Origin of the sequence: Halomonas sp. 25-S5, assembly GCF_029889845.1 — a bacterium.
GTDB lineage: Bacteria > Pseudomonadota > Gammaproteobacteria > Pseudomonadales > Halomonadaceae > Halomonas.
The window spans coordinates 1-88,390 of the sequence record NZ_JARANV010000018.1 but is presented as its reverse complement, the minus strand read 5'-3'; the positions used below and the strand labels follow the sequence as shown (position 1 = coordinate 88,390).

At 66.2% G+C, this 88,390-nt stretch carries 79 protein-coding genes; 57 read left to right on the top strand and 22 right to left on the bottom strand.

All coding sequences use genetic code 11. The features are described 5' to 3' along the window. Nucleotides 1-128: 128 nt before the first annotated feature. From OP498_RS13305 to OP498_RS13295, 3 genes are read right to left on the bottom strand one after another with little or no spacing between them, the layout of a single operon-like run. Nucleotides 129-1,532 carry a bifunctional DedA family/phosphatase PAP2 family protein gene (locus OP498_RS13305; RefSeq protein WP_280553839.1) on the bottom strand — a complete coding sequence of 468 codons (1,404 nt, stop codon included), beginning with the start codon at nucleotides 1,530-1,532 and terminating at the stop codon, nucleotides 129-131. A gap of 31 nt (nucleotides 1,533-1,563) precedes the next feature. Beyond that, on the bottom strand, nucleotides 1,564-2,499 hold the full coding sequence (locus OP498_RS13300; RefSeq protein ID WP_280548622.1) for a diguanylate cyclase: 936 nt from the start codon (nucleotides 2,497-2,499) through the stop codon (nucleotides 1,564-1,566). After that, nucleotides 2,492-3,361, bottom strand: coding sequence for a hypothetical protein (locus tag OP498_RS13295; RefSeq protein ID WP_280548620.1), 870 nt, complete (start codon nucleotides 3,359-3,361; stop codon nucleotides 2,492-2,494). The genes OP498_RS13300 and OP498_RS13295 overlap by 8 nt, the downstream gene beginning before the upstream one ends. A 97-nt stretch (nucleotides 3,362-3,458) precedes the next feature. On the opposite strand from OP498_RS13295, the gene OP498_RS13290 reads away from it, so the two are divergent. The 11 genes from OP498_RS13290 to lipB all read left to right on the top strand — a co-directional run bounded on the left by OP498_RS13290 (nucleotide 3,459) and on the right by lipB (nucleotide 13,938). Further along, a complete protein-coding gene (locus OP498_RS13290; protein WP_280553838.1) occupies nucleotides 3,459-4,766 on the top strand; it encodes a glutamate-5-semialdehyde dehydrogenase in 1,308 nt (435 codons plus the stop codon). Between the two features lie 59 nt (nucleotides 4,767-4,825). Then, complete coding sequence (gene nadD / locus OP498_RS13285; RefSeq protein ID WP_280548666.1) at nucleotides 4,826-5,455, top strand: nicotinate-nucleotide adenylyltransferase; 630 nt, start codon at nucleotides 4,826-4,828, stop codon at nucleotides 5,453-5,455. Nucleotides 5,456-5,545: 90 nt separating this feature from the next. Then, a complete protein-coding gene (rsfS, locus tag OP498_RS13280; RefSeq protein ID WP_280548616.1) occupies nucleotides 5,546-5,914 on the top strand; it encodes a ribosome silencing factor in 369 nt (122 codons plus the stop codon). Then, nucleotides 5,911-6,378, top strand: coding sequence for a 23S rRNA (pseudouridine(1915)-N(3))-methyltransferase RlmH (gene rlmH / locus OP498_RS13275; protein ID WP_280548614.1), 468 nt, complete (start codon nucleotides 5,911-5,913; stop codon nucleotides 6,376-6,378). The genes rsfS and rlmH overlap by 4 nt, the downstream gene beginning before the upstream one ends. 142 nt (nucleotides 6,379-6,520) lie before the next feature. Beyond that, nucleotides 6,521-8,428 carry a penicillin-binding protein 2 gene (gene mrdA, locus OP498_RS13270; RefSeq protein ID WP_280548612.1) on the top strand — a complete coding sequence of 636 codons (1,908 nt, stop codon included), beginning with the start codon at nucleotides 6,521-6,523 and terminating at the stop codon, nucleotides 8,426-8,428. A 2-nt stretch (nucleotides 8,429-8,430) separates the two neighbouring features. Further along, nucleotides 8,431-9,591 (top strand): rod shape-determining protein RodA, encoded by a 1,161-nt coding sequence (rodA, locus tag OP498_RS13265; protein WP_280548611.1) that lies wholly within the window; start codon nucleotides 8,431-8,433, stop codon nucleotides 9,589-9,591. A 62-nt stretch (nucleotides 9,592-9,653) separates the two neighbouring features. Then, nucleotides 9,654-10,688, top strand: coding sequence for a lytic murein transglycosylase B (mltB, locus tag OP498_RS13260; RefSeq protein WP_280548610.1), 1,035 nt, complete (start codon nucleotides 9,654-9,656; stop codon nucleotides 10,686-10,688). Then, nucleotides 10,685-11,620 carry a septal ring lytic transglycosylase RlpA family protein gene (locus tag OP498_RS13255; RefSeq protein ID WP_280548608.1) on the top strand — a complete coding sequence of 312 codons (936 nt, stop codon included), beginning with the start codon at nucleotides 10,685-10,687 and terminating at the stop codon, nucleotides 11,618-11,620. Before mltB ends, OP498_RS13255 begins: the two co-directional genes overlap by 4 nt. A 53-nt stretch (nucleotides 11,621-11,673) precedes the next feature. Then, the gene (locus tag OP498_RS13250; protein WP_280548606.1) at nucleotides 11,674-12,876 is read left to right on the top strand and encodes a D-alanyl-D-alanine carboxypeptidase family protein; all 1,203 of its coding nucleotides are present in this window, start codon (nucleotides 11,674-11,676) and stop codon (nucleotides 12,874-12,876) included. A 70-nt stretch (nucleotides 12,877-12,946) separates the two neighbouring features. After that, nucleotides 12,947-13,258 carry a DUF493 domain-containing protein gene (locus OP498_RS13245; RefSeq protein WP_280553837.1) on the top strand — a complete coding sequence of 104 codons (312 nt, stop codon included), beginning with the start codon at nucleotides 12,947-12,949 and terminating at the stop codon, nucleotides 13,256-13,258. Then, nucleotides 13,258-13,938, top strand: coding sequence for a lipoyl(octanoyl) transferase LipB (gene lipB, locus OP498_RS13240; RefSeq protein WP_280553835.1), 681 nt, complete (start codon nucleotides 13,258-13,260; stop codon nucleotides 13,936-13,938). Before OP498_RS13245 ends, lipB begins: the two co-directional genes overlap by 1 nt. A gap of 164 nt (nucleotides 13,939-14,102) precedes the next feature. On the opposite strand, the gene lipA is transcribed toward lipB, so the two are convergent. Further along, nucleotides 14,103-15,155, bottom strand: coding sequence for a lipoyl synthase (gene lipA / locus OP498_RS13235; RefSeq protein WP_280553833.1), 1,053 nt, complete (start codon nucleotides 15,153-15,155; stop codon nucleotides 14,103-14,105). A 318-nt stretch (nucleotides 15,156-15,473) separates the two neighbouring features. On the opposite strand from lipA, the gene OP498_RS13230 reads away from it, so the two are divergent. The 16 genes from OP498_RS13230 to OP498_RS13155 all read left to right on the top strand — a co-directional run bounded on the left by OP498_RS13230 (nucleotide 15,474) and on the right by OP498_RS13155 (nucleotide 32,128). Further along, entirely contained in the window at nucleotides 15,474-17,954 is a 2,481-nt protein-coding gene (locus tag OP498_RS13230) for a DUF3141 domain-containing protein (protein ID WP_280553832.1), read from the top strand. Nucleotides 17,955-18,237: 283 nt separating this feature from the next. Next, nucleotides 18,238-20,874: a type I DNA topoisomerase gene (gene topA, locus OP498_RS13225; RefSeq protein WP_280553831.1), complete on the top strand. Its 2,637-nt coding sequence runs from the start codon at nucleotides 18,238-18,240 to the stop codon at nucleotides 20,872-20,874. Beyond that, nucleotides 20,871-21,335: a DUF6586 family protein gene (locus OP498_RS13220; RefSeq protein WP_280553829.1), complete on the top strand. Its 465-nt coding sequence runs from the start codon at nucleotides 20,871-20,873 to the stop codon at nucleotides 21,333-21,335. The genes topA and OP498_RS13220 overlap by 4 nt, the downstream gene beginning before the upstream one ends. Continuing rightward, the gene (locus OP498_RS13215; protein WP_280553827.1) at nucleotides 21,329-21,829 is read left to right on the top strand and encodes an NYN domain-containing protein; all 501 of its coding nucleotides are present in this window, start codon (nucleotides 21,329-21,331) and stop codon (nucleotides 21,827-21,829) included. The genes OP498_RS13220 and OP498_RS13215 overlap by 7 nt, the downstream gene beginning before the upstream one ends. Nucleotides 21,830-22,058: 229 nt before the next feature. Continuing rightward, nucleotides 22,059-23,651 (top strand): ABC-F family ATPase, encoded by a 1,593-nt coding sequence (locus tag OP498_RS13210; RefSeq protein WP_280553826.1) that lies wholly within the window; start codon nucleotides 22,059-22,061, stop codon nucleotides 23,649-23,651. Nucleotides 23,652-23,825: 174 nt separating this feature from the next. Then, entirely contained in the window at nucleotides 23,826-24,632 is an 807-nt protein-coding gene (locus OP498_RS13205) for a dienelactone hydrolase family protein (protein ID WP_280548588.1), read from the top strand. Between the two features lie 442 nt (nucleotides 24,633-25,074). After that, on the top strand, nucleotides 25,075-25,695 hold the full coding sequence (locus tag OP498_RS13200) for a glutathione S-transferase (RefSeq protein ID WP_280548586.1): 621 nt from the start codon (nucleotides 25,075-25,077) through the stop codon (nucleotides 25,693-25,695). A 58-nt stretch (nucleotides 25,696-25,753) separates the two neighbouring features. Continuing rightward, a complete protein-coding gene (locus OP498_RS13195) occupies nucleotides 25,754-26,422 on the top strand; it encodes a cupin domain-containing protein (RefSeq protein WP_280548584.1) in 669 nt (222 codons plus the stop codon). 57 nt (nucleotides 26,423-26,479) lie between these two features. Next, on the top strand, nucleotides 26,480-27,058 hold the full coding sequence (locus tag OP498_RS13190; protein WP_280548582.1) for a TetR/AcrR family transcriptional regulator: 579 nt from the start codon (nucleotides 26,480-26,482) through the stop codon (nucleotides 27,056-27,058). An 82-nt stretch (nucleotides 27,059-27,140) separates the two neighbouring features. Then, on the top strand, nucleotides 27,141-27,566 hold the full coding sequence (locus OP498_RS13185; protein ID WP_280548580.1) for an organic hydroperoxide resistance protein: 426 nt from the start codon (nucleotides 27,141-27,143) through the stop codon (nucleotides 27,564-27,566). After that, nucleotides 27,566-28,027, top strand: coding sequence for a MarR family transcriptional regulator (locus OP498_RS13180; RefSeq protein WP_280548578.1), 462 nt, complete (start codon nucleotides 27,566-27,568; stop codon nucleotides 28,025-28,027). The genes OP498_RS13185 and OP498_RS13180 overlap by 1 nt, the downstream gene beginning before the upstream one ends. A gap of 52 nt (nucleotides 28,028-28,079) precedes the next feature. Then, nucleotides 28,080-29,168: an aldo/keto reductase gene (locus OP498_RS13175; RefSeq protein WP_280548576.1), complete on the top strand. Its 1,089-nt coding sequence runs from the start codon at nucleotides 28,080-28,082 to the stop codon at nucleotides 29,166-29,168. Between the two features lie 121 nt (nucleotides 29,169-29,289). Then, on the top strand, nucleotides 29,290-30,195 hold the full coding sequence (locus OP498_RS13170) for an SDR family oxidoreductase (protein ID WP_280548574.1): 906 nt from the start codon (nucleotides 29,290-29,292) through the stop codon (nucleotides 30,193-30,195). Nucleotides 30,196-30,446: 251 nt separating this feature from the next. Next, entirely contained in the window at nucleotides 30,447-30,911 is a 465-nt protein-coding gene (locus OP498_RS13165; protein WP_280548572.1) for a 2-hydroxyacyl-CoA dehydratase, read from the top strand. Nucleotides 30,912-31,075: 164 nt separating this feature from the next. Next, a complete protein-coding gene (locus tag OP498_RS13160; protein ID WP_280548570.1) occupies nucleotides 31,076-31,687 on the top strand; it encodes a L,D-transpeptidase in 612 nt (203 codons plus the stop codon). A 177-nt stretch (nucleotides 31,688-31,864) separates the two neighbouring features. After that, complete coding sequence (locus OP498_RS13155) at nucleotides 31,865-32,128, top strand: Lpp/OprI family alanine-zipper lipoprotein (RefSeq protein ID WP_280548568.1); 264 nt, start codon at nucleotides 31,865-31,867, stop codon at nucleotides 32,126-32,128. 116 nt (nucleotides 32,129-32,244) lie between these two features. Here the strand turns inward: OP498_RS13155 and OP498_RS13150 are convergent, their stop codons facing one another. Beyond that, nucleotides 32,245-33,345, bottom strand: coding sequence for a L,D-transpeptidase family protein (locus OP498_RS13150; protein ID WP_280553824.1), 1,101 nt, complete (start codon nucleotides 33,343-33,345; stop codon nucleotides 32,245-32,247). A gap of 66 nt (nucleotides 33,346-33,411) precedes the next feature. After that, nucleotides 33,412-36,861 (bottom strand): transcription-repair coupling factor, encoded by a 3,450-nt coding sequence (gene mfd / locus OP498_RS13145; RefSeq protein WP_280553822.1) that lies wholly within the window; start codon nucleotides 36,859-36,861, stop codon nucleotides 33,412-33,414. A 203-nt stretch (nucleotides 36,862-37,064) separates the two neighbouring features. Here mfd and OP498_RS13140 point away from each other — a divergent pair, with 203 nt between their 5' ends. From OP498_RS13140 to nqrM, 8 genes are all read left to right on the top strand, one after another. Continuing rightward, nucleotides 37,065-38,525: a glyceraldehyde-3-phosphate dehydrogenase gene (locus OP498_RS13140; RefSeq protein WP_280553820.1), complete on the top strand. Its 1,461-nt coding sequence runs from the start codon at nucleotides 37,065-37,067 to the stop codon at nucleotides 38,523-38,525. Nucleotides 38,526-38,880: 355 nt separating this feature from the next. After that, entirely contained in the window at nucleotides 38,881-40,230 is a 1,350-nt protein-coding gene (locus OP498_RS13135; RefSeq protein WP_280553819.1) for a Na(+)-translocating NADH-quinone reductase subunit A, read from the top strand. Beyond that, complete coding sequence (locus tag OP498_RS13130) at nucleotides 40,230-41,456, top strand: NADH:ubiquinone reductase (Na(+)-transporting) subunit B (RefSeq protein ID WP_280548557.1); 1,227 nt, start codon at nucleotides 40,230-40,232, stop codon at nucleotides 41,454-41,456. The genes OP498_RS13135 and OP498_RS13130 overlap by 1 nt, the downstream gene beginning before the upstream one ends. Further along, the gene (locus OP498_RS13125; protein ID WP_280548556.1) at nucleotides 41,456-42,274 is read left to right on the top strand and encodes a Na(+)-translocating NADH-quinone reductase subunit C; all 819 of its coding nucleotides are present in this window, start codon (nucleotides 41,456-41,458) and stop codon (nucleotides 42,272-42,274) included. The genes OP498_RS13130 and OP498_RS13125 overlap by 1 nt, the downstream gene beginning before the upstream one ends. A 2-nt stretch (nucleotides 42,275-42,276) precedes the next feature. Then, nucleotides 42,277-42,945 carry an NADH:ubiquinone reductase (Na(+)-transporting) subunit D gene (locus OP498_RS13120; RefSeq protein WP_280548554.1) on the top strand — a complete coding sequence of 223 codons (669 nt, stop codon included), beginning with the start codon at nucleotides 42,277-42,279 and terminating at the stop codon, nucleotides 42,943-42,945. 1 nt (nucleotide 42,946) lies between these two features. Further along, the gene (gene nqrE / locus OP498_RS13115; protein ID WP_280548552.1) at nucleotides 42,947-43,564 is read left to right on the top strand and encodes an NADH:ubiquinone reductase (Na(+)-transporting) subunit E; all 618 of its coding nucleotides are present in this window, start codon (nucleotides 42,947-42,949) and stop codon (nucleotides 43,562-43,564) included. 72 nt (nucleotides 43,565-43,636) lie between these two features. Beyond that, a complete protein-coding gene (gene nqrF / locus OP498_RS13110; RefSeq protein WP_280548550.1) occupies nucleotides 43,637-44,869 on the top strand; it encodes an NADH:ubiquinone reductase (Na(+)-transporting) subunit F in 1,233 nt (410 codons plus the stop codon). Between the two features lie 202 nt (nucleotides 44,870-45,071). Then, nucleotides 45,072-45,326 carry a (Na+)-NQR maturation NqrM gene (gene nqrM / locus OP498_RS13105; RefSeq protein ID WP_280548548.1) on the top strand — a complete coding sequence of 85 codons (255 nt, stop codon included), beginning with the start codon at nucleotides 45,072-45,074 and terminating at the stop codon, nucleotides 45,324-45,326. Nucleotides 45,327-45,478: 152 nt separating this feature from the next. Here the strand turns inward: nqrM and OP498_RS13100 are convergent, their stop codons facing one another. The 6 genes from OP498_RS13100 to leuS all read right to left on the bottom strand — a co-directional run bounded on the left by OP498_RS13100 (nucleotide 45,479) and on the right by leuS (nucleotide 51,785). Then, entirely contained in the window at nucleotides 45,479-45,919 is a 441-nt protein-coding gene (locus tag OP498_RS13100; RefSeq protein ID WP_280553818.1) for a DUF488 family protein, read from the bottom strand. A gap of 2 nt (nucleotides 45,920-45,921) precedes the next feature. Continuing rightward, the gene (locus OP498_RS13095) at nucleotides 45,922-46,893 is read right to left on the bottom strand and encodes a PA2778 family cysteine peptidase (protein ID WP_348533486.1); all 972 of its coding nucleotides are present in this window, start codon (nucleotides 46,891-46,893) and stop codon (nucleotides 45,922-45,924) included. An 11-nt stretch (nucleotides 46,894-46,904) separates the two neighbouring features. Beyond that, nucleotides 46,905-47,300, bottom strand: coding sequence for a PA2779 family protein (locus tag OP498_RS13090; protein ID WP_280548664.1), 396 nt, complete (start codon nucleotides 47,298-47,300; stop codon nucleotides 46,905-46,907). Nucleotides 47,301-47,625: 325 nt separating this feature from the next. Then, nucleotides 47,626-48,684, bottom strand: a complete 1,059-nt coding sequence (gene holA / locus OP498_RS13085; protein WP_280553816.1) for a DNA polymerase III subunit delta — start codon at nucleotides 48,682-48,684, stop codon at nucleotides 47,626-47,628. After that, nucleotides 48,681-49,163 (bottom strand): LPS assembly lipoprotein LptE, encoded by a 483-nt coding sequence (gene lptE, locus OP498_RS13080; protein WP_280548539.1) that lies wholly within the window; start codon nucleotides 49,161-49,163, stop codon nucleotides 48,681-48,683. Before lptE ends, holA begins: the two co-directional genes overlap by 4 nt. 27 nt (nucleotides 49,164-49,190) lie before the next feature. Then, a complete protein-coding gene (gene leuS, locus OP498_RS13075) occupies nucleotides 49,191-51,785 on the bottom strand; it encodes a leucine--tRNA ligase (RefSeq protein ID WP_280553815.1) in 2,595 nt (864 codons plus the stop codon). Between the two features lie 237 nt (nucleotides 51,786-52,022). Between leuS and OP498_RS13070 the strand changes: the two genes are divergently transcribed. Further along, nucleotides 52,023-52,538 carry a zinc ribbon-containing protein gene (locus tag OP498_RS13070; protein ID WP_280553814.1) on the top strand — a complete coding sequence of 172 codons (516 nt, stop codon included), beginning with the start codon at nucleotides 52,023-52,025 and terminating at the stop codon, nucleotides 52,536-52,538. A 75-nt stretch (nucleotides 52,539-52,613) separates the two neighbouring features. Here the strand turns inward: OP498_RS13070 and OP498_RS13065 are convergent, their stop codons facing one another. Both OP498_RS13065 and OP498_RS13060 read right to left on the bottom strand, forming a co-directional pair. Continuing rightward, nucleotides 52,614-53,942, bottom strand: coding sequence for a hypothetical protein (locus OP498_RS13065; RefSeq protein WP_280553813.1), 1,329 nt, complete (start codon nucleotides 53,940-53,942; stop codon nucleotides 52,614-52,616). A 149-nt stretch (nucleotides 53,943-54,091) separates the two neighbouring features. After that, entirely contained in the window at nucleotides 54,092-54,985 is an 894-nt protein-coding gene (locus OP498_RS13060; protein ID WP_280548531.1) for a LysR family transcriptional regulator, read from the bottom strand. 457 nt (nucleotides 54,986-55,442) lie between these two features. Between OP498_RS13060 and leuC the strand changes: the two genes are divergently transcribed. From leuC to leuB, 3 genes are all read left to right on the top strand, one after another. Continuing rightward, nucleotides 55,443-56,906 carry a 3-isopropylmalate dehydratase large subunit gene (leuC, locus tag OP498_RS13055; RefSeq protein WP_280553811.1) on the top strand — a complete coding sequence of 488 codons (1,464 nt, stop codon included), beginning with the start codon at nucleotides 55,443-55,445 and terminating at the stop codon, nucleotides 56,904-56,906. Between the two features lie 3 nt (nucleotides 56,907-56,909). Beyond that, nucleotides 56,910-57,563 (top strand): 3-isopropylmalate dehydratase small subunit, encoded by a 654-nt coding sequence (leuD, locus tag OP498_RS13050; RefSeq protein WP_280553810.1) that lies wholly within the window; start codon nucleotides 56,910-56,912, stop codon nucleotides 57,561-57,563. Nucleotides 57,564-57,737: 174 nt separating this feature from the next. Beyond that, nucleotides 57,738-58,817 carry a 3-isopropylmalate dehydrogenase gene (leuB, locus tag OP498_RS13045; RefSeq protein WP_280553808.1) on the top strand — a complete coding sequence of 360 codons (1,080 nt, stop codon included), beginning with the start codon at nucleotides 57,738-57,740 and terminating at the stop codon, nucleotides 58,815-58,817. A gap of 23 nt (nucleotides 58,818-58,840) precedes the next feature. Here the strand turns inward: leuB and OP498_RS13040 are convergent, their stop codons facing one another. The 3 genes from OP498_RS13040 to slyA are packed head-to-tail and all read right to left on the bottom strand — an operon-like array spanning nucleotide 58,841 to nucleotide 62,087. Next, entirely contained in the window at nucleotides 58,841-60,406 is a 1,566-nt protein-coding gene (locus tag OP498_RS13040) for a DHA2 family efflux MFS transporter permease subunit (protein WP_280553807.1), read from the bottom strand. Next, nucleotides 60,399-61,601, bottom strand: a complete 1,203-nt coding sequence (locus OP498_RS13035) for an HlyD family secretion protein (RefSeq protein WP_280553806.1) — start codon at nucleotides 61,599-61,601, stop codon at nucleotides 60,399-60,401. Before OP498_RS13035 ends, OP498_RS13040 begins: the two co-directional genes overlap by 8 nt. Nucleotides 61,602-61,604: 3 nt before the next feature. Beyond that, nucleotides 61,605-62,087 (bottom strand): transcriptional regulator SlyA, encoded by a 483-nt coding sequence (slyA, locus tag OP498_RS13030; RefSeq protein WP_280548149.1) that lies wholly within the window; start codon nucleotides 62,085-62,087, stop codon nucleotides 61,605-61,607. Between the two features lie 144 nt (nucleotides 62,088-62,231). Between slyA and OP498_RS13025 the strand changes: the two genes are divergently transcribed. The 15 genes from OP498_RS13025 to OP498_RS12955 all read left to right on the top strand — a co-directional run bounded on the left by OP498_RS13025 (nucleotide 62,232) and on the right by OP498_RS12955 (nucleotide 78,864). Continuing rightward, complete coding sequence (locus tag OP498_RS13025) at nucleotides 62,232-62,678, top strand: universal stress protein (protein WP_280548148.1); 447 nt, start codon at nucleotides 62,232-62,234, stop codon at nucleotides 62,676-62,678. A 144-nt stretch (nucleotides 62,679-62,822) separates the two neighbouring features. Beyond that, entirely contained in the window at nucleotides 62,823-63,935 is a 1,113-nt protein-coding gene (gene asd / locus OP498_RS13020; RefSeq protein ID WP_280553805.1) for an aspartate-semialdehyde dehydrogenase, read from the top strand. Between the two features lie 265 nt (nucleotides 63,936-64,200). Further along, on the top strand, nucleotides 64,201-66,996 hold the full coding sequence (locus OP498_RS13015) for a FimV/HubP family polar landmark protein (RefSeq protein WP_280553804.1): 2,796 nt from the start codon (nucleotides 64,201-64,203) through the stop codon (nucleotides 66,994-66,996). A gap of 6 nt (nucleotides 66,997-67,002) precedes the next feature. After that, nucleotides 67,003-67,920 (top strand): tRNA pseudouridine(38-40) synthase TruA, encoded by a 918-nt coding sequence (gene truA / locus OP498_RS13010; RefSeq protein WP_280553803.1) that lies wholly within the window; start codon nucleotides 67,003-67,005, stop codon nucleotides 67,918-67,920. A 261-nt stretch (nucleotides 67,921-68,181) separates the two neighbouring features. Next, entirely contained in the window at nucleotides 68,182-68,820 is a 639-nt protein-coding gene (locus OP498_RS13005) for a phosphoribosylanthranilate isomerase (protein ID WP_280553802.1), read from the top strand. A gap of 60 nt (nucleotides 68,821-68,880) precedes the next feature. Then, nucleotides 68,881-70,095, top strand: a complete 1,215-nt coding sequence (gene trpB / locus OP498_RS13000; RefSeq protein WP_280548143.1) for a tryptophan synthase subunit beta — start codon at nucleotides 68,881-68,883, stop codon at nucleotides 70,093-70,095. Nucleotides 70,096-70,110: 15 nt separating this feature from the next. Beyond that, nucleotides 70,111-70,914 (top strand): tryptophan synthase subunit alpha, encoded by an 804-nt coding sequence (gene trpA, locus OP498_RS12995; protein ID WP_280553841.1) that lies wholly within the window; start codon nucleotides 70,111-70,113, stop codon nucleotides 70,912-70,914. Between the two features lie 78 nt (nucleotides 70,915-70,992). After that, nucleotides 70,993-72,015, top strand: a complete 1,023-nt coding sequence (gene accD, locus OP498_RS12990) for an acetyl-CoA carboxylase, carboxyltransferase subunit beta (protein ID WP_280553801.1) — start codon at nucleotides 70,993-70,995, stop codon at nucleotides 72,013-72,015. A gap of 9 nt (nucleotides 72,016-72,024) precedes the next feature. Then, nucleotides 72,025-73,467 carry a folylpolyglutamate synthase/dihydrofolate synthase family protein gene (locus OP498_RS12985; RefSeq protein ID WP_280553800.1) on the top strand — a complete coding sequence of 481 codons (1,443 nt, stop codon included), beginning with the start codon at nucleotides 72,025-72,027 and terminating at the stop codon, nucleotides 73,465-73,467. An 8-nt stretch (nucleotides 73,468-73,475) separates the two neighbouring features. Beyond that, nucleotides 73,476-74,090, top strand: a complete 615-nt coding sequence (locus OP498_RS12980) for an SPOR domain-containing protein (protein ID WP_280553799.1) — start codon at nucleotides 73,476-73,478, stop codon at nucleotides 74,088-74,090. A gap of 2 nt (nucleotides 74,091-74,092) precedes the next feature. Next, nucleotides 74,093-74,686: a CvpA family protein gene (locus OP498_RS12975; RefSeq protein WP_280548138.1), complete on the top strand. Its 594-nt coding sequence runs from the start codon at nucleotides 74,093-74,095 to the stop codon at nucleotides 74,684-74,686. An 83-nt stretch (nucleotides 74,687-74,769) separates the two neighbouring features. Beyond that, entirely contained in the window at nucleotides 74,770-76,293 is a 1,524-nt protein-coding gene (purF, locus tag OP498_RS12970; protein ID WP_280553798.1) for an amidophosphoribosyltransferase, read from the top strand. After that, nucleotides 76,286-77,500 (top strand): O-succinylhomoserine sulfhydrylase, encoded by a 1,215-nt coding sequence (locus OP498_RS12965; RefSeq protein WP_280553797.1) that lies wholly within the window; start codon nucleotides 76,286-76,288, stop codon nucleotides 77,498-77,500. Before purF ends, OP498_RS12965 begins: the two co-directional genes overlap by 8 nt. A gap of 165 nt (nucleotides 77,501-77,665) precedes the next feature. Beyond that, nucleotides 77,666-78,220 carry a cytochrome b gene (locus OP498_RS12960; RefSeq protein WP_280553796.1) on the top strand — a complete coding sequence of 185 codons (555 nt, stop codon included), beginning with the start codon at nucleotides 77,666-77,668 and terminating at the stop codon, nucleotides 78,218-78,220. A gap of 59 nt (nucleotides 78,221-78,279) precedes the next feature. After that, complete coding sequence (locus OP498_RS12955) at nucleotides 78,280-78,864, top strand: YceI family protein (protein WP_280553795.1); 585 nt, start codon at nucleotides 78,280-78,282, stop codon at nucleotides 78,862-78,864. Nucleotides 78,865-78,952: 88 nt separating this feature from the next. Here the strand turns inward: OP498_RS12955 and OP498_RS12950 are convergent, their stop codons facing one another. Further along, nucleotides 78,953-79,747: a 2OG-Fe dioxygenase family protein gene (locus OP498_RS12950; protein ID WP_280553794.1), complete on the bottom strand. Its 795-nt coding sequence runs from the start codon at nucleotides 79,745-79,747 to the stop codon at nucleotides 78,953-78,955. Between the two features lie 294 nt (nucleotides 79,748-80,041). Between OP498_RS12950 and OP498_RS12945 the strand changes: the two genes are divergently transcribed. Further along, on the top strand, nucleotides 80,042-81,868 hold the full coding sequence (locus OP498_RS12945; RefSeq protein WP_280553793.1) for an EAL domain-containing protein: 1,827 nt from the start codon (nucleotides 80,042-80,044) through the stop codon (nucleotides 81,866-81,868). Between the two features lie 118 nt (nucleotides 81,869-81,986). Continuing rightward, nucleotides 81,987-83,285, top strand: a complete 1,299-nt coding sequence (locus tag OP498_RS12940; protein WP_280553840.1) for an MATE family efflux transporter — start codon at nucleotides 81,987-81,989, stop codon at nucleotides 83,283-83,285. A gap of 124 nt (nucleotides 83,286-83,409) precedes the next feature. Here the strand turns inward: OP498_RS12940 and OP498_RS12935 are convergent, their stop codons facing one another. The 3 genes from OP498_RS12935 to OP498_RS12925 form a co-directional block, all read right to left on the bottom strand. Beyond that, entirely contained in the window at nucleotides 83,410-84,597 is a 1,188-nt protein-coding gene (locus OP498_RS12935) for an amino acid aminotransferase (protein WP_280553792.1), read from the bottom strand. After that, on the bottom strand, nucleotides 84,598-84,936 hold the full coding sequence (locus OP498_RS12930) for a 4a-hydroxytetrahydrobiopterin dehydratase (RefSeq protein WP_280553791.1): 339 nt from the start codon (nucleotides 84,934-84,936) through the stop codon (nucleotides 84,598-84,600). It lies immediately after the preceding gene. Between the two features lie 127 nt (nucleotides 84,937-85,063). Then, nucleotides 85,064-87,016 (bottom strand): ATP-dependent DNA helicase RecQ, encoded by a 1,953-nt coding sequence (locus tag OP498_RS12925; protein WP_280553789.1) that lies wholly within the window; start codon nucleotides 87,014-87,016, stop codon nucleotides 85,064-85,066. Nucleotides 87,017-87,030: 14 nt separating this feature from the next. Between OP498_RS12925 and OP498_RS12920 the strand changes: the two genes are divergently transcribed. Beyond that, a complete protein-coding gene (locus tag OP498_RS12920; protein ID WP_280548129.1) occupies nucleotides 87,031-87,198 on the top strand; it encodes a hypothetical protein in 168 nt (55 codons plus the stop codon). Here OP498_RS12920 and OP498_RS12915 read toward each other — a convergent pair. Then, a complete protein-coding gene (locus tag OP498_RS12915; protein ID WP_280548128.1) occupies nucleotides 87,195-88,109 on the bottom strand; it encodes a sensor domain-containing diguanylate cyclase in 915 nt (304 codons plus the stop codon). The two genes, OP498_RS12920 and OP498_RS12915, sit on opposite strands and share 4 nt — an antisense overlap. Nucleotides 88,110-88,390 lie beyond the last annotated feature (281 nt).

Below are 88,390 nucleotides of genomic sequence, written 5' to 3'. Positions count from 1 at the left end.
CCCCCCCGCCCCCGGCCTACGGCTTACGGCTTACGGCTTACGGCGTACGGCTTACGGCTTACGGCTTACGGCTTACGGCTTACGGCTTCCAGCTTACGGCTTACGGCTTACGGCTTACGGCTTACGGCTTACGCCGGCGGCAGCCAGGCGATCCGGGCCGCGACCAGCACCAACGAGGCGACACCTAGCAGGTGCCAGGGGCAGGGGCCGAGGCGCTGGCGGGGATATCGCTGCCAGGCCAGCTGCACCAGGGCGCAGACCACCAGGCCGAGCAGGGCGCCGCCGATCAGGTCGCTGAGCCAATGCACCCCGATCACCAGGCGTGACAGGGCCATCGGCAGGATCACGGCAATGGCGGCCCAGTAGGCTAGGAAGCGCCTGCCGTGGGGCAGCTCCCGGGTGGCGAAGGCCGCGGCCATGCCGAACAGCACCACGGCGGTTGAGGTGTGGGCGCTGGGGTAGGAAAGCGAGTCGGCCAGGTGGGCCGGCGTGTGCGGCCGCGCCCGCCCGATGGTCGCCTTGAGCAGGGTGTTGAGCAGCGCGATGCCGGCGAGCCCGCCGGCGATGTGCCAGAAGGCCGGCAGGTGTCGTCGCCAGAGCAGCCAGGCCGCCCAGGGCAGGGTCAGGGCGAGCACGCCCAGCAGGTCGCCGGCCTCGGCCATCACTGAGCCGAAGGCGGCCAGGCCCGGCAGCGCGAGTCTCTCCAGCAGCCCCGCGAGACGCAGGTCCATGGCCAGCGGGCCATCATGATGGATCACCACCAGGGTCCAGGCTGACAGGGCCGCCAGCGAGAGGATCAGTAGCAGCCAGGAGGCCAGGGGAGGCTCCTCCTCATGGGACGGGGAGAGCAGCCGCCAGAAGCGCCGGCCCAGGGGCGTTCGCCGCGACAGCCAGGCGAGGCCGCGGTAGACGAGCCCATCGTGGGTCACCAGGTGGCGGCACCAGGAGAATGCCACGGCGAGGAGGACCACCAGCAGGCCCAGAGCGACCAGCCAGGGCTTGAGCCCCTCGGGCAGGTCCAGCAGCTGCTGCCAGGTCCGTCCCAGCAGGTAGCCCGGCAGCACATAGGCCGGTGCCCAGAGAAGTGCCGAGCCCAGGTTGGCCCAGGTGAAGGTGCGGGGTGACATCCTCAGCATGCCGGCGATCAGCGGCACCACGGGCCTCACCGGGCCCACGAAGCGTCCCAGGAACACCGACAGCGGGCCGTGGCGCTGGAAGAAGCGGGCGCCCCGCGCCAGCCACTCGGGATGTCGTGACAGCGGCCACAGGGCGGTCACTCGCTCGCGCTGAGTGTAGCCGAGCAGGAAGCTCAGGCCGTCGCCAGCCACCGCGCCGAGGAAGGCCGCGCCGAGTACCGGGCCCACGGTCAGGCTCTGGTGTCCGGCAAGTGACGCGGCGGCGGTCATCAGCACTACGCCCGGCACCAGCAGCCCGACCAGCGCCAGGGATTCCACCAGGGCGATGGCAGCGATGATCAGCAGCAGCAGCCCCGGCGGGGGTGCCAGCTGGAAGAGGGTATCGGTAATGCTCAAGGGACGCTCCGTTGCCGTGTCGTGCGTTGGCTCAGCCATCGGCCAGCGACTGGCTGACGGCCTGCAGGCGCTGCTCGAGCCGTTGCCAGGACTCCCCCGGGCGCGGCCGACAGAGGCGCACTCGCGCCTCCATCGGGCCGGTCTCCATCAGGGTGGCCTGCTCGAAGGCCTGGCCGAGTCGTTGCTGCACCAGTAGGGCGCCGCTCTCGGAGGTGTCCGGCAGCACCAGCCAGAAATCCGCCGGGCCCTCCCGGCCCAGGATGTCATGGTCGCGGCAGCGGCTGGCGACGGCCTGGCAGAGACAGTCCAGCAGGGCCTGTCGCGCCCGCGGGCCGAACTGCTCGCCCGCCATCTCCAGCTGGGGCAGGTGAATCAGCACCACGGCCAGCGGCTGCCCGAGCAGTGAGGCGCGTTCGGCCTCGCTGGCCAGTCGCTCATGCAGCGTCTGGCGTTCTACCGCCGAGCATTCGGGGTCGCGCGGGTCGGTGGCCCTCAGCAGGGCGTGCTGGCGGACCTGCTCCCAGGGCACCAGGGCCGCCACGACCACCAGCGTCAGGTAGCCCAGCAGCATGTCCCGATCGAGCTCGCCACTACCAAGCAAGGCCAGCCAGACCGGCGTCAGCGCCACGTTGAGCAGCATGGCTGGGCCCAACGGCAGCAACAGCAGGGTGAGGACCGGCGGCAACCCCACCCAGAGCGACGGCAGTCCCGACTGTCGAGGCAGTTCGACGGCGATCAGCAGGTAACCGCAGATCAGCACCAGGTAGGCGGCCAGGCGCGAGTGATCCTCGCGCGTCACGCTCAGCAGGGTGGCCACCAGCATCAGCAGGAAGAGGGCGGCGGGGAGCGGGAGGCGCGCGTACTCGCCCATCAGGTAGAGCCACAGGGCCATGCCCAGCAGCAGCAGCGCGCCGCTGGCGTACCAGGCCGCGAACAGCCGCAGGAACCAGACTCGACGTTCAGGCATCGGCCGGTTCCTCGCTGATCTGGAGCCCAGGTGCCTGTCGGGCCAGGGCCTGTCGCTCGTCTTCCAGCGATGCCAGGCCGGGCAGGGCGATCGCCCTGCCCGGACCCCTGGCCTCGAGGTGACGCCACAGTGTCTCGCGACGCTCCTCGGCCTCGCGACGGTTGCGGCTGGTCAGGATCACGGCCAGGGTCCGCGGGTCGAGGCGGTAACAGGGCTCGTAGCTGTGGGTCAGTCGGCACAGCCGGTGGGCCAGTGACCAGCAGCGGTGTCGCGGGGTGTGCAGCAGCAGCAGCTCGGCATGCACCCCCTCGCGAAGGCTGCGGACCCGCTCGAGGGCGAGGTCCTGGGCCAGCCTGGCACCGGGCCAGAGCGGCAGGCCGGGGACCAGGCGGGCCCGGCGCAGGGAGCTCTGGCGCAGCGCGCGAAGGTCAAGGGCCCTGGACAGCCCCAGCAGCATCAGGGCCGCGAGCAGCAGGCCGGCCAAGGCCCACTGCTCGAGCCCCAGCAGTTCGCGCAGTGGCCACCAGGTGGCGAGCGCCAGCAGGGTCTCGAGCAGCAGGATCCAGCGGGGTTGGGGAAGCATCAGCAGCACCGCCCAGGCCCACAGCCAGGTGATGTGCCGCTCGGGGTCCACCCACAGCAGGGCGGCCAGCAGCAGGCCGGGCAGCAGCTGCCAAGGCACCGTGGCGGGGCGGCGATGGTTGAAGGCGAGCGACAGCGCGGTGACGGCCAGCCAGGTCGCGGCCAGCCACAGCAGCAGGGCCTCGGTCAGGGTGGTCGTGGCGATGGCCATCAGGGCCAGCAGCAATGCCGCGACCAGCAGGTTGCCGCGCAGCAGTCCGACTTTGTACTTGGTCTGCATGGTGGCTTAGTATGATTCTCTTCCCGGTTTACGGCACTGTATAACGCCGGCACTGCCCTTGTCGCGGCGTTGCCGGCCCCAGGAGACACGCAACGGCATGACAGCTCAAGCCTCCCACTCGGACCATGACCCCGCGACCCCCGATATCGGCGATATCGACGCCTACATGCAGCGCCTGGGGCAGGGCGCCCGCGAGGCGGCCACCCGGATGCGCCGCGTCGACACCGCGGCCAAGAACGCCGCCCTGCTGGCCATGGCCGAGTATCTCGAGAAGGCCCGCGGCGAGGTGCTGGCCGCCAACGCCCGCGACCTGGCCCGGGGGCGCGAGAACGGCCTGGAGGCGGCCCTGCTCGATCGGTTGGCGCTGGACGACACGCGCCTCGATGCCATGATCGACGGGCTCGCCCAGGTCGCTGCCCTGCCGGACCCGGTAGGCGAGATCGACGGCCTGCGCTCGCGGCCCAGCGGCATTCAGGTGGGCCAGATGCGCGTGCCGCTCGGGGTGATCGGCATCATCTACGAGTCGCGCCCCAACGTCACCCTGGAGGCGGCGAGCCTGTGTCTCAAGTCCGGTAACGCGGCCATATTGCGCGGCGGGTCCGAGGCCCGTGACTCCAATGCCGCCATCGCCGCCTGCATCCGCGCCGGGCTGGCCCGGGCCGGCCTTCCCGAAGGGGCCGTGCAGGTGGTGGCGACCACCGACCGGGCCGCCGTGGGCCGCCTGATCAGTATGCCGGACTACGTCGACGTGATCATCCCACGTGGCGGCAAGTCATTGATCGAGCGCATCACCCGGGAGGCGCGGGTGCCGGTGATCAAGCACCTCGACGGCGTCTGCCACGTCTACATCGATGCCAGCGCCGACCTCGACAAGGCGCTGGCTATCGCGGTCAATGCCAAGACCCACCGCTATGGCACTTGCAACACCATGGAGACCCTGCTGGTCGATGCGCCGGTGGCCGAGACCCTCCTGCCGCGGCTCGCCGCCGCCTACGCCGAGCATGGCGTCGAGCTGCGCGGCTGCGAGCGGACCCGGGCGATACTGGGCGGCATCGCCGAGGCCAGCGAGGCAGATTGGCAGGCGGAGTACCTGGCCCCGGTGTTGGCCATCCGCGTGGTCGATGGCATCGATGCCGCGATGGCCCATATCGAGCGCTATGGATCACGGCACACCGACGCCATCGTCACCGAGCATTATGGCCTGGCGCGACGCTTCCTCGCCGAGGTGGACTCCAGCTCGGTGATGGTCAACGCCTCGACCCGCTTCGCCGACGGCTTCGAGTACGGGCTGGGCGCCGAGATCGGCATCTCCACCGATCGCCTGCATGCCCGTGGGCCCGTGGGGCTCGAGGGGCTGACCACCCGCAAGTACGTGGTGCTCGGCGACGGCCAGGTGCGCCGGTGAGCCAACCGGGCCTGCCCGTCAGGGCCGACCGCGACCCGCCATCACCGCCCCGGCTCGCCATGCTCGGTGGCACCTTCGATCCGGTGCACCTGGGGCACCTGCGCAGCGCAGTGGAGCTTCGCGAGGCGCTGGCGCTGGACCGCGTGCACCTGGTGCCCGCCGCCATGCCGCCGCTGCGCGGCGAGCCCCGAGTCTCGCCCGCCGACCGTCTCGCCCTGTTGCGTCTGGGGATCGGCGACACGCCGGGCCTGGTCGCCGACTCCCGGGAGCTCGAGCGTGACGGGCCCTCCTACAGTGCCGACACCCTCGCCTCACTGCGCCGGGAACTGGGCGCTGATGCGCGACTGGTGATGGCGCTGGGTCACGATGCCTTCCTGCGGCTGGCCGACTGGCACGAGCCAGAGCGACTCTTCGAGCTGGCCCATGTGGTGGTGATCGATCGACCGGACCACCAGGCGGCGCTGCCCAAGGCGCTGGTCGAGCTGCTGGCGGGGCGCGAGGTCGAGGAGGGCGAGGCGCTGATGGCCCGGCCCGCCGGGCGGCTGTTGCGCCTGAGGCTGCCCTCGCGCATGGCGATCTCGGCCACCGAGGTGCGTCGGCGCCTGACGGCGGGCCGTAGCGTGCGCTACCTGCTGCCGGAGGCGGTGGAAGCACATATCCTGTCGCGGGGACTCTATCGGCATGGCTGAGTGCTGCCCAGTCGGGCGTCAAGTCGGTACAATGGGAGTTAGGGTTTCCTGCTGACGAAGGTCTGACACGAAGGGCTGACACGAAGGACTATGCATATCGACGCACTCAAGACTCTGGTAATCGACGCACTGGAGGATCTCAAGGCCCAGGACATCGCCGTCCTGGATGTCTCACGACTGACCAGCGTCACCGACCTGATGGTGGTAGCCAGCGGCACTTCCAGCCGCCATGTGGCGGCGCTGGCCGACAACGTCGTCCAAGCCGCCAAGGAGCAGGGCATTCCGCCGCTGGGTGTCGAGGGCGATAACGGCGCCGACTGGGTGTTGGTCGACCTGGGTAACCTGGTGGTGCATGTGATGCTCCCCGAGACACGGCAGCTCTATGACCTGGAACGACTCTGGGCCGACCTGCCCAGCGAGTCGGAATCCCGGCTCGAGGAAGGGGTATACAGTTCATGAGGGTCCGCCTGCTGGCGGTGGGCACGCGCATGCCCGATTGGGTGTCGCGCGGTGTCGAGGAGTATCGCAAGCGCCTGCCCAGGGACTTCGCCCTGGAGGTGGAAGAGATCGCGCCGGGGCAGCGCGGCAAGCATGCCGATGTGGCGCGAGCCATGGCCCGGGAGGCCGAGCGCATCCGGGGTCGCCTCAAGGGCGGGGAACATCTCGTCGCCCTGGAGGTAGGGGGCAAGGCCTGGAGCACCGAACAACTGGCCCGCGAGGCCGACAGCTGGCGCCTCGAGGGGCGTGACGTGGCGCTGCTGGTGGGTGGTCCCGATGGCCTGGAGCCGTCGCTCTCGGCGAGTGCCGATCAGCGCTGGTCGCTGTCGCCGTTGACGCTGCCTCATCCGCTGGTGCGCATCCTCCTCGCCGAGCAGCTGTATCGTGCCTGGACCCTGCTGGTCGGCCATCCCTATCATCGCTGAAGCCTGCATTCTGCGCTGTTACCGCTGAAGGCTGTTCCGATCCATGACCGCTGAAGGCTGCTTTTCTCCATGACCGCTGAAGGCTGCTTTTCTCCATGACCGCTGAAGGCTCTTCTCCACCACTCCGAGGTCATCACTGAGCATGCGTCGGCGCCGCGATACCCTGAAGAACCCGGAACAGGAGCTGCGTGTCTTCCGCATGCGCTCGCTGCTGGCCGTGCTGCTGGTGGTGTGCTTGACCGGGCTGCTGGGCGGGCGGCTGTTCTATCTGCAGGTGGTGCAGCATGAGGTCTACAGCACGCGCTCCGAGAAGAACCGCGTCCGGGTGGAGCCGCTGCCGCCCACCCGCGGGCTTATCTACGATCGCAACGGCGTGCTGCTGGCCGAGAACCGTCCCACCTACAACCTCACCCTGGTGCGAGAACGGGTCGAAGACCTCGATGCCACCCTGTCGCTACTGGTCGACTTGCTGGGGATCCCCGAGGAAGAGGTTGAGGCCTTCCGGGTGCGTTCCCGCCAGCGCCAGCGTCCCTTCCAGCCGGCGTTGCTGATGAGCGACCTCGACGAGGACCAGATCGCCCGGCTGGCGGTCAACCGTCATCGCCTGCCCGGTGTCGAGGTGGAGGCCCAGCTGTTGCGCTACTACCCCGATGCCGAGACCATGGTGCATGCGCTGGGCTATGTGGGGCGGATCAACGCCGAAGAACTCGCGGGCCTGGATACGGGCAACTATGCCGGCACCCATTTCATCGGCAAGACGGGGGTGGAACGCTTCTACGAGGACGAACTGCATGGCCAGGCGGGGCTGCGCAAGGTGGAGACCAATGCCCGCGGCCGGGTGCTGCGCGAGCTCGGTCACACCGACCCGGTGCCGGGCAAGGACCTGACCCTGACGCTGGACAGCGAGCTGCAGAAGCTTGCCGTGGAGCTGCTCGACGGCCGTCGCGGTGCCATTGTGGCGATCGCCCCGGCTACCGGCGAGATTCTCGCCCTGGCATCGGTGCCGGGGTTCGACAGCAACCAGTTCGTCACTGGCATCGATGTCGCCTCCTATCGAGCCCTCCGGGAGAACCTCGACTTGCCGCTCTACAACCGGGCCATCCGCGGTCACTATCCGCCAGGCTCGACGATCAAGCCGTTCATGGCCATCAGCGCCCTCAAGGAAGGAACCATCACGCCGGGCAAGGTGATCTACGATCCGGGCTACTACCAGTTGCCCAATGATTCGCGGCGCTACCGCAACTGGTTGCGCTGGGGGCATGGTCGAGTCGATCTCGAACGGGCCCTCGCGGTTTCCAACAACACCTACTTCTATTCCCTGGCCCATGACCTGGGCATCGACCGCATACACGAGAACATGACGGCCTTCGGCTTCGGCGAGCGGGTCGCTCACGACATCTACGGCGAGAGCGACGCCCTGATGCCCTCCCGGGACTGGAAGCGAGGGCGTTTCAATCAGCCCTGGTACCCCGGCGAGACGCTCTCCGTGGGCATTGGCCAGGGGTACTTGCAGGTGACGCCGCTGCAGTTGGCGACTGCCACAGCGGTGCTGGCCAACCGTGGCCAGTGGGTCAAGCCACGCCTGGCCCAGCGGATCGGCGAGGAACAGGTGCCCGTCGCACTGCCGGACACCCCGCCCGATATCATGCTCAGCACCGAGGGGTGGTGGGATCGGGTGTTCTCCGGCATGGAGAAGGTGGTATCCGGACGCGAGGGCACCGCGCGGCGGATCGGCCGGGATCTCGACTATCGGATGGCCGGCAAGTCCGGCACCGCCCAGGTGTTTTCCCTGGGCCAGAACGAAAAATACAATGCCGACGAACTCAAGGAGCGGCTGCGCGACCATGCCCTGTTCACGGCCTTCGCGCCGGTGGAGGACCCCCGGATCGCCGTGGCGGTGATCGTCGAGAATGCCGGTGGGGGCAGCACCCACGCCGCCCACCTGGCCAAGGCGATGACCGATGCCTGGTTGCTCGAGGACGAGGCCCCGGATACCGAGGAGGTGCGCGAGGTGCTCGAGCGTGAGGACGGCCGGGTGACGGGGAACTGACGATGAGCTGGAGTGAGCTGACCCGTGGCCTGCGGGCCCATCCCGTGAAACCCTCCCTGAGCGGAATCGCCCGGCGGCGCAGCCTCTGGCAACGGATTCACCTGGATCCCTGGCTGATGGGCATGCTGCTGGTGCTGATGCTGGCCGGGCTGGTGGTGCTCTACAGCGCCAGTGGCCAGCGCCTGCCGATGGTGACCGCCCAGGCCATCCGCTTCGGCGTGGCCCTGGGGGTGATGGCAGGGCTTGCCCAGCTCTCACCGACGACCCTGCTGCGCTGGACGCCGCTGGTCTATCTCGCCGGTGTGCTGATGCTGGTGGCCGTGGAACTGATCGGTGACATGGGCATGGGCGCCCGGCGCTGGCTGGTGATTCCCGGGGTGATCCGCTTCCAGCCCTCGGAGCTGATGAAGCTGGCCATGCCGATGATGGTCGCCGCCTGGCTGAGCCGCCAGCCCCTTCCGCCGCGTTGGCGCGACCTGCTGGTCTGTGTGGCGATCATCGGCCTGCCGGTGGTGCTGATCGCCAAGCAGCCTGACCTGGGCACCTCGCTGCTGGTCACTTGTTCGGGGGTATTCGTGATCCTGCTGGCAGGCCTTTCCTGGCACTTCATCCTGTTCTGCGGCGTGCTGGCGGCATCCGCGCTGCCGCTGCTGTGGATGAACCTGCACAACTACCAGCGCCAGCGGGTGTTGACCTTCCTCGACCCCGAGAGCGACCCGCTGGGGGCGGGCTGGAACATTATCCAGTCGACCACCGCCATCGGCAGTGGCGGCTTCTGGGGCAAGGGCTGGCTGCAGGGCACCCAGTCGCAGCTGGAGTTCCTGCCCGAGCGTCATACCGACTTCATCGTCGCGGTGCTCGGCGAGGAGTTCGGGCTCGTGGGCATGCTGGCCTTCTTGCTGCTCTACCTGCTGATCGTGGGGCGCGGGCTATGGCTCGCCGGCGCCGCCCAGGAAACCTTCGGGCGCCTGGTGGCGGGCAGCATCATCCTGACCTTCTTCATCTATGTCTTCGTCAACGTAGGCATGGTCAGCGGCATCCTGCCGGTGGTCGGGGTGCCGCTCCCGCTGGTTAGCTACGGGGGGACCTCCAGCGTGACCTTGATGGCGGGTTTCGGTATTCTCATGGCCATTCACGCCCACCGCCGCCTGCTGCCGCGCTAGGCAACCGACACGACTCAGGGAGAGCCGAAATGACGCTGTCGTCACCACGGAGAGAACGCTGGATGGCCTGGCTCGCGGGTGGCCTGCTGGCATGGGGGGCGACGACGGGTCTGGCGGCGGACTTCGATCCGCAGCGCCATCCCGAGGCGCGACGCCTGGTGGAGGAGCTGGTCGAGAAAGGCATCGGTCGCGACTGGCTCCAGGCCGCCCTGGCAGACGCCGAATTCCGCCAGCCGGTGCTGGATGCCATGGCCGGCGCCGCCGAACGGCGCCTGACCTGGCACGAGTATCGCGCCATCTTCCTGGATGCCCCGCGCATCGCTAACGGGGTGGCCTTCATCGAGGCCCACCCGGCGGCCTTCGCGAGGGCGGAGGCCGAGTACGGCGTGCCACCGGAGGTCATCGCCGCCATCATCGGTGTGGAGAGCCGCTACGGTGAGGTCACCGGTCGCCACCGGGTCCTCGACTCCCTGGCGACCCTGGCCTTCCATCACCCCCGCCGGGGCCGCTTCTTTCGCGGTGAGCTGGCCGCCTTTCTGGAGATCGCCTTCGCTCAGCAGCGCTCACCCGGCAGCCTGACCGGCTCCTATGCGGGGGCCATGGGCTATCCGCAGTTCATTCCCACCAGCTACCAGGCCTACGCGGTGGATTTCGACGGCGATGGCCTGCGCGATCTCTGGACCAATCCGGTGGACGCCATCGGCAGCGTGGCCAACTACTTCGCCGAGCATGGCTGGCGGCCCGGCGAGCCCCTCTATCACGAGGCCGAAGGCCCCGCCACGCCTCCCGAGGACGTCGACTTCAATCGCGCCGCACGGCCCCCCGCGGTGCCGGCAGCGGAGCTTGCCGCGGCGGGCCTCGAGGTCCCGGACGCGCTGGCCGACGATCATCGACTGCTGCCGGTGGCGCTGGAGGTTGGCGATGACGCCTGGCGTTACGTACTCGGCGAGCACAATTTCTACGTGATCACCCGCTATAACCACAGTCACCTCTATGCCATGGCGGTGACCGAGCTGGCCGAGGCGATGGCCGATGCACGGGGTCGGGAGGCCCACTGGCTCGACGCCACCGACACCACCCCGGAGGAGGCTTCATGAGACGCACCTGTGCCGCCCTGAGCGTGTTGCTGCTGCTGGCCGGCTGTGCCGGGGGCGGTGGCGGGTCGCGTCCTACCTCCGGTGAGGCATCCAGCAAGGCACCGGTCGCCTCGGGAGGTGGCGAGCGCTATGCCCTGACCGGTGACGCCTATCCCGAGGATCCGCCCGATGTCGCCGAGGTGCCCGACGCGGTGCCGCGTCACGAGTCGCGCTCCCGGGGAGGCAATGCCTCGCCCTATGAGGTATGGGGCAAGCGCTATGAGGTGCTGGAGGATGCACGTGGCTACAGTCGCCAGGGCAGGGCCTCCTGGTACGGCGAGAAGTTCCACGGCTATGCGACCTCCAACGGCGAGATCTATGACATGTACAAGATGAGCGCCGCCCACCGTTCCTTGCCCCTGCCCAGCTTCGTCCGTGTCACCAGCCTGAACAACGCCCGTTCGGTGATCGTGCGGGTCAACGACCGCGGGCCCTTCCACAGCGATCGCGAGATCGACCTCTCCTATGCGGCGGCGGCGCGCCTGGGCATCCTCGAACAGGGCACCGGCCGGGTTAAGGTCGAGGCCATCGACGTGGAGCGCTGGATCGCCGAGCATGGCGGTGCCCCCCGCCCCGCGGAGCGGGCTCCTCCCCGCGGGGAGGGGCCACCCCGCCAGACGGCCGCCGCCGTGCCAGAGGCCGGGCGAGAGCAGCGGACGACAGGGGGCGGTGTCTTCCTGCAGGTGGCGGCCCTGGGCTCTGCCGACAGTGCCCGTCAGCTGAAGTCGCGCCTGGAGGGCGAGATCGATCGGCCCGTGCGCGTCGCCAGTGCCACCGGCCTTCATCGTGTCCAGGTCGGTCCCCTGGAGCATGCCGGCCAGGTCGATCCGGTCCGCGAGCAGCTGCGCCGGGCCGGCTTTGCCCAGGCCTTTGTCGTCAACGATGCCGACTGAGTCGGCGCCTCTTACCGAACCACCCTGCGATGCCCTTGATGAGAGTCCTTGCCATGAGATTCACGCTTTTCTTCCGCCGCCGCCGGTTGTTGCCGCTGCTGCTGGTCAGCCTGCTGTTGGTCGTGTCACAGGCCGCGGCCCAGGTGATCCCGACGCCGCAGACCATGATTCCCTCGCCGCCGCAGCTGGCCGCGAGTTCCTGGATCCTGATGGATGCCGGCAGCGGCCGAGTGCTGGTCGAACACAACGCCGACGAACGCCTGCCGCCGGCCAGCCTGACCAAGCTGATGACGGCCTACCTGGTGGAGCGCGAGCTCAACCAGGGCAACATCGCCCCGGATGACCTGGTGCCCGTGAGCGAGAAGGCCTGGCGCACCGGCGGCTCCAAGATGTTCATCGAGGTCGACACCCAGGTGCCGGTTTCCGAATTGCTGCAAGGGATCATCATCGTCTCGGGCAACGATGCCAGCGTGGCGATGGCCGAGCATCTGGCTGGTGGCGAGCGGCCCTTCGCCGACCTGATGAACCAGCACGCCACCCGGCTGGGCATGCATAACACCAACTTCGTCAATGCCACCGGCCTGCCCGACGACAACCACTACTCCTCGGCCCGCGACCTGGCGCTGCTCTCCCAGCACATCATCAACGACTACCCGGACCACTACGCGACCTACGCCCGCAAGCAGTTCAGCTATGGCGGCATCGAGCAGCCCAACCGCAACCGCCTGCTGTGGCGCGACAGCAGCGTCGACGGCCTGAAGACCGGCTGGACCGAGTCCGCGGGCTACTGCCTGGTGGCCTCCGCCAAGCGTGACGACATGCGCTTGATCTCGGTGGTCATGGGCACCGCATCCGATGAGGCCCGCGCCCAGGAGACCCAGAAGCTGCTCAGCTACGGCTTCCGCTACTACGAGAGCCTCAAGCTCTATGATGCCGGTGCCGTGCTCAATACGCCGCGGGTGTGGGGCGGCGACAAGAACGAGCTGCGCGTCGGCGTCGACCACGACGTGGTCATGACCGTGCCGCGCGCCCGCAGCGCGGAGCTAACCGCCAAGCTCGACATCCGGGCCGATCTCACCGCGCCCATCGCCGCCGGGGATCGGGTAGGGACCATGGAGGTGCGCCAGGGCGATGAGATGGTCGGCGAGCGCCCGCTGGTCGCCCTCGAGAGCATCGAGGAGGGCGGGTGGTTCAAGCGCCTCTTCGACCAGGTGCAGCGTTTCTTCACCAACCTGATCGGCGGCTGGTTCGACTAGGGTCGGCGTTGGTCTCCCCGCGCCGGGTTGGGTAAAATAGGGAGATATCCCCGACCCGCCGGAAGGCTTCATGAACGACAACTCCCTGCGTGATCTTCGCAAGCCCCGTCGCCAGGCGGGTGGCAAGCCGCCGAAGATCACCTTTCCCTGCGACTACCCGATCAAGGTCGTCGGTGATGCCGCCGAGGACCTCGCCGCCACGGTCTGCCAGATCGTCATCCGGCATGATCCGGCCTTCGACGCGAGCGCCATCCAGGTGGTCCCCAGCCGCCAAGGCCGCTTCCAGTCGGTGCGCCTGACGATCCGCGCCACCGGCGAGGTGCAGCTGAAAGCGCTTTTCGACGAGCTCAAGGCTACCGGCCGCGTGCACATGGTCGTCTGATGGCAAGCGAGAGCGCTGTGGCGCCGATCCGCTTGCATCGCCTGGGTCGTCGGCCCTATACGCCCGTCTGGCAGGCCATGCGCGACCTCACCGACGGCCGCGATGCGCAGACTCCCGATCAGTTCTGGCTGGTCGAGCACGACCCGGTGTTCACCCAGGGTCAGGCCGGCAAGCCCGAACACCTGTTGATGCCCGGCAACATCCCGGTCGTGGCCACCGACCGCGGCGGGCAGGTGACCTACCATGGCCCCGGCCAGGTCGTGCTCTATCCGCTGCTCGACGTGCGGCGCTCACGGCTGGGCGTGCGCGACCTGGTCACTGCCCTGGAGAATGCGGTAATTGCCGTACTGGCCGAGCATGGCGTGGTGGCCCACGCCCGCCCCGATGCGCCCGGCGTCTATGTGGGCGAGGCCAAGATCGCCTCGCTGGGGCTGAGGATCCGCCGCGGCGCCAGCTTCCATGGGGTGGCCCTCAATGTCGATGGCGACCTTTCTCCGTTCCTGCGCATCAACCCCTGCGGCTATGCCGGCATGGCCATGACGCGGCTGGCCGACCTGAGCGATGACTGCCCTGGCGTCGAGACGGTGGGGGAGCGCCTGGCCGAGTGCCTGGCGCGGGAGTTGGGGCGTGAGTTAAAAGCGCCAAGCAGCCATGCGCCGAGCCGCCAAGCTGACCTGTGATGGGCTGCCGGTGCTGAGGTAGAAGAAGCCCCCGCTGGACCAAGCATCCAGAGGGGGCTTTGCGTTGACACCAGAGGTGGCAGAGACATCATGCTGTTCGCTCGGCGCTCGGCGCTCGGCGCTCGGCGCTCGGCGCTCGGCGCTCGGCGCTCGGCGCTCGGCACTTAGCCCACGTTGACCGCATCGATGCGGTTCGGGTCGGTCGACTGGCCGGGTACCTCGGCGGGGGCCGCCAGGCCCAGGTTATTCTTCTCGAACACCCGGTCGGCCCGGTAGCTGGAGCGCACCAGGGGGCCGGACGGTACCTCCATGAAGCCCTTCTCCAGGCCCAGCACGCGATAGCGCTCGAACTCCTCCGGGGTGACCCAACGCTCCACCGGCAAGTGGTTGCGCGTGGGGCGCAGGTACTGGCCCAGGGTCACGATGTCGACGCCGATGGCCCGCAGGTCGTCGAAGGTCGCGAGGATCTCCTCCTTGGTCTCGCCGAGACCCAGCATCAGGCTGGTCTTGGTGATCACCGCCGGCCGGTGGCGCTTGGCGTGGGCCAGCACGTCCAGGGTCTTGCGGTAGCCGGCCCGGGGGTCGCGGACCCGCCCGGTGAGCCGTTCGACGGTCTCGACGTTCTGGGCGAAGACCTCGAGGCCCGAGTCGACCACCCGCTCGATCGCCGAAGGCTCGGCATCGAAGTCCGGGGTCAACGCCTCGACGACCACCTCGGGCGTGCGGGCCTTGATGGCACGAATGCAGTCGGCGTAGTGGGTGGCGCCACCATCGGGGAGATCATCGCGGTCCACGGAGGTCAGTACGATGTAGCGCAGGCCCATCAGTTCGACCGAGCGGGCGGTATTTTCCGGTTCTTCCGTGTCCAGCCAGCCCCGGGGATTGCCGGTATCCACCGCGCAGAAGCGGCAGGCCCGGGTGCACACTGAGCCCATCAGCATGATGGTCGCGGTGCCGTTGCTCCAGCACTCGCCCTGGTTGGGACAGTGCGATTCGGCACAGACGGTGCTGAGACGATGGGTGGCCACGTTCTTCTTGACCGCCTCGAAGCGTTCGCCGCCGGGAATCTGGGCGCGCAGCCACTTCGGCTTGCGGCCATCGGTACCGCCGTCCTCGACCTGGCGACGCGCCTTCATGCCGTCCTTGATGGCGGCCGTGCCATGATCGTTGCGGTACTTCTCGCCGCTGGAGACGCGTGGGGAGGGGGTGTCGCTCATACATTGAGCCTCTCTGCTCGCCGGCTGTCGACGCCATGCGGGCGCTGCCACGGGGTTTCCGGGAGTGCGCCGGTCGGCGGTTCCAAGCAGCCTGGCACGTCGAATGAGTCGTGGGTCGCGAGTTGATAAAATATCACAAGATTCGTTGTCCTGGACAGCCGGCCCCGGGCCGCGGCTGCCCTGAATGCAGCTTAGGACTCCGGCATCCGGCGCTCGCAGTGCGTCGCGTCATGCGCTATATTGCATTGCAGCAAAGCCCGATTTCATGCATCGCTGCCGGCCCGATACCGTCAGTGAGCAATCCTGGAGCTCAACAAGATGAATGCCCTGATACCGACTCCCCCACCCAGCGTGCTGCCCTTCGTGGATCCGTTCGGTTTCGGACGCGCCGCCCATGACTACTGGCGCGATACCCTGGAGCGCAGCGTGCTCTTCATGGATGTCATGCGCCAGCGCGGCAACCAGTATCTCGAGCATATCGAGCAGACCAAGCCCAATGTGCTGGGCTTCGATACCGAGGTGCTGGTGGACGGGCGCGAATTGGCCCGCCCGGTCAACTACGAGCTGATGCGCATCCAGCCGCCCGAGGGGGTGGAGACCGATCTGCAGATGCGCCCCTTCGTGGTGGTGGACCCGCGTGCCGGCCACGGCCCGGGCATCGGCGGCTTCAAGCCCGATAGCGAGCTCGGCGTGGCTCTGAGGGCGGGACATCCCTGCTACTTTATCGGGTTTTTGCCCTACCCGGTCCCGGGGCAGACCGTCGAGGACGTGGTCGAGGCCGAGGTCGCCTTCTTGCGTCACGTCATCGAGCGCCATCCCAAGACCTCCGAGAAGCCCATGGTGGTCGGCAACTGCCAGGCCGGCTGGCAGATCATGATGGCCGCTGCCCTCGAGCCCGAACTCTTTGGGCCGATTCTTATCGCCGGCTCGCCGCTCTCCTACTGGGCCGGTGAGCGAGGCAAGGCGCCGATGCGCTATACCGGGGGCCTGAGTGGCGGCAGCTGGATGACCTCGCTGTTGAGTGACATGGGCGCCGGGCTCTTCGATGGTGCCTGGCTGGTGCAGAACTTCGAGCGCCTCAACCCGGCCAATACCTGGTGGAGCAAGCAGTACCGACTCTACGCCGAGGTCGACACCGAGGCGGAGCGTTACCTGGAGTTCGAGCGCTGGTGGGGTGGTCACGTCGTGCTGGGCGGCGACGAAATCCAGTACATCGTCGATAACCTCTTCGTCGGCAACCGCCTCTCCACTGCCCAGCTGGTGACCTCCGATGGGCGTCGCATCGATCTGCGCAACGTGCGCTCGCCGGTGGTGGTGTTCTGTTCGAAGGGCGACGACATCACGCCGCCGCCTCAGGCTCTGGGCTGGGTGCGTGACCTCTACGATGGCGCGGAGGACATCATCGCCAACGAGCAGACCATCGTTTATTGCGTCCACGACACCACCGGACACCTGGGCATCTTCGTGTCCGGCAGCGTCTCCCGCAAGGAGCATACCGAGTTCACCGCCAACATGGACTACATCGACGTCTTGCCGCCGGGGCTCTATGAAACCACGGTCTCCAGTGCCGCCGAGCGCGAGGATGCCGAACTGATCGAGCGCGACTACCTACTGGAGTTCACGCCGCGGACCATCGAGGAGCTCGATCAGGAGATCCAGCACCGCCCCGAAGACGACACCCGCTTCGCCACGGTGGCACGAATCTCCGAGATCAACCTGGGCCTTTACCGGCTCTTCGTGCAGCCTTGGGTCCAGGCCCTGGCAACGCCCGAGTCGGCGAAGTGGATGCGGCGCATGCATCCCAACCGTCTGGGCTACCGCCTACTGTCCGATCGCAACCCGCTGATGACCGCGGTGCCAGTGCTGGCCGAGAAGGTGCGCGCCGACCGCCACCCGGTACACGAGGACAACGTCTTTCGTGCCGTGGAGGGCATCCAGTCCGACCAGGTCACCCGCAGCCTGAACGCCTGGCGTGACTTCCGCGACAGCAGCAGCGAGCGTCTCTTCCTCGACTTCTACGGCCAGCCGATGCTGCAGGCCATGGTCGGCCTGGGGGGCGACGCCCATGTGCATCGCCGTCGCCCGGGGGCCGAACCCGAACACCGCCGCTTCATCGAGCGTCGCCGTGAGGAGGTCCACCACGCGATCACCGAGGGAGGCAGCCACGAGGCGGTCATGCGTTCAGTGATCCATGTGCTGGGCGGTGCCCCGGCCAGCGACGAGCGCAACTTCAAGCGGCTGCGCGCCTCGCGGGCCGAGCTTGAACCGGGCATCCAGCTGGCCGACTTCAAGCATATGGTGCGTGAGCAGTTCTTCACCCTCCAGCAGGACCATGAGGCAGCACTGGAGGCTATCCCGACCCTGCTCAAGGGGCAGACGGCCAGCCAGATCGATGCCCACCTGGCGCATATCGAGCATGTCCTGGCGGCCAGCGGTGAGTTGAGCGAACATGCGGCGGAGCGCTTCGAGCGCATCGAGGAGCTGTTTCGCCAGGCCATCCAGCATGCCCCCCAGGCTGAGCAGGACGCTCGTCGGGAGGCTCAGGCCAGGGTGGCCAGCCCGGCGGCCCCGGCGCAAGAGCCGGCCAGTGAGGCCGTCTCCGAGGCCCCTGTGGAAAACATCTCCGGCGAGGTGCCCACCGAGGGCAGCGAGGCCTCGTCTGCCACCGAGACTGACGCCAGCAGCACCTCGCCGGCTGATCAGGGCACGGCCTCGAGCACTGGGTCGGCGGTCAAGCGCAAGTCTGCCAGCCGGGCCACGCCGCGGCGGCGGACGCCGCGCAAGCCCGGCAAGAGCTGATCTCACACAGTGTGGCATCTGCGCCCCCGCCCTTGTCCGGCGGGGGCGCTGTCGTTGAGGAGGACGCCTCTTCCGGCTTGGCGTGATGTTGCCCGGGCGGCTAGGTTCAAGAGGCCGCCACTCCAAGGCGATCGTGGCTGCCTTGTCGGGGCCTGCGGGCGTCGACTGGCGTGAAAGCCAGCGCTGGGGTAGGGTAAGCGCATTTTTCACCCGCCACAGAAGGGCGGGCCGAAACCGTCTGGCGCAGGCCGTCGAGCTGGCGCCATCAGCACAGTGGAGCACTATGGGCAAGTCACTGGTCATCGTCGAGTCGCCGGCCAAGGCCAAGACGATCAACAAGTATCTCGGCAACGACTTCATCGTGAAGTCGAGCGTGGGGCACATCCGTGACCTGCCGACCAGCGGCTCCGGCAAGGCAGCCTCGGATCCCAAGGAGCGTGCCCGTCAGGCCGCGGCGACCCGCAAGATGTCCCCGGAGGAGAAGGCCGAGCACCGCAAGCACAAGGCCCATGACCAGTTGATCCGGCGCATGGGCATCGACCCTGAGCATGGCTGGGAGGCGCATTACGAGATCCTCCCGGGCAAAGAGAAGGTGGTAGCCGAGCTCAAGAAGCTCGCCGAGAAGGCCGATGCCGTCTATCTTGCTACCGACCTTGACCGCGAGGGGGAGGCCATCGCCTGGCACCTGCGCGAGACCATCGGTGGCGACGAGACCCGCTACCGGCGGGTGGTGTTCAACGAGATCACCAAGAACGCCATTCAGGAGGCCTTTCAGGATCCCGGCAGCCTGAACATCCCCCGCGTCGAGGCGCAGCAGGCGCGTCGCTTCCTCGATCGGGTGGTGGGCTTCATGCTCTCGCCGCTGCTGTGGGCCAAGATCGCCCGTGGCCTCTCCGCCGGCCGGGTGCAGTCGGTGGCCACTCGCCTGATCGTCGAACGCGAGCGCGAGATCCACGCCTTCATCCCCGAGGAGTTCTGGGACGTCCATGCCGACCTGCGGCCTGCCGGCGACGACCAGGCGTCGGTGCGCTTCGAGCTGGTGCGCCAGGACGGCAAGGCGTTCCGGCCCACCTCCGAAGCCGAGACGCTGGAGCGCATCGCGGCGCTTAAGCAGGCGAGCCTGGCGATCACCGCGCGGGAAGACAAGCCCACGCGATCCAAGCCCAATGCCCCCCTCATCACCTCGACGCTTCAGCAGGCGGCCAGTGGCCGGCTGGGCTTCTCGGTAAAGAAGACCATGACCCTGGCCCAGCGCCTCTACGAAGCCGGCTACATCACCTACATGCGGACCGATTCCACCAACCTCTCGAAGGATGCGGTGGAGAATGTGCGCGAGTTCATCGGCACGGAATTCGGCCCGCGCTACCTGCCCGAGGCGCCCAATCGCTACTCCAGCAAGGCGGGGGCCCAGGAAGCTCACGAGGCGATCCGCCCCTCCGACGTCGCTCGCCGGGCCACCGACCTGGCCGGCATGGAGCGTGACGCCGAGCGCCTCTATGAGCTGATCTGGCGACAGTTCGTGGCCTGTCAGATGACGCCTGCCGAGTACCTCTCCAGCACCCTGACCGTGGAGGTCGACGGCTTCGAGCTGCGTGCCAAGGGGCGGGTACTGAAGTTCGACGGCTACACCCGGGTGATGAAGCCGATGGGGCGCAAGGAGGAGGACCAGTCGTTGCCGGACCTCGCCGAGGGCACGTCCATGACCCTGGAGCGGCTCGATCCGCAGCAGCACTTCACCAAGCCGGCGGCCCGCTACACCGAAGCGAGCCTGGTCAAGGAACTGGAGAAGCGCGGCATCGGCCGCCCCTCCACCTATGCCTCGATCATCTCCACCATCCAGGACCGCGGCTACGTCAAGCTGGAGAACCGGCGCTTCTATGCCGAGAAGCTCGGCGATATCGTCACCGAGCGGCTCAAGGAGTCGTTCCCCGACCTGATGGACTACTCCTTCACCGCCCGCATGGAGGATAGCCTCGATGATGTGGCCGAGGGCGAGCGCAACTGGCAGGCACTGCTCGATGCCTTCTACGCCGAGTTCAAGAAGGAACTCGCCGTCGCCGAGAGCGAGGAGGGCATGCGGCCCAACCAGCCGGTGCCCACCGACATCGATTGCCCGACCTGCGGGCGCAAGATGCAGATCCGCACCGCCTCCACCGGGGTCTTCCTGGGTTGCTCCGGCTACAACCTGCCGCCCAAGGAGCGCTGCAAGACCACCATCGACCTGCTGCCCGGCGACGAGGCGGTGGCCGCGGATGCCGGCGAGGACGCCGAAACCGATGCGCTGCGGGCCAAGCACCGCTGCCCCAAGTGCGGCACCGCCATGGACAGCTACCTGATCGACGAGACCCGCAAGCTGCACATCTGCGGCAACAGCCCGGATTGTGACGGCCACGAGATCGAGAAGGGCAAGTTCCGCATCAAGGGCTATGACGGTCCGACCATCGAGTGCGACAAGTGCGGCAGCGAGATGCAGCTCAAGACCGGGCGTTTCGGCAAGTACTTCGGCTGCACCAACAGCGAGTGCAAGAACACCCGCAAGCTGTTGCGCAGCGGCGAGGCGGCGCCGCCCAAGATGGACCCGATTCCCATGCCGGAGCTCGAGTGCCAGAAGGTCGATGACCACTATGTGCTGCGCGACGGCGCCAGCGGCCTGTTCCTGGCGGCGAGCAAGTTTCCCAAGAATCGCGAGACCCGCCCGCCGCTGGTCAAGGAGCTCAAGGCGCATGCCGAGGCGCTGCCCGACAAGTACCGCTACCTGCTCGACGCCCCCAGCGAGGATCCGGACGGTCGCCCGGCGCAGATCCGCTTCTCGCGCAAGGCGCGTGAGCAGTTCGTGATGACCGATGAGGGCGGCAAGGCCACTGGCTGGCGAGCGAGCTTCGATGGCAGCAAATGGCAGGTGGAGGACAAGCGTAAGTGACCCCAAGATCCCGCACCAACCAGCTGCTCTACCAGGCGGAGCTGCTGCTCGCGCTGCCGGCCGGCGACGACGAGCACGGCGAGGCGCGGCGCATGGCCGCGGAGGAGGGCAGCCTGGCGCTGGCCGAGCTGGCGCTGCAGTCTCTGCTGCGCGAGGTCACCGAGCATGCCCACCTGGAGCGTCATGACTGGCGCGAACTGCTGGGCCCCGAGGGCGCCGGCATTGCCGAGCTGCACCGGCTGCGCGAGCTGGTCGCGCGTCCCGACAGCTGGCTTGCCTGGCTGATCGGCAAGCTCGAGGCCCTGCATGGCACCGACGGCGTGGCCCGTCGCGCTACGGGCGCTGCCCGGGGGTTGATCGCCGTGGGCAGCGGTGCGGCGCTGGGGGAGGAGCTGCGCGCCTGCCTCGCCGAGGCCAAGACCGAGATCGCCGCCCTGCGCGAGACCAGCGAGGAATGGTAGCGAACGCGCGTCAGGCGGCCAGGGAGCGCGTCGCCATCCTGGTCGACGTCCAGAATGTCTACTACACCACCCGCGAGGCCTTTGGCCGGCACTTCGACTACAACGCCTTCTGGGCGCGCTTCGCGGCCGGTCGGGAGGTGGTGGTGGCCAACGCCTACGCGGTGGAGCGCGGCGACCCCAGGCAGCGCCAGTTCCAGGACATCCTGCGAGGCATCGGCTTCACCGTGAAGCTCAAGCCTTATATCCAGCGCCGTGATGGCTCGGCCAAGGGCGACTGGGACGTGGGCATCGCCCTGGACGCCATGGAGGCCGCGCCGCGGGTCGATCGGGTGGTGTTGGTCTCCGGCGACGGCGACTTCGACCTGCTGGTCGAGCGGCTGCGCGAGCGCCATGGGGTGGAGGTGGAGGTGGTCGGCGTGGAGCGGCTCACCGCCGATTCGCTGATCCGCGCGGCCAGCCGCTTCGTGCCCATCGAGGGGGAGTTGTTGCTTTAGGCAAAGCCTATCTCAGTGAGTGGTTCTACTCGGAGCTGATCCGGCGGCAGGCCTTCGAAGAGGCGCTGTGAATACATCCTTGTACGCTACCGACGCCATCCCTGGCGTAGGACCTCCTCTCCGGCCTGACCCCCGGCGCTCCTCGCTTCTGTCAGCCATGATGGGTGTGAGTGTTGGCGATAACCGGTACAATCGCGCCCCCGTTTCATGCACTGACCTGGACCCTTCATTGATCTCCACCGCCAACATCACCATGCAGTTCGGCGCCAAGCCGCTGTTCGAGAATGTCTCCGTCAAGTTCGGCAATGGCAACCGTTACGGCCTGATCGGGGCCAACGGCTGCGGCAAGTCCACCTTCATGAAGATCCTCGGCGGTGACCTGGAGCCCTCCTCGGGACAGGTGATGGTCGAGTCCGGTGCCCGGCTCGGCAAGCTGCGCCAGGACCAGTTCGCCTTCGAGGACGAGCGGGTCATCGACACCGTGATCATGGGCAATGCCGAGCTGTGGCAGGTGGCGGCCGAGCGCGAGCGCATCTACTCGCTGCCCGAGATGCGCGAGGCGGACGGCATGGCCGTGGCCGACCTCGAGGTGCGCTTCGCCGAGCTCGACGGCTATACCGCCGAGTCCCGGGCCGGCGAGCTGCTGCTGGGGCTCGGCATCCCGTTGCGCCAGCACGCAGGCCCCATGAGTGAGATCGCGCCGGGCTGGAAGCTGCGTGTGCTGCTCGCCCAGGCGCTGTTCGCCGACCCCGATGTGCTGCTGCTCGACGAGCCTACCAACCACCTGGACATCAACACCATCCGCTGGCTGGAGGACATGCTCACCGCGCGCAATAGCACCATGATCATCATTTCCCACGACCGCCACTTCCTCAACAGCGTCTGCACCCACATGGCGGACCTGGACTACGGCGAGATCACGCTGTTTCCCGGCAACTACGATGACTACATGACGGCCGCCACCGCCGTCCGCGAACGCCAGCACGCCGACAACGCCAAGAAGAAGACGCAGATCGCCGAGCTGCAGGCCTTCGTCAGCCGTTTCTCGGCCAATGCCTCGAAGGCCAAACAGGCGACCTCCCGGGCGCGGCAGATCGACAGGATCAAGCTCGAGGAGATCAAGCCCTCCAGCCGGGTCAGCCCCTTCATCCGCTTCGAGCAGGCCAGGAAGATCCATCGTAACGCGGTCAACGTCGAGTCCGTCACCAAGGGGTTCGCCGAGGAGGCACCGCTCATCGAGCGCCTCTCGATGACCGTGGAAGCCGGCGAACGCATCGCCATCATCGGTCCCAACGGGATCGGCAAGACGACCTTGTTGCGCACCCTGGCCGGCGAGCTGCATCCCGATGCCGGCGCGGTGCGCTGGACCGACAGTGCCCAACTCGGCATCTTCGCCCAGGACCACGCGGACGACTTCGCCAACGACGCCACCCTGTTCGAGTGGATGTCCCAGTGGACCCAGGGCGGGGAGCAGGAGGTGCGCGGCGCCCTGGGCAGGATGCTGTTCTCCAGCGACGACATCGGCAAGTCGGTGAAGGTGATCTCCGGCGGCGAGCAGGGCCGCATGCTGTTCGGCAAGCTGGCCCTGACCCGGCCCAACGTGCTGCTGATGGACGAGCCCACCAACCACCTGGACATGGAGTCCATCGAGGCGCTCAATCTGGCCCTGGCGAACTACCCCGGCACCCTGATCTTCGTCAGCCATGACCGCGAGTTCGTCTCCTCCCTGGCGACCCGCATCCTGGACATGAGCGAGCAGGGGACTACCGACTTCAGCGGCAGTTACGATGACTACCTGCGCAGCCAGGGGTTATTCGGGTGACAGCACGCAGAGCTCCCAGGGCCATGGTCCTGCGCTTTCTGACAGCAAAGGCGAGAACAGCGTATCGGGCGAGTGATTGATTTCGCGCCGGCTCATCCGGTAAAACGTCCTGTGAACCTTGGCAGATGCATCTTCGTACTCAAAGACATAATCCGACCAAATAGGAGTAAACAGATGATGAGCAGCCTGAAAACAGCATTGGTAGCGGCAACGCTTTCACTCACTGTTGCAAGTACGCAGGTGATGGCAGAAATGCAAACCAGCACCATCGAGTATCAAGTCGGCGACGAGACCTTCACCGGCTATATGGCCTGGGATGATGAGTTCGAGCAGAAACGTCCGGGCGTTCTGGTGGTTCATGAATGGTGGGGGCACAATGAATTCGCCCGGAATCAGGCAGAACGTCTTGCTTCCGCCGGCTATACAGCGTTTGCGCTGGACATGTATGGCTCAGGCAAGCAGGCGGAACACCCTGATACTGCCCAGAAGTTCATGCAGGAAGCAACCAGGGACATGGACCAGGTCAAGGCACGCTTCATGAAGGCGATGGACATCCTGAAGAGCCACGAGAGCGTGGATGCTTCCCGTATTGCGGCACAAGGCTATTGCTTTGGCGGCGGCGTAGTTCTGAACATGGCACGCATGGGCGTGGATCTGGATGGCGTCGTCAGCTTCCATGGGGTTCTCGGCAGCCCCCTCACGGCTGAACCCGGATCCGTGAAAGCCAGAATCCAGGTGTACACAGGCGGTGCCGACAAGCTGGTCCCCTCCGATCAGGTCGCAGGCCTGGTAAAAGAGATGCAGGATGCTGAAGTCGACTTAACCCTGGTGAGCTTTCCCGGAGTGCTGCACTCATTCACCAACCCGAGCGCTGACAAGGTCGCCGAGCAGTTCGGCATGCCGGTTGGTTATGACGAAGAGGCCGCCAGCCGTTCCTGGGATGGCACCATGCGTTTCTACAAGGCGATTTTCGCCCAGTAATACAGGCGGGAGCAAAAACCAGGGCGATTGCACGAACAAAGTCTCTCATCGGGTAAAGCGCTTTCGGCCCGATGAGAGCCTTATCCATGCAAAAAGCGGTAATGTTGTATGAGCACAGCTTGCTGCGCGATACATCAGCGATACACTGGGCGCCTGGCGGCGCCAATCGCACAGTAAATAAATAGAGTAAATAAATAAGGTAATCCCCCGGCTTTGCCGGGGGATACTTACTTCTGACCGCTGAGTCGGTTTTTTTGATATACGGCGCCTTTCCCCCCATTGGGTCGGCCCGAGGCGTCCGCAGGCCTTATGTCGGAACCAGCCGACCAACGTTTTCCAGCATCTCAACCGACACACTCGATTCATGGCTGCCTCTTGCAAATCAACCTACCAGTAGGTAGGGTGGGTCTTGCACTCACTCAACATTGCTAGAGGTCAACCAATGAAGGTCCACGATACCGAAGGCTTCCCGAACCCGCTGCGCGTTCGCATTGCCCTGGCAGAAAAAGGCGCAACGAATCAGGTGGAATTTGTCCCGGTGGATGTGATGGGGGCCGAACACCGTTCCGAGGAGTTCCGGGCAAAGAACCCGGATGCCACCGTGCCCATGCTGGAGCTTGACGACGGTACCTGCATCGCCCAGTGCAACGCCATCACCGAATATATCGACGGGGTCTTTGATGGCCCCTCCCTCACGGGTACAACCCCAAAGGAGCGCGCCTGCATTGCGATGATGAATCTGCGGGTAGAAAACGGTCTGATGAACGCCGTGGGTGCCTATTTCCACCACGCAACCCCGGGGCTCGGCCCGGATCTGGAGACCTGGCAATGCGCTGAATGGGGTAACAAACAGAAAGAAATTGCCAGCGCCACCATGGCCTACCTGGACAGTGTTCTGGCAGACAATGAGTTTGTTGCGGGCGACAGCTTCTCGGTGGCGGATATCACCACCTATGCCGGCCTGGTGTTTGCGGATTTTGCCAAGGTTGATATTCCCGGGTCCCTGAGCAACCTCCGGGCCTGGCGCGCAAAAGTCGCAGCCCGTCCGTCCATTGCCGGATGAGCCGGGACATTCAGGTTCAACACATGAATTGAACACATGAATAAAGGGAGGCAATCTCATGGAGATCAATGCTAATTTCTCCAAACCGGTTGTCGTGCATTCCGATCAGCTTGAATGGCAGCCGTCACCCATGAAAGGGGTGGAGCGGCGCATGCTGGACCGGATCGGGGATGAAGTTGCCCGCGCCACCACCATCGTGCGGTATGCACCGGGCAGCCATTTCTCGGCGCACACCCATACCGGGGGCGAGGAATTCATCGTACTGGAGGGCGTATTCCAGGATGAGCACGGTGACTTCCCTGCCGGCACCTATGTGCGCAACCCCCCGACCACGTCACATATCCCGCGCTCTGAGGAGGGGTGCACGATTTTTGTAAAACTCTGGCAGTTCGACCTGGCCGACCGTACCCAGTTCAGCAAGAACATGGAAGCCGGGCTGGGTGCCCCGGTGGACGGCGTTGCCACCGCAAAGCTGCACGAGGACGACCGTGAGATTGTCACCTACAGCAAGCTCGATGCGAAGGCGACACTGACCTCGGAGGCACCCGGCGGAATCGAGCTGCTGGTGATCGACGGCACGGTCACGGTGGACGGCGAGGTGCTGGGCCGGCATGACTGGCTGCGCCTGCCCGAAGGGCAAACGTTGTCCGCGCGGGCCGGGGACGATGGCGCGAAGCTCTGGATGAAGACCGGGCACCTGCGATTTGCCGGGGCACCGGCAGTATGAGCCCGGCAATAGCGCGAGTGAACCACATGGATAGGTGACATAGACAGGTGAATGACCATGAACCGTGATACCAGAACCGCCCTGATGGATCTTGCCGAGCACAGCGTCCGGTCACGGGGCTTTGACGGGTTCAGCTATGCGGATCTGGCTGAGGCCATCGGCATTCGGAAGGCCTCGATTCACTATCACTTCCCCACCAAAGCGAACCTCTCCGAGGCCTTGATTGAGCGCTATCAGACCAATCTGCAGCATGGCCTGGCCGGGATAGAATCAACCCATTCCAGCGCCGGCGCACGCTTCAAGGCACTGATTGCCCTGTATCGCTCGGCGCTGCATGATGGCCAGACCGTGTGCCTGTGTGTTGCCTTTTCAATCTGCCGCGAAAGCCTGTCCGATGCGGTTATCGCCAAAGTCGGTGCCGTTCGCGTCATGGTACTGCAATGGCTTACGGCTATGTTCGAACTGGGGCAAAGGGATGGATCAATCGTGGCCATCCAGGATCCGACCGATGAGGCGCACGCCACCCTGGCCACGCTGGAAGGTGCCCATCTGGCAGCGCGCACCGAAGAAGATCCCGCCGTGTTTGACGGCGCCACGCGGCTCCTGAGCGCCCGCTGCCATGCGCGCGCATTCTAGTATAAGCCCGACGACACTGCTCCTTGCCTGAACTATATGGTTAGCGATAGGATGGCTTGCCATACACTCCAGGAGGTGAAGCATGAGCACGTTCTACTCAACCACGGTTAACGCCATCGGCGGTCGCAGCGGCACGGTGAAAAGCACTGATGGGCTTCTCGACCTCAAGCTCGCGATGCCCGGCAGTCTGGGCGGCCAGGGCGATGCCACCAATCCTGAACAGCTTTTTGCGGCCGGTTATGCCGCCTGCTTCGGCAATGCAGTCATCCATGTCACCCGCAACCAGGAGCGCAAACTCCAGGATCGTGATGTCGAGGTGGCCGCCACCGTCGGCCTGGAGCCGAATGGCAGCGGCGGTTTTGCGCTGACCGTCGCGCTCGATGTCACGCTGGCCGGCGTTGACCAGGCGGCAGCCGAGGCGATCGTTGCCCAGGCGCATGAGGTCTGCCCCTATTCAAATGCAACCCGCGGCAATATCGATGTCGCGCTGAGTGTCAAGACGCGATGATGGGTAGCGAGCACCAAGACGATGCCAGCGAGTGGCTTCGCCTCGACCGTCAGGTCTGCTTTCCCCTCTACGCGGCGACCAACCTGATGCAGCGCCTGTATCGTCCGCTGCTGGCACCGCTGGGGCTGACCTATTCGCAATATCTGGTATTGCTGGTGCTGTGGGAGCGCGGCAGTGCCAGCGTCGGCGAATTGCGTGATTGCCTCTATCTTGATGCCGGCACCATCACTCCCCTGCTCAAGCGCATGGAGCGAGATGGCCTGGTGACCCGCAGGCGAGACCGTGAGGACGAGCGTCGTGTGCTCATCGCACTCACTCCGCACGCCACCGCCTTACGGGAGCAGGCCCAGCGGATTCCCGAAACGCTTGCGGCCCGGATCGGTTTTGACGCCGCGGAGGGAGCACAGCTTCACGATGTCACCACCTCGTTGGTAGAAAGACTGCGAGGGCTGGTCAAATAGCGAGGTCCGCAGCTCGCTTTCAATATCAATTCATTTCACAAAGAGGTGCAACATGGCAACTGACAACCTACCGCGGTTCCATGAAGACAACCGTCTACGCTACAAGGCACTGGGTGACTCAGGCCTGTTCGTCTCCGAGCTCTGCCTGGGGACCATGACCTTCGGCGGCGGCGATGAGGGGATCTGGGGCCTGATCGGCAATCTGCAGCAGGAGCAGGCCGACGAGCTGATGAAGATGGCCCTGGAGGCGGGCATCAACTTCATCGACACCGCCAATGTCTATGGTTTCGGTGCCAGTGAGCGCATCGTCGGCCAGTCCCTGAAGAATCTCGGCGTTCGCCGCGAGGACGTGGTGCTGGCCACCAAGGTACTTGGCCCCATGGGGGATGGTCCCAATGCCCGGGGCGCCTCCCGTGGCCATATCATGAGTGAATGCAAGGCGAGCCTGGCGCGCCTGCAGACGGACTATATCGACCTGTACCAGATCCACGGCTTCGACCCGGCCACGCCGATCGAGGAAACCCTGGAGGCACTGAACACCCTGGTGCAACACGGCCATGTGCGTTATGTGGGCCTGTCCAACTGGGCCGCCTGGCAGATCATGAAGGCCATCGGCATCACCCGGGCCCGTCACCTGTGCCCGATCACCTCCCTGCAGGCCTATTACACCCTGGTGGGTCGCGACCTGGAACGGGATATCGTGCCGATGCTGGCATCCGAGAAGGTCGGGCTGATGGTGTGGAGCCCGCTGGCAGGGGGCTACCTGTCGGGCAAATACGAAGGGCCGGACGTTTCCGAGGAAAACCGCCGGGCCAGGTTTGATTTCCCGCCCGTCAACCGTGAGCGGGGCAGCGAGGTTATCAGGGTCATGCGGGAGATTGCCGATGGCAAGCAGGTCGACGGCGAGCCGGTCAGCGTGGCCCAGATCGCCCTGGCCTGGCTGCTACACCAGAAACCTGTGACCAGCATTATTGTGGGTGCCAAACGGCCCGACCAGCTCAAGGCCAATATCCGCGCGGCCGGAGTACGCCTGTCGGATGACGAGCTGGCCGCCCTGGATGAGGTCAGCCGCCTGCCGGAGGAGTATCCGGGCTGGATGCTGGAGCGGCAAGGGGAGTATCGGGCGCACGCGAAAGAGTGAGCACTGGCACCGCGCCGGCATAAGGACTTGTCCTCTGATTGTCGAAAACGAGATCTTCTATAAACGGGCAGATCAAGGGCCTGACGGCCATCGATCCGCCCAACCACCGAAGGAGGTAGACATGTCATCCCTTGACACCCAGTTCCTTTCCCTGACGGAACATCACGGCCGATATGAGGCGATCAATCCGGCTGCAGCGCTGAAAGATAGCGCGTCGGGCAAGGTGATCTTTATTACCGGCGGATCACGGGGAATCGGCCAGGCTACGGCTGTCGCCTTCGCCGAGGCGGGCGCAAGGGCGGTCTATGTGACCGCGCGCTCAGAGCCGGCACTCGAGGAGACACGGGAGCTGATCCGACAGGCAAACCCGAATACCCAGTGCGCCTATTCGACGTGCGATGTCACCCGCCCGGAGCAGGTCGAAGCTGCCGTTGCCGATTGCGTGAAAACATTCGGCGGCATCGACGTGGCCGATGCCAACGCCGGCCACCTTGCGCATTGGGCGAAGATCGGCGAGTCCGACCCCGAGAGCTGGTGGCACACCTGGGAAGTCAACGTGAGGGGGGCCTATCACGTCATACGTTTCTGTATGCCGCATCTTATCGAGTCTGCGAAAAAGTGGGCCGCCGAAGGATCAAGTGGCGGTCATCTGATCCTGCTGTCGTCGGTTGGCGCGCAGCTGCTGTCCCCGACGGGATCTGATTACCAGACATCCAAGCACGCGATCAACCGTCTGTGTGAATTCGTCACCGTGGATCATGGTCAGGACGGCATCAAATGCTTCGCCATCCATCCCGGCGGAGTGGCCACCGAGCTCGGACAGAACATGCCAGGGGAGATGCACGCCTATCTCACCGATAGCCCCGAGCTGGCGGCCGGTTTTATCGTCTGGCTGGCCTCCGGCAAGGCGGACTGGGGCACGGGGCGCCATTTCAGCGCCAATTGGGATGTGGAAGAACTCACCTCGCTCAGGAACGAGATTCTCAGGCACGATCTGTTGGTGAACCGCCTGCGCGCCAAGCTGTGATAAAGTTATTTCTTGACGTTAGTGCTCTGAGCTTGGCCGGCTTGGCGCCAAGCTGTGCGTTGCACCAGTCAATGACCCACAACGCCGGAAGAGCCCACAATGCCGGGCAACGCCAGAAGGTGGCACGTGGGGCGGCGGCTACGATCTCATACAGCATTGATATGCATCAAGCGTGATGGACATGGCTTGGTTACGATAAAATTAATGGACTATCTGCCCGTATCGGGGCATCAATGATAGGAGGAGCCGCAATGCGCTTTCATCAGGTCAAGGAGCTGGTCGCCTGGGCGGCCGATTACCATCGTGGGCTCGCCGAACAGTATGACCAGCTGGCCGCCACTGACGTCAACGACCGGGTGCGCATGGCATTGGAGTACCTGGCCGAGCACGAACGCAAGATGCAGACCGAGCTGGCCAACTACCTCGAGGAAGATAGCGAGCATCGCAACGTCCTCGAGACCTGGTTCGACGACCCTGCCGACTTTCCCCATGCGCCCACCCTCGATCGTCTTACCCAGTGTGTGTCCTGCGACAGCGTGCAGGATGTGCTCTCTACCGCGCTGACCATGCACAGGACGCTTCAGGATCTCTACGCGCATCGTGTCGAGCGGGCATCCGCGGAGGCCGAGCGCGAGTTCTTCGCCTCGCTCTCTACCGGCCATGAGGCCGAAGTGCGACGACTTGCCCGTGACATGCAACGACTCGAGGACTACTGAGGAGAACGCGATGTCGGACAGAGCCTGTCACTCACGCTGCTGCGCCATGCCGATGACGCCGTTTTGCGACACCGCCATTCCCTCCTGACAGGCCTTGGCCAATCCGGTATAACGTCTATCAGTACGAAGCCTTTCATTTCCTGCATGCCCCAGAGACGTCACCGATGAAGCACCTGTCCCGTCGCCGCTTCGGCCTGCTGGCGCTCAGTTCGCCCTTGCTGCTGCTGGCCCCGTACGCGTCTGCCAGCCTGATGGACAGCCTGCTGTCTCGCGCCATCGTTCCTCGCCACGACGGCGAGCTGTGGGTGCTGGTCGATGACCGTGAGGCGGCGCTGAGCGTCTACCGTGGCAATCGGCTACTCGAGCGCTACGAGCCGATCTCGCTGGGCCGCGGAGGGGCCAAGCCGCAGCGCCAGCGGGGCGACCGTGCCACGCCGCTCGGCGAGTTCCGGGTCAACCGCTTCAATCGCCGCAGCAAGTTCCATATCTTCATCGGGCTCGATTACCCCACGCCGACTCATGCCCGCATGGCGCTGGAGGCCGGGGTGTACAGCCAGCAAGACTACGATGACTACTTCTCCTACTACCGTCGGAACGGTTACCCTCCCCAGGATACGGTGCTCGGCGGCTTCATCGGCATCCATGGTGTCGGTGAGGGGGATCCCGACATCCACCGGCGGTTCCACTGGACGGATGGCTGCGTGGCAGTGACCGACACGCAGGTCGAGAATTTGTCGTCGTTGATCGACATTGGCACACGCGTCGTGATCCGCTAGGCTTTACATTCGCAAGGGACGTTCTAAGCTATGGACAAGCGCCGTTATATATTATAAAACAGCGTTTGACTCCTGTGCTTCGCAGCAGAAGTCGCTGCAAGAAGGCCTGCTTCCGCAGGAAGCCTGACTCTCAGGCAACACCAACGCAGTACCCAAGGAAGACTCAAGGAGAACACCATGACTCTGAAGACCACTCTGAAGCTGACCGCCGCTGCCGCCTCCCTGGCCATCCTGGCCGGTTGTGCATCCAACAGCGCCCTGGAAGAAGTCCGCATGACCGCCGAGTCCGCCCAGGCTGACGCTGCCGAAGCACGCAGTATCGCCACTCAGGCGCAGAACACCGCCAACCAGGCACAGCGCGACGCTCAGGCGGCCCTGCAGATGTCCGAGCAGAACCGCGAAGAGATGAACCGCATGTTCGAGCGTTCCATGCGCAAGTGATCGTTCTCCGCCGCCCGGTAGGGCGGTAGCAGAACCTTCAAGACAGGGGCCTCGCCGTTACCGGCGAGGCCCCTGTCGTTGGTGGACGTTTGCTGCGCGATGAGGTCAGGAGAGGCTCAGCCTTCCTTGGCCTGGCGCTCCTTGGGGGCAGTGTCGGCGGCGATTAGCTCCAGGCGGTCCCAGAGCGTTTCGGGCGTGGGATCCGGGGCTGAGACCTCCAGCGCCACGGGCATGCCCCGCGGCACCTCCACGACCTCGCGAAGACGGGCGTAGTCCACCGGGTAGTCGAGCCCACTGACCGCTGTGTCCACCTGGTCGAGGGCCTCGGTGATGCGCTGGATGGTGGTGCCGTCTTCTTCGTCCAGGTAGGGGTAGGCCTGGACGTGCAGGGTGCCATCCGACCAGCCGAGCTTGAGCGTCTCGTTGATCAGTTTGACCTGGGTGCCGATGGGCAGGCGCGGGAAGAGGGCCTCGATGTCCTCGGGCAGCATGCGGATGCAGCCATGGGTGACGCGCATGCCGACGCCCTCGGGCTTGTTGGTGCCATGGATCAGGTAGCCGGGGATGCCCAGACGCATCTTGCGGGTGCCCAGCGGGTTGTCCGGTCCAGGCGGTACCACGCTCGGCAGGCTGCGCCCCTCCTCGGCACGCTCCTTGAGGATCGACTTCGGTGGATACCAGGCCGGATCCTTGACCTTCTCGGTGATGCGGGTGGTGCCCAAGGGAGTCTTCCAGTCCATGCGCCCGACGGCGATGGGGTAGGTCTCGACGCGTGGCGTCTCGCCCTGCTCGGCCGGGGGATAATAGTAGAGGCGCATCTCCGCCACGTTGACCACCAGGCCCTCGCGGGGCCCTTCGGGAAGAATGAAGCGACCGGGAATCACGATCTCGGTGCCCTCGAAGGGTGCCCAGATGCTGACGTCCGGGTTGGCGCGCACCATCTCCTCGTAGCCGATACCGTGCTCGTGGCCGATATCGATCAGGGTGTCGCCGCTCTCGGCGACGACGGTATAGACCTCGCCGACCAGGTCCCCTTCGTCGGGAAGGGGATAGTAGCCGCGGGGCCACTCCTCGGTACTGGCCTGGAGGGGCGTGGCCAGAGCGGCGCAGAGACCCAGCGCCGTGGCGAATCGGGCGGCGTGCCCGAGCGGGAAAGAGTGCTTCATCGACGTCATGTTCTCGTGGTTGCCGTTGGTCAGGGGCTGCGATGGACCCATCCTGGGCGTCTTGATCCTATAGTATCGCCCGGGCGGGAGGCTTTCCGCCAGTTGCTCAGGCCTTGGTTACGCCGCCTCGGCCTTGCGATTGAGCGTGTCGAGGAGCTGTTCCACCGCCTGGAAGCGGGCCTCCGCCTTCTCCATGGCCGCTTCGAAGCGCAGGGTATCGGCGCCATCCAGGCGATAGCGGTCCGGCGCTCGCTGGATCAGTTCCACGAGCACCAGCGGGTCGACGGGGGTCTGGCCGGCGAAGATCACCCGGCCCTTCTCGGGGCCGGCCTCCAGGCGGGTGATGCCCAGGCGCTCGGCGCGCTGGCGCAGCCGGGTCTGGCGCAACAGGGTCTTGACCGGAGCCGGCAGCAGGCCGAAGCGGTCGATCATCTCCACCCTGAGCTCATTGAGCTCGGCCTCATCGGCGGCGCTGGCGATGCGCTTGTACATCACCAGGCGCTGCTGAACGTCGTGGAGATAGTCGTCGGGGATCAAGGCCGGCAGGTTGAGGCTGACCTCGACCCCCTGGTCCAGCGGGGCCTCGATGTTGGGCGTGCGCCCCTCGCGGATCGCCGTCACCGCCCGGTCGAGCATCTGCATGTAGAGGCCATAGCCGACGGCCTCCATCTGGCCGCTCTGTTCCTCGCCGAGCAGTTCGCCCGCGCCGCGGATCTCCATGTCGTGGCTGGCCAGGGTGAAGCCCGCGCCCAGTTCCTCGGCGCCGGCGATGGCCTCCAGCCGCTTGACGGCATCCTTGCTCATCACCCGGGGCGGCGGGGCAAGCAGGTAGGCGTAGGCCTGGTGGTGGCTGCGCCCGACGCGGCCGCGCAGCTGGTGGAGCTGGGCCAGGCCGAACTTGTCGGCCCGCTCGATGACGATGGTGTTGGCACTGGGCACGTCGATGCCGGTCTCGATGATGGTCGAGCAGACCAGTACGTTGAAGCGCTTGTGGTAGAAGTCGGACATGATCCGCTCCAGGGAGCGCTCGGGCAGCTGGCCATGGGCGACGCCGACCCTGGCGTCGGGCACCAGCTCGCGCACCTTCTCGGCGGCGGTTTCGATGGTCTTGACCTCGTTGTGGAGGAAGTAGACCTGGCCACCGCGCAGGATCTCGCGCAGGAGCGCCTCCTTGATCACCGCCTCGTCGCGCTGCTGGACGAAGGTCTTCACCGACAGGCGCCGGGCCGGAGGGGTGGCAATGATCGACAGGTCGCGGATCCCGCTCATCGCCATGTTCAGCGTGCGCGGGATCGGGGTGGCGGTCATGGTCAGGATGTCGACCTCGGCCCGCAGGCTCTTGAGGCGCTCCTTCTGGGCCACACCGAAACGGTGCTCCTCGTCGATGATCAGCAGCCCCATGTGGGGAAGCTTCGTGCTCTTCGACAGCAGCTTGTGGGTGCCGATGACGATATCCGCCTGGCCCGCCTCGATGCGCTTCAGGGACGCGGCCTGACCCTTGCCGGCGGTGAAGCGCGAGATCAACTCGATGTTCACCGCGGTGTCGGCGAAGCGGTCGCGGAAGTTCTCGTAGTGCTGGCGGGCGAGCAGGGTGGTGGGCACCAGCACCACCACCTGGCGACCGGAGTGCACGGCCAGGAAGGCCGCACGCATGGCGACTTCGGTCTTGCCGAAGCCCACATCGCCGCACACGACTCGATCCATGGGGCGTGGGGCGATCATGTCGCCGATGACGGCCTGGATGGCGGCGCGCTGGTCGGGGGTCTCCTCGAACGGGAAGCTGGCCGCAAAGCGCGCGTACTCCGCATCGGGCGGTGCACAGGCAAAGCCCGCCCGGGCCTCGCGGCGGGCGTAGATGTCGAGCAGCTCGGCGGCGGTGTCGCGGATTTTCTCGGCGGCGCGCCGCCGGGCCTTCTCCCACTGGTCCGAGCCCAGCCGATGCAGTGGCGCCAGCTCGTCGTCGGCGCCGGCGTAGCGCGAGATCAACTGCAGGCTGTCCACCGGCACATACAGGCGCGCGCCGTCGGCATACTCCAGGGTTACGAATTCGGCGGCCTGGCCGCCGGCCTCAATCGTCTCGAGCCCCTTGTAGCGGCCCACGCCATGGGCCTGGTGGACGACCGGGGCGCCGGGACGCAGCTCAGCGAGGTGGCGGATCGCTAGCTCGCTGTCATCGGTGGCCCGTTCACGGCGGCGGCTCTGGCGCACCACCTCGCCGAACAGCTCGGTCTCGCTGATCACCGCCAGATCTGGGTCGGTCAGCCACAGGCCGGCATCGATCTCGCCCTCGGTGATCGCCAGGCGGGCGTCGCCGGCCAGGAAGGCGGGAAAGTCCTCCACGTGGCGCAGCGCGAGCCTGAGCGGCTCCAGGGTCTCCTCCAGGGCCTCGCGCCGGCCTCGCGACTCGGCGACGAACAGCACCCGCGTGGCCGGGTGGTCGGCGAGGAAGGTCTCCAGGGCAGCCAATGGCTGCTTCACGCGGGCATTCACCGTCACCGTCGGCGGTGTCCGGGTGGCAGGCGCCACGGCATGCCGATGCGCCGCATCGCCGGTCAGCGCCACCCGGGGGTGGCGCTTGATGGCACCGAACGCCTCGGCAACGGGCACGAAGGCGCGGTGGGGGGGGAGCAGCGGACGCCTGGGGTCGACCCCGAGGTTCTCGAAGCGACTCTCGATGGCCGCCCAGTGATGCTCCGCCGCCTCGAACACCCCGGGCAGCATGGCCACCCGCGTGCCCTCGGCCAGGTGCTCGAAGAGCGTGGCGGTCTGTTCGAAGAACAGCGGCAGGTACTGTTCCAGGCCGGGGGAGGGAATGCCCTTGAGGGCATCCACGTAGAGCGGGCACTGGCGCGGGTCGACGTCGAACAGGGTCTCGAAGCCCTCGCGAAAGCAGGCGATGGCGCTGCGCGACAGCGAGTACTCGTGGGCGGGCAGCAGCTCCACGCGCTCGACCCGGTCTCGGCTGCGCTGGGTGTCGGGGGCGAAGTGGCGCAGGGTATCGATCTCGTCGTCGAACAGATCGATGCGCAGCGGTGCCTCGGCACCCATGGGGAAGAGGTCGATCAGCGCGCCGCGCAGGGCGTATTCGCCGGGTTCGTAGACCGTCTCCACGGCCCGGTAGCCGGCCCGCGACAGAGCGTCGCGAAACCCCTCACGGTCCAGGGTATGGCCGGTTTCCAGCGTCATGACGCGTCCGGCGATGTACTCGACCGGCGGCAGGCGTTGCATGAGGGTGTTCATGGCCGCCAGCACGATGCCGTGTTCGCCGTCCTGCAACCGGCGCAGGGTGCGCAGCCGCGCCGAGACGATGTCCTGATGCGGCGAGAAGCTGTCGTAGGGCAGCGTCTCCCAGTCGGGAAAGGGCAGCACCGGCAGCTGCCCATAGAAGCCCAGGTCACTCTCCAGGCGCTGGGCCGAGGCGGTATCGGGGGTGATCACCAGCAGCGGGGCGTCCTCGGCCAGGTGGGCGAGGGCCAGGGCGGTGGCGCTGCCCGGCGGCGTCTGCCAGTAGAGGATGTCGCGCAGCCCCTGGGGGCGAGGCGGGTCGAGCGGCGAGAAGTTCGGCATGCTAACAGTTACCCAACCGTGGTCGTGAGCGGCGTGCGGAGGTGAAGGCATGATACCAGCCTCGCGGCCGGCCTGTAGTCAGCGGGGCGTTTCTGTAAAACGCCTACAGCGGCTGCGACCATCCTGCGATTGCCCCGGCAGGTGCCGCCCCGGATAATGCTCCGGTATCTTTACCCCCACTATTCACCAAGGAGAGGTTACCCGTGAGTCAGCAATCCCTCGATACCGTCTTTCAGGAATGGCACGACAACCAGGCGATCGCCGAGCAGATGATCCCGATGATCGGCAGCCTCTACCGCCATAACAACGTGGTGGTGACCATGTTCGGGCGGTCGCTGTTCAACCGCAGCGTGATCCGCATCCTCAAGGATCACCGCTACGTGCGCAAGATCGAGGGGACCGAGCTCTCCGTGCAGGACACCTTCCCGCTGATCAAGGCGATGACCGAGCTCAACCTGGGGCCGGCGCATGTCGACGTGGGCAAGCTGGGCGTGGCCTTCAAGGCGCGTGGCGGCGACCCGACGGCCTTCCTGCGCGAGGAACTGGCCGAGATCGTCGAGGGCCACGCCGCCGCCGGCCACAACGGGCAGCCCAAGGACGTGGTGCTCTATGGCTTCGGTCGCATCGGGCGGATCCTGGCGCGCGTGCTGGTCGAGAAGGCCGGCGGCGGCAACCTGCTGCGCCTGCGTGCCATCGTGGTGCGTGGCCGTGGTGACATCGCCAAGGACCTGGAGAAGCGCGCCAGCCTGCTGCGTCGCGATTCGGTGCATGGTCCTTTCAACGGCACCATCAGCGTGGACGCCGAAGCGCGCACCATCACCGCCAACGGCAATGTCATCCGGGTGATCTACGCCGACTCGCCCACCGAGATCGACTATACCGCCTACGGCATCGATAACGCCGTGGTGGTCGACAACACCGGCATCTGGCGCGACGAGGCGGGCCTTGGCCAGCATATCCAGTGCCCGGGCGTGGCCAAGGCGATCCTCACCGCCCCGGGCAAGGGCGACATCGCCAATATCGTCTACGGCATCAACCACCAGGACATCGGCGAGCAGGATCGCATCCTCTCCGCGGCCTCGTGCACCACCAATGCCATCGTGCCGGTGCTCAAGGTGCTTAACGACGCGTTCGGCGTCGAACACGGCCACGTGGAGACCGTGCACGCCTACACCAATGACCAGAACCTGATCGACAACTACCACAAGGGCGACCGTCGCGGTCGCAGCGCCCCGCTCAACATGGTGCTGACTGAGACCGGCGCCGCCAAGGCGGTGGCCAAGGCGCTTCCGGAGTTTGATGGCAAGCTGACCGGCAACGCCATCCGTGTGCCGACACCCAACGTCTCCATGGCGATCCTCAACCTGCGCCTGGAGAAGGAGACCGACGCCGAGGCGCTCAACGACTTCCTGCGCCGGATGTCTCTCGATTCGCCCTACCAGAAGCAGATCGACTTCGTCGACTCGCCAGAAGTGGTCTCCACCGACTTCGTCGGCAACCGCCACGCCGGCATCGTCGACGCCAAGGCGACCATCGCCAACGGCAAGAACGCCGTGGTCTATGTCTGGTACGACAACGAGTTCGGCTACAGCTGCCAGGTGATCCGCATCCTGCAGCACGTCTCCAATGTGCACTTCCTCAAGCTGCCACGCGTCAAGGGGTAAGGCCCTTCGGGCAGCGCAAAGCGCCCTTCGGGTAGCACCGAGCAGCCAAGCGCCGAGCCGCCAAGCTGACCCGTGACAGGCGGGTGTCGCTGAAGAGATAGATCAGGAACCCTCACGGAGCGACTCCGATGGGGGTTCTTGCTTTTGCTGATGTAGCCGGCACAACCTCGCTTGGCCGCTTGGCCGCTTGGCCGCTTGGCCGCTTGGCCGCTTGGCCGCTTGGCCGCTTTGCGACCATAGGGCAGGTAGTCATTCCTCACGCTTCTCTTTACAATACGATGGATTTTTCGGGGAGGGGCGAGCGTGCATTCGAACCCCTTTCTTCATCTATCCGATCCATCAACTGGGCGAGACTATGATCGACGTCAAGAAAGGCCTGGATCTCCCCATCGCGGGGACGCCGGAGGCGCGCATCGAGGATGCGCGACCGGCGCGCCATGTGGCCGTCCTGGGCACCGACTATGTCGGCATGAAGCCGACCATGGAGGTCCGTGAGGGGGACAGGGTCAAGCTGGGCCAGCTGCTCTTTACCGACAAGAAGATCGACGGGGTGCGTTTCACGGCGCCGGCGGCCGGCGAGATCATCGCCATCCACCGTGGCGAGAAGCGCAAGCTGCTCTCGGTGGTCATCAAGGTCGACGAGACCGAGGAGGCGGTCGAGTTCACGGCTCACGGTCGCGACAAGCTCGCCGGCCTCGAGCGCCAGGCCGTCGTCGACCAGCTGGTCGAGTCGGGGCTGTGGACAGCGCTGCGCACCCGGCCCTACTCGCGCACCCCGGCCGTCGACAGCTCGCCGACCGATATCTTCGTCACGGCCATCGATACGCACCCGCTGGCTGCGGACCCTGCCGACATCGTCAACGAGCAGGCCGAGGCCTTCGAAGACGGGCTCAAGGTGCTGGCCCAGCTCACCGAAGGCAAGGTCTACCTCTGCACGGCGCCGGATGCCCGCATCCCGGGGGCTGACGTCAAGGGCGTGCAGCACGAGACCTTCGCCGGTCCGCATCCCGCCGGCCTGGTGGGCACCCATATTCACCATCTCTCGCCCGTGGCCCTGCACAAGCGCGTCTGGCATATCGGCTATCAAGACGTCATCGCCTTCGGCAAGCTGTTTACCGAAGGCAAGCTGGACGTCAATCGCGTGATCGCGGTAGGCGGCCCGCGTGCTGAGAACCCGCGCCTGCTGCGTACCCGCATCGGGGCCAGCAGTGAGGAGCTGCTCACCGGTGAGGTGATCGATCCCGATGGCACCCGCGTGATCTCCGGCTCGGTGTTCGCCGGTGCCACCTGCGAGGGCAGCCTGCGCTACCTGGGACGCTTCCATAACCAGGTCAGCCTGCTCGAGGAGGGCAACAAGCGCGTCTTCATGGGCTGGATGTCGCCCGGCAAGAATCGCCACTCGGTGATGGGGATCTACCTGTCGAAGATCACCGGCCTGAGCAGCTATGCGCCGACGACCTCGACCAACGGTTCCGAGCGTGCCATGGTGCCGGTGGGGGCCTACGAGGAGGTGATGCCGCTGGACATCCTGCCCACCCAGCTGCTGCGCTCACTGATCGTCGGCGACATTGAGACGGCGATGCAGCTCGGCTGCCTGGAGCTGGATGAAGAGGACCTGGCGCTGTGCACCTATGTGTGCCCCGGCAAGTACGAGTACGGTCCCATCCTGCGTGACAACCTCACCCTGATCGAGAAAGAGGCCTGATGATGGGTATCCGACAGACACTCGACAATCTCGAACCCCACTTCCACAAGGGCGGGAAGTACGAGAAGTTCTACCCCCTCTTTGAAGCGGTGGACACCATCTTCTACGCGCCGCCGGATGTGGCCAAGACCACGGCCCACGTACGAGACGGTATCGACCTCAAGCGCATCATGATCACCGTCTGGCTGTGCACCTTCCCGGCGATGCTCTTCGGCATGTGGAACGCCGGCTGGCTGGCTAACGCTGCCATCGCCGACGGCTTCACCTCCATGGACGGCTGGCGTGAGGCGATCCTGATGACCCTCGCCGGCGGTCATGATCCGGGCAGCCTGTGGGCCAACCTGGTGCTCGGTGCCACCTACTTCCTGCCGATCTACCTGGTGACCTTCGTGGTCGGCGGCTTCTGGGAGGTGCTGTTCGCCATCAAGCGAGGCCATGAGGTCAACGAGGGCTTCTTCGTCACCTCCATTCTCTATGCACTGATCCTGCCCGCCACCATTCCGCTGTGGCAGGTGGCACTCGGCATCACCTTCGGCGTGGTGATCGGCAAGGAGATCTTCGGTGGTACCGGCAAGAACTTCCTCAACCCGGCACTGACCGGCCGTGCCTTCCTTTACTTCGCCTACCCGGCACAGATCTCCGGTGACTCGGTCTGGGTGGCAGCCGATGGCTTCACCGGCGCGACCGCACTTTCCATCGCCTTCCAGGACGGCATGTCGGCGCTCTCCAGTCAGTTCAGCTGGTGGGACGCCTTCATCGGCTTCATCCCGGGCTCCTTGGGTGAAGTCTCGACCCTGGCGATCCTGATCGGTGCGGCGGTGCTGCTGTGGACCAAGATTGCCTCCTGGCGGATCATGCTCGGCGTCTTCCTGGGCATGGTGGCGACCAGCGCGCTCTTCAACCTGGTCGGCTCCGACAGCAACCCGATGTTCGCCATGCCCTGGTATTGGCACCTGGTGGTGGGCGGCTTCGCCTTCGGCATGGTGTTCATGGCGACCGATCCAGTCTCCGCCTCCATGACCAACCCGGGCCGCCTGATCTTCGGCGCGCTGATCGGCGTCATGACGGTGCTGATCCGTGTTGTCAACCCGGCGTTCCCCGAAGGCATCATGCTGGCGATCCTGTTCGCCAACCTGTTCGCCCCGCTGATCGATCACTTCTTTGTACAGGCCAACATCAAGCGCCGCCTGCGGCGCACCGGTGTGCCGGCCGAGGAGACTGCCTGATGGCACAGAGCAACAACTCCATCAAGAAGATTCTGACGGTGGCGTTCGCACTTAGTCTCGTGTGTGCCGTCATCGTCTCTACCGCCGCGGTGGCCCTGCGTTCGAAGCAGCAGTTCAACCAGGAGCTCGACCGCAAGACCAATATTCTCGAGGTGGCCCAGCTCTATGAGCCCGGCATGGATGTGAACGAAACCTTTGCGTCCACCATCACGCCGCGAGTAGTCAACCTGGAGACCGGCGAGTATTCAGAGCAGCACGATCCTTCGACCTATGAGGGCTTCCAGGCGCGCCGCGACCCGGCTTCCTCGCGCACCCTCTCCGGCGAGAAGGATCCGGCTGGCCTGACGCGTGTCGAGACCTACTCTACTGTCTATCTGGTGGGTGACCCGGACGATCCCGAGCAGATCATCCTGCCGATCCGTGGCCAGGGGCTGTGGGGGCTGATGCGCGGCTTCCTGTCCGTGGAAGGCGACGGGAACACCATCGTCGGCATCACCTACTATGAGCACAGCGAGACGCCCGGTCTGGGCGGCGAGGTCAACAACCCGCGCTGGCAGGCCCAGTGGGAAGGCAAGGAGATCTTCGACGAGCAAGGTGAGCTCGCACCCGCGATTCGCCTGGTCAAGGGCGGGGCCGAGGAGAAGACCGAAGTTGATGCCCTCTCCGGAGCTACCCTGACCAGTCGCGGCGTGACCAATATGCTGCAGTTCTGGTTGAGCCCGGAAGGTTTCGGTGATTATCTGGCCAGGTTCCGTGAGGGGACCAGCCAGGATGACGCCCAGGCCGCCGACGTCGAACTCGAAAGTGAAGGAGCCTGACCATGTCTGCTGCGAGCCCAAAGAGCGTCCTGACGACGCCGATCTTCAAGAACAACCCCATCGCCCTGCAGATACTGGGTATCTGTTCGGCCTTGGCGGTAACCACTAGCATGAGCGTCTCGCTGGTCATGACGCTGGCGGTGATCTTCGTGACGGCCTTCTCGAACCTGTTCGTATCGCTGATCCGTCACCACATCCCGTCCGCCATCCGCATCATCGTGCAGATGACCATCATCGCCTCGCTGGTCATTGTGGTGGACCAGATCCTCAAGGCCTACGCCTACGAGATGTCCAAGCAGCTCTCGGTGTTCGTCGGCCTGATCATCACCAACTGCATCGTGATGGGGCGTGCCGAAGGCTTCGCCATGACCAACACGCCGGGATTGTCCTTCCTGGACGGCATCGGCAACGGCATCGGCTACGGCTTCATCCTGATGACGGTGGGCTTCTTCCGCGAACTGTTTGGTTCTGGCAGCGTGTTCGGCTTCACCGTGCTGCAGCCCGTCCAGGACGGTGGCTGGTATGTACCCAACGGGCTGCTGCTGCTGCCGCCGTCGGCGTTCTTCATCATTGGTCTGATCATCTGGGTGCTGCGCTCGGTCAACCCGGAGCAGGTCGAGGAGAACGAGTTCAAGATGAAGGAAAACACCCAGCCGAAGGAGGCCGTGTAACATGGAACACTATATCAGCCTGTTCGTTGCCTCGGTCTTCGTCGAGAACATGGCCCTGGCGTTCTTCCTGGGCATGTGCACCTTCATGGCGGTCTCCAAGAAGGTCTCCTCCGCCTTCGGCCTGGGCATCGCGGTCATCGTGGTGCTGGGCGTTACCGTGCCGGTCAATAACCTGGTCTATACCTTCCTGCTGCAGGAAGGTGCCCTGACCTGGACCGGGATCAGCGGTGCCGAGAACATCGACCTGTCGTTCCTCGGCTACCTGAGCTACATCGGCGTCATCGCTGCCCTGGTGCAGATCATGGAGATGTTCCTCGACAAGTACGTGCCCACGCTCTACAACGCGCTGGGCGTGTTCCTGCCGCTGATCACCGTGAACTGCGCCATCCTCGGTGGCGTGCTGTTCATGGTCGAGCGCAACTACAGCTTTGGCGAGTCCGTGGTCTATGGCGTCGGCGCCGGTACCGGCTGGGCGCTGGCCATCACCGCGCTGGCCGGCATTCGCGAGAAGCTCAAGTACAGCGACGTTCCCGCCTCCCTGCAGGGGCTGGGCATCACCTTCATCACCGTGGGCCTGATGTCGCTGGGCTTCATGTCCTTCTCTGGCATCCAGCTCTGAGGCAGGTCGTGCTCTCCCGGCGGCCGGACGTGTCGCCGGGGTCCAGGCAACGTCAAGCAATAGGAAACCGACATGGTTGATACAACACTCATCTTGCTCGGTGTGGTCATGTTCACCGTGGTCGTCATCGGCCTGGTTCTGGTGATCCTGGCCGCCCGCAGCAGGCTCGTCAGCACCGGGGATGTGACCATCGAGGTCAACGGCGACCCCGAGCACTCCTTGACCACCCAGGCCGGTGGCAAGCTGCTCAACACCCTGGCGGCCAACGGCATCTTCCTCTCGTCCGCCTGCGGCGGCGGTGGCTCCTGTGCCCAGTGCAAGTGCCGTGTGGAGGAGGGGGGTGGTGCCATTCTGCCCACCGAGGAATCCCACTTCACCCTGCGCGAGAAGAAGGACGGCTGGCGCCTCTCCTGTCAGGTGCCGGTGAAGCAGGACATGAAGATCGAGGTCCCGGAAGAGGTCTTCGGCGTCAAGCAGTGGGAATGCGAGGTCATCAAGAACCCCAACGTCGCCACCTTCATCAAGGAGCTCAACCTGAAGCTGCCCGAGGGCGAGGAAGTGGCCTTCCGTGCCGGTGGCTATGTGCAGCTGGTGGCACCGCCCTACGACATCTCCTTCAAGGACTTTGACATCGAGGAGGAGTATCGCGGCGACTGGGAGAAGTTCGGGCTGTTCGATATCTCCCACAAGAACAACGAGGAAATCATCCGCGCCTACTCCATGGCGAACTATCCGGACGAGAAGGGCATCCTCAAGTTCAATATCCGTATCGCCACGCCGCCGCCCAACACCAACTATCCGCCGGGGCTGATGTCCACCTACGCCTTCAGCCTGAAGCCGGGTGACAAGGTCACGGTGATGGGGCCCTTCGGTGAGTTCTTTGCCAAGGATACCGATGCCGAGATGGTCTTCATCGGTGGCGGTGCCGGCATGGCGCCGATGCGCAGCCACATCTTCGACCAGCTCAAGCGTCTCAAGACCGACCGCAAGATCTCGTTCTGGTACGGTGCGCGCTCCTGGCGCGAGACCTTCTACAACGAGGAGTACGACCAGCTGGCCGAGGAGTTCCCCAACTTCGAGTGGCACCTGGCGCTCTCCGACCCGCAGCCCGAAGACAACTGGGAGGGGCCGACCGGCTTCATCCATAACGTCCTCTACGAGAACTACCTCAAGGACCACCCGGCCCCCGAGGACTGCGAGTACTACATGTGCGGGCCGCCCATGATGAACGCCTCAGTGATCAAGCTGTTGATCGACCTGGGCGTGGAACCCGAGAACATCCTGCTGGATGATTTCGGCGGCTGATCGGGTTCGCCAAGCGGCACCTTCGGGCCGGCCTGTCGGCCGGCCCCTTGGGTTCTGCTGCCCGACATGACGATCGATACGCGGTCGTCATCTCAGGCATCAGACACTCTACCAAGCTTTCTACACCGTGGACCTCGAGCGATGTATCGTTGTCACATACGGTAGGACGGCCAAGCTTTTCCCTTTTACGAGGAGCGTTGCAATGACCCTTTACCTGGTGGTATTCGCCTTCATGCTGCTGATCATGGCCGCCATGGCCGTCGGCGTGATCATGGGTCGCAAGCCCATCGCCGGCAGCTGCGGTGGCCTCAACCAGCTCGGCCTCAAGGAGGGGTGCGAGGTCTGCGGCGGCAAGGACGAGGTTTGCGAGGAGGAGAATCGCAAGAAGTCCGGCGCGCGTCGCCGCAGCGACGAGAGCCGCGGGGCCGACCTGGGGTATGACGCCACCCGACGCTGATCGGCCTGACAGGCCAGCATCACACGAAAAAGATCAAGGGCGACGAGCCCTCGATCTTTTTTTCGTCTGCGGCTCGAGGCGTAGCGAACCGCTCGGGATGCCAGGAACAGGACGTCCTAGCAGTCTGTCGGATTAAAAAACCCGACAGCCTGCTAGGCCTCTGGAGGAGGCGTGTCCTTGAACTGTGGCGCATAGCAGGGCGGAGAGCTTGGTTCATGATCCGCGGCATCTTCCTCGGATAACGCTTGAAGGATGGCGTTGCGTAGCAGGAGCAGGTGAGAGCCCTCCAGGTCGCGGGCCGCCGAGAGCAACGTCAGCCGACCTTGTCGGGCGTGTCGCATCAGCGGGATCAGGTTCTCCGGCGCCTCGCGGAGTTCTCCTCGGTAGCGGGCGGAAAACACGTCCGGGCTGATCTCCCCCAGATGGTACTGGCGTCGCAGCGTGGGTGAGGGGGAGGCATCACGGTACCAGTCAGTCAGCGCCAGGCTCTCGCGCCGCTTGCCGCGGGGCCAGAGGCGATCGACCAGCACCCGGGCGCCATCCTCGGCGTCGACCGGCTGGTAGATCCGCTTGAGCACGATGTCGTAGGCCATCGCTACTCGCCTCCCATCTTCAGGTCATCCAGGGCTTCTCTGGCCTGCTTCTGCCAGGGGCCGGGTATGGATGCTGCTCGCTGCAGGGCCTCGCGAGCCTTCTCACCTTCCCCCAGTTCGCTTTGCAGAAGCCCCAGATTGAGCCAGGCCACGGCAAGCTCTGAATCCGCCTTCACGGCATCCTCGAAGGCAGACATGGCGCCTTGGGTGTCGCCGGTGGCGTAACGGGCATTGCCCAGCGCGAAGTGGCCCATCGCCGCTCCCGGTTGGCGGTCGACGAGCGCCTCCCAAGCGGGTAGCGCGGTCTTGACTCCCTGCACGCGCTCGAAGTCGGCAATGGCATCCAGGGCGGTCTTGGCGTCAGTGCTGGCAGGAAACTCGCCCGGGGGCAGAGCGACGAAGGCCCAGCGATCGCTGCGGGCCCAGGTGGCATCGAAGCGTTTGAAGGACTCGACGCGTTCCGGCTCCATGCCGCTGTGCAGGATCAGCGTCTCCTCGTCCAGGTCGAAACCGATGGCCACGGCGTAGTGCCAGACCGGCCAGGCGGGCAGGGAGAGGTTCTGCATCACCACCACCGGATGGCCGGCGTCGATCTCGGTGAGCAGGGCATCCATCGAGCCCTCGATCCTGAAGGGGATGCGGCCGTGGCGACGCACGGTGCCCAGCATCTCGGGCTGGACGCTGCCCTCTCGCCCGGGCAGGAAGACCTGGGGGATCAGGGTGTCGACGTCAACGGGCATGCCGGTGGCGTTGAGCACCATGGCCAGCGAAGCGGGGCCACACTGGTAGTCGCGCTGCCCATGGAAGGGGATGTCCTCGAGCAGCGCCCGGCGGGGCAGTTCGCGTTCGGTGCTCTCGGCGAGTTGCGGGGTAGAGGCGCAGCCCACCAGTGTCAGGAGCAGCAGCACCAACGCAGGAACGCCCGCGGCGCGGGCGTTCCTGGCATGCGGCTGCCTATCACGGCAGTGCATCATGGGGATCGTGCTCAGCGGGTGAAGGGGAAGACGTTGGTCAGGCCGAGGATATCGGTGACCAACAGGATCACGAAGACGGCGAACAGGGCACCGACCACGCTGGCACCGGCGGGCAGCTGCTCGAGCTGATCGGCCATCTGGGCGGCTTCCGCATCGGAGAGGGCGGCCACACGGGCTTCCACCTCGGCAGGGTCGACGCCCTGGGCGACGAGCTGCTCCTGGACGTCGTCACGGGCAAGGATCTCGTGGATCCGCTCCCGGTCCCCCTGGGTGCGTTCGACGTTCAGGGCATCCTGGGTGGTGACCAGGCCGCTTCCCGGACTGGTCGGCGCGGCGGCCACCGGCAGGCTGCCCAGCACCAGGGCGGCAATGAGCAGCGGGCTGAGGTAACGGCAGATCTTCTTCATCATCTCGGTGTTCCTTCTTCTTGGGTTGGGCTTCCGGCTCCAGGCTCCGGCGTACCTGCTTCCTTGCAGGCCGACGAAACAACGATGTCTGTCCAGTATAGGACGGAATGATGTGACATTTCATGCCCTTGCGTGCCCTTGGGGTCTGACCCCGCAGATGCATATTACGCCAACCCTCTGATATAACTAAGAAATCAATAGATTGGGGGTCAGACCCCAAGGGCTACGCCGAGCTCTCGGACATCCAGCGGAGATATGCAGCCTTTTGATTTGTAGGAAATATTCCTGGGGAACTCTCAGGGCCTGACCCCAAAGGGCCGTGGGATCAGTCGATCCGGTAGGAGGAGGGCAGTTCGGCGAGCAGGCCGCGACCGCCGGCCAGGGTCAGGGCCAGGTCATGGAGGCCATCCCAGAGCGGCACGCTGCTGCCTCCCTTTATCGCCAGGTCCAGGCGCTGGGCAAAGAGCAGCAGCTTGTGCAGCCGCTTCAGCGGCAGCCGGGCGATGGCCTGCTGGTAGGCGGGGCGACGCTTCTCGAAGATCGGCGGCTTCTGGGCCTTGCAGGCATGCTCCAGGCTCTGGCCCTGGTCGAGGTGCTGCTGGAGGGAGAGCAGGATACGCAGCTCCCGGGACAGGGCCCAGAGCACGATGGGGGCTTCGACCCCCTCGCCGCGCAGGCCGGCCATGATCCGCGTGACCCGGGCGCGTTCGCCCTTGAGGCAGGCGTCCAGCAGCGTGAAGACGTCATAGCGGGCGCTATCCTCAACGCCGCCCGCCACTTCGCGGGGGCCGACCCGTGCGCCTGCGGGCAGCATCAGGGCCAGCTTCTGCAGTTCCTGGTCGGCGGCGAGCAGGTTGCCCTCGGTGCGCTCGCCGAGCAGCCGGGCGGCATCGAGGTCCAGGGAGAGGCCGTGGCGCCCGGCGCGGTCACGCAGCCAGAATCCCAGCCGCGAGGCGTCCACCGGCCAGACCGGCACGAAGAGCCCGAGCTTGTCCAGGGCCTTGAACCAGGCGCTCTTCTGCTCGCGATAGTCCAGCTTGCCGGTGGAGAGCAACAGGACATCGTCGCTGCCCTTGAGGGATTCGGCGTAGTCGCGAAGTGCCTTGGCGCCTTCCTGGCCGGGCTTGCCACTGCTCAGGCGTACCTCGATGAGTCGTCGTGTGGCGAACAGCGAGAGGCTGGCGGCGGCCTCGGTCAGGCGCCCCCAGGCGAAGTTGGCCTCCACGTGCAGGACCTCGCGTTCATCGACCCCCGCCTGGCGAGCGGCGGCGCGAACGGCGTCGCAGGCCTCCATGTGCTGCAGCGGCTCCTCGCCGGCGACGATCACCACCGGAGGCAGCTTCCTGGCCAGCGCGTCTTGAAGCTTGTCGGGAAAGACCTTCATAGCGCCCGCAGGCGGTCCATCAGCTGGCGTACGGCCGCCTCTCGCAGCCGCTCGCGCGTGGCCTCGCGCAGGTCGTCCTGGGCCAGCAGCTCGTCATCGTTGACCGTCAGGCGCTCGCTGACCTCCAGGCGCTGCTGGTCGAGCAGGTAGGCACTGTCGGCGCGGCGCTGCACCGAGAAGGGCACCTCGAGCGTCATCTCCAGGTCGCGGGGTCCGCTGTCGAGGACGCTCAGTCGTCGTTCACGGAAACTTTCCGGGCCCAGGTTGAGCACGCGCTCCGCCTGCCCATCGATCCGGGTGCCGGCACTCTCCAGGCGGCGGGCGACCAGCCGGGCCAGCTCGCTCTCCGTACCCGACAGGGCCAGGGCATCGATGGCCACTACCGGCTGGTCGAGGCCGCGCAGGCGAAAGCCGCAGCCGGCCAGCACCAGGGAGGCGCCGGCGGCGAGGCCGAGTTGCAGTAGGGTTCGGCGCTGCATGGGGCTCTCCGTGTCAGGGTGCGGCGTTCAGCCCACCACGATGTTGACCAGCTTGCCGGGCACCACGATCACCTTGCGGATCGTCTTGCCGTCGGTGTGGCGCTGCACGTTCTCCGCCGCCAGCGCCTGGGCCTCGATGGCATCTTTAGCCGCGGAGGCCTCGACTTCGATGCGGGCACGCAACTTGCCGTTGACCTGCACCACCAGCTCGATGCTGTCGCGCTCCAGGGCCGACTCGTCGACCTGTGGCCAGCGGGCATCGATCGCCGGCTCGTCATGGCCCAGTTCCTGCCAGAGGGTGTGGCAGGCGTGGGGCGTGATCGGCGCGAGCAGCAGCACGCAGGCTTCTACTGCCTCGCGGGCCACGGTCAGCCCCTGGGGCGAGGTGTCCTCGAACTTCGAGAGGGCGTTGGTCAGCTCCATCACCGCGGCGATGGCGGTGTTGAAGGTGGTGCGCCGGCCGATGTCGTCGCCGGCCTTCTTGATGGTCTCGTGGGTCTTGCGGCGCAACTCGCGTTGCGCGTCGTCCAGCGCGCCGAGGTCGAGCGTGCCGGGCTCGCCGGCTGCGAGGTGCTCGCTGACCAGGCGCCACAGGCGCTTGAGGAAGCGGCTGGCCCCCTCGACGCCGGCGTCGGACCACTCCAGGGACTGCTCCGGCGGGGCGGCGAACATCATGAACAGGCGCACGGTGTCGGCGCCGAAGCGGTCGATCATCGATTGCGGGTCGACGCCGTTGTTCTTGGACTTGGACATCTTCTCGATGCCGCCCATTTCCACCGGCTGGCCGTCGCTTGCCAGCACGGCGCTGATCGGGCGTCCCTTCTCGTCGCGCTTGACCTCGACATCGGCGGGGTTGAACCATTCCTTGCCACCGTTATGGGTGGGGCGGGAGTAAGTCTCGGCGATCACCATGCCCTGGGTGAGCAGGCGCTGGAAGGGTTCGTCGCTCTTCACCAGCCCCAGGTCGCGCATCAGCTTGGTGAAGAAGCGAGCGTAGAGCAGGTGAAGGATGGCGTGCTCGATACCGCCGATGTAGAGGTCCACCGGCAGCCAGTAGTCGACCCGCTCATCGAGCATCGCCTCCATGTTGTCGGCGCAGCAGAAGCGCGCGAAGTACCAGGAGGACTCCATGAAGGTGTCGAAGGTGTCGGTCTCGCGCGTCCAGCCGTCGCCGAGGTCATAGAATTCCGGCATGCGCTTGAGCGGCGAGCCGGTGGCGTCGACGGTGACCTCCATGGGCAGGGCTACCGGCAGCTCCTCGTCGGTGAGCGGCACGGTCTGGCCCTCGGGGCCGTACTTGACCGGGATCGGCGCACCCCAGTAGCGCTGGCGAGCCACGCCCCAGTCGCGCAGGCGGAAGTTGGTCTTCACCACGCCGCGGCCGAGTGCTTCGAGGCGCTTGGCGATGGCGTCAAACGCCGCTTCGAAGGCCAGGCCGTCGAACTCGCCGGAGTGGATCAGCACGCCATAGTCATCATGGGCGCCCTGGGAGAGGTCCGGCGCCTGGCCGTTCTCGTCGGCGATCACCGGCTCGATGGGCAGCCCGTACCTGGTGGCGAACTCCCAGTCGCGCTGGTCGTGGCCGGGCACCGCCATGACGGCGCCAGTGCCGAACTCCATCAGCACGAAGTTGGCCACGTAGACCGGGACCTCGCGGCCAGTGAGGGGATGCACCGCCACATGGCCGGTCGGCATGCCCTTCTTCTCGCGGGTGGCCAGCTCGGCTTCCGAGGTGCCGCCGCGGGCACACTCGGCACAGAAGTCGGCCAGCGCCGCGGTGCGCTCGGCGGCCTGCTTGGCCAGCGGATGGTCGGCGGCCACGGCCATGTAGGTGACGCCCATCAGGGTGTCGGGACGCGTGGTATAGACCGCGAGCGGACCCTGGACGGCCTCGAGGCCGGAGCCCTCGGCGGGCTTGATGTCAAAGGTGAGTTCGATGCCACGCGACTTGCCGATCCAGTTGCGCTGCATGGTCTTGACCTGCTCGGGCCAGTCGATGCGCTCCAGGTCGGCCAGCAGTTCCTCGGCGTAGTCGGTGATCTTGAGGAACCACAGCGGGATCTCCTTGCGCTCCACCTGGGCGCCGGAGCGCCAGCCGCGGCCTTCGATCACCTGTTCGTTGGCCAGCACCGTCTGGTCGACCGGGTCCCAGTTGACGGTGGACATCTTCTTGTAGACCAGGCCCTTCTCCACCAGCTGGGTGAAGAACCACTGTTCCCAGCGGTAGTAGTCGACATCGCAGGTCGCGAACTCGCGGCTCCAGTCGTAGGCGAAGCCCAGCGCCTTGAGCTGGCGGCGCATGTAGTCGATGTTGTCGTAGGTCCACTTCGCCGGCGGTACCCGATTCTGGATCGCGGCGTTCTCCGCCGGCATGCCGAAGGCGTCCCAGCCCATGGGCTGCATGACGTTCTTGCCCTGCATGCGCTGGTAGCGGGAGACCACATCGCCGATGGTGTAGTTGCGCACATGCCCCATGTGCAGCTTGCCGCTGGGGTAGGGGAACATCGACAGGCAGTAGAACTTCTCGCGGCTGGCGTCTTCCACCGCCTTGAAGCACTGGTTCTCGTCCCAGAACTGCTGGGCGTCGCGTTCGGTCTCGTGGGGCTTGTACTGTGCGTCCATCGCTCTCTTCGGGTACCTTGAAAGTCGAGCGCAGCGGCGTGGCGCTGCGCATGTCAGCGGCCCTTGTCCGGCGTCAAGATCCGGCGCCGTGGCGGCGCGAAACCATTGAATTTCCGGCGGGATGTCGTCTAAATGGCATATCTGGCTGACCGCTAGGATACCCCAGCACGGCGGCCGGCGGCTACGGGGCAGCGCCGCCCGGCCGGCACGCCCCAATCGCGATACGAGGAGATCAGCATGAGCGAGCACAAGGACCCGCACCAGGAACACCGCCTTCGCGAGGGCTACGAGCGCATGCTCGACCGGCTACGCGAAGGGGCCGAGGAGCTGACCTGGGAGAACCTGCAGCAGGAGCTCGATGATGCGGTGGAGTTCGAGGCAGAGCTGGAGGAGTTCACCAAGGACGAGCTGTCGCTGCTGCGTGCCTGGGTCGAGCGCGACCTCAAGGAGATGCGTCGCTACCTGGGCGCCGGCGGCGAGGGCGTGGCCGCCTGGCTGGGCATCGATCTCTCCATGTTGTCACGCAAGGTGGTGGATTCGCTGCTTTCCATTGCCGATCGCAGCGTGATCGAGCGGGAACAGCTCGAGGATGACCTGGAGGCGTCACGCGCCGACTACGTCGCCGGCGAGATGGCCGCCCCCGGGCGCATGGCCTGCGTGCACTGCGATGCCATCGTCGAGCTGGAAGGGGTGACCCGCATCGAGCCCTGTCACCAGTGTGGCCATCGCTATTTCGTGCGTGCGCCGAAGTAATCTGCCGGATCGCCGCCGCTGCGCGGCGGATCGCGACGCAAGCGATCGCTCCCACAGGGCGGCCTCTCCTATGCCTTAAAGGCTTGCTTCCATCACTAGAATGGCACCCACCACCAGCAGCGTCATGATGGCGGCATAGCCGAGGTTGTGGCGCATCATCGTCGTCCCGCTGACGCCATAGCGACCCTGCAGCGAGAGGTTGATACCCGAGAGGGGGCCGACGCTGGTACCCACCGCCCAGGAGGCCAGGGCCACGAAGGCGAACAGGGTCTGGCGTCCGGCGTCCAGGTCGAGCATCGAGGCAAGCACCGAGACACCGATGATGGGATGTAGGCCGGCCACGGCACTGACGACGATGGCCAGGAAGCTGGCGATGGCCTCCAGCGGGCCGAACTGGCCGAAGAGCGTCCAGGCGCTGTCCGTGGCGGCGTCGATGAACGTCGAGAGCCCCTGGGTCAGCAGCCCCGCGCAGAGGAACAGCGAGATCTCGCCGCGCATGGCCGGCAGTCGGGTGAGGGTGTGCTGATGGACCCGGTGCAGTGTCCAGCGCGGCCCGTGGGGCAGGTTGGAGAGCAGCGCCACGCCCGGTAGCAGGAAAGTGATGATGCTGACGATGGAGAGCCTGGGCGTGATGATGTAGTGGAAGAGCATCACCAGGGCCGCCATGCTCACCGGCATCAGCAGGCTGCGCGGCGACAGCGAGAAGCCGGCGGTGTCGGCCAGTTCGAAGCGGTGTGAGAGCTCGCCGACGGTGAGCATCCCCGCGGCCATGGCCAGTGGCAGCCCGAAGGCGAGAATCGTGGCGTAGTGCATCGCTGGCGCCAGGGTCATCACCACCCCCATGGAGGCGAAGAAGGGCGACCAGAGCGCGGCACTGGAGAGGCCCCGGTTGAGACCCAGCAGCTGGGGCGTGGAGAGCGGACCACGCCGCTCCAGACGATCACCGACCATGAACACCGTGGAGAGGTTGAGGATCGAGCCGAGCAGGTGGACGCCCAGCCAGGTGCCCAGCATGCCGCGGGCGCCGGTCAGGGCCTTGCCCGCTGGGCGTGACCGGCCACGCAGATTGCCGATCAGGCCGATGAAGCTGACCCCGACCAGCATGGCGACCACGTAGGTATTGCCGTCGAGGATTCCCGGCCAGTCGATCCTGGCCTCGTGCCAGATGCGGGCCAGCACCAGCAGCCCCAGGCCGATGGCAGCCAGTAACCCCGCCTGGCGTCGCGTGCGCCGAGGAATATCGACCCACAGCAGGGCCGTTGCCAGCCACAGGCAGTAGCTCACCGCATGTGCCAGCGGCAGCATGCCGGTGAACTGCGCGATCTGCAGGGTCAGGCCGGCCAAGACCAGCCCGCCGGCCAGGGCGTGGCGGGGGACGATGGTCGCCGCGGGAGTGTCGGACACGGAACGGGGATCCTCTTGCAAATAGTGAGCAGTCTAAACAATTCGCCTCGCTGCTGTCCCCGTGTTCTCTGTGGGAGTGAACGGTTCGACGTCTCGACTTGCTTCGCGATCCGTCGCGCAGCGACGGTGGGCTGCGATGGCCTGATGCGTCAGTCCCATTCCTTGGCCCCCGGTTCGCGGACGGCGTCGAGCTGGGCCAGCATGGCCCGGGCGGGGTTGGAACGGGTACGGCTGCGATGCACCAGGTAGCCCAGCGGGCGATGGATGGGCGGGTGGTCGACGTCCAGCTCGTGCAGCTCGCCGGCCACCATGCGCTCCGGCAGCAGGCTCCAGCCCAGGCCGATGGCGGTCATCATCTTCAGTGTTTCCAGGTAGTTGGTGGAGAGCGCCACCGGAAGTTCGAGCCCGGCCGAGGCGAAACGCGACTCGATCAGCCCGCGGGTGAAGGTCAGCGGGCCCGGCAGCACCGCATCGAAGGTGCAGAGCTCGTGCAGTCCCAGCCGGCCTCGCCCGGCCAGGGGGTGGTCCGGTCCGCAGACGAAGCACAGCCGGTCGACCCACACCGGCACCACCTCGAGCTGCGGATCCGGGTGCGGGGCGAGGGTCACCACGGCGAGCTCCAGCTCGCCGTCCAGTACCCCCTGATAGGCCAGCTCGGAATCCAGGAAGTGGAGGTCGAGTCGCACGTCGGGGTGCTCGCGGGTATAGGCCTTGAGCAGCGGCGGCAGCCGGTGCAGGCCGATATGGTGGCTGGTGGCCAGGGTGAGGCTGCCGGCCACGCTACCCTCGAGGTTGCCCAGCGCGCGGCGGCTGTCGTCGACCATCACCAGGATCTGTCGCGCCCGGGGCAGCAGTACCCGGCCGGCCTCGGTGAGGCTCACGCGCCGGCCGATGCGGTCGAACAGCCGGGCGTCGATCTGCCCCTCCAGCACCGCGATGCGCTTGCTGACCGCCGGCTGAGTGAGATGCAGCTGCTCGGCGGCGCGGGAGAAGCTGCCGCTGTCGGCCACGGCGAGAAAGGCCTGCAGGCTCTGCGTATCCATGGGCACCCCCGTGGCGATGATTTCAGATTCCTTAAAGGAATCCAATCCATAAATAACATGAATTGATTTTATGGGCGAGGGGCGGGAAACTGGATGCCAAGCGGCCAAGCGGCCAAGCGGCCAAGCGGCCAAGCGGCCAAGCGGCCAAGCGGCCAAGCGGCCAACGCCCCAAAAGCCACGATCAATAGTCACTGCATGGCTGAGCGGCGTCGGGGGGTAGACCGGAAAGGAGGTCCTATGCCAGGGGTGAGTAGCATTGCTCCGAACGGGCTGGCCATGGATGGCCAGCACCGGCCCTGCAAGCGAAGCGGGACGCAATAGCGAAGCAGGGCATCGGTAGCGTACAGGGAAGTATTCACAGCGCCTCCTTGGAGGTCTGCTCCCCGCAAAGCCGCGGTGGTGGTGCAATTCCGAGACCGGACATGACATCAAGGGCCATCGAGCCCGGGAGAAAGCTATGGCAGGCCAGACACTCTACGACAAGCTGTGGTCGCAGCACCTCGTCAAGGAGCGTGGTGACGGCACCGCGCTGATCTACATCGACCGCCAACTGCTCCACGAGGTGACGTCTCCCCAGGCCTTCGAGGGGCTGCGCCTGGCGGGGCGCAGGCCATGGCGCATCGATGCCAACCTGGCTACCCCGGACCACAACGTGCCCACCACCCTCAAGGAACGCGCTGAGGGCAACGCCGGCATCAAGGACCCGGTGTCACTGATCCAGGTGCAGACCCTCGACGACAACTGCGTCGAGTTCGGCATTGAGGAGTTCAAGATCAACGACCCGCGCCAGGGCATCGTCCACGTGGTGGGTCCGGAGCAGGGCGCCACCCTGCCGGGCATGACCGTGGTCTGCGGCGACTCCCATACCGCCACCCACGGCGCCTTCGCCGCCTTGGCCCACGGCATCGGCACCTCCGAGGTGGAGCACGTGCTCGCCACCCAGTGCCTGCTGGCCCAGAAGATGAAGAACATGCAGGTGCGCGTCGAGGGCGAACTCGGCACCGGCGTCACCGCCAAGGATATCGTGCTGGCGATCATCGGCCGGATCGGCACGGCCGGCGGTACCGGCTATGCCATCGAGTTCGCCGGCAGCGCCATCCGCGAGCTTTCCATGGAAGGCCGGATGACCGTCTGCAACATGGCCATCGAGGCGGGGGCCAGGGTCGGGCTGATCGCCGTGGACGACACCACCATTGATTATCTGCATGACCGCCACTACGCCCCCAAGGGCGAGCAGTGGGACGCCGCAGTGGCCAACTGGCGCAACCTGGTCTCCGATGCCGACGCCGCCTTTGACAAGGTGGTGACCCTGGATGCCGCCGAGATCGAGCCGCAGGTCTCCTGGGGCACCAGCCCCGAGATGGTCACCGGCATCTCCGGCGAGGTGCCAGATCCGGCCGAGGCCGGCGACGAGACCATGCAGCGTGGCTACACCCGGGCCCTGGAGTACATGGGGCTGGCACCGAAGCAGAAGATCACCGATATCCGCCTCGACAAGGTCTTCATCGGCTCCTGCACCAACTCGCGCATCGAGGACCTGCGCGAGGCGGCCAAGGTGGCGCGCGGCAAGAAGGTGGCCGACTCGATCCAGCTGGCCATGGTGGTGCCGGGCTCCGGCCTGGTGAAGCGCCAGGCCGAGGCGGAGGGCCTCGACAAGGTGTTCATCGAGGCGGGCTTCGAGTGGCGCGAGCCGGGCTGTTCCATGTGCCTGGCCATGAACGCCGACAAGCTGGGAGCCGGCGAGCACTGTGCTTCCACCTCCAACCGCAACTTCGAGGGTCGCCAGGGGTTCGGCGGGCGCACCCACCTGGTCAGCCCGGCCATGGCCGCGGCCGCGGCGATCGCTGGCCACTTCGTGGATGTGAGGGGGCTGGGAAACAACGGTGCCGCCAATGACGATGCCCAGGCACAGGAGGCCTGAACCATGAAGAAGTTCGAACGCACCGAAGGTCTCGTCGCACCGCTCGACCGGGCCAACGTCGACACCGACCTGATCATTCCCAAGCAGTTTCTGAAGTCGATCAAGCGCACCGGCTTCGGCGTCAACCTCTTCGACGAGCTGCGCTACCTCGACGAGGGCGAGCCCGGCCAGGATGTCTCGCAGCGCCCGGTCAACCCCGACTTCGTGCTCAACCAGCCCCGCTACCAGGGGGCCAGCGTGCTCCTGACCCGTCGCAACTTCGGTTGCGGCAGCTCGCGCGAGCACGCGCCCTGGGCCCTGGAAGACTTCGGCTTCCGCGTGGTGATTGCGCCGAGCTTTGCCGACATCTTCTACAACAACGCCTTCAAGAACGGCCTGTTGCTGGTGCCCCTGCCCGAGGAGACCGTGGACCGCCTGTTCGCCGAGGTCGAGGCCAACGAGGGCTACCGGCTCGACGTGGACCTGGAGAACCAGCGGGTGATCACGCCCTTCGGCGAGATCATCGCGTTCGAGGTGGACGCCTTCCGCAAGCAGTGCCTGCTGGAGGGGCTCGATGACATCGGCATCACCCTGAAGGACGAGGACGCCATCCGCGACTTCGAGGCGAAGCACCGCGCCGCGCGCCCCTGGCTGTTCCGCGACAGCGCCCAGGCCTGATGACATAGATCTGGCTGCCCTTGCCATGGCGAGGGGCGCCGGGGACAACCCGAAGAGGAGGTCCTACGCCAGGGATGGCGTCGGTAGCGTACAGGGAGGTATTCACAGCGCCTCCTCGAAGGCTTGTCGCCGGGGAAGCCCCGATTGGTGGGGCGGCAATACAAGGAAGCGAAGATGACACAGAAGATTCTGGTACTGCCGGGCGACGGCATCGGTCCCGAGATCACCGCCCAGGCCAGCCGCATCCTGGTGGCCTGCCAGGCCCGTGGCCTCGACGTCGAGGTCGAGGAGGGACTGCTGGGTGGTGCCGCCTATGACGCCCACGGCGAGCCGCTGCCCGCCGAGACCCTCGAGAAGGCCAGGGCGGCCCGTGCCATCCTGCTGGGCGCCGTGGGTGGTCCCCAGTGGGACAAGATCGAGGATCTCGGCAAGCGCCCGGAAAAGGGGCTGCTCGGCGTGCGCAAGCAGCTGGGCCTGTTCGGCAACCTGCGCCCGGCCATCACCTATCCCCAGCTGGCCTCTGCCTCGAGCCTCAAGCCCGAGCTGGTGGCCGGCCTGGATATCATGATCGTGCGCGAGCTCACCGGTGGCATCTACTTCGGCCAGCCGCGCGGCATCGAGGAGCGTAACGGCGAGCGGGTGGGGTTCAACACCTACGTCTATTCCGAGAGCGAGATCGAGCGCATCGGTCGCGTGGCCTTCGAGATGGCGCAGAAGCGCGGCAAGAAGCTGTGCAGCGTCGACAAGGCCAATGTGCTCGAGGTCACCATTCTGTGGCGCGAGGTGATGGAGCGCCTGGCGCCGGAGTATCCGGACGTCGAGCTCTCCCACCTGTACGTCGACAACGCCGCCATGCAGCTGGTGCGTGCCCCCAAGCAGTTCGACGTGGTGGTCACCGGCAACATGTTCGGCGATATCCTCTCGGACGCCGCCGCCATGCTCACCGGCTCCATCGGTATGCTGCCTTCCGCTTCCCTCAACGAGAGCGGTCAGGGCATGTACGAGCCCTGCCACGGCAGCGCGCCGGACATCGCCGGTCAGGGCATCGCCAACCCGCTCGCCACCATCCTCTCGGTGGCCATGATGCTGCGCTACTCCCTGGACGAGCCGGCCCTGGCCGAGCGCATCGAGGCGGCCGTGGGCAAGGTGCTGGACGACGGCCTGAGAACCGCCGATATTGCCTCCGAGGGCACGCGCACCATCTCCACTGCCGAGATGGGCGATGCCGTGCTGGCGGCCTTCGAGGCGCTCTGACGTCTAATTTCAATGATAACTATTCAGGGCCCACGGCCCCTCTGGCGCATCATCAGCGCCGGAACAAGGGCAGCCAGAAAAAACGCACCGACAATAAAGAAGCTGTCGCGATAGCCCAACATGTTGCCCTGGCTGTAGATCATGCGGCCGAGATAGTTCATCGCCCCGGCCTGGCGAATCGCTTCCGGCACACCGGCCTGCGCGAGCAAGCCGGTTACATCGCGCAGCAAGCCGGTGGTTGTGCTGTTGCCGGCGTGCTGTGCCGCCGTGAAGCTGTCTACGTAGAGCTGGGACCGTCGTTCCAGAGCGATGGAAAGCAGGTTGACGCCAAACGCCCCACCGAGCTGGCGCACGAAGTTGATCGCGCCGGAGCCCTGGCCGAGTAGCGTCATGGGGAGCGCCTTGAGGGCGCCGGCGTTCAGGCTCGGCATGATGAAACCAAGTCCGATCCGGCCCAGCATGATCCACCACGCAAACAGCCAGAAGGACGTGCCGGTATCGACGCCGGTCATCAGAAACGACGATAACGCGAAGAGTATCAGGCCGAACATGACCGTTGCATAGGCCGGCGTTTTGTCGGTCAGTCTTCCTGCGATCGGGAAGACGAGCCCCAGGATCAGCCCCGCCGGCATCAGCAGCAGGCCGGAACGGGTCGGCGTATAGCCCTGAATCGTCTGCACGAACAGCGGAATCAGGAAGGTCGAGCCGAAGATCCCGGCCCCGAAAATGAAGGCCACGACAGAGGCGCCCGCATAGACCCGGTTGGTGAAGAGCTTGAGGTTGAGCATGGGCGAGGGCGTGTACAGTTCCCAGGCGATGAAGCCGATGCCCGAGATCAAGGCGACGGCGAAGTCGCGCAGGATGGGATCGGAGAACCATCCATCACGCTGTCCATTCGACAGGCCGTTGAGCAGGGTCACGAGGAACACCGTCATCAGCCCGAAACCGATCCAGTCGAATTTGCGCGCCGGTCCCGAAGTCGACCGCCCCGGCATGAAGATGGTAGCAAGGAACAGGCCAACAACGCCGAATGGCACGGCCATGAAGAACACATAGCGCCAGCTGAAGTTGTCCACCATGATGCCGCCCAGCGTGGGGCCGAGCGCCGGGGCCAGGACCACGCCGATGCCATAGATGCCCATGGCCGAGCCGCGCTTTTCCGGCGGGAAGACCTGGAAGATCGTCTGCATGGCGAGTGGCTGGAGGATACCGGCGGCGGCGCCTTGCAGCACGCGGGCCAGGATCAGCACCCCTCCCGCCGGCGCCAGCCCGCCCATCACGGAGGCGGCGATGAAAACCGTCACCGCCAGCATGAACGTCAAGCGCTGGCCGAGCGTATCGACCATCCAGGCGTTCAGCAGCATGGTCCCGGTCATCGCGGCAAGGAAGCCTGTGGACAGAAGCTGCGCCTTGTCCTGGCCCATACCGAAGGCACCCATGATGTCGGGCAGGGCCACGTTGACGATGGTCGCGGTCAGGATGGTGGCGATCGTGCCCATCATGACCGTTCCCGTAACCAGCCAGCGATACGCCGGGCCGAAGCGGGCGAACAGCCCCTCGATACTGTCCGGGTGCGGCGCGTCAGTCACCGGTAGTGGCCTCTACCTCAACCATCATGCCGGGCTTGAGTTCGCCGTCGTCCTGCTGCACGGCGATGCGTACCGGCAGGCGCTGGGTGATCTTGGTGAAGTTGCCGCTCGGGTTGGGGTTGGGCAGCAGCGCGAATTCGCTGGTGGCAGCCTGGCCCACCCGCGTGACCGTGCCCTCGAAGCGCCGCCCCGGCAGGGCATCGACAGTGATCGTCACCGTCTTTCCGGGCCGGAAGAAGCGGATGTCGGTCTCCTTGATATTCGCCTCGACGCGCACGTGGTCGGGATCGTGAATCATCAGCAGACGCTGGCCGGGCGTGACGTATTCACCCTCGTCGATGAAGGTCTGGTCCACGACGCCGTCGAATGGCATGAGGATAGTGCGGTCTTCGAGATCGAGGGCCGCACGCTCCCTTTGTGCGCGCAGCCGCTGTTCTTCCGGACCGAGCTCGGCCAACTGGCGCTGGAGCACCGCGAGTTCCCCGCGTGCGGCCTCGGCCTCGGCAACGGCGGCGCGAGCACTCTCCAGCCCTGCCTGGGCGCTCAACACCTGTTGCCTGGCTGTTTCCAGTGCCGCCCGCGTCTGGTCCAGATACGCGCGGGTGATCGCTCCGCCTGGCGCCAGTTTTTCGGCCCGGGCGTTCTCCGTTTTCGCCAGATTGCGTTGCGCCTTTGCTGCGGCCAGCGCCGCTTCCGCAGCCCTTACCGCTGCCTGTCTGGCGGTAATACGGCTTTGTGTCTGATGGTCGGTGAGTACGATGCGGGCTTCAATTTCCTCCCGGCGGCGGGCGACGCCTGCCAGTTGCGCGTCAAGTTCCTGAGCGCGCAGGTGGCTCTCCCGCTCGTCGATCCGGACCAGCACGTCCCCTTTGTGAACGGCATCGCCCGCAATGACGTCAACGGCGGTGACCCAGCCGGGCACCCGGCTGCTTATGGCGACGATGTCGGCTGCAACGCGGGCATCCGTGACAAAGACATGGGTAAACTGTTGCCAAAGCCACCAGCCGCCGGCCCCGATAACGATCAGCGCCGCCAGGATCGCACCATACAGTCGCAGTCGCAGTCGCCGTGGCCGGGCGCGGCCAGGCGGGGAAACCGCCTCTGACGCAGCTTGCGTCTCCTTGTCGGGGGCCGTGCGTAGATTGATTTCCGGATCGTCGCTCTGGCGCTCCGGGCGGTTCACTCGCTGGTCCATGGCTCACCTGTCTATCGGGATTTCATGCGTAAGCTGCATCGCCGTTTCCGCGCCACCCAGCTTGCCGGCGATCTTCTCGAAGACCTTCAGACAGGTCGTCACCTCCGCAGGGGATATGTCGGAGAGGATTTCCGCGCGAACCGCCGCTGTGGTTGCTTCGATTTGTTCCAGAATGGGAGTGGCCTTCGCGCGCAGGTGAACCGATTTGGTGCGGCGGTCGGCAGCTTCTGTTCGGCGTTCGATCAGCCCCTCGGCTTCAAGTCGGTCCAGCGTGCGCACAAGGGTCGGCCCCCGCACCCCGACCGCCTCGGCCAATTCGCGCTGGGTTGCCGCATGGGGCAGCCTAGAGAGTTGCAACAGTGTCAACCAGCGGGAGTCGGTGAGGCCGAAGGCGGCCAGCCGCCGGTCGATCTCGGCGCGCCATAACCGGGCGACCAGCCCGAGGTGGAGGCCGAATTGTTCCTGATCGTTGAGAGACCGCTTCATTTTATTGCCTGAATGGTTTCCTTTGTTATTATGATAGGTAGCTAGCTAATAAATGTCTAGAGGCAGGATCAAGCCCCGCCGCCTGTTCTGTCCGCAGCCTGCCCGGGAAGGCCCCTCATGGCGCTTATTGAAGGAGAACCGCACATGTACCAGACGATCCTCCTGGCCTATGACGGCAGCCAGCAAGGCCGTGAGGCGCTGGCTCAGGGGGCCGAGCTGGCCTCGCTTTGCCGGGCCCGTGTCTATCTCCTCGCCGTCGTCGCCCATGAGCTGGGTGTCGCACTCGCTGAAGCGGTGGCAGCCTCGGAAGACTTGCCGGAGCGTGAATATCAGGAAGTGCACCGCGTACTGACGGAAGGCGCTGAAGGATTGCGGCGGGCGGGACTGTCCGTGGAAACGCGTATCAGCATGGGCAACCCGGCCGAGGAGATCGGCCGAATGGCCCTTGAGGTCGGCGCGGATCTGATCGTGGTCGGTCACCGCGAACAGACGGCGCTGGCCCGGTGGTGGCGTGGCTCCGTCGGCGCCTCGCTGCTTGCCCACACGCCATGCAGCTTGTTGGTGGCCGTTTCGGGCACGAGGCCCGCTTGATGCGCTGCGCGCCCTAATTTTAATTTTGGGCCAGACCCTTAAGCCGCTGCGTCACTCGGGGTCTGACCCCTGTGCCCCAGCGCTCGGCGCTCGGCGCGGCTTTCTGTATAATGTCTGCCACATTCGATTTCTGGAGGGCTTCACATGTTGAAAGTCGGTTTTGTCGGTTGGCGTGGCATGGTGGGTTCCGTGCTGATGCAGCGGATGCTCGAGGATGGCGATTTCAAGGGCATCGAGCCGATCTTCTTCACGACCTCCCAGGTCGGCCAGGACGGTCCCGCCATCGGCGTCGACGTGCCTCCGCTCAAGGATGCCTTCGACCTGGAAGCCCTCAAGGCACTGGACGTGATCGTGACCTGCCAGGGCGGCGAGTACACCGAGAAGGTCTACGGCGATCTGCGTCAGGGTGGCTGGAAGGGCTACTGGATCGATGCCGCCAGCACCCTGCGCATGGCGGACGAGGGCACCATCGTCCTCGACCCGGTCAACCGCCACGTCATCGATGCCCAGCTGGCGAAGGGCGCCAAGACCTTCGTCGGCGGTAACTGCACCGTCAGCCTGATGCTGATGGGCCTCGGCGGCCTCTTCGAGGCGGATATGATCGAGTGGATGACCTCCATGACCTATCAGGCCGCCTCCGGCTCCGGCGCCAAGCACATGCGCGAACTGCTCAACCAGATGGGTAGCCTGCGTGACAGCGTGGCCGACGAGCTCGCCGATCCGGCCAGCGCCATCCTCGACATCGATCGCAAGGTCACGGCGGCGATGCGCTCGGGCGACTTCCCCACCGACAACTTCGGTGCCCCGTTGGCCGGCAGTCTGCTGCCCTGGATCGACAAGCCCATGGACAATGGCCAGAGCAAGGAGGAGTGGAAGGGCTCCGTGGAGACCAACAAGATTCTCGGCCTCCAGGACAACCCGATTCCCATCGATGGGCTCTGCGTGCGCATCGGTGCCATGCGCTCTCATAGCCAGGCCTTCACCATCAAGCTCAAGAAGGACGTCCCGATCGACGAGATCGAGGATCGCCTGGCCCGCCACAACGAGTGGGTCAAGGTGATTGCCAACGACAAGGACGCCACCATCGATGGCCTGACGCCCGCTGCCGCCACCGGCACCCTGAGCGTGCCGGTGGGTCGCCTGCGCAAGCTGGCCATGGGCGGCGAGTATCTCTCCGCCTTCAGCGTCGGTGACCAGCTGCTGTGGGGGGCGGCCGAGCCGCTCAAGCGGATGCTGAAGATCCTGCGCGAGCAGTAAGCCACGTGCGGTTGCCCATGACCGCATGAACGAAAGCGGGACGCCCATGTGGCGTCCCGCTTTCCGTTGGTCGTTGGGCGTTGGTCAGCCAGGATTCGCGCGTTTAGCGATCAATGGCTTATGTTGCGAGTACGATGGCCGGTGATGATCCGGGAGGGCGCCGGCGCAGGGAATGTGATACATAGTCACCATAATCACTAAGAAAATACTACCAGGCCGCCGCCGGGGCTCGGCGGGGCGCAGTGGAACGACGCAAGGGAACCCGATGAAACGCAAGCTGACACTCGCCATGCTGCTTTCGCTCTCCGCCGCCAGCCCGCTGGCGCTGGCCCTCGGCCTGGGGGAGGCCGAGGTCACCTCGACGCTCAATGCGCCGCTGCGGGCGAGCATCCCCTTGACGGACAGCAGCGGCCTGCAGGCCGATCTGCTCAATGTCTCGGTGGCCGATGAGCGCGCCTTCTCGGCGGCCGGCCTGCCCCGTACCCCGCTGGCGGCCAGCGTGAAGATGGACGTGACACGACGGCAGGGGCGCCTGATTGTCGACCTGACCACCGAGCGGGCCGTGCGTGAGCCCTGGGTCGATCTGCTGCTGCGCTTCGACTGGCCGGGTGGCCAGCAGCTGCGGGAAGTGACCCTGCTGCTCGATCCGCCGGACTATGACCAGCTCCCGGCCCTGGTCGCGGCGTCCTCGACCGCGCCGCGGGAAGCCGTTTCCGCGCCTCGCGCGTCTGCCCCGGCGGCAGAATCCTCCTCCCGCCCGCTGGCCCGCACCTCCGACGCGGGCGCGGGCAACCCCGCCTGGGTGCGCAGCGGCGACACCCTCTGGGCGGTGGCCGGCCGGCTGAGGCCGGGTAGCGGCATCAGCATGAACCAGATGATGGTCGCCCTGGTGGAGGCCAACCCGGAGGTCTTTCCTTCCGGCAACATCAACGCCATGCGGGCCGGCTTTACGCTGGTGGTGCCGTCCCGCGAGGCCATCGCGGCACGCGCCTCCGCCGAGGCCGACCGTGTCGTCCAGGCCATGAACCAGGCCTGGGCCAATCGCGGCAGCGGTGCGCCGGCGCGAGTGGCACTGGGCGGTCCCTCCGACGCCCCGGCATCGGCCGTGGCCAGCGCCCCGGCACAGCAGGGGGCCTCGGCGGAGCCTGCGGACGAGGTGCCGCCAGAGGCGGTCGAGGCGGCATCCAGCGATGCCGCCCCCAGTGGCGAGGACGCGACCAGCGCGGAGGGGCAGCGGCTGACGCTGCTCAGCGATGCCCAGGTGGCCGCCGAGGGCGGGGTGCCGATCGACGGCGTCTCGGATCAGCAGGAGGCTGAGTCGTCCGCCGGGACGCCGCCGGGGGAGGAGGCTGCCGCAGCCTCGCTGGCCATGCCTTCGGGTGCCACAGGGGAGGGGCCGTTTATCGACCCCGAGGTGCTGGCGCTGATCCAGGGTGGCGGCGAGCTGACCGAGGACCAGCGGCTGCTGCGCCTCGAGGCGCGTTGGCTCGAGAATCGCCAGGCCCTGGAGGCGGTTCGCAGCGAGCGTGACGAGCTGCAGTCCCAGCTCGGTGACCTTCGCGAGGAGCTGGACGCCATGCGTGACCAGCTGGCCGCGATAAGTGCCGGCGGGCAGGGCGCAGATGCCCCGGGCAGCGGTGGCGTGGTGGCCCCCGGCAGCGAGCCGGAACCTGCCCGGCAGGCGTCCTGGTGGGGCGCGCTCTACCAGGGCGGTACCGACCGCAACCTGATGCTGGGCGGCGCCGGGCTGGCACTGCTGCTGGCGCTGTGGGCCCTGGTGCGCCGCCGCCGCCGCGAGGAGAGCGAGCCGGCGCCGGTGTTCAACGAGGCGCGCCCGGTGGACCCGGCGGCCAGTGGCGTGGTGGTGCCGGGCGGCCCCCAGGCGCAGGAGGCCGATGTCCACGGCGACGACAGGGCGGCGCCGGTGCGCGAGTCCATGCCCGAAGCCGAGGCGATCAACGAGGCCGACATCTTCATCGCCTACGGGCGCTACGACCAGGCGCGTGAACTGCTGGAGTCCAGCCTGGCACGGGAGCCCGGCCGTGATGACCTGAGGCTCAAACTGCTGCGGGTGCAGCTGGAGCAGGGCGATCATGCGGCGGCAGCGCGCCAGGCCGAGCAGCTGCGCGCGGGTGGGGACCCGGATGTCCAGGCCCAGGTCGCCCAGCTGATGGAGCGCCATGTCCGCAACGCCCCGGCCGCCCCTGCGGCAGCGCCCGTGGCGGATACGCCGGCCGACCGGGCCATCTTCCCCAAGGCCGACGAGCTTCCCCCGCGGCGCTTCGATGACCCCGACGCGCCTGACGACCCGCACGCCCAGGACGACGCCGCGACGGACGAAGCGCCTTCTCGTGACACCCCCTCGGTTGAGGCACCGAAGGAAGCACGCGACACCCCCTCCGGCGAGGTGCCGAAGGAGGCGTCGGCTAGCCAGGCGGTGCCCGACGCAGCAGCCTCGGCCGGAGAGCCGGCCGATCCGCTGGCGCGCTATCGTCCGCCCGAGCTGGAGCCAGATCCGCAACCGGAGCCGCAGGAGGCTGAGGCCCCTTGGCCGGATGCCGCCGCGTCGTCCGATCCGGATGGCGAGGCGCTCGACGAGGTTTTGCCCGAGCAGGAGCCCAAAGGGGCCGATGAATTGCCGGCAGAGCCTCTGGCCACCCACCAGGCGGATAATGGACGCGAGATCATCGACTATCGTCCCCCGACCCTGGAGGAGCGCCCGGCGCCCCGCGAGGAGACGCCCATGCAGCCCAGCGTGGAGTTCACCTCGTCCGCTGGCGGAGGCCGCGAGGCAACGGATGCCATGCCTGGCATCAGGGCCGAGCGCGACATGCCCGAGGAGTGGGACGTCGAGGAGGTGGCCTTCCCGCCGCTGTCGCGGGATAATGCCCACTTTTCCGCGGTGGCTTCCTCTACCTCGACCCTGGCCGAGGCGCGGCGCCTGCTGGACGCCGGCGAGGCCGGCCAGGCCCGTGCGCTGCTCGAGAGCCTGATCGACGAGTCCGACGACCCGGATACCCGACAGGGGGCCCGCGAATTGCTGGACCAAACCCCGCCATGAGGCCGAATGACCCTTTTCCGATCCCTCGATGACCACCATCCCCTGACCGGCCGCCTGGCCATGGGGGTGGAGTACGACGGCAGCGCCTACTGCGGCTGGCAGCGCCTCAGGCATGCCCCCTCGGTGCAGGCGGCAGTGGAGGCGGCGCTGGCCAAGGTGGCGAACCAGTTCATCACCGTGCATGCCAGCGGTCGCACCGATTCCGGTGTCCATGCCACCCGCCAGATCATCCATTTCGATGCCCCGGTGCCTCGTTCGCAGAAGGCCTGGGTGTTCGGCGTCAATGCCAACCTGCCCCGGGATGTCGCGGTTCGCTGGATAAAGCCGGTCCCCGACAGCTTCCACTCCCGCTTCAAGGCCCTGGCTCGGCGCTACCGGTACGTGATTCTCAACCAGCCGAGCCGCCCGGTGCTGGAGCGGGCCTACGCCACCTGGTGTCGCGACCCCCTGGATGCCGAGGCCATGCATCGCGCCGCCCAGGCGCTGGTGGGTGAGCATGACTTCTCGAGCTTCCGTGCCGCCGGCTGTCAGTCGAAGACCCCCTGGCGCCACCTCCACTTCATCGAGGTACACCGTCACGGCCCGCTGGTGGTCGTCGACGTCCAGGGCAATGCCTTCCTGCACCACATGGTCCGCAATATCGTCGGTGCCCTGGTCACGGTGGGGCGCGGCGAGCGTGGCGACGACTACCTGACCGAGCTGATGGCCCTGAAGGACCGGCGGCTCGGCGACGTGACTGCCCCGGCCTGTGGTCTGCACTTCGTCGACTCACTCTACGACGAGGCGTGGGGGCTGCCCCGCGAACCGCTGGGCCCCAATCTGCTGGCCTTCCTCGGCGAGTGGACCGGCGAGCGGCCGTTGCCCGACTGCCCGATGGTCGAGTTTCGCCGCGGCATGCCTGTAGCGGCAGGTGAGCACGTTTAATAGCCTCGGTCTTATGCTTGATGTAGAGGGAGCCGAGAGTGCAGCGTAGCCCTTGGGGGCTCCCCACGAATGACGTGACGATATCGGCATGTTCGAAGGTGTTTGCGCCTCATTCGAGCACGGTGCCGCGCCCCTGGGGTCTGACCCCGCTGCCACATATTGCACCAACCCTTTGATATCACTGAGCACTCAACAAGCTGGGGGTCAGACCCCAAGGGCTACGCCGAGCTCTCTGTCCCTCCACCAGAAGAGGTTACTCCCATGCCCCTGCGTACCCGCATCAAGTTCTGCGGCCTGACCCGTCCCGAGGATGTCGATGCCGCCGTGGCCGCGGGTGCCGATGCCCTGGGCTTCGTGCTCTGGCCGGGCAGCAAGCGTGCCATCGATGCGGAGAGGCTGGCCGAGCTCTGCGCCAGGGTGCCGGCCTTCGTCACCCGGGTCGGTCTCTTCGTCGACCCGGCTCCGGCACTGGTGGCACGCTGCGCCGAGCACCTGGACCTGCTGCAGTTCCATGGCGACGAGTCCCCCGCGGCCTGCATGGCCGCCGGCCGCCCCTGGATCAAGGCATTGCGCATGCGCGATGGCCTCGATCTCCACGCCGCCGCCGAGGCCTACGGCGGGGCGCGGGCGCTGCTGCTGGACGCCTACCGGCCGGGCGTGCCGGGAGGCACCGGCGAGACCTTCGACTGGTCGCGAATCCCCGCAAGCCTGGCAAAACCTGTTATCCTCGCCGGAGGCCTGACGCCGGACAATGTGGCCGAGGCGATCGCGGCCGTGGCCCCCTTCGCCGTGGATGTTTCCGGCGGCATCGAGGCCGCCCCCGGCGTCAAGGATGCCGCGCGCATGGCGGCTTTCCAGCGGGCCGTGCGCCGGGCCGATGACGCGCGTTGCGGCGCTTGACCCGTTCGCTTCACCCCGTTTCCCCTACACCCCTTCTGGCGACCCTATGAGGTGTCTTTCGTGAGCAAGTTCAGTGACCTGACCCGACTGCCGGATGCCCGCGGCCATTTCGGCGCCTACGGCGGTCGGTTCGTCTCGGAGACCCTGAGCTTCGCCCTGGATGAGCTGGAGAAGACCTACCTGAGTCTTCGCGACGACCCGGCCTTCCAGGCGGAATTCGACTATGACCTGGCCCATTACGTGGGCCGCCCGTCACCGCTCTACCATGCCGAGCGATGGTCGAAGCAGCTCGGCGGGGCACAGATCTGGCTCAAGCGCGAGGACCTCAACCACACCGGCGCCCACAAGGTGAACAACACCATCGGCCAGGCGCTGCTCGCCAAGAAGAGCGGCAAGCCGCGGGTCATCGCCGAGACCGGCGCCGGCCAGCACGGCGTGGCGACGGCCACCGTGGCAGCGCGGCTGGGGCTAAAGTGCGAGGTCTACATGGGCGCCGAGGACGTGCAGCGCCAGAAGCTCAACGTCTACCGCATGCGCCTGCTGGGGGCCAACGTCATCCCGGTGGAGTCCGGTACCCGTACGTTGAAGGACGCCATGAACGAGGCGCTGCGCGACTGGGTGACCAATGTCGACGACACCTTCTATATCATCGGCACCGTGGCCGGGCCGCATCCCTATCCGATGCTGGTGCGCGACTTCAATGCGGTGGCCGGGCGCGAGGCGCGTGAGCAGTCCTTCGTGGAGTTCGGCAAGCTGCCCGATGCGCTGATCGCCTGCGTGGGCGGTGGCTCCAATGCCATGGGCCTCTTCTATCCGTTCGTCGAGGATGACGACGTCGCCATGTACGGCGTCGAGGCCGGTGGCGATGGCGTCGAGACCGGCCGCCATGCCGCGCCCCTGGCCTCCGGCGCGCCCCGCGGCGTGCTGCACGGCAACCGTACCTACCTGATGTCAGATGAGGGAGGGCAGGTCTCCGACACCCACTCCATCTCGGCGGGCCTGGACTACCCCGGCGTCGGTCCCGAGCATGCGCTGTGGAAGGACGTGGGCCGGGTCAACTATGTCGCCGCCAACGACACGGAGGTCCTCGAGGCCTTCCGCGAGCTGACCCGCGTCGAGGGCATCATGCCGGCCCTGGAGTCCGCCCATGCCCTGGCCTATGCCAAGGTGCTGGCCCCCACCATGCGTCCCGACCAGAACATCGTGATCAACCTCTCCGGCCGCGGTGACAAGGACATCATGACCGTGGCAAAGATCGACGGGATCGAATTCTAGATGACGGCCCAGACCATGAATCGTATCGACCAACGCTTCGCCGCGCTCAAGGCCGAGGGCCGCCGCGCGCTGATTCCCTACATCACCGCCGGTGACCCGGCACCCGCGCATACCGTCGGCTTCATGCACGCCCTGGTGGAAGCCGGGGCCGACATCATCGAACTGGGGGTGCCGTTCTCGGACCCCATGGCCGATGGGCCGGTGATCCAGAAGGCCTGCGAGCGCGCCCTCAGGCACGGCGTGCGACTCTCCCACCTGTTCGAGATGGTGCGCGAGTTCCGCCAGACCGACGGCGAGACCCCGGTGGTGCTGATGGGCTACCTCAATCCGGTGGAGCGCATCGGCCTTGCGGCCTTCGCCGATCAGGCCGCCGAGGCCGGCGTCGACGGCGTGCTGATCGTCGACATGCCGCCCGAGGAGGCCGACGAGGTGGGGCCGCTGCTCAAGTCCCGCGGGCTGGCCTCGATCTTCCTCGTCGCCCCTACCACCTCTCGCGCCCGGGCCGCTACAATATGTGCCCACGGCGAGGGCTACATCTACTATGTTTCGCTGAAGGGCGTGACCGGCTCGGCGACCCTCAATGCCGAGGACGTGGCCGAGCACCTGGCGCCGCTGCGCGAGCTGACCGACCTGCCGCTGTGCGTGGGCTTCGGCATCCGCGACGGGTCCTCCGCCGCCGAGGTGGGCAAGGTGGCCGATGGCGTGGTCGTCGGCTCGGCGCTGGTCAACCGCATCGCCGAGAATGCGGAGCGTCCCGAGGCGATCCCGGCCGCCCTGAAGGCGGTACTGGGGGAGATGCGCCAGGCCCTGGACGCCTGATCCGCGCCCGTCGCCAACCGAATCGACCCTGCCCCCGGCGCCGCCGGGGGCATCAGCCTATACGGAAGTGTTTCTGACATGAGCTGGCTAGACAAGATCGTGCCCTCGGTGGGCCGCATCCAGCGCAAGGATCGCCGGGCGAGCGTGCCTGATGGCCTGTGGCGCAAGTGTCCCAAGTGCGAGGCGGTGCTCTATCTCCCCGAGCTGGAGAAGCACCATAACGTCTGCCCCAAGTGCGACCACCATCTGCGGCTGACCGCCCGCAAGCGGCTGGACTGGTTCCTGGACAAGGAGGGCCGCGAAGAGATCGCTGCCAACCTCGAGCCGGTGGATCGCCTCAAGTTTCGCGACTCCAAGAAGTACAAGGACCGCCTGGCGGCGGCCCAGAAGGAGACCGGCGAGAAGGATGCGCTGATCGCCATGCGCGGCTCCCTGGAGGGGCTGCCGGTGGTGGTGGTGGCCTTCGAGTTCACCTTCATGGGTGGCTCCATGGGGGCCGTGGTGGGGGAGAAGTTCGTGCGTGCCGCGACCGTTGCCCTGGAGGAGGGTATCCCGCTGATCTGCTTCTCCGCCTCCGGCGGCGCACGGATGCAGGAGGCGCTCTTCTCGCTGATGCAGATGGCCAAGACCTCGGCGGCCCTGGAGAAGCTCAAGCAGGCCGGCGTGCCCTACATCTCGGTGCTGACCGATCCGGTTTTCGGGGGTGTCTCGGCGTCCCTGGCGATGCTCGGCGACCTCAACGTGGCCGAGCCCAATGCGCTGATCGGCTTCGCCGGGCCCCGGGTCATCGAGCAGACGGTCCGCGAGCAGCTGCCGGAAGGCTTCCAGCGCAGCGAGTTCCTGCTCGAGCACGGCACCGTGGACATGATCGTGCCGCGTGGCGAGATGCGCGAGCGACTGGGCGGCGTGCTGCGCAAGCTCAGCCACTGGCCGGTGGCCGGGCAGGGCGCTGACGTCGGCGACGAGCCCGATCTCGTCCAGGCGGCCGAGCAGGCCGAGCACGAAGAGGGCCTGGCGATGACCGGCCCGTCGTCGGCCGCCGAGCCGGAGGTCGACAGCGATGTCGAGCAGGCCGGCGAGCGCCCCGATCCGGCGCGCTGATCGATCGGCATGAGCGATCACGCCCTTCCCGATACGCTTCCGGCCTGGCTGGCGCGGCTGGAGGCGGCCCACCCGGTCGGCATCGACCTCGGCCTCGAGCGTGTGGCCGAGGTCGCGCGTCGCATGGGCCTGTTCGATGCTCCCCTTGCCGGCCGGGTCATCACCGTGGCCGGTACCAACGGCAAGGGGTCGACCGTGGCCATGCTCGAGGCACTGGCCCGGGCCCATGGTCTCCCCACAGCGACCTACACCTCGCCCCACCTGCTGCGCTACAACGAACGCCTGCGTCTCGACGGCCAGGAGACCGATGACGCGACGCTGATCGCTGGCTTCGAGGCGGTGGAGGCGGCGCGTCTGGCGGGCGAGCCCGTCAGCCTGACCTACTTCGAGGTGGGTACCCTGGGGGCGCTGTGGGCCATCGCCCGAGGGCGAGCGGACCTGGCGATCCTCGAGGTCGGTCTCGGCGGCCGGCTGGATGCGGTCAACATCATCGACCCGGACGTGGCGGTGATCACCACCGTGGCCCAGGACCACGCCGCCTTCCTCGGCACCGACCTGCAGGGCATCGGCCGCGAGAAGGCTGGCATCCTGCGTGCCGGTCGGCCTGCGGTGCTGGGCAGCACGACGCTGCCGGACAGCGTGCGCCAGGTGGCTAGCGAACTCGGCGCCGCCATTTATGCCCTGGATGAGTCGTTCTGCCGTGAGGGAGAAGGTGAAGGCTGGCGCTTCCGGAGCTTTCGGAGCCTTTTTGGGGGCAGACCCCAGTCAAGTGGCCCTTTTGGGGTCAGACCCCAGCCAAGTCGCCAGGTCCAGCATGGTGCACTTTTCCAGCAGCGACCCCCTCATCCGGGGTCTGACCCCAAAACGCTCACCGATCTCCCCGACCCGGGCCTACCCCTGGACAATGCCGCCACGGCCCTGCAGGCCCTGAGCCTGGTCGGTGTCGATCTGGACGCGGACGCTTGTCGCCGCGCTCTTGCCGGTGTGCATCTGCCGGGGCGCCTGCAGTGGCTGGGACAGTGGTGCCTGGATGTCGGCCACAACCCCCATGCCGCCGGCTATCTGGCCCAGCGCCTGACGGCGCGCCCCTGCACGGGACGCACCATCGCCCTGCTGGGCATGCTCGCCGACAAGGATGCCGATGGCGTGATCGCCGTCCTGTCGCCGGTGGTGGATGCCTGGGTGCCGGTGAGCCTCGCGGGGGAGCGTGCCCGCACGGCGGATGACCTGGCCGAGCGCCTGGCCCGCCACGGCGGTGAGGTGTGGCATCGCGGCAGCTCGCCGGTCGAGGCGGCCGAGTGGCTGGCGGCTCGGCTCGCACCCGAGGATCGGGTGCTGGTCTGCGGCTCCTTCTTCACCGTGGCCGAGGTGCTGGAATGGTGGCTGGCGGCGAGCAAGGCATCGGATCAGACTGCAGGGGAAGATACGCTCATCGACGAGGGAGCGAGATGAAATACGGAATGCGAGAACGTCTCAGCGGAGCAGTGATCCTGATCGCCCTGGCGGTGATCTTCGTCCCCATGCTGTTCGACGATCCTGCACCGCGCAGCGAGCGCCCCCGGCCGGTGATGACCATCGAGCAGCCGGTGGAGGTCGAGCGTCGTGACGTGCCCGACCCGCAGCCCCCGTCGAGCCTCGGGCAGATCCAGTCGCCCGATGGGGTGTCGTCGCCTGGCCAGGAGGCCGCGCAGGATCGGGGCGAGCCGGAATCCGAGCAGGCGGTCGAGGCCGTCGCCGAGGGGGCGTCCGGGGTGCCCGCCGAGGATCCCATCGCCGAGCTGGCGCGTGCCGCCGATCAGCGCTTGTCGAGCCAGGCTGAGCAAGCGAACCGCGAGCCGGCCCCCGAGGGCCAGTGGGCTGTCCAGGTAGGCAGTTTCGGAAAGCCGGCCAACGCCGAGCGTCTCGAATCGAACCTGTCCGCGCAGGGGCTGCCCGTTTACAGCCGCGTCCGCGATAATGGTCTGATGACCGTCTATGTCGGCCCCTATGCGACCTCCCGCGAGGGCGAGGAGGTGATGGCCAAGCTCAAGGCCGAGTCCAATCTCCAGGGCCTGCTGGTGCGGGCGGGCAACTGAGCATGGCGCTGACCTGGATCGACTGGCTCTTCGTGGCGGTGCTGGTGGTGACCGGGCTGACCGGCTTCCTGCGCGGGCTGATCCGCGAGGCGCTAGGGCTGGCCGCCTGGATCATCGCCCTGCTGGCCGCGCGGCTGCTGGCCGAGCCGGTGGCGGACCTGTTCTCCGAGGTGATCGACAATCCCGATGGACGACTAGTGCTGGCCTTCGTGCTGGTGATCTTTGCGGTGATTCTGCTTTCCGGCATCATCATCCGCCTGGTCCATGCCGCCGTGGAGTGGGTCGGCATGGGGTTCCTGAACCGGGTGACTGGTGCCGCCTTCGGCATGGCCAAGGGGGCGGCGATCCTGGTGCTGGCGACCATCCTGCTCAGCCTGACGCCGCTGGTGCAGCTGCAGGCCTGGCAGGAGGCCGAGCTGCGGCCGAGCTTCGAGCAGCTGCGCGACTGGGCGGTGAGCCATCTCGAAGGCTGGGAAGGGCGCCTGCCCGAGACGCCGGCGTCGCTGCGCGAGCTCTCGCTGCCGCGTCCGGACCAGCCGCCGGCCACTCAGCTCGAGTCGGCACCGGACGACGCCACCGAGGCGATGCCCCCCTGACCAAATACGAATCCCGGGGCGGGCCGGACACGGTCCCGTCCCGACTCTTCAAGGCAATTACCAGGCAAGCGAGGTAAGGTAGAATGTGCGGTATCGTGGGCCTGATGGCCAAGCAGGCGGTGAACCAGGGCATCTATGACGCCCTGACTGTGCTCCAGCATCGCGGACAGGATGCCGCCGGCATGATGACCTGGCATGAGGGCCGCTTCCTGTTGCGCAAGAGCAACGGCCTGGTGCGTGACGTCTTCCACACCCGCCACATGGCACGCCTCAAGGGCAACCTGGGCATCGGCCATGTGCGCTATCCCACCGCGGGCTCCTCCAGCGAGGCGGAATCGCAGCCGTTCTACGTCAACTCGCCCTACGGCATCACCCTGGCCCACAACGGCAACCTGACCAATTCCGACCAGCTCAAGCAGGAGCTGTTCTCCTCCGACCTGCGCCACATCAACACCAGTTCCGACTCGGAGGTGCTGCTCAACGTCTTCGCCCACGAGCTGGGCAAGCAGGGCCTGCACCTGGAGCCCGGCGACATCTTCGACGCGGTGCGACGCGTATATCGTCGCTGCCGGGGCGGCTACGCCGCGGTGGCGATCATCAACGGCGTGGGGCTGGTGGCCTTCCGCGATCCCCACGGCATCCGTCCGGTGGTGTTCGGCACCCGCGACGAAGGACAGGGGCAGGAGGTGATGATCGCCTCCGAGTCGGTGGCGCTGGACGTCGGCGGTTTCGAGCTGCACCGTGACCTGGCCCCGGGCGAGGCGATCTTCGTCGACATGACCGGCGCCATCCATACCCAGCAGTGTGCCGATCATCCGCGGCTTGCCTCCTGCATCTTCGAGCACGTCTACCTGGCACGCCCCGACTCCATCCTCGACGGTGCCTACGTCTACGGCACTCGCATGCAGATGGGCCGCAAGCTCGGCGACCGGATCCAGAGCGAGTGGCCGGAGCACGACATCGACGTGGTGATCCCGATTCCCGACACCTCGCGCACCTCGGCACTCGAGCTCGCCCAGTACCTGGGCGTGACCTATCGCGAGGGCTTCATGAAGAACCGCTACATCGGACGGACCTTCATCATGCCGGGCCAAACCCAGCGCAAGAAATCGGTACGTCAGAAGCTCAACGCCATCGGCGTCGAGTTCAAGGACAAGAACGTGCTGCTGGTGGATGACTCCATCGTGCGCGGGACCACCTGCAAGCAGATCATCCAGATGGCCCGCGAGGCCGGGGCGCGCAAGGTCTACTTCGCCTCGGCCGCGCCGCCGGTGCGCTATCCCAACGTCTATGGCATCGACATGCCGGCGGCCAGCGAGCTGATCGCCCATGGTCGCAGCGAGGCTGAAGTGGGTGAGCTGATCGGCGCCGATCGGATCTTCTATCAGGATCTCGACGACCTGAAGGCCGCCTGCCGCGAGGTGAACCCGGAACTCGAGGCCTTCGACTGTTCGGTGTTCGATGGCAAGTACGTCACCGGCGATATCGATGAGCGTTACCTGTCGGACCTCGAGGCCTCGCGCAGCGACGACGCCAAGCAGCAACGCAGCGCCGGCGACCATGCCCTGGTGGGGATGCACAACCAGGAAGATGACATCGATGACTGAGGGGTACGTCATGCAGCAGGATCAGACACCGCAGCAGGAATGGGAGCTGGAGACCCTGGCGATCCGTGCCGGCCACCAGCGTACCCATGAGCAGGAGCATGGCGAGCCGATCTTCCCGACCTCGAGCTTCGTCTACGGCAGCGCCGCCGAGGCGGCGGCCAAGTTCAGCGGCGAGCAACCAGGCAACATCTACTCGCGTTTCACCAACCCCACGGTGCGTACCTTCGAGCAGCGCCTGGCAGCCATGGAGGGGGGCGAGCGCTGCGTTGCCACCAGCTCCGGCATGGCGGCGATCCTGGCCACGGCGCTGGCCCTGCTGCAGTCGGGCGACGAGATCGTGGCCTCACGCTCGCTGTTCGGCTCCACGGTCAGCCTGTTCGATAAGTACCTGGGCAAGTTCGGCATCACCACGCGCTACGTGGAGCTGTCGAACCTCGAGGCCTGGGAGGCGGCGATGACGCCTGCCACCCGGCTGCTGTTTGCCGAGACACCTTCCAACCCGCTCTCCGAGGTGGTGGACATCGCGATGCTGGCCAGGATCGCCCGGCGCCATGAGGCGTGGCTGGCCATCGACAATTGCTTCCTGACCCCGGCGTTGCAGAAGCCCATCGCCCTGGGCGCCGACCTGGTGATCCATTCCGCCACCAAGTACCTGGATGGGCAGGGCAGGGCGATCGGCGGTGCCGTGGTGGGGCGCGACAAGGAACTCGAGGAGGTGTTCGGGGTGGTGCGTACCTGCGGTCCCTGCCTGAGCCCCTTCAATGCCTGGATCTTCACCAAGGGCCTGGAGACACTCAACCTGCGCATGCGGGCACACTGCGAGAACGCCCAGATTCTGGCCGAGTGGCTGGAGGGGCATCCCGCGGTGGCGCGGGTTCACTACAGCGGCCTGGCCACGCATCCGCAGCACGCGCTCGCCAGCCGCCAGCAGCAGGGCTACGGGGCGGTTCTGGGCTTCGAGGTGAAGGGCGGACGCGAGGCAGCCTGGTCGGTAATCGATGCGACCCGCATGATCTCCATCACCGGCAACCTGGGGGACGTCAAGACCACCATCACCCATCCGGGCACCACCACCCATGGACGCCTCTCGCAGGACCAGAAGGATGCCGCCGGCATCGCCGAGGCACTGATCCGCGTGGCGGTCGGGCTGGAGGCCATGGAAGACATCCGCGCCGACCTGGCCCGCGGGCTCGACGCGCTGGTGTGAGCTCGGTTCGTTCACCCGTCGATCAGGGGTCTCCCCGTCGCATGTACGGCCATGACGGCCAGTGTGGTTTTTCCGAATGGAGCGTTCGGCTTTTTTCAGCGGATGACGATGATGCGCTGCGGTAAGCTGTTGCGATTGATACGACGCGGACCGAGGCATCTGAACATGTGGAAGAACACCCGCAGCGGCTGGGGGCTGGTCAGCATCCTGCTGCACTGGATCAGTGCTCTGGCCATCCTCGGCCTCTTCGTCCTGGGCTGGTGGATGACCGGGCTCGGCTACTATGACAGCTGGTACAACCTGGGGCCCTGGTGGCATCGCTCCATCGGCATGTTGCTGCTGTTCGTCACCCTGATTCGTGTGGTGTGGCGCATCGTCACCCCGGTGCCGGTATCGAAGGGGCATCGCCTCGAGCGCCTGGCCGGCCATCTCGGCCACATTGGCCTCTATGGGCTGATGCTGGTGGTGCTGGTCAGCGGCTACTTGATCTCCACCGCCGATGGCAAGGGCATCAGCGTGTTCGACGCCTTCGTGGTGCCCGCGCTGATCAGCGGTCTGCCCCAGCAGGCCACCGTGGCCGGCCAGGTCCACTGGTACGGCGCCCTGGCCCTGATCCTGCTGGCGGCGGGACATACCCTGGCCGCCCTGAAACACCATTGGGTCGATCGTAATGACGTCCTGTGGCGCATGGTCGACCCGCGTCGTTCCCATCGCCCCTGAGGCGATATCCTTTCTCGATACACCCGCAAGCCTGACACACCCGCAAGGAGAGATACCTGATGATCAAGAAGACCGCCATCGCCACTGCGTTGAGTGCCGCTGCCCTGATCGGCGCCAGCCAGGCCCAAGCCGCCGACTACGCCATCGATACCGATGGCCAGCACGCCTTCGTGCAGTTCAAGATCAGCCACCTGGGTTACTCCTACATCCTCGGCAGCTTCGAGGAGTTCTCCGGTAGCTTCAGCTACGACCCCGAGAACCTGGAAGCCGCGGCAGCCAGCGTGGAAGTCGACGTGACGAGTCTCAACAGCAATAATGCCGAGCGTGACAAGCACTTCAAAAGCGAGGACTTTCTGGACGCGGGCGAGTATCCCACCGCTACCTTCAACTCCACGGGTTTCGAACCGACCGGCGACAACGAAGGTGTGCTGACGGGTGAGTTGACCCTGCACGGTGAGACCCACGAGATCGAGATGCCGGTCACCCTGCTGGGTGAGGGCGAGGATCCCTGGGGGGGCTATCGTGCTGGCTTCGAGGGCTCCACCACCCTCACACTGGCCGACTACGGTATCGACATGGGCGACTTCCCCGAGGTGATGCACGAGCTCGAGCTCTATGTGACCTTCGAGGGTGTGCGCCAGTAAGGCCTACCCCGCGGCTCGACCCGCAGGCAGTAAGACGCCCCCCGGAGCATCTCCGGGGGGCGTTTCGTTGCGGGGTCAGCGGTGGGAGTCAGCGGGTCTCGTTGAGCACCGCGTCGGGGAAGTGTCGACGTAGGATGCGGTTTTGAAACTCATCCACGAAGCGGCTGTTGATGATGATGATGAAGCGCTCGAAGGGCGCATCGGCATCTTCCTGGTGAATGCCGTCCACGCTGTGGTAGAGGCGGTCGTCACGCAGGTGCAGGATGTCGCCAGGGGCGAGGGTCGTGTCGACCAGGGGCTGAGTTCCCGCCTTGTCGGCATAGAGGTGGTTATCGCCCCCGGCGACATTGTGGCGGTTCAGCACCAGGATGCTCAGCGCCTTGCAGCCGTCGGCATGGATACCCTGGCCCTGCAGGGGATCGACCATGCCCTCGCCGCGAACGCCGGTGATCTGCATCAGGATGGGCTCGTTGGGCTTCAGGTCCCACAGCCGGGCCCAGGCGCGCACGAAGGCTTTCACATCCGGGCGGGCCATGAACTCGGGCGTCAGCGGCTCATAGTAGCGCAGGCGGTCCGCCATGCTCTCGGCATCATTGAAGGCGCCACCCTGCGCCATGGGGCAATGGCCCATATCATAGACCTCGCCCCGCTCATCCAGGGTCAGCCAGGACATGCGCTTCCAGCGACGGTTGACGTAAGGGTCTCTGGGCAGGTCGGCGATAGACGCCTGCCAGGCCTCGAGATCCACCCGGGAGCGCACTTCGGTCCTGGCCCAGTCCTGCCGCTGCAGGGCGCTGGTGACGTCCGGCGACCAGTAGTCGGCTACCGGGTCGAGGGGCATGGTAGCGGGATCGAAGCCGTACTTGAGGGTATCGAGTTTCATGGGGTCTTCTCCATTGGGTCGTGGGCGTGATTGCCCGGTGGTTGCCCGAAAGCCCGGGCAACCTAGGAAAAAGAGAAGATTTGCAACGAAATGTCAAAAAATGTACGAGACTTGTCCTACTGGTTGGCTGGAATCTTTCATTGAAACGTCGGAGGCCAACGCCTGGCCGAGCCGCCATACCGTGTAGGATATTTCCTACACATGCAGGTAGGATGAGGGTTCACGATGTCGCACGATGGGGCCATCCAGCCTCATGATGAGAGGCGGTATCGTCTTCCAAAGACGAGGGTGCGAATGAGCGGTCGCGATACCGGCTTCCGGCATTGGCTGGCACTTCGGTGGCAAGAGGTTAGAGCGAGAAGGCCCGATGCCCGGGACGATGGCGTCCGGGACGATGTCGAAGTCGTGCGCCGCCAGTACCTGGAGAGCGAGCAACGCTTCCGGGCCCTGCTGGAGAGCCTGCCCAAGGTGGCGGTTCAGGGCTATGATCACGAGCGGCGGGTGATCTACTGGAACGAGGCCAGCACCCGGCTCTATGGCTATGCCCCCGAGGAGGCCCAAGGCCAGTTGTTGGAAGAGCTGATCATCCCGGTGCCGATGCGCGAGCCGGTGATACAGGCGCACCGGGCCTGGGTGCGGGAAGGCGTCGAGATTCCTGCCGATGAGCTCGAGCTCCAGCACAAGAGCGGGGAGCTGGTCCCGGTCTTCTCCCACCATGTCATGCTCGGCGAGCACACCGATGACCCGCTGATGTTCTGTGTCGACGTGGACCTTTCGGACCAGAAGCGGGCGCATCGTGAGCTGGATTTCGCCACGCGCTTCGATTCGCTGACCCACCTGCCCAATCGCCAGACCTTCGAGGCGCAGCTGGACGAGGCCATCGCCGACTCTCGCCGACAGGACGCCGGGCTGGTCCTGGTCTACCTGGACATCGACCACTTCGTGGAGATCAATGACGCCCTGGGCTACGAGCAGGGTGATCGGCTGCTGGTCGAACTGACCCGGCGGCTGCATCGGGCGACGCGAACCTCCGACCTGATGTCTCGACTCTCCAGCGATGAGTTCGTGATCGCCTTCCCGGGCTTCCTGCGCGAAGACGTCCTCTCGCAGCTGGTCCACAAGGTCCAGCAGGTGTTGCGTGCTCCCTTCCTGATGGATGGTTCCCGGCGCCACGTGACGGCCTGCCTGGGTGTCAGTCTCTATCCGGACAACGGCGATACGGCGCGCGAACTGATCCGCAATGCCGATGTGGCCAAGAACCGGGCCAAGCTGGATGGCCGCGGCAGCGTGTGGTTCTTCGACCAGCAACTCCACGACGAGCTGCTCCACCAGCATCGCCTCGTCGACCGACTGGAGCAGGCCCTGGACAGTGGAGAACTCTCGCTGCATTACCAGCCCCAGGTATCTCCCGTCAGCGGTCGCATCGAGAACCTCGAAGCGCTCCTGCGCTGGCAGCCGGCGGAGGGTCCGCCGATCTCGCCAGCCGAGTTCATTCCCCTCGCCGAACGCTCCGACCTGATCCATCGTCTCGGTGACTGGGTCATGGAGACCGCCTGCCATCAGCGGGCGCTGTGGCGTGATGCCGGCCTGGCACTCGAGCGCATCGATATCAATTTCTCCGGCCGGCAGATGAGCCGGCCCGACGTCTTCCAGCGCTTCGAGGCCTGCCTGGCACGCCATGGTCTCGGGCCCCGCCATATCGGTCTCGAGCTCACCGAGAATGTGCTGATCGAGGCCGACGACAGGATCCTGGAGGGGTTACACCGGCTCCACCACCTGGGCTTTCGCATCGCCATCGATGATTTCGGCACCGGCTACTCGTCGCTCAGCTATCTCAAGCACTTCCCGGTCACGGCACTCAAGATCGATCGAACCTTCGTGCGGGATGCCCCGGACCACCCCGAGGATCGGGCCATCATGGAGGCCGCGATCTTCATCGGCCATCGCCTGGGCCTCGAGGTCGTGGCCGAAGGCGTCGAGAACTGTGAACAGCTGACGTTGATCCGGGAGTTGCGCTGCGACCTGGTCCAGGGGTTCTATTTCTTCCGTCCCATGCCCGCCCTGGAAATGGAGCGCGTCCTGGGCGGGCTGGTGACGGGACACCAGGGGGTTTCGGGCTGAGTCTGGCGCCCGCTTGGCGTAGAATGCCAGCCTTCCGAACGACCACGGAGCCCCTGTGAATCCCCCCGACAAATCCCGTTCCTCGCTTGGCCTGACTCTCTGGCGCCAGACCTGGCCCATGGCCATCGGCGTGCTGGCACTGCTCGGCTTCCAGCTGGTGGACAGTGCCTTCATCGCGCGACTCGGCACGGCACCGCTGGCCGCCCAGTCCTTCACTTTCCCGCTGTCCTTTCTGGTCATCGGCATTCAGGTCGGCATGGGGATCGCCATCGCGGCGCTGATATCGCGTGCCCTGGGGGCAGGGGAGTCCACCCGGGCACGGCGACTGGGCAGTCTGGTACTGCTGGTGGGGACCGTCACCATCGCCCTGCTGGTGCTGCTGCTGTGGGCCATCCAGGCGCCCGTCTTCGCCCTGCTGGGGGCCGATGAGTCCACCCGTGAGCTGATCCAAGCCTACTGGGCGCCCCAGCTGCTGGCGGCCTGGTTGGGGGCGTTGCTCTATTTCGGCTATAGCCTGTTCCGGGCCCATGGGGACACCTGGCTGCCCGGCAAGATGATGGTGATCACCAGCCTGGTCAACCTGTGCCTCGACCCATTGCTGATCTTCGGCATCGGTTCCTGGCCGGGGTTGGGTCTGCCCGGGGCGGCGTGGGCCACCTCGATCGCCTTCGCGACGGGCCTGCTGGTGCTGAGCCGTCGGCTGGGAGGCATGGGCTGGTTGGCGGCCGAGGGACTGCTCGGGGAGCTGCGCCGTTCACTGGTGCCCTTCGCCGGCATTGCCGGGCCGGCCATGATCAGCCAGCTGATGCCGCCCCTGGCGGCCATGCTCGCCATTTCGGTGGTGGCCTCCCTCGGCGAGGCTCAGGTGGCGGCCTGGGGGCTGGCCAGTCGCCTGGAAACCCTCTCACTGATGGTGGTGCTGGCCATGACCATGTCGCTGCCGCCCTGGCTCGGGCGCTGTTACGGCGCCGGGGACTGGGACCAGATACACCGGCTGATGCGCTTGGCGCTCCGGGTGGTGGTGGTCTGGCAGCTGTCGCTGGGGATCCTGATGGCCCTGGCCTCTCCCTGGGTGGCGCTCGCGCTTTCCGGCAATCCCGAGGTGCGTGATGACCTGGCGACGCTGATTCGCTTCCTGCTGCCAAGCTATGCGGCGCTGGGAGTCTGCATGATCGTGGTCTCGGCGGGCAACGCCCTAGGCTGGCCGCTGCGCGCCATGCTGATGTCGGCCGCTCGGCTGTTCGTCTTCTACCTGCCCTGTCTCTGGGCCGGAGCCTGGCTGGGGGAGCTGCTCGGCCTGGCCATGGGCGCGGCGCTGGGTAATCTGCTGGCGGGTCTGGTGGCCTGGCAGGTGCTGCGACGCATCCTCGCCAGCCCCCGCCGGCAGCCAGGGAAGATGGATAGTGCCATCTTGTAGATATTATGACTGATACAGGGTAATGGCCTGAAATTTCCGGCAAATCTTCAATATATCGACTATGCCAGAATCGACAACGCCCGGGCCGATGACCCGGGCGTTGTCGATTCCGAGGGTGCCGAGATCAGTTGACCGCGGCGATCGCCTTGGCCAGGTAGGGCAAGTTTTCGTGGGAGAAGCCGGCCACGTTGGCGCGGCCCGAGCGCACCATGTAGATGCCGAACTCGTCGCGCAGGCGGTCGACCTGCTCGGCCGTCAGGCCGGTGTAGGAGAACATGCCACGCTGCTCGGCCACGCAGGCATATTTCTGGTCCAGGCCGAAGGGCTTGAGGGCCTCGACGAAGTCGCGACGCAGCGTATTGATGCGGTCGCGCATCTCGGTGAGCTCCTCGCGCCAGCTGGCCGCGAGCTCCGCGGAGTGCAGGATCTCGCTGACGATGGACCCGCCGTGGGCCGGCGGGTTGGAGTAGTTCTCGCGGGCCACGATGGCGATCTGCGAGCGGACGTTCTCCATCTGCTCCTGGTTCTTCGCCACCATGATCAAACAGCCGGTACGCTCGCAGTAGATGCCGAAGTTCTTGGAGCAGGAGCTGGTGATGATGACCTCGTCGAGGTTCTCGGCCATCAGGCGAACCCCGTAGGCGTCCTCTTCGAGCCCTTCGCCGAAGCCCTGGTAGGCGAAGTCGATCAGCGGCAGCAGGTGGCGCTCGCGAACCACTTCCAGCACCTGGTGCCACTGGTCGCGGGAGAGGTCGAAGCCGGTGGGGTTGTGGCAGCAGGCGTGCAGCAGCACCACGTCACCTTCCGGGATCTGCTTGAGTGCCGCCAGCATGCCGTCGAAGTCGAGACGGTTCTCGTCATCCACATAGGGGTACTTGTGCAGCGTCAGGCCGGCGGCCGGGAAGATGCCCAGGTGGTTCGGCCAGGTCGGGTCGGAGACCCAGATGTCCTTGCCGGGGAGCTGGTGGGCGATGAAGTCGCCCGCCAGGCGCAGGGCGCCGGTACCGCCGGGTGACTGGGTGGCGCTGGCACGCTTGGACTCCAGTACCGGCGATCCCTCGCCCAGCACCATGGGCAGGATCACCTCGCCGTACGCCGGCGCACCATGGGAGCCGATGTAGGTCTTGGTGGTCTCGTTCTTGAGCAGCAGGGCCTCGGCTTCCTTGACGGCGCGCATCACCGGAGTGTTGCCCTGGTCGTCCTTGTAGACGCCGACGCCGAGATCGACCTTCTGAGGGTTGGTGTCCTTCTTGAAGGCGTCGATCAGACCGAGGATGGCGTCCCCGGGAACCCGCTCAATTTTCTCGAACATTTATTTCGCTACCTCGTCGGTTCTGGCGGCAAGAATGAAATCGTTCCGGTGCAGGCCCTTGATCTTGTGTGACCACCAGGTCACGGCTACCTTGCCATATTCGGTGAGGATCGCGGGATGGTGATCGGCTTGCTCGGCGATCTCGCCGACTCGCTGGGTGAAGTCGAGGGCCTGCTTGAAGTCGCGGAACTTGAAGGTCCGTTCCAGCTGCATGATGCCATCGCGATCAACGATCTGCCACTCGGGAATATCGGTCTTGTATTGCTCGATCTCGGCTTTGGACACCTTGGGGGCGTCGATGCTGCAGGCCTCGCACTGCTGTTCGGATAACTGGCTCATGGTATCTCCTTGCCGTCTCGATGGGTCGCTGGCCGCTATTCTCGGCGAGGTGGAACGCCACATCAACCGTGTCCAGGGGCCCTTCGATCCGTCTTGGTCGGTGGTGTCAACGTCGCGGCTGACCCGGTCAGCCGGCGAGGTGCTCGGCGACGCGCCGGCGAACCTCGGCATAGGGATAGCCCTCCAGGGCGGCGAACGCCTCCAGCTTGCGCGCCTTCATGGAGGCGAACAGCGGGGTGGTGATCCCGCACAGGAAGCGCGTCAGCAGGTCCGCGGTGGCCGGGTGGCCCTCGCCGGCCTCGGCCAGCCGCTGCAGGAAGGGACGGCACAGGGCATCGACGTCTCGGGTCACCAAGGACGTCGCCGGCTCGGCGGGCGGGAGTCGTGCCACCTGGCCACGGCAGGCTGAGCAGTGGCCACAGTGCTCGGGGGCGCGAGCATCGCCGAACCAGTCGGCCAGTCGCCGGCTCAGGCAGCGGTCACTCTCGAAGAGCGAGAGCATGGCCTGCAGGCGGTCGATCTCGGCGCGCTCCTTGTCGCGGAAGTAGGCGAAGAGTTCGTCGGTCAGCGTTACGGGGTCGATCTCGGTCGAGAGCACCTCGTAGACCTCGGTCATCTGCTTGCTCTCCAGTACCATCCAGCCCTTCTCGACGAAGTAGTCCAGGGCGGTGATCACCCGGCTTCGACGGGTATCCAGGCCACGCTCGGCCCCGAGGGCGGCGAAGTCCAGGCTGTACCAGGTACGGGCGCGGGAGGAGGCGTCCAGGATCGCCTGGACGAAGGCACGCCGCTCGCCCTGGAAACGGTCGATCAGGGCTTCGGCCTCACCCTCCAGGCGGAAGCGGTAGTCGGCGAAGTAGCTGTAGCGAGGCGCGATCAGGCGGCGCAGTTCGAGCTGCACCAGCAGGGTCTTGAGCGGCAGGGGGCGGATATTGCTGTGCCGCGACAGCGTATTGAGCATCAGTTCCCACTGCGTTCCGGCGGCGCGCAGATCGTCGATCACCCGGCGTATGCCGTGATGCTCGGGGGTGTCGCCGTAGACGAAGTTTTCCAGCACCTCGAGATGGTCGCGCCCGGCCAGCATCAGGCAGCGGGAGGGCAGGCCGTCGCGGCCGGCACGGCCGATCTCCTGGCTGTAGTTCTCGATGGACTTCGGCAGGTCGAAGTGCACCACGTTGCGGATATCGGCCTTGTCGATACCCATGCCGAAGGCGATGGTGGCGACGATGCAGGGCGTGTGGCCGGCCATGAAGTCCCGCTGGATCGCCTCGCGCCGCTCGCCGTCGAGCCCGGCGTGGTAGGCGATGGCCGACAGGCCCGCTTTCGCCAGGTAGGCCGCCAGTCGTTCCGCCGTCTGCTGCAGGGTGACATAGACGATGGTCGACTCGGGCGTCTCCTGCTCGAACCGTGGGCGCAGCCACTCGACCAGTCGGCGGGGGCGCTCGGCGGCGGGCACCGGCGTCACCTGGAGGTCGAGGTTGGCGCGGTAGAAGCCGGTGCCGGTGACATCCCCCGGCGCGATGTCGAAGCGCGTGCGCATGTCGTCGATCACCCGCGGGGTGGCCGTGGCGGTGAGCAGCAGCACCTGCGGAATGGCGAAGTCGCGGCGGTAGTCCGGCAGCTTGAGGTAGTCCGGGCGGAAGTTGTGGCCCCACTCCGAGATGCAGTGGGCCTCGTCCACCACCATCAAGGAGATCGGCACCCGGCTGATGAAGGCGCGGAACCGCTCGTTCTTGAGGCGCTCCACCGAGACCATCAGGATGCGGATCTCGCCGCGCTTGACGCCTTCCATGACCGCCGCCGCTTGCTCACGGCTCTGGCCCGAATCGAGGCTGGCGGCGGGGATGCCATGACGGTCGAGGAAGGCCAGCTGGTCCTGCATCAGGGCCAGCAGCGGCGAGATCACCAGGGTCAGGTGCGGCAGCTGCAGGGCCGGCAGCTGGTAGCAGAGCGACTTGCCGGAACCGGTGGGGAAGATCGCCGCCGCCGAGCGGCCGGCCACGATGGCCTCGATGACCGGCCGCTGGCCGGGGCGGAAGTCGTCATAGCCGAAGACCTCTTGGAGCGTCTGCTGGATCATGGGCAGGTCCTGCCGTGTCGTCGGAGAGTGACTGGGATTATGTCCAGTATAACGTGCCCGTCGGCCCTCGTCCGCGCAAGCTGATGATCGTGCCGGGCGCCACCCACCTCATCGAGGAACCCGGTACCCTGGAGAAGGTCGAGGCCCATGCCGCGCGCTGGTTCTTCGACCACCATCTTTAGGCGCTTACCATCACCTGGTTGCGCCCACCGTGCTTGGCCGCATAGAGGCTGTCGTCGGCACGCTGGATCAGGGTCTCGCGGGAGTCTCCGATGCGGTGTTCGGCGATGCCGATGCTGACCGTGATGCGTCCCGGGCCGATACCGAAGTCATGGGCGGCGATCCGTTCGCGAAGGCGCTCCGCCAGCTGTCGGCAGTGAAGCTCGGGGGTCAGCGGCAGCAGCAGGGCGAACTCCTCGCCCCCCAGCCGGGCCACCAGGTCCTCTTCGCGCAGCATCTCACGGCAGAGCTCGGCGAGTTCTGTCAGTACCTGGTCTCCTTGAAGGTGCCCCCAGGTGTCGTTGATCGTCTTGAAGTGGTCGAGGTCGAGCATCATCAGCGACAGCGGCAGGGCGTGCCGGTTGCTCAGCGAGATCTCCTCGTCGAGGCGCTTCATCAGCTTGCGGCGATTGGCCAGGCCGGTCAGGTCGTCGGTGTCGGACAGCCGGCGCAGGCGGTGCTCCTCGGCCATCTGTTCGCTGATGTCGATCATCATGCCGTGCCAGAGGATGCCGGTGTCGATCTTGCGGGGCTGGGCGCGCAGGGCGATCCAGCTCAGGCGGTCATCGGCCATCCTCAGTCGGAACTTGGTGGTGATGGGGCTTTGCCAGCGGGCGGAACGCTCAATGGCGGCCATCAGACGAGGGTAATCCGTCTCGTCCAGGCGCTCGAGCGCCGGAAGGGCATTCTGCGCCAGGTCACGCCGGTCGACCCCGGTCAGTTGCGTACCGCTGCCGGCCAGGTAGGGGAAGTGCAGCCGGCCGTCTGGGGCCCGGTGCAGCTGAAAGATCACCCCGGGCAATTGCTCTGTCAACTCGAGGATCCAGTCCGGCTGTGGCGATTCCCCACCCGCCATGGCGTCGTTGGAAGGCATGCGGGTATCCTTTTTCCCTGCTGCGAACAGGTGGTTCATCGTTATTGTCCTGCTCCATGGAGGCGGCAGGTATCGGACGCTGGGCGCCTCTTGGTGAAGAACATTATGATACGCCGTCAATGTGGTTGCGGCATCCTCCCTGCGATGTAGGAGATCGCCTACAAGTCGGATCTAGGAGCCTGTCGGACTTAACGCTGATCTACTGCGAGAACCGGTCTTTCGGCCAACTTCATTCGATCTGATTCGTTAAATAGCGGGCTATTCGCCTCATCAGATCGATA

Bases quoted from the DNA above. Each gene is read 5' to 3' on its own strand.
- OP498_RS13255 (WP_280548608.1), top strand. From the start codon at position 10,685: ATGAGACGCACCTGTGCCGCCCTGAGCGTGTTGCTGCTGCTGGCCGGC.
- OP498_RS13195 (WP_280548584.1), top strand. From the start codon at position 25,754: ATGGAGATCAATGCTAATTTCTCCAAACCGGTTGTCGTGCATTCCGAT.
- OP498_RS13095 (WP_348533486.1), bottom strand. From the start codon at position 46,893: ATGATGCACTGCCGTGATAGGCAGCCGCATGCCAGGAACGCCCGCGCC.
- OP498_RS12960 (WP_280553796.1), top strand. From the start codon at position 77,666: ATGTGGAAGAACACCCGCAGCGGCTGGGGGCTGGTCAGCATCCTGCTG.
- OP498_RS12980 (WP_280553799.1), top strand. From the start codon at position 73,476: ATGCGAGAACGTCTCAGCGGAGCAGTGATCCTGATCGCCCTGGCGGTG.
- OP498_RS13060 (WP_280548531.1), bottom strand. From the start codon at position 54,985: ATGGATACGCAGAGCCTGCAGGCCTTTCTCGCCGTGGCCGACAGCGGC.
- OP498_RS13200 (WP_280548586.1), top strand. From the start codon at position 25,075: ATGAAGGTCCACGATACCGAAGGCTTCCCGAACCCGCTGCGCGTTCGC.
- accD (WP_280553801.1), top strand. From the start codon at position 70,993: ATGAGCTGGCTAGACAAGATCGTGCCCTCGGTGGGCCGCATCCAGCGC.
- topA (WP_280553831.1), top strand. From the start codon at position 18,238: ATGGGCAAGTCACTGGTCATCGTCGAGTCGCCGGCCAAGGCCAAGACG.
- OP498_RS13190 (WP_280548582.1), top strand. From the start codon at position 26,480: ATGAACCGTGATACCAGAACCGCCCTGATGGATCTTGCCGAGCACAGC.
- OP498_RS13230 (WP_280553832.1), top strand. From the start codon at position 15,474: ATGAATGCCCTGATACCGACTCCCCCACCCAGCGTGCTGCCCTTCGTG.
- OP498_RS13090 (WP_280548664.1), bottom strand. From the start codon at position 47,300: ATGAAGAAGATCTGCCGTTACCTCAGCCCGCTGCTCATTGCCGCCCTG.
- rsfS (WP_280548616.1), top strand. From the start codon at position 5,546: ATGCATATCGACGCACTCAAGACTCTGGTAATCGACGCACTGGAGGAT.
- trpA (WP_280553841.1), top strand. From the start codon at position 70,111: ATGAATCGTATCGACCAACGCTTCGCCGCGCTCAAGGCCGAGGGCCGC.
- OP498_RS12925 (WP_280553789.1), bottom strand. From the start codon at position 87,016: ATGATCCAGCAGACGCTCCAAGAGGTCTTCGGCTATGACGACTTCCGC.
- OP498_RS13215 (WP_280553827.1), top strand. From the start codon at position 21,329: ATGGTAGCGAACGCGCGTCAGGCGGCCAGGGAGCGCGTCGCCATCCTG.
- asd (WP_280553805.1), top strand. From the start codon at position 62,823: ATGTTGAAAGTCGGTTTTGTCGGTTGGCGTGGCATGGTGGGTTCCGTG.
- OP498_RS12940 (WP_280553840.1), top strand. From the start codon at position 81,987: ATGGCCATCGGCGTGCTGGCACTGCTCGGCTTCCAGCTGGTGGACAGT.
- OP498_RS13130 (WP_280548557.1), top strand. From the start codon at position 40,230: ATGATGGGTATCCGACAGACACTCGACAATCTCGAACCCCACTTCCAC.
- OP498_RS13120 (WP_280548554.1), top strand. From the start codon at position 42,277: ATGTCTGCTGCGAGCCCAAAGAGCGTCCTGACGACGCCGATCTTCAAG.
- leuC (WP_280553811.1), top strand. From the start codon at position 55,443: ATGGCAGGCCAGACACTCTACGACAAGCTGTGGTCGCAGCACCTCGTC.
- OP498_RS12950 (WP_280553794.1), bottom strand. From the start codon at position 79,747: ATGAAACTCGATACCCTCAAGTACGGCTTCGATCCCGCTACCATGCCC.
- OP498_RS13170 (WP_280548574.1), top strand. From the start codon at position 29,290: ATGTCATCCCTTGACACCCAGTTCCTTTCCCTGACGGAACATCACGGC.
- mltB (WP_280548610.1), top strand. From the start codon at position 9,654: ATGGCCTGGCTCGCGGGTGGCCTGCTGGCATGGGGGGCGACGACGGGT.
- OP498_RS12985 (WP_280553800.1), top strand. From the start codon at position 72,025: ATGAGCGATCACGCCCTTCCCGATACGCTTCCGGCCTGGCTGGCGCGG.
- OP498_RS13160 (WP_280548570.1), top strand. From the start codon at position 31,076: ATGAAGCACCTGTCCCGTCGCCGCTTCGGCCTGCTGGCGCTCAGTTCG.
- OP498_RS13175 (WP_280548576.1), top strand. From the start codon at position 28,080: ATGGCAACTGACAACCTACCGCGGTTCCATGAAGACAACCGTCTACGC.
- OP498_RS13165 (WP_280548572.1), top strand. From the start codon at position 30,447: ATGCGCTTTCATCAGGTCAAGGAGCTGGTCGCCTGGGCGGCCGATTAC.
- OP498_RS13295 (WP_280548620.1), bottom strand. From the start codon at position 3,361: ATGCAGACCAAGTACAAAGTCGGACTGCTGCGCGGCAACCTGCTGGTC.
- OP498_RS12965 (WP_280553797.1), top strand. From the start codon at position 76,286: ATGACTGAGGGGTACGTCATGCAGCAGGATCAGACACCGCAGCAGGAA.
- OP498_RS13245 (WP_280553837.1), top strand. From the start codon at position 12,947: ATGAACGACAACTCCCTGCGTGATCTTCGCAAGCCCCGTCGCCAGGCG.
- lptE (WP_280548539.1), bottom strand. From the start codon at position 49,163: ATGCAGCGCCGAACCCTACTGCAACTCGGCCTCGCCGCCGGCGCCTCC.
- leuB (WP_280553808.1), top strand. From the start codon at position 57,738: ATGACACAGAAGATTCTGGTACTGCCGGGCGACGGCATCGGTCCCGAG.
- OP498_RS13135 (WP_280553819.1), top strand. From the start codon at position 38,881: ATGATCGACGTCAAGAAAGGCCTGGATCTCCCCATCGCGGGGACGCCG.
- mrdA (WP_280548612.1), top strand. From the start codon at position 6,521: ATGCGTCGGCGCCGCGATACCCTGAAGAACCCGGAACAGGAGCTGCGT.
- OP498_RS13300 (WP_280548622.1), bottom strand. From the start codon at position 2,499: ATGCCTGAACGTCGAGTCTGGTTCCTGCGGCTGTTCGCGGCCTGGTAC.
- rlmH (WP_280548614.1), top strand. From the start codon at position 5,911: ATGAGGGTCCGCCTGCTGGCGGTGGGCACGCGCATGCCCGATTGGGTG.
- OP498_RS13290 (WP_280553838.1), top strand. From the start codon at position 3,459: ATGACAGCTCAAGCCTCCCACTCGGACCATGACCCCGCGACCCCCGAT.
- nadD (WP_280548666.1), top strand. From the start codon at position 4,826: ATGCTCGGTGGCACCTTCGATCCGGTGCACCTGGGGCACCTGCGCAGC.
- OP498_RS13025 (WP_280548148.1), top strand. From the start codon at position 62,232: ATGTACCAGACGATCCTCCTGGCCTATGACGGCAGCCAGCAAGGCCGT.
- OP498_RS12975 (WP_280548138.1), top strand. From the start codon at position 74,093: ATGGCGCTGACCTGGATCGACTGGCTCTTCGTGGCGGTGCTGGTGGTG.
- OP498_RS13035 (WP_280553806.1), bottom strand. From the start codon at position 61,601: ATGGACCAGCGAGTGAACCGCCCGGAGCGCCAGAGCGACGATCCGGAA.
- rodA (WP_280548611.1), top strand. From the start codon at position 8,431: ATGAGCTGGAGTGAGCTGACCCGTGGCCTGCGGGCCCATCCCGTGAAA.
- lipA (WP_280553833.1), bottom strand. From the start codon at position 15,155: ATGAGCGACACCCCCTCCCCACGCGTCTCCAGCGGCGAGAAGTACCGC.
- OP498_RS13125 (WP_280548556.1), top strand. From the start codon at position 41,456: ATGGCACAGAGCAACAACTCCATCAAGAAGATTCTGACGGTGGCGTTC.
- OP498_RS13150 (WP_280553824.1), bottom strand. From the start codon at position 33,345: ATGGGTCCATCGCAGCCCCTGACCAACGGCAACCACGAGAACATGACG.
- OP498_RS13100 (WP_280553818.1), bottom strand. From the start codon at position 45,919: ATGGCCTACGACATCGTGCTCAAGCGGATCTACCAGCCGGTCGACGCC.
- nqrE (WP_280548552.1), top strand. From the start codon at position 42,947: ATGGAACACTATATCAGCCTGTTCGTTGCCTCGGTCTTCGTCGAGAAC.
- OP498_RS12955 (WP_280553795.1), top strand. From the start codon at position 78,280: ATGATCAAGAAGACCGCCATCGCCACTGCGTTGAGTGCCGCTGCCCTG.
- OP498_RS12930 (WP_280553791.1), bottom strand. From the start codon at position 84,936: ATGAGCCAGTTATCCGAACAGCAGTGCGAGGCCTGCAGCATCGACGCC.
- nqrM (WP_280548548.1), top strand. From the start codon at position 45,072: ATGACCCTTTACCTGGTGGTATTCGCCTTCATGCTGCTGATCATGGCC.
- OP498_RS13070 (WP_280553814.1), top strand. From the start codon at position 52,023: ATGAGCGAGCACAAGGACCCGCACCAGGAACACCGCCTTCGCGAGGGC.
- leuS (WP_280553815.1), bottom strand. From the start codon at position 51,785: ATGGACGCACAGTACAAGCCCCACGAGACCGAACGCGACGCCCAGCAG.
- purF (WP_280553798.1), top strand. From the start codon at position 74,770: ATGTGCGGTATCGTGGGCCTGATGGCCAAGCAGGCGGTGAACCAGGGC.
- truA (WP_280553803.1), top strand. From the start codon at position 67,003: ATGACCCTTTTCCGATCCCTCGATGACCACCATCCCCTGACCGGCCGC.
- OP498_RS12935 (WP_280553792.1), bottom strand. From the start codon at position 84,597: ATGTTCGAGAAAATTGAGCGGGTTCCCGGGGACGCCATCCTCGGTCTG.
- OP498_RS13155 (WP_280548568.1), top strand. From the start codon at position 31,865: ATGACTCTGAAGACCACTCTGAAGCTGACCGCCGCTGCCGCCTCCCTG.
- lipB (WP_280553835.1), top strand. From the start codon at position 13,258: ATGGCAAGCGAGAGCGCTGTGGCGCCGATCCGCTTGCATCGCCTGGGT.
- OP498_RS13005 (WP_280553802.1), top strand. From the start codon at position 68,182: ATGCCCCTGCGTACCCGCATCAAGTTCTGCGGCCTGACCCGTCCCGAG.
- nqrF (WP_280548550.1), top strand. From the start codon at position 43,637: ATGGTTGATACAACACTCATCTTGCTCGGTGTGGTCATGTTCACCGTG.
- OP498_RS13015 (WP_280553804.1), top strand. From the start codon at position 64,201: ATGAAACGCAAGCTGACACTCGCCATGCTGCTTTCGCTCTCCGCCGCC.
- OP498_RS13250 (WP_280548606.1), top strand. From the start codon at position 11,674: ATGAGATTCACGCTTTTCTTCCGCCGCCGCCGGTTGTTGCCGCTGCTG.
- OP498_RS13180 (WP_280548578.1), top strand. From the start codon at position 27,566: ATGGGTAGCGAGCACCAAGACGATGCCAGCGAGTGGCTTCGCCTCGAC.
- leuD (WP_280553810.1), top strand. From the start codon at position 56,910: ATGAAGAAGTTCGAACGCACCGAAGGTCTCGTCGCACCGCTCGACCGG.
- mfd (WP_280553822.1), bottom strand. From the start codon at position 36,861: ATGCCGAACTTCTCGCCGCTCGACCCGCCTCGCCCCCAGGGGCTGCGC.
- OP498_RS13205 (WP_280548588.1), top strand. From the start codon at position 23,826: ATGATGAGCAGCCTGAAAACAGCATTGGTAGCGGCAACGCTTTCACTC.
- slyA (WP_280548149.1), bottom strand. From the start codon at position 62,087: ATGAAGCGGTCTCTCAACGATCAGGAACAATTCGGCCTCCACCTCGGG.
- OP498_RS13185 (WP_280548580.1), top strand. From the start codon at position 27,141: ATGAGCACGTTCTACTCAACCACGGTTAACGCCATCGGCGGTCGCAGC.
- holA (WP_280553816.1), bottom strand. From the start codon at position 48,684: ATGAAGGTCTTTCCCGACAAGCTTCAAGACGCGCTGGCCAGGAAGCTG.
- OP498_RS12915 (WP_280548128.1), bottom strand. From the start codon at position 88,109: ATGCCTTCCAACGACGCCATGGCGGGTGGGGAATCGCCACAGCCGGAC.
- OP498_RS12945 (WP_280553793.1), top strand. From the start codon at position 80,042: ATGAGCGGTCGCGATACCGGCTTCCGGCATTGGCTGGCACTTCGGTGG.